This is a genomic window from Pseudomonas syringae group sp. 26L6 (assembly GCF_032587815.1).
Classification (GTDB): domain Bacteria; phylum Pseudomonadota; class Gammaproteobacteria; order Pseudomonadales; family Pseudomonadaceae; genus Aquipseudomonas; species Aquipseudomonas amygdali.
In genome coordinates this window covers 1-112,551 of sequence record NZ_JAWHPJ010000025.1, presented here as the reverse complement: position 1 = coordinate 112,551, position 112,551 = coordinate 1, and the positions used below count along the sequence as shown (strand labels likewise).

Below are 112,551 nucleotides of genomic sequence, written 5' to 3'. Positions count from 1 at the left end.
CCAGTTCCATCTTGCCGAACAGGACGTCGGAGGTCGCACCCAGGCCGATGCGCAAGCGCGCAATCAGGTCTGCACTGTGGCCGTTGAACGCCGAACGCTCCATTTCAATGAACGAAGCACTTTGCACTGCCACTGGCCACAGTTCGACCGGGTAGCACGTACGAAACTTGCACACTATTCCGTCTATCGGTGTGGCATGCAGCTCGGTGTGCCGGGCTACGCGATAGGATTCGGTGACCTTTTCCTGCTTGCCCATGTTGAACTCGACGATGGACATCGAAGGGGTAGGGCGCAGGTAGTGCGGGTACAGCACCTCCAGAAACGACTCGACGATTTCAGGAAACTCATCGTCGAGTTTCTTGTGTACGCGCGCCGACAGGAACGAGAACGCCTCGATAAGGCGCTCGGTGTGCGGGTCTTCGCAGTTGTCGCCCTCAATCAGTAATCGCGAAGCGATCTTCGGATATTGAGCGGCAAATTCCTGGCCCAGAAAGCGCAGGTGCGAGAGTTCCTTCTCGTAATAGGGCAGCAGATCGTCGAGCATCAGTTGAGGTTCTGCACTTTGTATTCCTGAGTGTTGACCTGCAGCACGGCGTCAAAAGAAACCTGACGCGAAATGTCCTGCAGACGCAGTACTGCGTCCACACGAAAAGTCAGCATGCGCTGGCCGGTCTGTTGTGCAAGCAACTGGACTTTCACGCTGCGGAAACGTCGGTCACCGACAGAAATTGCCTTCTCCAGCTGGCGCTGAATCAAAAGACGGTCCTGTGGGTCGAGCACGCTTCTACTGGTGAAGTCGGGCATACCGTAATCGAGGATGGTGCCGCTCAGATTGGCGAAACCCTCCAGCTCGTTAGCGACCAGAGACTGGCGAGTGTTCACCAGAATCTCCAGGTCACGAACGATGCTGGCCTTGTAATCGGCCAGCGAACTCAACCGTTGCGATGACGATTCCACGGACTGATGCGGACGATCGTCGAGCAACCGATCCAGCAATGAAGGCAACAGCTTGTGTTGACTACTCATGTTGCCTCCCTGGCTAAGTGATGGATCAGCCGCGAGTCGATTGCGGCAATTCGGCGACCAGACGCAACGATGCGGTCAGTTCATCCAGTTGGTAATGCGGACGCAGGTAGGTCACGGCCTTGTAGACGCCAGGCTTGCCAGGCACTTCAAACACTTCGGCACGCGCTTCGCGCAACGGGAACTTGGCCTTGGCTTCCTGACTGGCGGTGTCATCCAGCAACACGTAGCTGGACAGCCACTTGTTGAGGAACAACTCGACATCCTTGCGCGATGCGAAACTGCCGATCTTGTCGCGCATGATCGCTTTCATGTAGTGAGCGATACGCGAGGTCGCGAAGATGTATTGCAGTTGCGCCGAAAGACGCGCGTTGGCGTTGGCAATGTCGGTGTTGTACTGCTTCTGCTTCTGGGTCGACTGAGTGCCGAAGAATGCGGCGTAGTCGGTGCCTTTGCAGTGCACCAAAGGAATGAACCCCAGGTCCGACAGCTCTTTTTCGCGACGGTCGGTGATGGCAATTTCAGTCGGGCATTTCAGCGCGATTTCGCCGTCATCGGTCTTGAAGGTGTGGGTCGGCAGGCCTTCGACCAGACCACCGCCTTCCACACCGCGGATCGCCACACACCAGCCGTAGCGGGAGAACGCATCGGTCACACGGGTGCCCAGTGCGTAGGCAGCGTTCATCCACAAGTATTTGTTGTGGTCACGGCCGTCGACGCTTTCGACAAAGTTGAATTCTTCGACTGGCGTGGTATCCGGGCCATATGGCAGGCGACCCAGCACGTGCGGCAGGGTCAGGCCGACATAGCGGGAGTCTTCAGAGGCGCGGAACGACTTCCATTTGGCGTATTCGACGGTATCGAAGATTTTCGCCAGGTCGCGAGGGCCGGCCATGTCGGTGAACGAGTCCCAACCAAACAGCTCAGCCGATGCCGCGGAAATGAACGGCGCGTGGGCGGCGGCTGCAACGTGGGAGATCTCCTCGAGCAGGTACATGTCTTCCGGGCTGCGGTTGAACTCGTAGTCCCCCAGCAACATACCGAACGGTGCACCACCGAAGGTGCCGTACTCTTCTTCGTAGATCTTCTTGAACAGTGCGCTCTGGTCGAATTCGGACGAGGCCTTGAGGTCACGCACGAGGTCTTTTTTCGACGCATTGAGCAGGTGAATCTTCAGCGTGGTGCTGGTCTCGGTCTGGTCAACCTGATATTTCAGGCCGCGCCAGGACGCTTCCAGTTGCTGGAATTCACGGGCGTGCATGATTTCGTTCATCTGCTCGGAGAGCATCGAATCGATCTCGGCGATGCGCGCGTCGAGCACGGCAATCAGGTCCTTGCTTGGCGTCATTTCGCCTTCAAGTACCTGGGCCACCAGTTCGCCGATCAGATCGCGGGTACGGGTGCGCTCGGTTTCGGAGCGTGCAACGCGGCTTTCGGAAATGATGCTGTCGAGCAGGGAAGATTGCGGGGCGAAGTTTTCAACTTCAACCAGAGCGCTGTCCTGCTGAGTCACGGGTTGCTTATCGGTCATCGTCAGGCTCCTCCTTACTCTTTGCTGTCGGTGGCAGGAACGGCGGCTTCACGGCCGAACTCCTTGCCCAGGGTTTTCAGCTTTTCAGTGTTCTGCAACACGTCCATCAGCAGTTCTTCAAGCTTGTCGTTGCCACCCATCTTGTTACGCAGGTCAGCCAGCTTGTTGCGCACTTCCAGCAGCTTGCGCAGCGGCTCGACCTGACGCACGACGTTCTGCGGCTCGAAGTCTTCCAGGGCATTGAAGTTCAATTCGACGCCAAGCTGAGTACCGTTCTTGGCCAGGGTGTTGTCGACGCGATACGCCAGGCGCGGCTTGATGCCTTTAAGGACGCCGTTGAAGTTGTCGCGATCGATGAAGATGAACTTGCGATCCTTGAGCTTGGGCAGCGGCTCCAGGGGGTTGCCGGAGAAATCGCCGAGAACGCCTACAACGAATGGCAGCTCTTTCTTTTCCTGAGCGTCGCCGATATCAACGTCGTAAGTGATATGGACCCGAGGCGCGCGAACGCGGTCAAGTTTGTGCTGGGTACTTTCCTTCTTCGCCATCGTCATCTCCTGTGCGAGCAACTCGCTGCAAGTCGTTTGCGTACCGGGCCTGGACAGGCCGGGCGCGATTAGAGTCCTTCAATCGTCAGCAAAAGGCGCTGACGGATTTCATCGTTCATTTCCAGAATGTTTTCGTGCCCGACCAACTCTTCGAAGCTTGTATTGCCTGCGATCTGCGTGCTGTTGCGAATGACCGACTCGTCCGGCAGCTCGGAGCGCACCGGTGAACTGATCACGCAGAACGGCAGATCGCCGAAGTCTTTCAAGCGCTCGAAACTGACCGGGAAGCGCAACCCTTCGAACAGGCGGCTCATGCCCGGTGACTTGCTCAGGCAATAGAACAGGACCAGATAATGCACAACGTAGCGATACAGCTCGGCGCTACTGCGATTCGGGTCCTTGATGACCTTGCGAAACTGCGCCAGATCGAAGGAGTTGAAGCCCACCACCCAGCGCACCGGGCTGGTGATGCGTATGGTCTGCCCGCTTTGTGACAGCACCATGTCGTATTCGAGCGGGAACAGCTCGGGCGTCGTACTGATCAGGTTGAGCGGCACTTCCAGTTCATTGACCAGCTTGAACGGCTCTGCCGATGCAATGCGGTCATAGAGCTCCTTGAGCTCCTTGAAATGGTGCTGAGTTTCTCGACCGCTGCTGCGTTGCGCGCCCTGCAGGTATTCACCGAAGAATGTCTGCGGGCGTATCAGCAACGCGAGGGTCGACAGGTAGTCGGACGCCTGCACCTTGAGCGCGTCGGAAATAGCGCGCGTCTGCTTGCGCAGCTTGATCAATGCTTCTATATCGAACGTCTGAGTCATCGGTACATCGTCCTTGAACCCTTCACGACCGCTTCCCGGATCAGACCGGGGACGGGGAAGAGTTGCGAATTTCTCGACTGCACACCTGCTCATGAAGTGGTTTTGCCATGTGCGTAAAGCAAAACGCACCGCCACTATGAGGAAGGATTTGGTGCTGGCATATAGATGTCGTCTAGCCAGCAGTGTGGTCTATGGCACTATTTTCAGTAGGAAAGTTCCTACAGACGGTGGATATTTTCTCGGTTTTGTTACAGTAAGCAATGATTGCTATGAGCCACTACTGGTTAATATTGCAGCAGTAATATAGCCGTAAGCCTTGATTTATAAGGGCTTTGGAGCGTTATCTGGATCCGATTTCGAACGCAATTAAGCTTAAAAAGATGAACTTATTTGCCCGCTGTTTGCGTCTTCAAGACGATAAAATCACGATGCCGTCTTGTGAGCGGATATTTCTCGGATGAGGGATGATGGCACCACGAGTGGTTCAGGTGGCAACAGGAGAGTGAGTGAAACGCACACCGATTCTTGCCGAGCGCAAGGAGGAAGGTGCTTGCTGATAAACGTCCCCGGATTTTCTTGCAGCAAATAAAAAACCCGCCGAAGCGGGTTTTTCCAAGACCATCCCGACTTCCTGTCGGACGCCTCCCAGGCGATGGTCGATCATCCTTGATCCTGGTGAACTCCCTGTTCACCACTTGATGGATCCAATCTTATGCGCCGCGTGCAGGTTCGGAAATAGCCAAATTCCCCCGCCGCGTGTAAGCCTTTCGCTATACCTCACGTGTTCATGCTCGAACAGCGGGGTGAGGGGCAGGAATTCTGGCGTCAGGAAAGATTTTGCATCTGCAGGTTCGCCGACAGCAAAAATCGCAGGCAATAAAAAACCCGCCGAAGCGGGTTTGTACCAAGACCATTCCAACTCCCTGTCGGCTGCCTTCCCGGCGATGGTCGATCGTCCCTGATCCTGGCGAACTCCTTGTTCGCCAGTTGTTGGATCCAATCTTACGGCGCTGATAGCAGGTGAAAAATAGCCAACCTTCCCTATTGCGTGTAAGCCTTTGGCTATACATGTGTAAGGTTTTGTATGTGGATGGCCGTGAACGTACGCATCAAAAAACCGGCTTTAGCGGCGAAACAGTTGCTCCAGAGGGGTTCAATGTGTTGCTAAGGCGAGAAAGTCGCCGCCACTTCACAATAACGCTGCTCGGCATTTTTACTGTCCTCGTCGCGATTTCGGGCAGCACGTTTGGTCCACTCCCGGCATTCCTCCTTGAAGTTGACCTGCGCAGCCTTGCGACACTCGCGCCGTTCGAATGAGCGAATGGCGAAGTTTTCGCAGACGCTGTCGCCGTCGATGCTGTTGCCGTAAACCCGCCACTGCGCCCGATAGCGGTTTCTGCCGTCCCATTCACGGATGGAGGCCGTCGCAACGCTGTAGGGCCGGGCCGAGCGAGCAGGGTTGCGAGCAGCGTTGGCTTTGAAGTCAGCCATGTAGTCTGCGGACACCATGCCTTTCGCCGGTTCTGCCTGAGCGGGTCGAGGAACCTGGCCAAAGCGACAGTTCAATACGCTCTCATCGATGACATTGCCGCTTTTCATGCAGTTATCGAGCGGCTGCACGGCGGCTGGCTGTTCCCGGGTTGCGGCGACAGGTAACAGGTTAGGCGCATGGATCGACGGCGCGGGTGCGGGGCTTGCCACCATTGTCGGTTCGCTGTCGATCACGGTGGTCTCTGGTTCAGGTGCAGGTCGCTCGACAGGTGCCAGTGCCACCTTTGGGCTTCGCCCATGAGACACGACCAGCCCGGCCAGGCAACCCGCAACGATAAGGCCTGCCAGCCATAGCCAGTAGGGCAGCGACTTGCCCGGTCGAGCGCTAAGTTTACGGCTTGGATGCGCGCCCAGAACGACATCGACCTGGCCCGGCACAAGGCGCTGAATGCGGATGATCCCGTCGTCTTCGGGTTGCTGTGTGGAATCCATTCCTGCTCCAGATCAAGCGGTATGAAGGTGAGCGCCGCGCCTGCTGACGCAGTAGGCATGAAATCTCAACGTTATCGGCCACGCGCCGTGTTTCTGTAACGCTTTGGTGGTGTATGCATTTGGCCTGTCGCGCTAAGGTTGGGACCGTTTTGTTTGACTGATGGATGAACCGCGAATGCACCAGCGTCTTGAGCAGGTTTTTGGTTACACGCAGTTCCGGCCAGGCCAGGAGGCAGCGATCAGCGCCGTGCTGGCCGGACGCTCGGCTGCGGCAATTTTCCCGACGGGCTCAGGCAAGTCGCTATGTTACCAATTGCCTGCGCTACTGCTGCCCAATCTGACGCTGGTGGTTTCGCCGTTGCTGGCGCTGATCCAGGATCAGCTTGCCTTTTTGCACCGCCACGGCATTGCCGCAGCAAGCATTGATTCGGCGCAAAGCCGCGATGATGTCGCCGACGTCATGGCTCGCGCGCGTTCCGGAGAGCTGAAGATCCTGATGATCTCGGTCGAGCGCCTGAAGAACGAACGTTTCCGCAACTTCATCGCCCAGGTGCCGATTTCATTGCTGGTGGTCGACGAGGCGCACTGTATTTCGGAGTGGGGGCATAACTTCCGGCCTGATTATCTGAAGCTGCCGGACTACCAGCGCGAATTCAACATCCCTCAGGCACTGCTGCTGACCGCGACCGCGACACCGCAGGTCATTACGGACATGCAGGACAAATTCGCCATTGCCCCCGAGGATGTCATCACCACCGGCTTCTACCGCGCCAACCTGCACCTGTGGGTCAAGCCGGTCAGCGGGCGTGACAAAAGGCGGCTGCTGGTCGAGTGGCTCAATGAGCGGCGCGGGCAACCGACAATCGTATACGTGACGCTGCAAAAGACCGCCGAGCATGTCGCGGTGCACCTTGAACAGAATGGTCTGCCTGCCAGTGCTTACCATGCCGGGCTGCCTAATGATCAGCGCGAGTCGATTCAGAAGCGTTTCATGGGCGGCAGCCTGAACTGCATCGTGGCGACCATTGCGTTCGGAATGGGTATCGACAAAAGCGACATCCGTAATGTGGTGCATTTCGACCTGCCCAAATCCATCGAGAACTACAGCCAGGAAATCGGCCGGGCAGGGCGCGATGGTGGTGCCTCGGATTGTCTGGTGCTGGCCAACCGCGACAGCCTCAATGTGCTGGAAAATTTTGTGTATGGCGACACGCCGGAGCGCGAGGGGATTGCCCGTGTGCTGGAGGATTTGCTCGATGCACGCCATGACGGGCAGTGGGAGTTTCTGCTCGGGCCGCTGGCTGATCTCAGCAATATCCGTCAGCTACCGTTGAAGACCCTGCTGGTGCAGCTGGAACTGCGCGGAATCATCGCACCGCGTTACGCTTACTTCGCCGAGTACCGCTTCAAGTTTCTGCTTCAACCGCACGACCTGATGGCGCGTTTCGAGGGTGAGCGGCGCGAATTCGTTCAGGCGTTGATCGATACGTCCAGCCGGGCGCGTACCTGGGCCACGGTCAACTTCGACGCGATGTACCAGCAATACGGTGCCGAGCGTGGGCGGGTGGTCAAGGCGCTGGATTACCTTCAGGAAAAGGGCTGGATCGAGCTGGAAAGTAAGCAGATGACCGAGGTCTACAGCGTGTTGCGCAGTAACTTTGACCCGCAGGCGCTGAGCGTCGAGCTGCACGATTATTTCGCCCACCACGAGGCCACTGAAGTTGCGCGCATTCATGCAATGCTTGAGGTGTTCTCCAGTGATCAGTGCCTGACTCATCGGTTGGCACGCTACTTCGGCGATTACAACGCGCCCGAGCAATGCGGCCATTGCTCGGTCTGCCACGGCCAGATCGCCCATCTTCCACAGCCACCTGCGCTGGAACCTCTGGATAACCGGGACTTTCAGCAGGTGTGCGGTGATTTTATCCACAAGCACCAGGACTTCACTGGTCAGCCGCCCAGCGCCGAATGCCTGACGCGCTTTCTGTGCGGCATCAGCGTGCCTTTGTTCACCAAACTCAAGGCTCGCGCCACCAGCGGTTTTGCCTTGCTGGAGGATTATCCGTATGCGCAGGTGAGGGCATGGGTGCAGGCGATGCTTTAAAACAAAACCGGCCGCTCAAGAGCGGCCGGTTTTGATTCATCAGTAAATAACGGCTGTATCAGTCGCGATGACGACGATGGCCGTGGTGCTTCGGACGACGGTCATGATCGCGATAGTAGCGGCGATCATCACGGCCACCGCGATAACGACGATCATCGCTGCGGCTTTCGTTGCCCATGTAGTTGCCGAGTGCGGCACCACCGCCGCCGCCTACCGCCGAGCCGATCAGGCTGCCGGTGCTGCCGCCAACGCTGCGGCCTACAACGTTACCGCCTGCTGCGCCCAGACCGCCGCCAATGGCTGCTTCTGTACGGTTGCGACGGTCTGCACCGACCGCACCGCCGGCTGCGCCACCCAGGCCAGCGCCAATCGCTGAACCGGTGCTGCCGCCGAGCTGTTGACCGACGACCGAGCCGAGTACCCCACCCAATGCTCCGCCTGCGCCTGATTCGAGGTTGCCTGCAGAGGCTGCACCGCTGATCAAGGCAAGAGACAACAACAGTATCGAGGAATACTTCATGTATGGAATCTCATAGGGATGACGGCGCGATCTTGGTGTCAAGTGAAGAATGTAGCAATGCAATTCCGACGAGTAACACGATTGCCACACAAACTGCTAAGTTATTGTTTTGGCTAAGGAACTTAAGTCGGAAAAGAGAGTCTGAGGTTACTTGTGAAAGGCCCGTTTCCAGCGAAACGGGCCTTTTTTGTGGGCGTCTTTTATGAACGTCAGATGATGCGGGCCGACTCTGCCGATCGCTCGAGACGAATGGCCACGAACTTCGACGTCGGCGTGCTGCTGCCATCGCCAACGCTTTCCAGCGGTACCAGCGGGTTGACCTCTGGGTAGTAGGCCGCAGCCTGACCGGCCGGAATGTCGAACGCCAGCAGGGTGAAGCCTTTGACGCGGCGCTCGCGGTTGTCGCTCCAGATTGAGATCACGTCAGCTTTCTGACCCGGCTGAAAGCCCAGACGAATGATGTCGGCTTCGTTGACGAACAGCACATCACGCTGGCCTTTGACACCGCGATAACGGTCGTCCAGGCCATAGATAGTGGTGTTGTACTGATCGTGCGAGCGCATCGATTGCATGATCAGGTCGGGAATCTGCCCGGTCGAGCTGATGTCTTCATGGATCAGGCTCAGCGGCAACGCGTTGGATTTGAAGTTGGCGCGCGTCGAGGCTGTGTTCCAGCGGCGGGCACCGGCGGCGTTGCCCAGGTAGAAACCACCGGGGTGTTTAACGCGCTCGTTGAAGTCCTTGAAACCGGGGATGGTGTCGGCGATCAGGTCGCGAATGCGGTCGTAGTCTTCGACCAGCCACAACCAGTCCACAGGTGCCTTGCCCAGTGTTGCGTTGGCGATACCGGCGATGATCGCAGGCTCGGAACGCATCTGCTTCGACGACGGCTTCAACTGTCCGTTGGACGCGTGGACCATGCTGAACGAATCTTCCACGGTCACGGCTTGTGGGCCGTTGGCCTGGATGTCGATGTCGGTACGGCCGAAGCACGGCAGGATCAGCGCGTCCTTGCCGTGGAACAGGTGGCTGCGGTTCAGTTTAGTGCTGATCTGTACGGTCAGGTCGCAGTTGCTGAGGGCTTCTGCAGTGCGATGGCTGTCCGGTGTTGCCTGGGCGAAGTTGCCGCCCAGCGCGATGAACACCTTGGCGCGACCTTCGGCCATGGCGTGAATGGCTTCGACCACGTTGTGGCCATTTTCGCGGGGCACTTTGAACTGGAAGCGTTTTTCCAGAGCATCGAGCAGGAACACCGGTGGGCGCTCGTTGATGCCCATGGTGCGGTCACCCTGCACGTTACTGTGACCGCGCACCGGGCACAGGCCTGCGCCTGGACGGCCAATGTTGCCGCGCAACAGCATCAGGTTGGCGATTTCCTGAATGGTCGCAACCGAATGGCGGTGCTGGGTGATACCCATTGCCCAGCACATGATGACGTTCTTGCCCTTGGCGTACATGCGTGCTGACTGTTCGATGTCAGTAAGCGGCAGGCCGGACTGCTCGACAATCTCGTCCCAGGACGTGTCATCGATGGCGGCCAGGTATTCAAGCACGCCTTCGGTGTGTTCGTTGAGGAACGCGTGATCAAAGACCGACGGCTCATTCGCCAGCTGTGCATCACGCTCCCATTGCAGCAGGAACTTGGCCATGCCGCGCAACAGCGCCATGTCGCCGCCCAGGGCAGGGCGGAAGTAGGCGGTGTTGGTCGGACGGTCCCCGTTGGTGAGCATTTCGACCGGGTGCTGAGGGTGCTGGAAACGCTCCAGACCACGCTCTTTCAACGGGTTGACGCACACCACCTGCGCGCCGCGTTGTACCGCTTCACGCAGGGGTTCCAGCATGCGCGGGTGGTTGGTGCCGGGGTTCTGGCCGAGGACGAAGATGGCGTCGGCGTGTTCGAAGTCTTCGAACGTCACGGTGCCCTTGCCCACGCCGACGCTTTGCGACAGCGCTACACCACTGGCTTCGTGGCACATGTTCGAGCAGTCCGGGAAGTTGTTGGTGCCATAGGCGCGCACGAACAACTGATACAGGTACGCCGCTTCGTTGCTGGCGCGACCCGAGGTGTAGAACTCGGCCATGTTCGGGCTGGGCAGGTTCTTCAGGTGCTTGGCGATCAGCGCGAATGCGTTGTCCCAGCTGATTGGCTTGTAACGGTCGGTTTCGGCATCGTAGGCCAGAGGCTCGGTCAGGCGGCCCTGATACTCAAGCCAGTAGTCGCTCTGCTCCAGCAATGCACTGACGCTGTAGCGGGCGAAGAAGGCCGGATCGACACGGCGTTTGGTGGCTTCCCAGTTGACCGCCTTGGCGCCGTTCTCGCAGAACTTGACCATGCCGCTTTCCGGCGAATCGCCCCACGCGCAGCCAGGGCAGTCGAACCCGCCATTCTGGTTGGTCTTGAGCATCATGCGCAGGTTCTTCAGCGCGTTGTCACTGCCCAGCCAGTGTTGCGTCACGCTGATCAGTGCGCCCCAGCCGCCTGCCGCACCTTTGTATGGCTTGTAGCGGGGGATAGGTGTCTTGTCGGCTTGATGATGAGTGCTCACGCTTGAATCTCCATCGCAGGGCTATAGACCCGCGGCGCACTGTGCTGCGGCAGGTGAATTAAATTGAGGTTGTGGCGGCGGGCCCATTGCAGGGCCAGACCGGTGGGCGACGACAGGCTGACCAGGGTCTGGATGCCTGCGCGCAATACTTTCTGAATCAGTTCCAGGCTGCAGCGGCTGGTCACGATGGCGACGCCGCCTGCCAAGGGGATGTCCTGACGGATCAATGCGCCGATCAGCTTGTCCAGCGCGTTGTGGCGGCCAATGTCTTCACGTCCCAGCAACAGCTGGCCGTTACCGTCCATGAACACCGCAGCATGCACAGCGCCACAATGGCGGCCAAGCGGCTGGAACTCACCGATGCGCTGACGCAGGCCTTCCAGCCACTCAATCGGCGGCAAGGGTGCGCCGTGCAACACGTTCAGTTCTGGCAGAGCCTGCTCTACCGCTTCAACGCCACAGAGCCCGCAACCGCTGGTGCCTGCCAGTTGCCGACGCTGTTGCTTGAGTTCCCAGAAGGCACGGCTGGCGATTTCGACTTCGGCCTGCATCGCCGAGCCGCAACCGCTGATTTTGAAGTCGTAGATTTCGTCGTGCGAGGCAATGATGCCGCTGCCCAGGCTGAAGCCGACGATAAAGTCTTCCAGATCGGTGGGGCTGACCAGCATGACTGCCTGGCTGATGCCGTTGTAGGCAATCGCCAGTGCCACTTCTTCGGCAAGTTCGTTACGTGCAGAGTCCGTGCCCTCGAGGTTCGAGTAGCTGTAAGACTGGCTTGCTTCGGGGGCTGGCGTAGCAAAGGACGCCGAGCTGACCTTGCGCGTAACAGGCATGGGCTGAAATACCGGCAGAATGACATCTGCAAGACTAGGCCCGTTCTGGTAAATCGTCTAATCGCTAGTGCTGATGTGCCGATAGATGACGTCGATCAACGCTCTAGCGCGGCATTTCTGCTACCAGTGCAAAGCAGGCTTCAGCCAGTGCCGAGCGCGGTGCACTGCGGCGCATGATCAACCCCAGCCGGGCCAGCGTACGGGCGTCGGCGATCGGGTGCAGGCGCAAATGCTCGGTGAGCGTTTCCAGGCCGCCATCCAGCGGCATGATCGCGCAGCAAAAACCGCCATGGACGGCCTGCAGCAACTGATGAACGGCATCGGTCTGGATCAACGGATTGGGCTGAAGGCCACGGCTGTGGAAGTTGTGATCGATCGATTGGCGAAAATGCATGCCGCTGGTCAGAGTGCCCAGCGGCAATTCGACCAGATCGGCCCAGCTCAACGGTTCGTCACCAAAGGTAAAGTGCCGACGGTCATACAGCAGCCCCATGCGCGTGTCGTCCAGGGTCAGCGAGTCGAAGCGTTCGGTGTCCAGCCGTTCCAGGTACGAAACGCCAAGATCGATACGATTGCTCGCCAGTTGTTCCAGCACCTGCTCGGAACTCAGTGACGACAGCTCGAAGCGCAGGTTGGGGTGCATCTGGTGCAGCCGGTGCAGCAATGGCAGCGGATCGAAGCTCGACAGCGGCACTACACCCAAGCGCAGTGTGCCGACCAAATGCCCCCGGCAGGCAGCCGCTTCAGCCTGCAGGCCGTCGTAGGCTGCCAGTACCGTGCGTGCCCAGGCCAACACGCGTTCGCCTGGCGCAGTGAAGCCTTCAAAACGCTGGCCCCGATTGACCAGGGGCAAACCGAGCTCTTCTTCCAGATTGCGCAGACGCATCGACAAGGTGGGCTGGGTGATATTGCAACGCGCAGCCGCATGGCCGAAGTGCCTCGTTTCATCGAGGGCGATCAGAAACTTAAGTTGCTTGATGTCCATATTCACTCCGCTGGGCCGTCCAGACAGCCGATTCTACGCGTTCAGGCTGAAGGATGGAGCACGCCCTTGATCAGCTCCCGATAATCGTCCACCGCAGCGAACTCTTCGGTGTCTTTCGGGCCTTTCTGGCTGTTGGGCTGGCTGACGGCCAGCAAATGGGCTACACCAAAGTGGCGGGCGCTGCGCAGGATCGGCAAGGTGTCGTCGATAAACAGGCTGCGTGCCGGGTCAAACGCGGTGTCGGCCTTCAAGGCGTCCCAGAAATGCTGGCTCTCTTTGGGGAAGCCGTAATCGTGAGAGCTGATCAGGCGCTCGAAATAAGGCGCCAGCTCGATTCGCTCCATCTTCAGCGACAACGAATCGCGGTGCGCGTTGGTGATCATGATCACCCGTTTGCCCGCTTGCTTGATGGCGGCGAGAAAGGTCTCGGCGTCCGGGCGCAGTGCAATCATGTGCGCAATTTCGCGTTTCAGGTCGCGAACCGACAGTTTAAGCTCGGCGCTCCAGAAATCCAGGCAGTACCAATTGAGCGTGCCCGCATTGTTTTCGAACAGCGGCTTTAACTCCAGCCAGGCCATGGCGAAACTGACGCCATGTAGCTCGGCATAACGCTGCGGCAGGTGTTGCATCCAGAAGTGTTCGTCGTAATGCAGGTCGAGCAACGTGCCGTCCATATCCAGCAGGACGGTATCGATTTCGCTCCAGGGCATGGAAAGCATTCAGGCCTCGTCAGGGGTTGAGAGCGGGTAAGCATATCCGACACAGACATCGGGAAAAGCTCGGTATAGTACCTCGTTCATGTAAAGGAGCCTGTCATGCGTCAGAAACCTACCGTACTTGCCCGTGCAATTGTCGCCAGTAGTCGTCTGTTCCGCGTTGAAGAGCTGCAACTGCGCTTTGCCAATGGCGTCGAGCGGACCTACGAGCGTCTGGCCAGCCGGGGGACGGGGCCCGGCGCGGTGATGATCGTGGCCATGCTCGATGCCGACCACGCGGTATTGATCGAAGAATATTGCGGTGGTACCGATGCCTACGAGCTGTCCCTGCCCAAGGGGCTGATCGAGCCCGGCGAAGACGTGCTGGCGGCCGCCAACCGTGAACTCAAGGAGGAGGCCGGTTTCGGTGCGCGTGAGCTGGAACTGTTGACCGAGCTGTCGCTGTCCCCCGGCTACATGAGTCAGAAAATTCAGGTGGTGCTGGCCACCGACCTGTACGAAGAGCGGCTGGAGGGCGACGAGCCCGAGCCAATCCGGGTCGACCGGATCAACCTGCGCGAGCTGTCGAGTCTTGCGCAGAATGCTCAGTTCAGTGAAGGCAGGGCGCTTGCGGCGCTGTACCTGACCCGTGACCTGCTAACCCAGCGTGGATTGTTCCAGCCATGACCGATTCGTTACAAAACCTGCCACATCCGCTGCTCGCCCCGGTGATTGAACTGGTCCGCCTGGCGGGCGAGGTGATCCTGCCGTTCTGGCGAGCCAATGTCACCGTCACCACCAAGACCGACGACTCGCCAGTGACCGCCGCCGACCTGGCAGCCCATCAGGTTTTGGTCGAGGGTTTGCAGGCGCTTGATCCAGGCATTCATGTGCTCTCTGAAGAAGACGCCGACATCCCGTTCAGCGAGCGGGCGAAATGGGAGCGCTGGTGGCTGGTCGATCCGCTGGATGGTACCAAGGAGTTTATCTCCGGCAGTGAGGAGTTCACCGTCAACGTCGCGCTGATTGAGCACGGTCGTGTGGTGTTCGGTGTGGTGTCGATGCCCACCAACAACCGTTGTTACTTCGGCGGTGCAGGGCTGGGTGCCTGGCGCAGCGATGACATCGACCACCTCCAGCCGATTGCCGTGCGCACTCAGCCGGGCGAAGGGCAGACCTTTACCGTAGTCGCCAGCCGCCGTCATTCCAGTCCGGAGCAGGAGCATTTGCTGGCTGGCCTGTCGAGCGGGCTTGGGCCTTTGCAGCTGACCAATATCGGCAGCTCATTGAAATTCTGCCTGCTGGCCGAAGGTGCTGCCGATTGCTACCCGCGACTGGCCCCGACTTCGCAATGGGACACCGCTGCGGCGCAAGGCGTGCTTGAAGGCGCTGGCGGCGAAGTGCTGCAACTGGACGGCAAACCGTTCAGCTACCCGGCACGCGAATCGCTGCTCAACCCGTTCTTCCTGGCATTGCCTGCCAACGCCGAATGGCGCGACAAACTGCTGGTGCTTGCGCAGTCCTGAGGCCGGCTTCAAGGCCTCTGCCCGGCGAGCGTAGAAGCGAACCGGGCGACGCTCCGCTTGCTCGCGAAGGCGATTGTTCAAGCGATGAATTTTCATAGATTGCACCGGCCTCTTCGCGAGCAAGCTCGCTCCCACAGGTCTGCGTACAGTGCATCCAATGCGTGCAGCCTCACTGGCGCAACACGAACTGCCCGACAAAGCGCACGGCCTGTTCTTCGCTTGATACAAGTATGCAGGGTCAAGCGCGTTTTTGTGGGAGCGAGCTTGCTCGCGAAGGCGATTGTTCAAGCGATGAGTTTTTGCGGATTGCACCGGCCTCTTCGCGAACAAGTTCGCTCCCACAGGTCTGCGTCAGTGCATCCACTGCGCGCAGCTTCACCGGTGCAATACAAACTGCCCGACAAAACGAACAGCCTGTTCTTCGCTGTCCTGCGCGGTAATGCTGGTGTGCAGGGTCATGCGGGCGCGGCCTCGGCGTTGGTAGGTGGTGATGAACTTGTCCCACAGCGCCAGCTCTGGCGCCTCACAGCGGGCGATGGCGTCGGTGCGTACCGGCAGTGGATAACTGATCTGCCCGTCCTGAATCACAATATGCCCATCGCTGATCCCGGCCTCGCGTAGCCGCAGGTGCAGCCAGCCCCAGCCCGCCAGCACTGCGCCGCAATACAGGCTGCCGCCGAACAGCGTGTTCTTGTGATTGACGTTGGGTGCCAGTGGCAGGTGCAGGCGCAGTGTCTGGTTGTGCCAGTCAATCACGCGCATGCCCATTTCGCGGGTCAGCGGAATGTCGTGGTGCAGCACCTGCTCAAGTTCGCGGGCTGCGTCATGTTCAGGCTCAATCGTTGTCATCGGAAGCTCCGCTGCTGTCGCCAAACGTCAGGCCGTGTTTACGCAGTTTGTCGTGCAGGGTTTTGCGCGGCACACCCAGCGCTTCCGCCAGGCTGCGAACCGAGCTGTGCGGGCGAGCCAGCTCGGCGGCGATCAAGGCCCGTTCGAAGCTTTCCACCTGATCACTCAACCCGCCGCCCGGCGGTGGCGCCTGCTCTGCATCGCCGCCCTCCAGCTCCAGCTCGAGACCCAGCGCAAAGCGTTCGGCGGCGTTTTGCAGTTCCCGGACGTTGCCCGGCCAGTTATGACGCAGCAACAGCGCGCGCTGGCCGGGCTTGAGTTCGTGCTTGGGAATGCCGTGGCGCATGCTCGCAGCATCAGCGTAATGCTCGAACAGCATCAGCGCGTCTTCGCCACGTTCGCGCAACGGCGGGATACGCAGCGAGGCCACGTTCAACCGGTAATACAAGTCCGCCCGGAAGCGGCCCTGATCAGCCGCCTGCCGCAGGTCCTCCTTGGTCGCCGCGATGATGCGGATATCCAGCGGGATCTGCTGATTGCTGCCCATTCGCTCGACCACGCGTTCCTGCAACAGGCGCAGCAGTTTGACCTGGACATCCAGGCTCATGCTTTCAATTTCATCAAGGAACAGCGTGCCGCCGTTGGCAAACTCGAACTTGCCGATACGTCGCTTCTGCGCGCCGGTAAAGGCACCGGGTTCATGGCCGAACAACTCGCTTTCCACCACCGATTCAGCCAGCGCGCCGGCGTTGATCGCCACGAACGGGCCGCTGCGACGGTTGGACAGATCGTGCAGAGCGCGCGCCACCACTTCTTTGCCCGCACCAGTTTCGCCGAGGATCAACACATCAGCGCGAGTCCCGGCCAAGGCTCCGATCTGTTCACGCAGACGCAGGATCGACGGTGACTGACCGATCAGCCGTGTGCTCAATTGCTGGCGATCGCTCAGGGCCAGGCGCAGGCTGCGGTTATCCAGTACCAGACGGCGCAGCGCCAGAGCCCGGCGCACGCTGTCGAGCATGGCATCGCTGGCGAAGGGCTTTTCCAGAAAATCATAGGCTCCGGCGCGCATGGCTTTGACCGCCAGCGGCACATCGCCGTGACCGGTGATCAGCAGCACTGGAAGGTCGGGGTCCTGCGCGTGAAGCTGGTCGAGCAGTTCCAGGCCATCCATACCCTGCATGCGGATATCGCTGACCACCACGCCAGGCCAGTCGCGGCCGATGCGTTCGGCCAGCCCGGTTGCCTCGGACAGCGACAGAACGTTCAGTCCAGCCAGGTCCAGCGTCTGGCGAAGTGCCTGACGCAGGTGCGAGTCGTCGTCGATCAGCACCACCTGAATCTGGCTGTCGATGGCTGTGTCCGAACTCATGCGGAAAGGTCCTCTGGCGGTTGAAGATTGGCTCCGGAAGCGCCGGCACGCAGGCGCAGGGTAAGCACTGCGCCGCCGCTCGGATGGTTGGCGAACAGCAATTCGCCACCCAGCGCGCGCATCAGCGTATCGCAGATGGCCAGACCCAGGCCAAGGCCCTGGGTACGGGTCTTGGTCGTGAAGAATGGCTCGCGGGCCCGCGCCAGTGCTTCCTGAGAAAATCCGGGGCCGTTGTCACGAATGTACAGATTGACGCCCTCGGCAGTTTGCTCGGCACTTATCCACAGCCTGCGCGGCGGGCCTTTTTCGGTGAGTGCGTCCAGCGCGTTGGCGATCAGATTGCCGAGCACCTGACGCAGACGGGTTTCACCGGCCTGTACCCACAGCGTTGCGTCCGGCAGGTCTCGGATCAGCTCGACTTCCATGGCGCGCCGCCGCTTGGCCAGCAACGCCAGCGCATCGTCCAGCGCCGGTTGTAGCGCCACGCTTTCAGGGGCGTGCCGGTCTCGGCGGGCGAACGCGCGCAAGTGAGCAATGATCGAGGCCATGCGCCCGGTCAGCTCGCTGATCAGCTTGAGGTTGCCGCGTGCGTCTTCGGTGCGCTGATGATCAAGCAGCACTTCGGCGTTTTCGGCGTAACTGCGGATGGCGGCCAAGGGCTGATTCAATTCGTGGCTGATGCTCGCTGACATGGTGCCCAGCGCGGTCAGCTTGCTGGTCTGCACCAGTTCGTCCTGAGCCTGCACCAGTTCCTGCTGCGCCTGTTCGCGCTCCAGCACTTCCTGGCGCAGACGACTGTTGAGCCCTTCCAGATCGCTGGTGCGCTCGATAACCCGCATTTCCAGCTCGCGACGTGCCTTGGCTTCGAAGGCGATTCGGTCCAGATAATGACGGCGACGCTGCATCATCAGCCCCAGCAACAACATCAGCACCAGAAGCGCTGCGCCGCCAATCGCCACCACCGTGCGTACCTGGCGGTCGACAAGGGCGCGAGGCGCGAGAATGTTCACGTTCCAGCCGGTTTCTTCGATGGCCTGGGTCTGGGTCAGCCAGGCGTGCTCATCAATCCTCAGAGGCCGCGGATCGCGGGTCGGGTAGGACTGGATCGCGACAATGGCCTTTTTCTCGTCATCGGTCAGGTCGCGGGTCGCCCGAAAGCGCCACTCCGGGTTGGAGGTCAGGATTACCACGCCGTTCTGATCGGTCAGCAGCAGTTGCTCGGGCGTCTTGCCCCACAGTGTTTCGGTGTGGTCCAGGTCGACCTTGATCACCAGCACGCCGATCACCCGATCACCGTCGCGCACCGGGCCTGCGAAGAAGTAGCCACGCTTGGCCGACGTGGTGCCAAGGCCGAAGAAGCGCCCGGTTCTGCCTGCCAGCGCATCGATGAAATAGGGTCTGAAGGAAAAGTTTCGGCCGATGAAGCTGTCCTTCTGCTCCGAGTTCGAAGCGGCCAGGGTCAGGCCGTTGGCGTCCATCAGGTACATGACGTCGGCACCGGTCTGGCGCGTTATCTCGCTGAGCAGACGATTGGCGTTTTTCAGGGTGGTGACGTCGCTCGGTGCGGCCAGTGCGCCGCGCAAGGCGGGCAGGTCGCCGAGAATCTGCGGCAGGGTTTCATAACGGTGCAGGGTGCCGAGCAGGTTGGCGACGTACAGGTCCAGGGTCTGGCGGTTCTGGTTGGCCAGCACGCTGCGGTAATAACGTTCGGCCAGATGCTCCAGCGGCCACAGCAGCGGTGCCAGGCACAGTGCCAGAAGGGCAAGGCTGCGCCAGCGAGGGCGGGGCGGCAGAGCAGCAGAAGTCATGGTCATCGATTGGCCGTCGCCGAAGGGTTGGCGATGCCTGCCGGCGACAAGGCCGGTACAGGCAACAGAAACACCCGGTCGATCCTGACGTGGGCATCAGGCGCGTATTATGCCCGCCGCCGACTCGTCAGGCACCCGGACATTGCGCCGGGTGGCCTGTGATCATGTGTTCAGGGAAACAGATCGGCTTCTTTCAGGCGTTTGCCTTGCTGGTCTTTGGCCGACAGATTGGGCTGGCCGTCGAATTGCCAGTCGATGGCCAGGTCCGGGTCGTTCCAGGCGATGCAACGCTCAGCTGACGGCGTGTAGTAGTCGGTGGTCTTGTAGAGAAACTCGGCATGCTCGCTGAGTACTACGAAGCCATGCGCAAAACCTTCCGGCACCCACAGCTGCCTGGCGTTTTCAGCGGACAGCTCGACGCCGACCCACTGACCGAAGTTCGGCGAACTGCGGCGAATGTCCACGGCCACATCCAGTACCTTGCCAACGGTGACGCGCACCAGTTTGCCCTGGGCGTTTTCGATCTGGTAATGCAGGCCGCGCAGCACGCCTTGCTGCGAACGCGAGTGGTTGTCCTGCACGAACTCACGGGTCAGGCCAGTAGCAGCCTGAAAAGCCCTGGCGTTGAAGCTTTCATAGAAGAAGCCTCGTTCATCACCGAATACCTTGGGTTCCAGAATCAGGACTTCCGGTAATTTTGTCGCTACTACGTTCACGTGGCTTCCCCTGCAATCTTCAATAAATGGTGGCAGCTCGACAGTCTGCACTCACGCGCGTCTGCCGAAAAGTAGGGTGATCAGGCAATCAGGTCCTTTGGGTCGGTGAAACCCAGTCGTTCGCCCTGATAACTGCCGTCCTGAACCCTGCGGCACCAGTCCAGGTTGTCCAGATACCACTGCACCGTCTTGCGCAGCCCGGACTCGAAGGTCTCTTCGGGCGTCCAGCCCAGGTCGTTGTCGATTTTGCTGGCATCAATGGCATAGCGCTGGTCGTGGCCCGGACGGTCAACCACGTAGGTGACCAGGTCGCTGTATTGCGCGATGCCCGCCGGGTGCTGCGGGGCCAGCTCATCGAGCAGCGCACAGATACCGCGGACGACGTCGATGTTTTTCTGCTCGTTATGACCGCCGATGTTGTACGTCTCGCCGACTTTGCCTTCGGTCACGACCTTGAGCAGTGCTCGTGCGTGATCCTCGACATACAGCCAGTCGCGCACTTGCAGGCCATTGCCGTACACCGGCAGCGGCTTGCCCGCCAGGGCGTTGAGAATCACCAGCGGGATGAGCTTTTCGGGAAAGTGGAACGGCCCGTAGTTGTTGGAACAGTTGGTTACCACGACAGGCAGGCCGTAGGTGCGATGCCAGGCGCGCACCAGATGATCCGACGCCGCCTTGCTCGCCGAGTAGGGCGAGCTGGGCGCATAGGGCGTGGTTTCGGTAAACAGATCATCGACGCCGTGCAGGTCGCCATACACCTCATCAGTGGAGATATGGTGAAAACGGAACGCCTGACGTTCAGCTTCCGGCAGTTTCAGCCAGTAAGCGCGCGTGGCTTCCAGCAGGCTGTAGGTGCCGACGATGTTGGTCTGGATAAACTCGGCCGGGCCATCAATGGAACGGTCGACGTGGGACTCGGCCGCCAGGTGCATGATCGCCTGTGGTGCAAACCGCTCCAGCACCGCGCTGACGCTGGCCTGATCGCAGATATCGGCCTGAACGAACTCATAGCGCGTGTCGGTCGCAATTGACTGCAGCGATTCAAGATTGCCCGCGTAGGTCAGTTTGTCGAAGTTCAGCACTTCGTGTTCGGTGTTGTTTATCAGGTGGCGGATCAGTGCAGAACCAATGAAACCTGCGCCCCCGGTAACGAGTATTCGCATTAACTGACCTTCTTGTGTGTTTTGACGTAATAGCAGCATAGCGCTTGAGCGCATATGGCGAGATAAGGCCATTAAACCCGAGCAGGCGGTTGAATAAAACTCTGGCGGGCTTCCAACACTGAAGTACTCGTGCTGAGGGGGAGTGCAGAGCAATCCCCCGTCAATGCCCTTATAGTTGCGCGACTGCCCATGACGCCTTGCTCGTCGAGCCCGGGCCTTCCAACAAGATCGAGGTTCTCCATGCCGCTTGCCACGCTCATCCGCCGGTCCAGTTTGCCTTGTCCCGAGGTGAGCGTGGATCAGGCGCTGCAATTGCTCGCGCAGCATTACGGCTTGAGCGGCACGCTGAAAGCGCTGGGCAGCCAGCAGGATCGCAACTTTCTGCTTGAAACCGACACGCGGCGTTATGTGCTGAAAATCTGCCACGGGGCCTATTCGAGCACTGAACTGAACGCCCAGCACGCGGCGCTGCAACACCTGAGCAGCCACAGCGCCGTTGGCGTGCCTGGCGTGGTTGGTGCCAATCACGGCGGGCAATTGTTATCCATCAGGATCGACGGGCAGGCGGTGCACGTGCGCTTGCTTGAATTCATTGATGGGCAGTCACTGGGGCACGCCGGGCATCTGGGCCATGAGGTGGTGGTCGGGTTGGGCGAACTGTGTGCCCGTGTAGACCTGGCACTGGCAGGCTTCGAGCATCCCGGCCTGGAGCGCATTCTGCAATGGGATCCGCGCCACGCTCATGCGCTGATCAAGCACCTGCTGCCGGTGATCAAGGACGCCGACGCTCGCGCCTGTGTCATCGAGGCTGGTGAACAGGCTCATCGTCGTTTGTTGCCATTGATAGCAGCGCTGCCGATACAGGCGGTGCATCTGGACATCACCGAGCACAACGTGGTCTGGCTGCGTGATGCACAGCGCCAATGGCAATTGCAGGGGTTGATCGACTTCGGCGATCTGGTCAGCACCTGGCGAGTGGCCGACCTGTCGGTGACCTGCGCGGCGCTGCTGCACCATGCCGACGGCGACCCGCTGTACATCCTGCCAGCCATTCGCGCCTACCACGCCCTCAATCCGCTGAAGATCGAAGAATTGCAGGCGCTCTGGCCGCTGATCGTCGCTCGATCCGCAGTGCTGGTGCTCAGCAGCGAACAGCAGGCCAGCATCGAGCCGGACAACGCGTACATCCAGGCCAACCTTGCCGGGGAATGGAACATCTTCGACGTTGCCACTTCGGTGCCGATAGCGCTGATGGAAGCGGCGATTCTGCAGGCCGTGGGTGTGGAATTTTCGCCTGCCGGACAGCCCGCTTACCAGCCGATGCTGCCCGCTCTACAAGGGCTCAAGCCGACAGTGGTGGATCTGGGTGTGCTCAGTGAGCACTTTGTGGCAGGCAACTGGGAGCAAAGTGGCATTGATGAATACCTGCTCTCCCAGGCTGCGGGTGACGATGGCCTGGCAGCCAGCCGCTTTGGGGAATACCGTCTGTCGCGCACCTTGCCTGACAGCGCGAAGGAGCCCGAAACTTTCGCCCTGCACGTTGAATTGCATGTGCCCGCCGAAACGGCGCTGCATGCACCGTTCAACGGCACTCTGCGGTTGACCGCGGATGCTTCATTGCTGCTGGTCGGCGAGGGCATAAGTTTGAAGCTGTGGGGCGTGCTGCCGGATGCTTCACTGGCTGATCAAGTGTCAGCAGGCGCGCTGATCGGGCAGGGCGGTGGTTCGCTGTTGCTGCAACTGTGCACCACGGCAGACCTCAGCCCGCCGCTGTTCACCACACCTGCCTGGGCGGCAGCCTGGCGCACCGTGTGCCCGTCGCCGTCTACCTTGCTCGGTTTTGATTGTGACGCTCCAGCGCTCGCAGACGCCGCGCAATTGCTGGCGCGGCGTGATGCCAGCTTCGCCCGCTCGCAAAAACACTACTATCAGGCTCCGCCGCAGATCGAGCGTGGCTGGCGCAATCACCTGATCGACATGCAGGGCCGTTCCTATCTGGACATGCTCAATAACGTCGCGGTCCTCGGCCACGGCCACCCGCGCATGGCCCATGAAGCGGCTCGTCAGTGGTCGCTGCTCAACACCAACTCGCGCTTTCACTACGCGGCAATTGCCGAGTTCTCTGAGCGTTTGCTCAAGCTGGCACCCAAGGGCATGGACCGCGTGTTTCTGGTCAACAGCGGCACCGAGGCCAACGACCTGGCAATCAGGCTGGCCTGGGCCTACAGCGGCGGACGCGACATGCTGAGTGTGCTGGAGGCGTATCACGGCTGGTCGGTGGCGACCGACGCCATTTCCACCTCGATTGCCGACAACCCGCAGGCACTCAGCACCCGCCCGGAATGGGTGCATCCGGTCACCGCTCCCAATACCTATCGCGGGCCGTTTCGTGGCGCTGACAGTGCGCCGGAGTACGTGCGCAGTATCGATCAGGTACTCGTCACGCTGGCAGAGCAGCAACGGCAGGTGGCGGGCTTCATCTGCGAGTCGGTGTATGGCAATGCGGGCGGCATTTCCTTGCCTGCCGGCTACCTGCAACAGGTGTATCAGAAGATTCGCGCTGCGGGTGGTGTATGCATTGCCGATGAGGTGCAGGTGGGTTATGGCCGTCTGGGTCATTACTTTTGGGGCTTCGAAGAGCAGGGCGTGGTGCCGGATATCATCAGCATGGCCAAGGGCATGGGCAACGGCCATCCGTTGGGCGCGGTCATCACCCGCCGTGAGATCGCCGAGGCGCTGGAGGCCGAGGGCTATTTCTTCTCCTCATCCGGTGGCAGCCCGGTCAGTTGCCGGATCGGCATGGCAGTGCTGGACGTCATGGAGGAAGAAAGGCTCTGGGACAATGCCCGGCTCGTGGGCGATCACTTCAAGGCGCGCCTGCAGGCTCTGGCCGATAAACATCCGCTGGTGGGCGCGGTGCATGGCATGGGGTTTTATCTGGGCATGGAACTGGTCCGCGACCGCCAGACCCTGGAACCTGCCACAGAAGAAACCGCGCAGCTTTGCGAGCGCCTGCGTGAACTGGGCATCTTTATGCAGCCGACCGGCGACTACCTGAACATCCTCAAAATCAAACCCCCGATGTGCACCACCCGGCAAAGCGTGGATTTTTTCGTCGATAACGTATCGAAGGTGCTCCACGAACTGGAATAGAGGACGCAGAGCGTCCAGAACGGCATACCCACGCGGAGCATGGGTACGATAGGTGGCGCCTGGGCACCCATCGTTCCGCACGCTCCAGCGGGGGAATGGGCACGATAGGTGGCGCCTGGGGGCCCATCGTTCCGCACGCACCAGCGGGGGAATGGCCACGATAGGTGGTGCCCGGGCACCCATCGTTCCGCACGCTCCAGCGTGGGAATGCCGTTCGTGACGCTCCGCGTCACACCCAGCTTGGGGAATGGGCACTGTGATGAATTTTAAGTCGATTAATATCGGCTAAAATAACAAAATATAGTGAAAGAACCAAAATTTTAGCTTTTAATACCGATTTATATCCGCTATAAATGCATTCATAATCGTCATCGCCTGTCTGCTATGGTGATAAGTCCTTGCATCCGCCCCTGGAGATATTTTCATGAGCCGTATCGTTTCTGTCGCTGCTACCCAGATGGCCTGTTCCTGGGATCTGGAAGCCAACATCGAGACCGCTGAAAAGCTGGTGCGTGAAGCTGCCGCCAAGGGCGCACAGATCATCCTGATTCAGGAACTGTTTGAAACCCCGTACTTCTGCCAGAAGCCGAACCCGGACTATCTGCAGTTGGCGACTACTATCGAATCCAACGTCGCAATCAAGCATTTCCAGAAGCTCGCCAAAGAGCTGCAAGTTGTACTGCCGATCAGCTTCTTCGAGCTGGCCGGCCGTGCACGTTTCAATACCATTGCGATCATCGACGCAGACGGCACCAACTTGGGCATCTACCGCAAGAGCCACATCCCGGACGGCCCCGGCTACCACGAAAAGTACTACTTCAACCCGGGCGACACCGGCTTCAAGGTCTGGCAGACCCGCTACGCGAAAATCGGCGTTGGCATCTGCTGGGACCAGTGGTTCCCGGAGTGCGCACGCAGCATGGCGTTGCAGGGCGCAGAAATTCTGTTCTACCCGACCGCCATCGGCAGCGAGCCACACGACAAAACCATCAGCTCGCGCGATCACTGGCAGCGCGTGCAGCAAGGCCATGCCGGCGCGAACCTGATGCCGCTGATCGCCAGCAACCGTATCGGCAACGAAGAGCAGGATGGCTACGACATCACCTTCTACGGCTCGTCGTTCATCGCCAACCAGTTCGGTGAAAAAGTCGCCGAGCTCAACGAAACCGAAGAAGGCGTGCTGGTCCATAGCTTCGACCTGGATGAGCTGGAGCACATCCGTAGCGCGTGGGGTACGTTCCGTGATCGCCGCCCTAACCTGTACGGCGCGGTGAAGACCCTCGACGGTTCGCTGGAGTCCTGATCGCCATGACCACGCTCAATAGCACGCCACGCGCCGACGGTTTCCACATGCCGGCCGAATGGGCACCGCAAACCCAGGTCTGGATGGTCTGGCCCGAGCGCCCGGACAACTGGCGCCTGGGCGGCAAGCCCGCCCAGGCCGCCCACGTTGCGGTCGCCAAGGCCATCGCCCGCTTTGAGCCGGTTACCGTGGCCGTGTCTGCCGCGCAGTACGACAACGCTCGTGCGCGGTTGGACATGCCGAACATCCGGGTTGTGGAAATGAGCAGCAACGACGCCTGGGTGCGCGATAGCGGCCCGACGTTCGTCATCAACGACCGTGGCGAAGTGCGCGGTGTGAACTGGGAATTCAATGCCTGGGGTGGCTTCGACGGCGGGTTGTATGCGCCGTGGAACCTGGACTCTCAGCTGGGCAGCAAGGTACTGGAAATCGAGCGCTGCCCGCGTTACGTCACCGAAGGCTTCGTGCTGGAAGGCGGCTCGATTCACGTCGACGGCGAAGGCACGCTGATTACCACCGAAGAGTGCCTGCTCAATCGCAACCGCAACCCGCACCTGACCCGCGAACAGATCGAAGCAATCCTCGGTGATTATCTGGCTGTGGATAAAGTTGTCTGGCTGCCAGATGGTCTGTTCAACGATGAAACCAATGGGCATGTGGATAACTTCTGTTGCTACATTCGTCCGGGTGAGGTGTTACTGGCCTGGACCGATGATCCCGAAGACCCCAACTATTCACGTTGTCATGCGGCGCTGGGTATTTTGGAAAACACACTGGATGCAAAGGGGCGCGCGTTTATCGTTCATAAAATGCCGATTCCCGGACCATTGTTCGCCACAGAAGAAGAATGTGCAGGCGTCGATCAGGTGCACGGCAGTCAGGAACGCAACCCTTCAGTGCGTTTGGCCGGGTCCTATGTGAACTTCCTGATCGTCAATGGCGGCATCATTGCGCCGAGTTTCGACGATCCGATGGACGAAAAGGCCCGTGAGCTCCTGCAAACACTGTTTCCAGAGCACGAAGTGGTGATGGCACCTGGCCGCGAATTACTGCTCGGTGGCGGCAATATTCACTGCCTGACGCAGCAGCAACCGGCCCCTCACAAGGCCTAGTTAGAAATAACTAGTAACATCCGATAAGGGGCAACTGGTCCCGTTCTTGCTGTATCAAGCCCATCACCCGATGGGCTTTTTGTTTTTACCTGTCGAGTAACATCCTGTAACAGATGCGCAGAGCGCTACCTCTGAAGCAGGTTGGTAAACGTTCGTTTTCTTAGCTTGACTGTCATATGGCGTGATTAGATTTAGCCCCTCATGAAATCAAGAGGTTTTCGTTATGAACGCAGGTATGAACCAGCAGCGTGCTCGTGGTTTTTCTGCTTCTCTCAGTAACGAGGCCCGCCAGCTAGTGGCGGATTGGTTAAGGACGACCAGGCCCGCGAAATCCAGACCGGATGTTCGCGCAATGTTGTTACAGCGTTACCCGGCAGGCCTGTTCAACGAGGCCGAGCTCGAAGCGTTGCTCCGCGTGTTGACCGAGCGTGTTGATTGCTCCAGCAAACTTGGCTGAGCCGCTCTAGGCCGGCCATCTGCGTGTTTGACACCCCCATGCGTCGGGACTAGGATTCGCGTCCCACCGTCTGCGGCTCAATCCTGTACGTGCATCAGCAGTCCACTGCGATGAATTCGTGTCGCCTTCTATACTGCTTGTTCAGAGGCTGGAGGCCCCGATAGCCATTGGCTGTCGCTGCAGCGCGTGTCAATTCGCAGAAAAGGAAGACAAGATGCTTAACAAACGTATGGGCATGCTCGCTTTGGGCATCATCAGCGCCAGTCAGGCCATGGCCGAAGGGCAGGCAGACTCAAAGGGTTTCGTCGAAGACAGCAGGCTGATCGTCAATCTGCGTAACGCCTACATCAATCGCGACTACAAGAACGACCGTGAAGACAAGTCCGAATGGGGCCAGGCTTTCATGGGCAACTTCGCGTCCGGTTTCACTCAGGGCACTGTGGGCGTCGGCGTTGATGCCTTTGCCCTGTACGGCATCCGTCTGGATGGCGGCAAGGGTCGCAGCGGCAATGGCGGCATCGACTTTTTCAAGCAAGGTGACAGCGGCGCTGCTGCCGATGACCTGTCCCGTGCAGGTGCGGCGGTAAAGGCCCGTATCTCCAATACTGTTATCAAGTACGGCGACCAGATGCCTCAGTTGCCGGTGCTCAGTTATGACAATTCCCGTCTGCTGCCGGAAAGCTACACCGGCACCATGATCACCTCCAAAGAGATCGACGGGCTTGAAGTGGTTGCCGGGCGTTTCACCCAGGAGGCGCGTAAAAGTGCTGAGGGTCGCGACAGCGGTGATCTGAAAAGCATCAACGTCTACGGTGCCAGCTACAAGTTCACCGATGCATTCAGTGCAGCTTTCTACGCCTCCGACAACGAAGACGTGCTCAAGAAGCAGTACGTCAACCTGAACTACGTCTTTGCTCTGCCGCAAGATCAGTCGCTGACCTTCGACTTCAACGGCTACAAGACCAAGCTGGACAAGGACTTCACCACCAGCGATGCGCGTGACAACAAAATCTGGAGCCTGGCCGCGACCTGGGCTGTGGGCATCCACTCCTTCACCCTCGCACACCAGCGCAGCACCGGCGACATGGGCTACGCCTACGGTGGCTATCGCAACGATGGCGGCTTTGGTGATGGCGGCAACACCATCTACCTCGCCAACTCCTACTGGTCCGACTTCAACGGCAAGGACGAGCGCTCCTGGCAGGCTGCCTACGGCGTCGACCTGTCCGGCCTGGTCCTGCCCGGTCTGAGCTACAAAGCGGCTTATGTACGCGGCGACAATATCGACGACGGCACGCCTGGAAGCGGCGATGGCACCGAACGCGAGATCTTCAGTCAGCTGACCTACGTGGTTCAGAGCGGCCCGGCCAAGGACCTCTCGATCCGCCTGCGCAACTCATTCCTGCGTGTCTCGGATGATGCGTTGGCGTACAACAGCGAAGGCAACGAGACGCGTATCTTCGTCGACTACCCGATCAACGTTTTTTGATGTGAGGGAGGCGGCCTGGCAAAAAAGGCCGCCTCAATCCGCAATCAACTGCACAAACACCGCGAAGCCGCCGAGGAATATCCAGAAAAAGCTGAACAGCCAAGGACTGCGCTTGGAGAACAGCAAGGACTTTTTCGGCCCTGTTTCGCTGGATTCCCAGTCGCTGAACAGCGGTGAGTCGTCATAGGTCAGCCCGATGACGGGCTCGCTGAGCAGCAACTGAGACTGTTTGTGATGCCAGTGCTGGATGATGTCGCAAGCCGCCCGAATCCCCGGCCAGGCGAACAGCGTGCTGAGCAGCCCCAGCAAGGCCAGCATCGGCGGCACCACCAGCGTGAACATCGCGCCCCATTCAGTGTTCATGTTCGCCATGGACGACGCGTAAGCAATCACCAGAAACGACTGTGCTGATAAATAGGCGTTGGTGCGGTTGGACAGATTGGTGGTTTCGTAATGAATTTCGCGTCGATAGAAATCCAGTCGTTCCTTGGGCGAGCCAAACAATTTGACCTGCTGCTCATCCACCACGCTTTGGGGTGTCTGATCCGTAATGATTCTGGGCACTGGCGTTACCGATTTGTAAAAGATGCTGGATAGACTCCCTTGTGCATCAAGCAGTTCGACTTAATCCCCGGCATACGGGACCGTTCATCCTGTGAGCACTGTTCGACGGAGAGGGACATAGTCATGACTAACACCCCCACGCTGTACACAGACCGCCTACTGCTGACGCCCCTCAAGCTAGAGGATGCGCCAGCTGTCCAGCAGCGTTTCCCGCTATGGGAAATCGTGCAGTACCTGAACAACCGCGTCCCCTGGCCTTACCCTGAGGACGGTGCGCTGCACTACATTCAGGACGTTGCGCTGCCAGCCATCGCAAGCGGCACCGAGTGGCACTGGATGATCCGCCTGCACAGCGCGCCCCAGGAGATCATCGGCAGCATTACCCTCATGACCCACCGCGGCAACAACCGCGGCTTCTGGCTACACCCGGACTGGCAAGGCAATGGCTACATGAAAGACGCCTGCCGTGTGGTCAATCGACAGTGGTTCGAAGTAATGGGCATGCCCGTGATGCAGGTACCCAAAGCCGCCCCGAATGAGGCCTCGCGGCGTATTTCGATCAACGAAGGCATGCGCATAGTGAGCACGCACGAGGGTGAGTTCGTCAGCGGGCGGTTCGAAGTGGAAGTCTGGGAGATGACGCGGGAGGAGTGGTCGGTGCGGGGGCTGTAAACAGCCACTTCGAACATCTGACGTAGAGGCCGACCGGGCACTAATCTGTTGCCCAAAACCACGAGCCCAGTGATATTCCCGATAAACAGAGGGCGACCCGAATGCCGTTGACCCGCAAGACCGAGCCCGACATTACCCTGGTAATGGTCCAACCCGAAGACTTCGAAACCTTGGTGGCCATACGTATCGAAGCCATGCGCGAAAGCCTCGAGCGCGTTGGTCGGTTCGACCCGGTGCGCGCCCGAGAGCGTTTTCGTGAAGGGTTTTCTGCGCCATGCACACACTACATCCAGGTAGACGGCAGTAAGGTCGGCTTTATGGTCGTCAAACCGACCAGCGATGGCCTGTTGCTGGATCACCTATACATCAAGCCCGCCTTTCAAGGGCAGGGCATTGGTGCTGCCGTGCTTCGGCAGGTGTTCGCACAAGCAGACGCAACCGCCTCGACAGTACGGGTAGGCGCCTTGAAAGACAGCGACTCAAACCGCTTCTACATTCGCCACGGTTTTCAGCTCGTTGAGAGCGGCGAGTTCGACAACTACTACCTCCGCCCGCAACGTCTGCCGATGTGCTGACGGGTTGGAATATTAATCCGCAGTTGTCACGTTTTTGGCTGTACGCGCAGCTCGAGCTGATCAGCGAGAGCGTAGGGATCTAAATGATCTTTACAGCTGCTTGCAAAAATGGCCACTTTGCCTCACTGTAAATACAAATGTCATTACACTGGAGGATGCCCACATGGCGTCTATCAACGTTCGTATCGACGACGATCTCAAAGCGCGTGCTTACCTCGAGCTGGAAAAGCTTGGCGTCACCCCCTCGGAGTTGCTGCGCCAAACCCTGCAGTACGTAGCTGAGCGTGGTCAGCTACCCTTCAAGACGGTTCTGATGACAGAGGAAGACGAAGCGCTGTTGGCAACTGTGCGTGAGCGCCTTGCAACTCCGCAGCGGGTCAAGATTTCACTGGATGACCTATAACCTCGAACTCGATGCGCGGGCTCTAAAGGAATGGCACAAATTAGGAGATACCGTGCGTCAGCAGCTCAAGAAAAAGCTGGCTACGATTCTGGTTGCTCCGCGTGTTGAAGCCAATCGTCTGCATGCATTGCCTGACTGCTACAAAATCAAACTGCGCAGTAGCGGCTATCGGCTGGTTTATCAGGTTATTGACCAAGAGGTTGTGGTCTTCGTGGTTGCGGTAGACAAGCGTGAATGTCCGCCCGCAACGGCTGACGAGTCGCTGACTGGTGTTGATCAACCCTCAGTGGCGGCCTTTTTGGCCGCACGTGCAGCGAGCATCGCCGCTTCCGTTTCCTGGGTGTGCAGCTCACCTTTGTACGCCAGTTGATTGAAGAACATGCCGTCGATCTGATCTTTCGATGGCGTCGACGTCTTGGGAATAAACAACGCGCCCAGATCCAGCGAGCTGGCGAAGTTCTCCTTGGTCAGGTTGTACCGTCCCAGATAACTGCCGCTCCACGGTGAATCGGCATCGACCATATCGATAGCCGTCTCCCGGTAGGTGGCGGCTGCAGCTTTCAGCCCACTGGACGCATTCAGCAGCGTGTTTAATTGCTGAGTGTCCGCATCGCTCAACTCACCGGAACTGTTGGTCGCCTTCAGATTGCCGTTTGCCTCAATCGTGAAGCCAAACTTCTTGCTTGCCAGATCCGGATAGACAGACGCCAGCGTCGACTTGAACGCTTCATACGAAGTCTTCAACGCCTCTGTAGAGTTACTGTGCTGCGCCGCCTTCTGCGGGAAGTCAGGCGACTGCGAACGGCCTATCCAGGTATCGACTGCTTCCATCGGCTCAGTGGTTGCAGGCACTTCGGTACTCGGGTGGTAAACAACGGCAGGCGTGTTGGCGGCAGCGTTCTTCAGCGCTTCTTTCTGCGCATCGGTGAGCGGCTGCGGCGTGAGCGTGATGCCGGAATTGGGCAGGGTGATGGTGGGAGAGGTGTTGTTGCCGGGGGTTAGTGAGATAACCATTTCATCGATCCATGATTGCGGGGTGTAAGGAGGGTATCGACGGTGTGGGGGGGGAGCTTTAGGGTAATGGCTGGGGTAATGTGTTCAGGTTGTTACAGTGATCATGCGCTTGTGGGCGCTGACGAAAACGAGCAGAAAAGCCCTGAGCAAACCCGGTAGCTGTCATATCAAGTCTGAGCGTCTAAACGTTATGTGCTTTGAGACTGGCAGGCACTGCCAGCAGGGAGCGTACACTTCTGAATAAACCCAAATCTCTCCACGACACCAGAGCCCCGGTTAATGAAGCAGGTCAGACTGATTCGTCACGGACAAAGCGCTGCCAACGCAGGCGAAGCCAGTGTGGATCACGCGACTATTCCCCTCACACTGAAGGGTGTAGAACAAGCGCAACTAGTGGCCCTATCATTCACACATGCGCCGGATTTGATTGTCGCTTCGCCGTTTTCTCGAGCGCAAGCAACCGCGATGGCGACCGTAGCGACCTATCCTGACACCCCGTTTGAAACCTGGCCTATCCAGGAATTCACCTACCTCGAACCCGCGCGGTGTGCCAACACGACCGTTGCCCAGAGAAAGGATTGGGTCGACGCCTATTGGGTCAGGTCAGACCCGGCGTTTACGGATGGCGCAGGCGCTGAGTCTTTTTCAGAATTTATAACCAGAGCTAAGACTTTCCTGGCTCGACTCACAGACCATCCCGCCCAGAACATTGCAGTGTTTTCGCATGGGCAATTCATCAATGCCGTAGCCTGGTTGATCGAGTGCAGGCCGCAGGACATTTGTGGCCGGGCTATGGCTGAGTGGCGTGACTATGAAATCGCGAACCATGTGCTTAATGGTTGTGGATATTTGCTCTCCAGGCGCGCAGGCGGTGCTGGATGGGGGTTAGGCTAATATCGCTGACATAGTCGTCGAGGCTTTCCGGAAGCAAAGTGCTCTGACGTCAATGTTCGCCTTGGGTGAAGCGCTTCATGGGTAATCCTTGCGATGAACTCCTCATAAATCACAAATGTTCGCTGTTGTGCTTTTACAAACCCGATGCCGTTTGCAGCCATAGGGATAGACAGCAATCGGCTCTCATCCCCCATAAATGCCTTCATCGGCATACTCCGCGCGTTTCGATTCAACCTTGGGGGTCTACGATCCTGAGCCAGGGCCAGCGAGTTTGATAACTTTTCGCCTTCTGATAGAACAGATCTGGCTTGGGATTCTTTGGATTGATACGAAGTAGCCCTTGCTCGGTGTCGGCCAAGTCATTGGGAGCATAGACTTCGCTAGTTTCAACATCCAAACCTATGCAGGTACCGGCAATCAGGTAGCGATCAATCCCGTCTTTAGCCGACTGAAGCTGGGGGTAATTCCCGCCAAACCGCTTGCTGTACCACAAATGAACGCCAGCCTGATTTTTGATCTCAATGTTAACTTCGAGGTCTTGGAAGAGACGCTGAACAGAGTCGATGACCTCATTCTCTGCCTCCCAAGACAGATCATTGTCGAAGTAAAAAACGTCGTTATCCTTCACCCCCCAGGCTGACGGCAGGTGGGACTGATGATTCCAGACGGCTTGGAACAGGCAGCCAGCAGTGAGCATGCATTGATTCAAGCCGAGTGAAGGTAAGCGTAAGATGAGTTCAGCGTTTAATGGATTGGCCATTGCTATCCTGGCCAACCTCTCGACAGTCAACGTCATTTTCATCCTCTTGGAATCGATCCAGTCCTAGTGTCCGACAATACACCATAGCCTTGTAAAGCTTCGCCAAGGCCAGCGTTTTTAAACACTTCGAACCCACAGCGGACACTTGATATCTTGGGCGCTTAGCCGCCCATCGATCGCTTATGAATGGGTAGCTCCGACTTCAAGCTTCACTTGTTACCAAATGCGGCACTGGTACTTTTAAGGATCGGAGATGTTTTTTCACAGGTAAGGAAAATTTTCTGACCCTTGAGCTGGGAGAAATCCTTCCTGGTTACGATGCCCATACCAAGTACGAGATTTACTTCAACGTCAGAAAAGACGATCACAAGAATACGGTCAAGTTATTCATCGAAAGCGTCTACGTGCGTGATGAGCACGCCGAAAATGAGCCGGTGAATTTCAAGAAAGAAGACAAGATAACGGCTTGGAAGCTGTTTTTGAAACGAGCGAGGGGGCAGCCCGTCAGAGGGCATAAGGGGAACAACTTGAAGCTTGGCAAGCGCTGAAAAAACAAACCCCCCAGTGAAGGGGGGCACGGATGCCCTTAGGGTAAACCCCTCAACCGGCACGGCCGGAACCATTGGCGGCATCTGAACACCCGTAAATCACGACGAATCGAGAAAGCTTTCGAATCACCTGAGATACGGACTCCGTATATATCCAGACACCGGTGGGCTACTCAAATCTGAGCAATCGGTCAATGTGTGCATGGAGATGCCCGATCTGCCTCATCCCGCGTTTCCCCAGCTATAGCTCTGCGAGGCAAAAAGTAACTGATGTGCGGGTATTCAGGGAGGGGCGAGCAATTTAGTTATATATGCAGCACAAAAAAGGGCCTGCATCGCTGCAAGCCCTTCTTTTATATGGTGCCGGCACCAGGAGTCGAACCCGGGACCTACTGATTACAACGAAGATGCTTTTAGCAGTAATATCAATCGGTTAGAGATTTTCTTATTACGTGGCAACGTGGTAGAAACGCTGTACTGCATAGGGTTTCTAGTCCTTATTACGTGATGGAAAGCCGCGTTCGGCAGGTTCCGATAGCTGCAATATCACTCAGATGTTGATAGCACGTACTAGGCGTACACCCCAGTCTTCATCAGGGTTAGCAGTCCCATCGCCAAGCCTTTCTTGCATTACGGCAACACCCAGATCTCGGCGCTTGGGCAACCTCTCTCGCTCTGCCGACTCGAGGGCTGTTGCGATTTCGCCATAGGTTAAATCAGTGCAGTAAACTGGAGCTCCAGGTTGCTGGCGCCAGCTTTGTGCTAGCGAGCCTGCGTCGAACGCGTCTAAACCGGTGTCGTTAACCAGAATCTTCACAAACTCTTTGTCGTGATCACGGTCGGCTGCAATTGGAATGGCTATGCGATCGGGTGCACCGGCAGGCTTACCCTTCTTGGCGAGGGATGCAGAACCAATGGCATTCCAAGCTTTGGCAATTGGGCGATCAAGTTGCTCGGCAACCCACAGACTCTCCACCTGTCCATTTTCAATCGCTTCGATTTTATTGTCTCGAAACGGGTAATAGTTCGAGGTGTCTACGATCACTGTACTTTCTGGAAGGCGGCCGATTTGCGTTGCGACATCGGGGATACGATTGAGGGGGATCGATAATATGACGCACTCTACATCGGTCAAAGCTTCGTCTGTTGTCACTGCCCGCGCTCCCCAAGACAGTAAGTCAGCTTCGATCGTGTCCGGGCCGCGCGAGTTGGCCACCTTCACAATGTGTCCAGCCTGGCTTAGTTTTTTGACGAGAGATTTACCAATGTTGCCTGTGCCGAGAATTCCGATCTTCATAAGTTCGCCTATCTGATATCTATTGCTCGGTAGCCAGAATGTTGATATATAAACTAGTCGTCAAGTACCTACTGAAAAGTGGGTAGGTAACCAAAAAGTAAGTATTGATTGAGCAGGGCACCCTATGGCAGAGCGCGATTGGCAATGCGACAACCCTAGACAGCAGCTTATTTGGGCAGCAGCGACTGGGGAAGCGCTACGGATTTTGGAAGGTAAGTGGAAAATCGCAATAATCGTCCAACTTTTCGCTGCCAAAGAGCCACTGCGCTTTTCTGAGCTAGGTAGACGTGTCGAAGGGGTGAATCAGAAGATGCTTATTCAGCAACTGAAAGAGCTTGAAAAAGATGGCATCCTCACGCGCACCATTTACCCGCAAGTGCCGCCACGCGTCGAGTATGCGCTTAGCGACTTGGGATTGGCGCTCGGCCCAACGATTGAATCCCTAATTGATTGGACATTACTGCGCCGGGAATCGATAAGCCCGGCAGTCGCGGAGTCGCAACCCGACACACTCCAGCCGTGACGCCAAGGGCGGATACGCGTCATCCCCATGGCGTTCGTTGGATGAACCACAGCGCATGACGCAGAGTTGTTTACCTACACATTAAGCTCGCGCCGTTAAGTTCTCATAACAGGTCTTATGTTCAATCGATCTCACAAGAAAGCCCGCTCTGGCGGGCTTTTTTTTGGCGTCTGCTGGACGCCAGAGGTACCACTGGGCAAAGTGACGGGATAGGGCACAACGAGTCTACAGCTCCTATTAGCGTGTGTGCTGTCGGGCATCATCCCTTTTTTGAAATACTGATTAGGGATCAATCGAAAGCAACTAGTAGTATCTGATGCTGTTCAATTTTCGACTGAAAACGGTTCCACTGACCAGCATAGCTTTGCCCGTAGATCAGGACGAAAATCTACTAACTCAACGCTACGAAACTCTAAACTCGTTTACGCAATATACATCGTAATTCAAGTTGTTATAGTGATCGATCAAAGCTTTAAGCATCTGTGGGGCTTCACTACGAGATGATTGAAACTCACCAAGATTGGGGTCGAACAACTTGAACCTACTTCCTTCACAAGAACAAGCTATTGCATGGCCTTGAACGCTCGCAAAGCGTAAGCTTAGCAAATGCTTTCTACCTGCCTGAGCCAAATCGTTTGCTAATGTTTGGGCTAATTGCGCACTACCACCTGATGCTCGAGCAGTTTTAGGTTCTCTGCGCAATGAGAAACCTGCATCCTCGATGACAGCGGTGCTGGCCGTGAAAAACGGGGCTTCGTCATCATTTGAAAGTGCCGAGGCTAATGCATTGTCATAAACCTGATGCCTCTGTGCTCCGTTACTTTGCCCTTCTCCATTATGGTCAAGGTGGTCCATGCGCGATTGAGCGTCGCCGCTGTTGCTCATTACAAGCCATTCGGTAGAAAGACCTGCGCAGATATTGTTTCGATTAACATCTCTGGATGCTACTGCAAAATCTTCTAAGTTAACCTGTGTCGTAGAATCATCTTCTAGATTTACATTTGAAGAAGATACGCAGCCTTTGTCACCCAGCATCAGGGCTAGAAACGGATGTATCCCGCGTGTCTTAGGCCTTAAAGCTAAGTCCAAAGGCATCTGTTGACTTGTTTGCGCATGCTCAGGTTGAGGCGCGTTTGATGCCTTTGGAGCATGGTTTTCCTGATGATGCAAAATAGCTATCGATGATGTTGCTATATTTATCTTCATATGTACCTCAGATTGCTTTCGACGGGGCTCTTCGACCAAGAAACTGGCCAAGTACCCTAAAATCGATATGTGGGTGTCCGGATGAGCCATTCGGTTCCATAACATGCAGGCAGGCGCTATTCCTCCCGACATTCCGTCTTACTCAGTCTTCAAAATAGACGGCAGCAACTGATCAATCTCGCTCGTTCGGCGCGTCGGCAAGCGCATGAGAACATCCTTCAGGTACGCATACAGTAGGTCTACGTCCGTGAGGCGTTAACAAGTGGAATGCTGAGATCGTAGACATCCATCATCGCTCCGTCCCTGTGACCGCTCGCCTCTTGCTTATCTGCCCTAGTACCTGCCGTGTCGGTGATGCCCCTACGCTTGAGGTCATGCAGGCCAAATCGCTGCTCGGCCGTAATGGTGCCATCCTCGATGGCCGAGGTGATGAATCGTTGCCATGCTATGTCCAGGCTGGATTTGCGCATCGGGCCTCCATGGCTGGCCACAATGATGTAGCGTCGATCGGGGCGGATCGGAACGACCGTTGATTTGCTGGCCCACACTTTGGCCCGGTAGGCCTTCGCTCCCTCCCAGGCGTCGCGTAGTCGCGGCGTCCAGCGGACAATGTTGTCCCGGCTGCCCTTGCGCCGGTTGGTCATGATCCCTTCGGCCAGCTCGTGGGCGTCGGTCAGGGTGATGGTCTCAATGCCCCGCAAGCGGCACAGGTAACCGATCTCCATCACGTAGCTCAGGTACTCCGGACAGCCACCTTTCTCGTTCCTGGCCAAGCGGCCAAATGCCAGGGCGCGGTCGACCAACGTTTCCATGACCTGGTGCTCCGGTAAACGTCGGCGTTTGCGCTCAACAGGCGCTTCAATGCCTTGCGCCGGATTGCTGTCAAGATAGCCCCGGTTGCGCCCCCACTGCAGTACCCGGCGCAGGTAGCGCAGGACATGCGCGGCTTTGGACGGCGTGCCTTTGTCGGCCAGGCGACCGACAATCCGCTGGATCAATGCTGCCGTGAATTTCTTCACCAGCAGATCCCCCAACGGTTTGCCCAGCCGTGCGCGCCGAGCGCCGTGCCGAACACCTGGCCAAGCTGGAAGTGGAAAAATGGATCATGCCGATCGCCGGGCAAATGCCGCTCTGGAGCCAATTGTCGCTGCAGCGCTGCCCGATCACCAAGCTGGCCAGCCAGTCCATGGCCGGACAACTGGCGGTACTCGAAGGCTATGCCGCCGACAGCTCGCCCATGGCGGACCTTGCAGATCTGCAGGCGCGAAAGAAGGCGCAGGTACAAGAGCGCGAGCAGCAGCTGGCCGATCTGAAAGCCCAGTTCACCAACAGTGCCGACGATGTATCGATACAGTCCAGGATGCTGGGACCGGGTGACCTGGGCCAGCTGCGCCGCGAGCTGCTCGAAGGCGAAGCACCGGGCCATGAATGGCCGCTGTGTGCCGGCGCGCTGCTGGCGGGATCTGCAGAGAGCCTGAGCTTTGTTCAGGAACTGGTGGGCCTATGACGCTGCTACTCAATGGCGAGCAGATTGTCGGCCATCGCATGAAGCTGACGGCCAACCTCAAGATCGATGCCGATGAGCTGGGCGGCCAGACATCGGCAACCGACAAATCGCACAAGGGGTTCAAACCCAAGACGCTGACCGTCGCGCTGACAATCCCCTACAAGGCCCTCGAGGACCTGCGCACGATCATGCGCCTGGCCGAGGCGACTGCAGGCGGTGGCCAGCTGCAGACCTACCGGATCGTGAACGACACGGCCAAGGCCTTTGGCATCCGGCAGGTGACGTTCTCTGACGGGGTCAGCGCCCGCGAGGACGACACACTGGCCCAATGGATCGTCCAGTTCACCCTGAGCGAGAAGCTATCCAATCCGGAGAAGGTCGAGAACCGGCGCGCCGGCAACGGGGTCACGTCGCAGTCAGCACCAGGTGATGGTGTTGCGGGCAGCGGATCGGGCACGCCCGAAGAGCTGACCGGCTTTGAGGCAGTGCTCAAGAAGGTGGACATCTACCTGGGTGGCGCGTCATGAGCATGAAGCTGCACAAGGTGCTGACGATCGGCGGCACGGTCATGCCGTTGGTCAACGACGATGTCCGTCTTGACCTCAAGAGTCCGGGCCGCGCCACGTTCACGATCAAGGCGGGCGTTACCGTCAAAGGTTTGGTCACGTTCGATATCGGCTACAACGAAGCCGTTCTGCAGCGTCATTTCATTGGCTACGTCGAACGCTGCACCGCCACCAATGGCATCGAGCAGATGGTGCTTTGCAGCGAGTTAGCCGCGGTGCTGGCCAACCCGTTGCCCATGAACCTGCGCCACGTGGATCTGCGCGCTGTGCTGGCCGATATCGGCGGCAAGACCGGGCTGCGCTTTCAGGTACCGGATCAGGCTTATACACGCACCAAGACGCCGTTTTTCTACAACCTGGCCGCTGGTTACCAGGCACTGGACAGCATGGCGCGGGTGTTTGGCATCAAGGACTTTATCTGGCAGCAACAGGGCGACGGCGAGATCTACGTTTGTGCCTGGGCTGACAGTTTCTACGGCGCTCGGTCGGGTGCCGGTTAACCTTTTCGACGGTTACCAGGGCAGCCAGAGCGCAATGATCGCGGCCCTACCGGGCTTGCGACCAGGCGTATCAATCAATCAGGGCGAGCGGATCACCAACGTGACGCTAGCCGGCACACAGATGGCTATCAAATGGACGACGCAATCAAGCGCAGCGTAGAGCGGCAATTCCCTGAACTCACTGGTGGCTATCACTTGCCGCGCTTCGCCAAGGTCGTAGCCGTGGCGGATGCGCCGGCCAGCGCCGGTCTGTGTGACGACTTCCGACCGCGCTTCTCGGTGGATCTGCAGGTAATGGGGCCAGATGGTGAGATCGACACAGCGCTGCCGGTGCTGGCCGGTGTGCCGCTGCCCATGCCAGTGGGTGGGGATGAAATGGGGTTCTTCGCCTTTCCAGAGGAAGGCACCCAGGTTGTGGTGTGTTTCGCCTATGGTCTGCCGAACAAACCCTACATCCAGACCATCCTGCCGCACGGTCTGACGCTGCCAAAGCTGCCCAAGGGCGACCAGGTGTGGCAGCACAGCGATGCGGTGCAACAACGCGTCGACGCGGATGGCAACTGGTTGCGCAAGACCGACGGCAAGATCCAAGATCAGGCGACCGAACGCGAGGTCGAGGCGATGACCAACGCCGAGCGCTTCCAGAGCCACACCAGGACGGTGGATGACCATTCGTCCGAGTCAGTGGGTGGCGTGAAGAAGATTGAGGCGCTGGGCGCGCTCAAGCTGCTGTCCGGTGGATCGGCCAGCCTGGCTGCAGTGGATGATCTGCATCAAGCCACTGGCCGGGATCTGAACCTTGTGGTCGGACAGAAGCACAACGCCACGGTGGGCGGCGACATGCATGAGCAGATCAAAGGGCTGCGCAAGAGCGTCGCCGGCATTAACCAGCACCTGGTCGCGCCAAAGAACCACGTCGGGTCAGAGTCCGTGAACATCTTCAAGGTGCTGTGCGACACGCTGGACCTAATCGAGCAGATGGCCACCCAAATTGCCGGCCACGTTCACGGTTCCAGCCCCGTGCCAGCCAACGCTGCGGCTTTTTCAGCGGATGCCCTCAAGGCCGCAGCGCTCGCTCGCTCTCTGAAGGCAGTTACAAGCTAGCATTCTGTTTCCTATTGAGGCTGTACTCCGTCGGTATTTCGATTCTCGGCCTGCAGGGCCTGCTTAACGCTGTATGTAATCATTTTTTCGATACTTTCAACTTCGAATCCAAGTCTTTCCATGAAAATTAATTTGCACAGTGCCTCCATTGTGTAAGTGAGATTCATTAGGTCTACGCCTTTTTGAGCGTCACCTTCCAAGTCTGGATTGTAGTGTGTGTAGTAGTTTCGTGATGTCACGATTTTATGGGCTATTCTTTTTTTTGTTTTCGAATTTCCCAATAAGGATTTGAATGGGTCGATTAGGTGGAGCAAACGCTGCTTGAACGTGATTTCATTTCCGAACTTAAGCTTTGCGCTAAGCCACTCATGAGCGCTTTCAGGAGCACTTTTCAATAAGCTTTGACTGAACTCTTCGTAATCTGCAGGAGGCATTAGTGTCGTTTCAGTTGTTCTTCTATGGAAGGTTTCCAAGCTTTGAGCAAGGGCAAGAAATTTGCTTTCTGAAAATTTGGTCGGCTCGTTGAGGGTCGAAAAAAACAAATTTAATGCGGGCTCGCAAATGTCATATAGATTTAGCCAGTTATTTATATATTTTTCTGCGTTGTCACAAATTTGCCTATAGGTAAATAGCATTTCCCTCCAGTGTTGCTCAGAGGGTTTCTCTCGGTAGTTACTTGCGCGGTAAATCAGCTTGAGATCTATCGGTAGTATTAAGCCGTTACCATAATCAGTCATAAGTTCATCATGGTAAAGTTTGAAGTTGCGCATCGTCGCCGATTGATTCATGGAGAGCGATAACAGATTGTTCAGCTTAAATGCGCAGTCCCTGAAGTCTTTTAGCGGCCTAGGTACAGCGGATGACAGGCGAAAGAAAGTATTTTGATTTATGGATGCTTGGTTTGTAGTTGGGCTTGGGATTTTATATCCAAAGTCAATTTGTAGCGTCATGCCGTTCGCGAGGTTATGCTCAATTGTTTTCGGGAGTGAAAACTCGATCCTATATGAGTGTGGGGTTTCAAGCCGCGTGTGGGTCAGGCCTGTGATGCCGACCCACCTATCAAGATTGTCAATTTCGAAAGTTGCCTTGTTGAATTCAAGTTTTTCGTCGCTACTATAAGCAAATCCGATGATTGCTTCATTGGAAATAATTCGTGATTTTTGTATGCTGTCCGGGAATAAAGGTTTAGAAGTGTAGAAACATTGATCTAGGGTTACGAGACCAAGATTTTCAACGTCGCCATTTATTCGGCTTTCGTCAATATCTTCGCTTGTGGGTTTGAAGTTTCCAATCAGTTCTAGGTAAATACTCCCATCATCTTCAATTGTGAGCGTGCCAGGGAGTTTTTGTTCTGTGTCATGCGGTAACCAGAAATAGCCACTCCAGCTGTTATTGTCTTCACGCATTATTTTCTCCTTGATCATTAACGTATTGGTCCTTCGAAAATCCAGCAGCGCACTGATTTATCCTCAATCCAGCTCTGTTTCACCTTGTATTCTATAAAACGAGGATGCTGACTCAGCTTGAGTGCATGGCGCAGTTCCTGAGTGATATGGATAGCTATGCGGTGCTGCTTGAACAGCTTTTCCAGTTGGGGATAGTTGAGCGCAATCGTACCCGACATGGTGCCTGAGTGGTTATAGCGCGCGCCTAAGCTATCCAGTTGTTCTAAGGCCGACCAGAAGACTTTGGCGATCTCTGGCGTATCTGGCGTTCCCTTCCCGATCGTCTCCAGTGCCGGCACAGATAGCCCCAGTTGTTGCGACACCATCGCCAGCTGCTCATGAAGCGCAGCGCGCAGGGTGTTGTCGCGGCTCTTGTGTAGTTCCTTCAGTAAGGTCACGCGGTGACGAGACATCGCGATCTTCTGGTGGACATTGTTCGCACCAACGCGCGAGGCGATGCCCTTGGTCCAGTAGGCCCACAAAGCGTCATCACATTCCTCTTGGTAACGGATGATTTTGTCACGCAGCTCGGGTTTCACCTTGTTCGGGCTGATGGAGTAGAGCCACGCTGGGAGCTTAGGGAGCGGGAGGCAGGTCATGGGACGAGGTTTGCCGTCCTCGGCAACCGTTATGATTTCCATAACAGTTGCTTCGAATCGATCCGTCAGTTTTCTGTGCTGGACTTGCCACGCAAGGCCCATTGACTCAACTACCGATTTCATCGCAACGAACGGTTCGTTGCCCTGGGCCACAATGACCAGCGTATCCCCATGGAAAGAAACAGGCATTATCTGTGGATTCACATCAACTCCTTGTGTTCAGCAACCATCACCATAATGGTGATGGTCGAATTCCAAACCGAGCCAGCCACTGTCAACCTGACAATCGTTGCGGTCATCGAGCAGTGAGTCGCTGCCCCGCAGCATCCGCCACGCCGCTCAGGCTCTCGGCTGTCAGTTCCAGCCATGCCGCCATCATTTGCGGCGTCATTGTATTGGAGTGTTGTACCTCATCCAGCAGGATCGTCACCAGACGCATCGAATCCCTCACCAGCTGCAGCTTGTAGCACTCATCCTCAGTAAGCGCATACCGGCAGTTCACTGGACACCGCCTTGCGCTTATAGGGTGCGAACGATGTCCATGTGATGGTTGTAGCGGACGAGTCTGGAAGCAAGAGAGGAACCAGCGTGCAGAGCGGCCAGAGCCGAACGGCGGGCGGATTTTTAAAGGAATGAGGGCGGTCATGGTGACGCTCCTTGACATGCAGGAACTGCCACCAGTTGTCGCCAAACAATAAGGTCGCAGCTGTGCGCAGGTTGGCGAACCGGTCAACAAAAAGCGCGGCACCGAAAAAATGTCCTCAAAAAGTCACTTATCCCCCTCCCGCCGACGGGCTTTGCGTCCGTTTTTTGTGCAAACCCAGATGCGATGAAAGCAATACTCCAGCCTAGGCCAGCCGTGGGGTTGCGCAGGGGAGCGGCAATTGCACAGTGTGCAAACTTATGCAGAAAAATGTCAGCGCCTTGCACTGCGAGCGACAGGGCTGGGCAGATGGGGGCAAACCTCGAAGGCCCGGCCTGCTTGGGCGAAAAATTGGAAAACCGAGGAATGGGGTGGTTTTCCAAATCGACACCGGTCTCGAAGCTACGCACCAGGGCATCGGCGGCCAGATCAGATCCAACCTCTACAACTCAAGCAGACCGGGCGCTGTAGCCGCATTCAGGGGCCTTTGGACATTGCACACGATTGCACGCTCTGATGACGATCTACAGGTCTTCATCCCTTGCAATCGGGGCTTTGAAAAACGGTGTTTTAAATGAGATCGAAGCTCAGGTATGGGAGGGTGTTTTCAAAAAGAGCGATATTAGCTATATGACCCACGAACCTAGGCTGGAGGCCACGGTTTTACTGGGCTGCGCGTATTACATCGAAAGGTAATATGAAGCAATATGAAAGGTAATATTTTCCTGAAACCCCCGGATTCATTGGGTTTTAGGAAATGAAAATATAGCTTTAGTAAAAGGTAATATTATCGCCTTTGTATCGCTTCAATATTACCTTTGCCCGAAAACGCTGAAAGCCACGGCCTGCAAGGGCTGCAGCCAATTTTCCCGAGACGTATTACTAATATTACCTTTTTTCTGACCCCCCTCAGATTTTGAGCGGGGCCCCCTGTACCGAGCGGTTGGCCAGGGTCTCGCGCTACTGCTCATGAGCGTCTGTAGCTGCGGTTGGAGCTCGACGTGGAGCGCGTAAGACAGGCCCGATCTGTGGCCTTGTTACGTGGCTTATTACGTCTGGGGAAAAAAACAAGGGCCTGCATCGCTGCAAGCCCTTGATTTATATGGTGCCGGCACCAGGAGTCGAACCCGGGACCTACTGATTACAAGTCAGTTGCTCTACCAACTGAGCTATACCGGCGTAATGGGCTGCGAGTATATAGCTTCTGATGCGCTTGTAAAGCCTAGCTGTCTGATTCAGTTGAAAAAAATCGACCATTGGCGCTTTGGGTGGGATGCGGACGGGTGGTGGTGCAGGACGTTTCCGTTGGTTTTGATGGATTGGTCTGTTTGATGTGTGTGAGCAATACGATTTTGAACGCTGATTTCGCCTTTGACGCATACAGCTTGTGCCTGACAAAGCGATGGATTTTTGACCTGGTCGCGCAAACCAATGCGCCCAGCGTTGATGGCGATTTGGCGTATGAACAGGCACCCATCCGACCCCACCATTTTTGGGCTGTTGCAGGGCGGGAGGGCTTTGCATAGGCTTGTTCTCAACGGCCCGGGCTACTGAGTCAGCAGCATGGGACGTTAGCTTTTCAGCCAGCAGATAAAGGACTATCTGATGAGTAATGCGATGGATCGTAACCGGGTTTGGGGTTTTGTTTGCCGCAGGCTGGTCATTCGCTGAGGAGTTGTTGAAGGATATTTGTAGTTGCGTCTGGCCTGTTGGGTCTTGCGCAAGGTGGGGCTGAGGATTGCTGTCTGAATCGCATGAATGTGCGTCTGGACGCTCACGAAGGCTTCATCGATGTTTCAAGAAATGCCCGGATCCTCTGGATTCGGGCATTTTCTTGTGGGCTGGTTCTTGTTGCGTTGCATTTGCACTGGAGATATGGGCTTTTTGGCCGATACATCTGTATCAAAAATGGCAGTCAGCCATGGACAGCAAGTGCAATGCAGAGAACGCCCACGCATTACGAGCTGCTGAGTGTTGCTCGCGATGCCTCTCCTGAGCAGATCAAGAAGGCTTATCGCAAGCTGGCGCAGAAGCTGCACCCGGACAGGAATTCCGACCCTTATGCCTCGGACATGATGGGCGTGGTCAACGCGTCTCATGATGTGCTGGCGGACCCTTCGCGGCGTGCGGCTTATGATGCGCAGCTTGCTGCCGATGAGCACAAGGCTCGTATGGACGCGTTGCGGCGCAAGCAGGCGCGTGCGGCGGGTGGGCAGGCGGTGCATGTGTACGCCGCAAACTCTGCTACTGCCACTGCAACGCCCTCTCGGGCGGCTCGGACGGGCCCGGCGCCCAAGGCTTCTCCTTCCTCTTCATCGCCTTCCAGTGACAAGCGGCGCCGCAGTGCGTGGCGTTGGGCGCTGGTGTTTGTGGTGTTTTGCGCAGCCGGGGCGTGGATGGGTTATGACCGGGATGCTGGCAAGGCGTTTGTGCCAGCCGAGCCGGTGCCGGTGGCGCAGACGTGGGTCAAGCCAGCGCCCGCCGCCCCGGTTGAAGAGCCTGTGGCCAGCCCGGCCAAGCCGGTTGATGCGGTAACGTCCGAGTGTGAGGTGCCCGCGCTGGATCCGATGGGCGCACCCTGGCCGGAAAAGGCGGGTTACGTGAAAGATATGCCGTTGCTCAAGGACAACGGCTGGTCGCAGATCACGGTGGATAACTCGGCCGGCGAGTCGGCGGTGTATGCCAAGGTCACGGATGCGGTGGGGCGCAGGGCGTTTCGGCATGCGTTTGTGCCGGCCGGTGCGGTGTTTACGTTCGCCAAGATGGACCCGGGGCTGTATCTGCTCAAGTACAAGATGATGAGCACGGGCTGTGCCTTTGCGTCGGGCCGGATCTTGCTGGAGGAGACGCCGATGGGCAGTCAGATCAAGTCCAGTGCGTACAAGCTGACGTTGCGCAAGTTGCAGAACCGTAGCGTGCCGTTTGCGCGGTTGAAGGATGATCAGTTTTAGCGGTTGGGCTGTGACGTGAGTGCGGCGTCGTCTGTTAAGTCTTCGCGGACAAGTCCGCTCCTACGGGCTTCGGCAATTGTGTGCAGAGATCATCTTTTGCAACGCTTTCAGGCCGGTTTTTGCAGGCTTGGTCTCTTTCTTTTGAAGGACATTTCCGAGAGAATCCCCGACCGCTTGCGCCTCTCGATGTGTGCTTCTAATCTCCGCCCGTCGCTGCATATCAGCGATCGGGTTTAGTCGCCCGGATTTGAGTTAAGGCGTATCGCGTCGCTGTTTTGGTCAGGTCTTCTTCCTGCACTTTATGGCGGCTGTGCGCGAGGGCACCTTCGGGTGCGCCGGTCTTAGCTCCCGGTCGACTAACCTTCGCACAGCTGCCACCTCACTCGTTTAGTCGCGACCCCAGTGGCAGTTCCATTGAGGAGAGAGCTAAGCATGGTCAAAATAACCCCCGACCCACCCAAACAGTCCAGCACCGCGCCAATCTTCGACAAGGCGGTCGTCAAGCGCGCCATGGCGTGTTACCTGCCAATCCCCCGCACTGACAAAGAACCCCACGACAGCAAGTTCGACTTCATCAGCCTGGAAGCAACCTTGGTGCATGCGCTGGATTTCCTGCGTTGTGCATCGGCCACCGCCCACGAACTGGGCGATGAATTGGCCGGTGCGCAACGCGACCTGGCGTTTGCCTCCATGCACATGCTGGAAATGGCCAAAGTCATGGTCGAGCGCTCGCTGGAGTGTGTCGAAGAGGTCTGAAACCTCGCACTAAACAAGTCTTGCACAGGCACTTGCGTGTGCACGATTGAGCCAGATAAAAGGCTTGTTCCAGAGCCTTTACCAAATCTTTATGCACAATTGCTTGATAAAAAAATACGCGCGTTACCAGATGTGCGCACATTGGCCTGATGCGCCGCAAGGCATTGTTTTTGCGGGGTACGGAAAGGATTGCGGGAAAAAATAAGGGGCTTTAGTAACTGGCGCGCCAAGCTTTAACGCACTCATCCACATTTTCATCAACAGACTTATCCACAGGTTGCTCAATCGATTTAGGTCACGATTTTCGAGCCAGAATCAGCAGGTTGCGTGGTGTAATCCGGCTGTCACAGAAAGTGCCAACGCTGACGCTGTAGCCCTGCTCGTGGACATACATTGCCCTGTCGAGCACCAGCCACATCTCCAGCGGACGCCGAAACAGATCGCGGACCAGTTCCAGGTTGCGCACTTCGGCCAGTCTCCTCCAGCCAGCGGCTTCCAGAGAAGCCCAGTCCTGCTGGCCCGGTGCTGGCAGATTCTTCAGTCGCGCCAGATGATTGCAGTAGTCCGCGTAGGACGCATCCAGCCAGGATGTCGGCAGCGAAGGCGTGGGCAAGTAATCGTCAATGCCGCGCAAGCTGCGCTGCAGAAGGTCGAAGCCCAGGCGGCGGGCCATCGAGGTGTCGCGTTGACGACGCACGCGAGCGCCAGCCGTCACGGTTTCGCTGAGTGGCAGGCCGAGTTCGTCTCGCGACAGCTTTAAACCCGATGCCTTGCCGTCGCTGGACAGCGGCCTATAAAGGTCGTGCCGGGTGCGGTTGTAGCAGCATGGCGCGATTGCCATGTGCCGGCAGCCGGTCTGGCTGGCCAGCTCCATCAACTGAATGTGCAGGTCGCCGCAGGCATGCAGCGCTACAGGCGTGTGCTCGGGTTGCAGGCAGCGCCAGGCGTCGTCGGCCATGACATCCTGCTGCACATGCCTGGCGTCGATGCCTTGCCGCGTACTCAGTGCCAGGCCTGCTTCGATCAGCGCCGAGTCGTGCTCCAGGCAGGTCAGACGCTGACCGCGCCCGGTCAGGCGCCGCCCCAGGTGGCCTTTGCCTGCGCACCAGTCCAGCCAGTGAGTGGTGGTATCACGCATGTCCAGATGGCTGGCGAAGGCTTCGATCTGTTGCCATTTGCGCCCCGGCACGTCGACACTCATGCGCGCATCGACTGGCTCCAGAGGATGTGAAGGCAGTTCAGCGACGTGGCTCAGGGCGACGGCTTCGGCGGCCAGTTGCGGGAACGGAAACGGCGCGTCGAGTTGTTCCGGGTGGTTATGCGCGGCCTCGGCCTGTTCCAGCGTGCGTTGCCGCAGCCAGTTTGCGAGGTCCGGGTATTTGTCTTCCCACGGCAGACGCAGGTGTGTGAACGGTTTTGGCCGCCACAAGGCCTGATGCGCGAACAGAAAGCTGTCCAGCGCACGAAAGTGGCTGCCGAGGTGTTCATCCTGCAAGCAAGGTTCAGTGGGCATAGTGGCGGCCTCGCGGGGCAAGGTGCTGACTGGGTCGACGCCAGCACCCTTCATATCAGCGCCCCTGACTGGCGTCTACACGCAATAGCTTTTCCAGCAGGCGGAAGCCTTGTACCAGCACGAACGTCATCACGAGGTAGAACATACCGGCGGCGAAGAAAATTTCTACCGGCAAGTAAGTGCGGGCGATGATCGTGCGGGCCATGCCGGTCAACTCCAGCAGGGTTACGGTGCTTGCCAGTGCGCTGGCCTTGAGCATCAGGATGACTTCGTTGCTGTAGGCAGGCAGGCCGATACGTGCCGCGCGGGGCAGGACGATGTAGAACAATGCTTTCCATTTCGACATGCCCAGCGCTCGCGCAGCCTCGACTTCACCGACCGGCACGGCCTGAATGGCGCCACGCAGGATTTCTGCGATGTAGGCGGCGGTGTGCAGGGTCATGGTGACAACCGCACACCAGAAAGGGTCACGCAGGTATGGCCACAGCGGCCCCTGACGCACCACGTCGAACTGCGCCAGGCCGTAATAGACCAGAAACAGTTGCACCAGCAGCGGTGTGCCGCGGAAGAAAAAGATGTAGGCGTAGGGCAGGGCGCGCACCGGCCAGTGACGCGATGCACGGGCGATGCCCATCGGGATGGCGAGGATCAGCCCGGCGATGACGGCAATCGCCACCAGCTCAAGGGTCAGGGTCGCGCCCTGTGCCAGGCGTGGCAGCCACTTGATGATGACTTCCCAGTTCATGACGCGCTCCTCAGAAAGCCGCGACTGGCACGCTTCTCAAGGAAGTACATGCCGGCCATGGCCAGCACGGTCAGGCCCAGGTACATGAAGGCCGCGACCATGTAGAAGGTGAACGCTTGCTTGGTGAAGCCCACGGCGATCTGCGCGTGGCGCATGATTTCTTCCAGGCCGATCACCGAGACCAGCGCGGTGTCTTTCATCAGAATCATGAACAGATTGCCCAGGCCGGGCAGGGCGATGCGCCACATCTGCGGCAGGACCAGTTTGAAGAGGATGCGCGGGCGTGACATGCCCAGCGCCAGCCCGGCTTCACGATGACCTTTGGGGATGGCCAGAATCGCGCCGCGAAACACTTCGGTCGCGTAGGCACCAAAGCAAATGCCCAGGGCGATGACCCCGGCAGCGAAGGCGCTCAGGGCCAGGTCAGGAATGTCGAACAGTTTGCCCAGAGCGCGCATGCCGTTGACGGTGCCGAAGTAAATCAGCAACACCCAAAGCAGTTCGGGAATGCCGCGTACCAGGGTCGAGTAGGTACTGCCCAGCCATTGCAGCGGCTTGTAGGGCGAGGTCTTGGCCAAGGCGCCGAGCAGTCCGAGTATCAGCCCCAGGCACAGGGCCGAGAGTGCAAGCTGGACCGTCATCAGCGCGCCAGCCGCAAGGGCCGGGCCGAATCCGTGGAGATCAATGTTCATGGGCAGGCTTTGTCAGGGCCGGTCGCCGCGCTTCTACAGGAAGCGGCGGCGACGCGGTCAGGTGAATCAGAGGATGCTGAAAGGGAAATACTTGTCGTTGATCTTCTTGTAGGTGCCATCAGCGATGATTTCTTTCAGGGCCGCGTTCAAGCGCTCGCGCAGGGCATCATCACCCTTGCGCACGGCGATGCCGATCTTGTCGTCTTCAACGACAGGTTCGCCCTTGAACTCGAAGTTCTGACCCGCTTCGCTTTTCAGCCACTCGAAGCTGACGTATTTGTCGGCCAGCATGGCGTCGACGCGACCGGAGGACAGGTCGAGGAAGGCGTTTTCCTGAGTGTCATAGAGCTTGGCGTCCATGATCCCGAGCTTGTCTTCCAGCCAGGTGGCGGCCAGTGTCGATCGCTGTGCACCCACTGACTTGCCGGCAAGGCTTTCTTTGGCTTTTTCAGTGCTCGATACGTCGATCGAGGAAGTTTTCGGCGCGATGAATTGCAGCTTGTTCGAGTAATACGGGTTGGTGAAATCGACCACCTGCTTGCGTTCTTCGGTGATCGACAGCGACGAGATCAGGAAGTCGAACTTGTTGGCCATTAACGCCGGGATGATGCCGTCCCAGTCTGACGTCACCGCTTCGCACTCGACCTTCATCCTGGCGCACAGGGCCTGGCCGATTTCATAGTCAAAGCCCACCACCTGGCCACTCGCGTCCTTGTTGTTGAACGGCGGGTAGGCACCTTCGATGCCCATTTTCATTGTTTCAGCAAAGGTACTGCCGCTGAAGGCAAGGGTGGCCGCTGCGATCAGCAAGATCTTTTTGTACGACTGCATGGGTGTTGCTCCGTTAGCGGTGACTCGACATGAATTGTTTGCACCTTGCCGACAGCGGGTTTTCGAATACTTGCTGCGGTGTGCCCTGTTCTTCGACCATTCCCTGATGCAAAAACACCACTTCAGTTGATACCTGACGTGCAAAATTCATTTCGTGGGTCACCAGCAGCATGGTCCGGCCTTCTTCAGCCAGTGCGCGGATGACGCCGAGTACTTCCTGAACCATCTCCGGGTCGAGGGCCGAGGTCGGCTCGTCGAACAGGATAACCTTTGGTTGCATGGCCAGCGTACGCGCAATGGCGGCGCGTTGCTGCTGTCCGCCGGAAAGTTGCGCGGGGTAGGCATGTCGCTTGTCGGCGATACCGACCTTGGCCAGCAACTCTTCAGCCACCGCAATGGCCTCGGCCTTGCTCTGACCGAGCACGCGACGCGGGGCTTCGATGATGTTATCGAGCACGCTCATGTGCGGCCACAGGTTGAAATTCTGGAACACGAAGCCGATCTGGCTGCGCAAGCGGTTGATCTGCCGGTTATCGGCGGCAATCAGGTCGCCGTTGCGCGCAGCCTTGAGCTTCAACTCTTCACCGGCCACCAGAATCTGCCCCTGATGCGGGTTTTCCAGCAGGTTGATGCAGCGCAGCAGCGTGGACTTGCCGGAACCGGATGAGCCGAGGATCGATATGACATCGCCGTCGCGAGCGGTCAGCGAGATGCCTTTGAGCACCTCAAGCTGATCGTAGCGCTTGTGCAGGTTGCGGATTTCCAGGGCGGGCGTGGCCTCGGCCATGTGGGGTCCTCGTTGAAGTGTGCGCGCTGGCTGCCAGCGAACGCCAAGCTAGCACAGCGTTTAAAGGACAACCATCGACGTATTGTGTCGAGCGTGGAGGCGCTCGACGGGTTGTCTCATCCGGGCAGCGGACGGTCGCATGAAGGCAAGCGCCATGCCCTGCAAAACAGGGGCGTGCGCGAAAAAGGCGCGATGTTGCCAGCTTTGGCCTGGTGTTGGAAGTAGCATTTGCTGAGTGGTGGTCTGATTTCTGCACCATGTTTGCGCTTTGAGGAAGGTTTGGGGCATTTTTGGTGCGTGCATGTAGGCGAATCTGAGGCGTTTGGTAACAAGTCCTACGGACTGCGTATAAAAGCCATCACCCTGCATGCTTCACGGGCTAAGCCACAGGCCTCGTATTCTCTAAGCGACGTCGTTTTCGAAATATTTTGGCGCAATTCTTGCGTCAATAATAAAGAACGGCACCGTAGCTTTCTTTTTACGTAACGCTTCGGTGTGCCTCGCTCGTCTTGCACAGGTGGTTTTATGAGCAGTACCGCTAACTCTTCCGAGCTCGAACAAGGGCTGAAACCGCGACACATTACGATGCTGTCGATTGCCGGCGTGATTGGTGCCGGTCTATTCGTCGGCTCCGGCCACGCGATTGCCGAGGCAGGCCCTGCCGTGCTGCTGGCCTATGCCGCTGCGGGTACGCTGGTGGTGCTGGTGATGCGTATGCTGGCCGAAATGGCCGTTGCCTCGCCAGACACCGGTTCGTTCTCAACCTATGCCGACCGCGCTATCGGGCACTGGGCCGGCTTCACCATCGGCTGGTTGTACTGGTGGTTCTGGGTGCTGGTGATCCCGCTGGAGGCCAATGCCGCCGCGACCATTCTGCATGCCTGGTTCCCGAAGATCGCGATCTGGATGTTCACGCTGGTCATCACATTGCTGCTGACCGCCACCAACCTGTTCAGTGTGAAGAATTACGGCGAATTCGAGTTCTGGTTTGCGCTGATCAAGGTTGTGGCGATCATCGCGTTCGTGGTGCTGGGTGTTGCGGCGATTTTTGGTCTGCTGCCCACCAGTAATGTCAGTGGCGTGAGCCATCTGTTTGATACCGGTGGCTTCCTGCCAAACGGCATGGGCGCGGTGCTGGCGGCGATGTTGACCACCATGTTCTCGTTCATGGGCACCGAAATTGTGACCATCGCTGCGGCGGAGTCCAAGAACCCTGGCAAGCAGATCACCAAGGCCACCAACTCGGTGATCTGGCGGATCTTCCTGTTCTATCTGGTTTCGATCTTCATCGTTGTGTCGCTGGTGCCGTGGAACGATCCGCGCCTGGCCGAGGTAGGTTCGTATCAGACCGTGCTTGATGCGATGGGTATTCCGAACGCCAAGCTGATTGTCGATCTGGTGGTGCTGGTTGCTGTGACCAGTTGCCTGAACTCGGCGCTCTATACCGCTTCGCGCATGCTGTTCTCGCTCGGTAAGCGCGGCGATGCACCAGCATTGTCCAAACGCACCAGCAAGGGCGGCACGCCTTACTGGGCAGTGATCATGTCGACTGCCGCGGCGTTCCTGACCGTGTTCGCCAACTACATTGCACCGGCTGCCGTGTTTGATTTCCTGCTGGCCAGCTCCGGTGCCATTGCCCTTCTGGTGTATCTGGTGATTGCCGTGTCGCAACTGCGGATGCGCCAGAAGCGCATTGCTGCGGGAGAGGCTATCGACTTCAAGATGTGGTTGTTCCCATGGCTGACCTGGGCGGTGATCGCATTCATCGTTGCAGTGCTGACGATCATGTTGATCCAGGAAGAGCACCGCGTCGAAATCATCGCCACCGGCCTGCTAAGCCTGCTGGTGATCAGTGCTGGCCTGCTGGTTTCGCGCCGCCGCAAAGCCGGGCGTGTAGGCGCTGCTGCGCTGGGTTGATTGGCCGCTGACTATCGTGCTGACGCTCTGCGTCGGCACGATTTCGATCAGCGTGCGGCCTTGGTGTCTCGTTTCATCAGCAGATCGGATGCCAGGGTGTAATCCTTCTGGAAGGCAGGGCTTTCGATCCATTCGATCGCCGTGTCTTCGTCTTCATCGTGGTACATGGCGCGGTACACGATAAGCAGGCCCATCATGAAGTCCGTGGCAGGGTCTTCGTCCTCTTCGGAAACGACCAGTGCCAGCACCGGGTACTGCAGGAAGACGACGCACAGCGCCAGTTGGCTGATGGCTTCGGCGGCTTTCATGGCCACGAAGAGATCATCATAGTCGGCCGGGTCGAAGCCGTTCTCTACGATGTCTTTGAAGTCGAACGTGTTTAGATCAAGTTCGACGTCATCAAACGGCAGATTGACCAGCGCAGAGGCAAACACCGGATGGACAAGGCTGGTTGTGCCCTTGCCCGAACGGTTCTGCTTGGCCTTGATTTTTGCGCGCTTGGCACGTTTTTGCTGCTTGTCTGGCGAGGCCATGAGCGGTCCTTTGGCTGGCGTGAAATGCGATGGCCGCTATTGAAGCGCAGACGGGCTGGATAACCAAGGCTTGGCCGTAATCTCTGGACAATAAAAAACCCGCAGAGCGCGGGTTTTGATGTGCGGGGCGTTACACGATCGTCATCGCTTGCCCGGTTTTGCAAACGCTTCGGCTTCATCCATGCGCGTGGCGAACATGTTCACGGCTTCGACCGCATCGCTTGCGCCGTCGCGGATCTGCACGATGACCTGTCCGGCCTGATCGGCCAGTGTCACACCTCGAATGGCGCCTTCCTGCGTGGCATCCATGCTCGCCACGGCTTCACGTGTTTCGGCGAGAATCTTGCCGATCATTTCGGCAATCTCGGTGGTCGAGCCGCTGGTACGCCCGGCCAGTTGCCGCACTTCGTCGGCGACCACCGCAAACCCACGACCCTGATCACCCGCCCGTGCCGCTTCGATGGCAGCGTTGAGCGCCAGCAGGTTGGTCTGATCGGCGATGCCGCGGATGGTGTTGACGATGGCGGTGATCTGCTCGGAGCGATCGCCCAGTTGGCTCACCAGCTTCGCCGATGCGCCGATGTTTTCGGCAATCTGGCGCATTTCCCGAGCGGTTTCCTGAATGACCAGGGTTCCCTGTTCGGCCACTTTCTCGGTTTCTGCCGAGATATGGTAGGCACGCGACGCACCATGCGCATCGGCTTCCTGCTTTTCGACACGCTGGGTAATGTCACTGGCAAACTTGACGATCTTGTAGAGCTTGCCGTCGACATCAAAAACCGGGTTATACGTTGCTTCCAGCCAGACAACCCGGCCATGTTTGCCGAGGCGTTTGAACTGATCGCCAATGAACTCGCCCTGATTCAACTTGCGCCAGAATTCGGCATATTCCGGGCTGTTGGTCAGTGCCGGTTCGCAGAACGATCTGTGGTGTTTACCTTTGATCTCGTTCAGTGCGTAACCCATGACGTTCAGGAAGTTATTGTTGGCGGTTATCACATTGCCATTGGGCTCGAATTCGCAAACAGCCATGGCCCGGTCTACTGCTGCCAGCTTGCTGTTGGTCTCGTTTTCGAGCATTACGCGTTTGGTGACGTCCAGAGCATATTTGACCACCTTGAAGACTTTGCCCTGCGTATCGGTCACCGGGTTGTAGCTTGCCTCCAGCCAGACGCTACGGCCACTCTTATCGATGCGCTTGAAGGTGCCGGAGATGAACTTGCCAGCCTTCAGAGACGCCCACAGGTCCGCGTATTCACGGCTGCGGAGCATCTCCGGCTCGCAAAAGTCGCGGTGCGTCTTGCTGGCCAGCTCATCGGCCCGGTAGCCCATCGCTGCAAGGAAGTTATCGTTGGCACGAAGGATCTTGCCGTCGAGACCCAGCTCGACCACCGCCATTGATTTTTCCAGTGCGCTTGTCAGTCCTTTGAGTCCATCTACCTCGGCCTTCATGGCTGTCAGTTCAGCTTTGTTCTTGTTTCCGAACATAACCTGCCCCTTGGTGTGTTTGTGGACTTGCTGTGATTAGAGTATCGGCTCGAAAAGCGGCGACATGAACGGTTCATCGCAACAATCGACTGGATAAATGAAGAGATTTATTGGCGTCAAAAAAGTGCAGTTTTTGGTCAAAGAAAAATACATTGACTATAAGTGCACAGATATCTGGAAAAGCGGTCTGCCCGTCAAATTCCGGACAAAGAAAAGCCCGCGATGGGGGAGCGGGCTTAAGGATTCACACTTGGGAGCAGCTCTACAATGACGCGGCCGCTGTGAAAACTTTGTGAAGAGTATTCACTGTTTTCACTTTTTTTCCGGCTGGATGGTGTTGGTCACTTCGGACGTCGGCACGAAGGTCTTCGATTCTTCGGCAGCCGCTTCCTTGGACGCAGCTTTATCCTTGGCCGCTTCGGTGTTCTCTTTGGCAGCCTCGTTCACTTTGTCCTGGGCAGACTCCATCTTCTCCTGGGATTTCTCCTGATGAGCCTGAGCGTCCTGTGCTTTCTGTTCGGATTTGCTGTCGCAGGCAGCCAGACCCAGAGTGGCGGCGATGATGAGGGCGGAGGCAGTAAACTTGAGCACGTAATTTTCCTTGTGGAAGCAAATGTATGGCTTCGATGGTGGGGAGGGAAAATTAGTTCAACGGGATGGGGTGGCAGGGCTCTGGATGGCTGGTATGAGTAGCAGAAGGCCGTTGTGATCTTCTCAAGTGTTGCCTTGAACGGCACCTTTACATGCCGCCAGACTAATCACCCTCTGAGTCAAGCGACTTTCAGCTCGGACTCTTTCCACTGTGTTCCGTCCAATTCGAACGCGGCTCCTTCGTGGGGTTGTGCATTTCGTTCGAAGATGATCGGACCAAAATTGGCGTGGATATAGGCAGCGTAAAAAGCCCTCATGGCAACGTCAGCTGGTCCCGGTATTTCTTGAGATTCGCGCTTTTCCCAGTTGGCAATGGTCTGCACATCGACCCGGAAAATGGCTGCAGCCTCCTCCTGAATGAGATCCTGCTCCTTTCTCAAAAAGCGAAACTGACGCCCGGTCATTGGCGTTTTCTGGCCAATGATATCCACAGCTATCGCTCGATGAAGTCCGTCGATATCTTCGATCTTCACACCCTCGCCGTATGGCGTTTCGAGGATCGTATAGCCATTTTTCAAGAAGATGCCGTCCAGTCCACTGCCTTTATATTTGTACATTTTCATACCTCCCACACCGTAATTGCGAAAAGCTCGTCAGGCTCAGGACTTGGATTGACGGCTACTACCATGCAGACAACATCTCTCGGCGCGAGCTCGCTCATCCGGAACTCGAAGTTGCCATGCCTCTCGCTGTACGTAGGCCCTCGGATGATTGCTCCTCGACGCAGGCATCTCAGGGCCTCCGTGGCGGTTATGCCGCGCTCATAGAGGCGCTCCAGGCAATGCTCGCGAAAGACGACTTTGGAGGAATCTCTTGCCAGGACATGAACAAGATCCTCAAGTTGCTGCTTGCTCCACAAGGGCTGCCTGTTTTTCATGCTGCCTATAATCCTTATAGGTGACACCATATTAGGGTGTCGTCCTTGCGTCGTAAATAATGATTATTTTCCGCTTGAGGCGTCGCGCTTGGAGCCTTTGAAATTAGCGGGTTTTGGTTTGCCGAGGCTTGGCTACCTTGTCACGCGCTGCGAAATGCGGGCAAGCGAATAAGCCGGATGGCGGCAGACGTGCGGTGCAGGAAGAGGCGACACGTGCAGTAGTCTGATTCTACTGGTCTCTTCTGCGCGCGCAGGGTGCAGACACGTCTGTCATTCAAAAAAACCAGACAACAAAAAGCCCGCACGAGGCGGGCTTTTTGTGTGCTTTCAGGTGTGCTTGGCATCACCTGAAAACGAAAGGTGGTGCCCAGAGACGGAATCGAACCGCCGACACGGGGATTTTCAATCCCCTGCTCTACCGACTGAGCTATCTGGGCAACGGGGCGCATTAGACGTGTTTTTCAGGAGGTCGTCAAGCGTGTTTTTTAAAAAATTTGAATTATTACCGACGCTTACGACCTTCACTGCGTGAAACGCTTTATTTTTCGGGGGGTACGTAGCCTTCGGCCTGGGCGTATTCTTCGCCGGAGAGAAACTTGTCCATCTCGGTCTGGAGGAATTTCCGGTCTTCAGCGTTCATCATATTCAGGCGGCGCTCGTTGATCAGCAGGGTTTGGTGTTTCTGCCAGTCGGCCCAGGCTTTTTGCGAGACGTGATTGAAAATGTCTTCGCCCTTGGCGCCAGGGTATGGGGCGCGTTCCAGGCCGGGCAGTTCTTCTTTGTACTTGCGGCACATTACGGTGCGGGTCATGACGACTCTCCTGCGTTCAATACGTCGGCTGCGCGTTTGAGCAGCTTTTTCACCGGGGCAGCTAGGCCCAGGCGTGGCGGGGTGGCGAGGTTATACCAGAGCCAGTCGGCCTCGGCCACGTGATCGGCGGACTCCTGGACCTTGACCAGCCAGGGTTCGATGCTCAACTGGAAGTGGCTGAAAGTGTGGATCAGCCCCGGCAGTTCATGATGCTCGCCCAGTTGCAGCGCGTGTTGGGTGGCCAGGTGCTGAAGGTCATCGAAGTCATCCAGTTCCGGCAGGCTCCACAGGCCGCCCCACAAGCCGCTGGAAGGGCGACGATAAAGCAGGATCGCGCCGTCTTCGTTGGCGAGCATCGGCATGAGCGTGCGTTTCTGCGGCACGGTCTTGCGTGGTTTGGGGATGGGGTAGCGGGTTTCCAGGCCCAGCATGTGCGCCTCGCAACTGCGTTCCAGCGGGCAGAGCAGGCAGCTGGGTTTGCTGCGGGTACAGAGCGTGGCACCGAGGTCCATCATGGCCTGGGTATAGTTGTTGACCCGGCTATGCGGTGTGAAGCGTTCAGCTGTGGCCCACAGCTGTTTGGCCACCTTGGGTTCGCCGGGATAGCCCTCCTGCGCGGTAAAGCGCGCCAGCACGCGTTTGACGTTGCCGTCGAGGATCGGCGCGCGAAGACCCATGCTCAGGCTGGCGATTGCGCCTGCGGTGGATAGACCGATACCGGGCAGCAGGATGAGTTTTTCGACGTCGCGGGGAAACTCGCCATCGTGATCGGCAACCACGATTTTTGCGGTCTTCTGCAAGTTGCGGGCGCGGGTGTAGTAGCCCAGCCCGGTCCATAGGTGCAGCACTTCGTCTTCCGGTGCCTCAGCCAGCGCCTGCACGGTCGGCAGGGCCTCCATGAAGCGGTCGAAGTAATTCAGAACGGTGCTGACCTGGGTCTGCTGCAGCATGATTTCCGATACCCAGACCCGATACGGCGTGATGTCTTGTTGCCAGGGCAGGTCATGTCGGCCATGACGGTCGTACCAGTCCAGCACGGCGCTGGAGAATTGTTCGGGTTGCATGGCCTGAAGGGCTCTCGTCGTCGGGATATGAGTCGGTATAGGAAAGGTTGCGCCAATGGAGCGCCGCGAGGGCGCTCCTGAGCTGTTCACAGTGCTCTAGCGTTTGAACAATCCCTTGAGGGCGTCCTTGAGTTCGGGGCTGACCTTGTCACCGAGTTTTTCATTCAGCTTGTCCTCAAGCTTCTCGCTGATCCGGTCGCCTGCCAGCCTGGCAGCGATCTGGCCCACGCCTTCCTTGTCCAGGCGGCAGGCTTTGGCGCCCAGTTCCAGCGGGCCGCGGCACTGCACCGGCCACTCGATGCCGACAAAGCGCGGATTGATCTCGCACGCTGGGTCCGGCATGTCGCTCTTGTCGCCTTCGACGATGATGCCGACGCGGTAATTCATGCCCAGTACGCGCAGATCGACGTCGCCGTTACCGTTGACGGCCATGCCCGGCGTACGAACCTTGAGGTCCGGGTTACTGGCCACGCCGTTGCGTATCACCAGATTGCCGTTGAGCTGCTGGAAAGGAGTGTCCTTGGCGCGCGGTTCGCCGCTAAGCGTCTTGCGGTTGAGGATCGAAATACCCTTGCACAGCTGCTGCTCCAGGTTGGCATTGACCAGTACGCCGTTATTGAGCGCAAAGCTGGCGGTGCCGTTCAGGCTGTCGATCAGGGCTTTTTCGCTGTTGCCTGTGCCGGTCAGGCTGCTGTCTAGGTTCAGCAGGCCACGCACTGGCGGCGTCTGGCCCTGGCTTTCCAGAATGCGTTCGACCGGTACTTTGGCAATGCGCGTCTGTACCGTGGCCACAGGCGTGTCCGGACGCGCGTCCAGATTGCCCTTGACCTCGAAGTTGCCGTTGTACAGGTCGCCACTCAGCGTATCGACCTTGATAAGACCACCGTTGGCCTGGGTCTTGAACGCTGCGTTGTCGATGGGCAGTTTGTTCAGGGTCAGTTTGCCGAAGCTCAGGTCAGCTTCGACATCCAGCGTACGCAAGCGCTCCAGCGGCAGCAGCCTGGCAGTGCTCCAGGCGGCCTTGGTCGGTTGTTCGGGCAGCGGTGAATCGCCCGCAGCAGCGGCGGCTTCACCGGATTGAACCTCGGATTTGCGCGCGGCCTTGGCACCTTTGCTTTCTTCGCTCTCAGCCGGACGATAGCGGTCGGCGTCGAAGGTATCGCCCTTGAGCTGGACACGCAGCGCCTGCTTGGCGAAGTCGTCCACGGCGATCCGACCCGTGAAGGTGCTGTCGTCGACTTTCAGGTTGAGGTTTTCCAGCGCAAGGCTGGTGGGCGTGCCGGCGAGGCGTGTGACCATTTCAACCTTGCTCAGCGCGCCCTCGGACATGGCGGGCAATGGCTGGCCGATGTTTTCGAAGAAGGTGCGCAGGTCGAGCTGGGCGATGGACAGGCCGCCGCTGATCTGTGGCGTTTTATCCAGATCACGGGCACGCAGTTCGCCCAGTGCACGCAACTGGTTGGCTGACACTTTGAGGCTGTTCCATTCGGCGATATTGGCGGCAAGGTCTACCAGCAGCTGGCCCTGCGCCGAGAAAGTGACGGTCTTGCCCTGCAGCGGCTCGCCTGCGACTTCGCCGGACAAGCGCATGTCTTCGAATTGATAGCGCTTGAGTACGCGGTCCATGCGCAGTTCGCCGACCAGTTCGGTCTTGGCGCGCACGACGGGCTGGTTGGTGCTTAGAAAGGCCGTCAGTTTGATCGGGATATCGGACGCCTCACGAATCGGCCCGGTACTCAGCTGAATGCTCTCGGCCATGAAGGTCCTACCTTTTCGGGCATCGCTGTAATCCACGCGGGCGTTGTTGACGGTCAGGCTGTCGATATCCAGGCGGATCGGCTGGGAAGGGCGATCCGCTTTGGGCGCGTCCGGAGCCGGGGCCGGCGTTGTCTCGCCAGATGTTTCAGTGCTTGCCACGGCAGGCTTGCCGATGTCTTCCCAGTTGCCATGACCGTTTTCATCGCGGTGCAGGGTCAGGTTCAGGCCTTCGACGCGAATGTCGCTCATCTGTACCTGCCGACGAAGCAATGGCAGGACACGTACGGACAGGCCGAGCATCTGCACATCGGCGAACGGCTGATCGGGAGCGGTCAGGGTGGCGACATGGGCGTCGTGCAATTCCAGGCCGAGCCAGGGGAACAGGCTCCAGCCGATATCGCCGTTGAGCGTCAGCTCGACGTTGGCCTTGTCGCGTGCCAGCTGGCGAATCTCGTCTTTGTAGTCGTTGGGATCAAACAGGTGGGTCAGGGCGAAGCCGAGAGCCACGATGATCAGCAACAGCCCGAGAATAAACAGCCCCAGGATTTTGCCGAACGCTTTCATGGGCGAGTCCTTGTGTCGATATTCAAAAATAGCCCGTGAGTATACCGCTCTGACGCGCGTACCGGGCTGCGGATGCCTTTATTGCTGTCCGGTCTCCGGTTTGAGGTAGCAGTGCTCCTCTCGACCCTACAGCTACATAGCTTTTTTGCCTCAACTAAGGTTCTGACAGGCTTTTCCTTATCATTTAATTGATTGCATCTATGGCGTCATAGAGCGCGCGGATTAACCGATAAAATAGATAATAAAAAGCATGTAACGAGATGCTTATTTGCCATCAGACAGTGATAGTCTCCGTTTTTGCTGGCTCAGGTGCGTCTTTTTGTCACGTATCTGAACAACCTGCCGATAAAACAGACATGGCCGCTCGGCATAGAGTCTGTGGCGGACCAGCGGACCATCTGCGAGCTTCACACATTGGGGTAATTATAATGAGCACAAGCACAGCCTTGGGCGGCGACGCCGTTCAGCCTGCGTTCTTGTCCAAAGAGCGCATTATCGCCAAGCCCGGTTTCAACCGTTGGCTTGTTCCACCAGCAGCATTGGCCATCCATCTTTGTATCGGTATGGCTTACGGCTTCTCGGTGTTCTGGTTGCCGTTGTCCAAGGCCGTGGGTATTACTGCCCCCGTCGCCTGTACTCCGGACATGGGTTTCTTCGCGCAGATGTTCGCGTCGACCTGTGACTGGCAGATATCGATGCTGGGTTGGATCTACACCCTGTTCTTCATCTTTCTGGGTTGCTCGGCTGCCATCTGGGGTGGCTGGCTGGAGCACGCAGGTCCACGCAAGGCCGGTGTTGTTTCTGCCCTGTGCTGGTGTGGCGGTCTGCTGATTTCCGCGTTGGGTATTTATACCCACCAGATCTGGCTGATGTGGCTGGGCTCGGGGGTTATCGGCGGCATTGGTCTGGGGCTGGGCTATATCTCTCCCGTTTCGACCCTGATCAAGTGGTTCCCGGACAAGCGCGGCATGGCGACCGGTATGGCGATTATGGGCTTTGGTGGCGGCGCAATGGTCGGTGCACCACTGGCCACTGCGCTGATGGGCCACTTTGCCTCGGCTGAAAGCGTTGGCGTCTGGCAGAGCTTCGTGGTGATGGCGGTGATCTACTTCATCTTCATGATCGGTGGCGCGCTGGGCTATCGCGTTCCGCCAACCGGCTGGAAACCTGAAGGCTGGACCGCTCCGGCTGCCAAGGCCAAGAACTCGATGATCACCAACCGTCACGTGCATGTCAGCGTGGCCTGGAAGACACCGCAGTTCCGTCTGGTCTGGCTGGTGCTGTGCCTGAACGTATCGGCCGGTATCGGCATCCTGGGCATGGCTTCGCCGCTGTTGCAGGAAGTGTTCGCCGGCAAACTGCTGGGCGTCGATCTGACCTTCAGCCAGCTCAATGCCGACCAGCTGAAAGCCATTGCTGCGATTGCAGCCGGCTTCACGGGTCTGTTGAGTCTGTTCAACATCGGCGGTCGTTTCTTCTGGGCTTCGTGCTCGGACTTCATCGGTCGCAAGGCAACCTACTTCGTATTCTTCGCACTGGGCTTCCTGCTTTATGCGTCGGTTCCGACCCTGAGCCACATGGGTAGCATTGCCCTGTTCGTGGCCGCGTTCTGCATCGTGCTGTCGATGTACGGTGGCGGTTTCGCGACGGTTCCGGCTTATCTGGCTGACCTGTTCGGTACGCAGATGGTCGGCGCGATCCACGGTCGTCTGCTGACTGCCTGGGCTGCGGCCGGTGTGCTCGGTCCGGTATTGGTCAACTACCTGCGTGAGTACCAACTCGCCCACGGTGTTGCACGTGCCGATGCCTACGACATCACCTTGTACATCCTCTCGGGTCTGCTGGTGCTGGGCTTTATCTGCAACCTGCTGATTCGTCCGGTTGCCGACAAGTACTTCATGACCGACGCCGAGCTGGCGGCTGAACAAGCCATCGGTCACGACAAGGGTGCCAATGCCACGACTTCGCTGGAGTGGAAAGCATCCGCAGGCAGTAAGCCGCTGGTCATCGCCGCCTGGCTGGCCGTAGGCATCCCGCTGGCGTGGGGCGTCTGGATTACCCTGCAAAAAACCGCAGTGCTGTTCCACTAAAAGCCTGTAGGTAACAGATAAGCGCTTGCACTTAGGTGCAGGCGCTTTTTTTTGTGCACAGAATTCTTGTTCCACGCACTCTGAATCGGACGCAGAGCATCCCACTATAGTTGAGGCTATCGTTCCACACGCTCCAGCGTGGGAATGCCGTTCGTGACGCTCTGCGTCACCTATCTGCGGCTCAATGTGTTTGATGCACTGCCCGTTCCCCCGCAGACGCTGCTACATTAGCAACCCCTGTTTTTATTGCCTGTAGGAGTTGTTTGCATGCTAGCCCACGTGGAGTCATACGCTGGTGATCCGATCCTTTCCCTGATGGAAACCTTTGGCAAGGATTCCCGTGCGGACAAGGTCAATCTGAGCATCGGCTTGTATTACGACGCGCAGGGCCGTATCCCTCAGCTGGCATGCGTAGCAACGGCACAACAGCAACTGGCCGAGGGCGAGCAGGCGGCTTCTGTCTATCTGCCGATGGAAGGCCTGGCGGCTTATCGGCAGGCAGTGCAGACCCTGTTGTTCGGGGCGGATCACCCGCTTGTGCAGGCAGGACGCGTGGCGACCATCCAGACCGTGGGCGGCTCCGGCGCGCTGAAAGTAGGTGCCGACTTCCTCAAGTATGCCTTCCCGGACTCGCAGGTCTGGGTCAGCGATCCGACCTGGGAAAACCACAACGCGCTGTTCGGTGGTGCGGGCTTCAAGGTCAACAGCTACCCGTATTTCGACGCGCAGACTGGCGGGGTCAGGTTCGAGGCCATGCTCGACACGGTGCAGGGCCTGCCTGCGCAGAGCATCCTCCTGCTGCACCCGTGCTGCCATAACCCGACCGGTGCCGATCTGACAGTCGAGCAATGGGACCGGTTGATCGAGGTTATCAAGGATCGTCAGCTCATCGCGTTTCTGGATATTGCCTATCAGGGCTTCGGCAAGGGCATTGATGAGGATGCCTATGCCATCCGCGCAATGGCCAACGCAGGTGTTACAACGCTGGTCAGTAACTCGTTCTCGAAAATCTTCTCGCTGTACGGCGAGCGGGTCGGCGGGCTGTCGGTCGTCTGCGAAGACACCGCGTCGGCTGCCAACGTATTCGGCCAGCTGAAGGCCACTGTACGTCGCAACTACTCCAGCCCGCCTGCGCATGGCGCCTTTCTGGTTTCAAAAGTGCTCAACACACCGCACCTGCGCGAGCAGTGGCTGAGCGAAGTCGAGGCCATGCGCGTGCGCATCATCGACATGCGCACGCGGCTGGTTGAGGTGCTGGCGCAGAAGGTTTCCGGACGTGATTTCAGCTTTATCCTCAGGCAGAGCGGGATGTTCAGCTATACCGGTCTGACGCCACAGCAGGTCGATGAACTGAAAGACGTTCACGGCATTTACATGCTGCGCAGTGGCCGGGTGTGCATGGCGGGCCTGAATGAAGGCAATATCGACAAGGTATGTAACGCAATCGCGAGCCTCTTCACCCACTAAATGCCCTGCTGGTCGTCTGTTTGCTTCATGGCGGGCGCATCTGGGCCTATAATGCTCGCCTTTTTTCGCCCAATGATTTTGCGGAGCTGGTGATGGCCGAACGTAAGGCGTACGTCGAGCGTAATACTCTGGAAACCCAGATCAAAGCCTCGATCAACCTGGATGGCACCGGAAAGGCCCGATTCGATATCGGTGTGCCTTTTCTTGAGCACATGCTCGACCAGATCGCCCGGCACGGGCTGATCGACCTGGACATCGAGTGCAAGGGTGACCTGGCAATCGATGATCACCATACGGTGGAAGACGTCGGTATCACCGTGGGACAGGCGTTCAGCCAGGCCATCGGCGACAAGAAAGGCATTCGTCGTTACGGCCACGCCTATGTGCCGCTCGACGAAGCGCTGTCGCGCGTGGTCATCGACTTTTCGGGCCGTCCGGGCCTGCAGATGCATGTGCCGTATACCCGTGCCACGGTGGGTGGCTTTGATGTGGACCTGTTTCAGGAGTTCTTCCAGGGCTTCGTCAACCACGCGAACGTGACGCTGCACATCGACAACCTGCGTGGCACCAACACTCACCACCAGATCGAGACCGTGTTCAAGGCTTTCGGTCGCGCGCTGCGCATGGCGGTCGAGCTGGATGAGCGCATGGCCGGGCAAATGCCATCCACCAAGGGTGTGCTCTGATGCAGACGGTTGCGGTCATCGATTACGGTATGGGCAACCTGCACTCTGTCGCCAAGGCGCTTGAGCACGTAGGCGCAGGCCGTGTGCTGATTACCAGTGACGCCAAGGTGATTCGCGAAGCCGACCGTGTGGTGTTTCCGGGTGTGGGCGCGATTCGCGACTGCATGGCCGAGATCCGCCGTCTGGGCTTTGATTCGCTGGTCAGGGAAGTCAGCCAGGACCGTCCGTTTCTCGGCATCTGCGTCGGCATGCAGGCGTTGCTCGACAGAAGTGAAGAGAGCGGCGGCGTGGACTGCATCGGTCTTTTTCCTGGCCAGGTGAAGTTTTTCGGCAAGGACCTGTATGAAGAAGGCGAGCACCTGAAAGTGCCGCACATGGGCTGGAATCAGGTCGCTCAGGCGGTGGATCACCCGCTGTGGCATGACATTCCGGACCTGGCGCGTTTCTACTTCGTGCACAGTTTCTACATCGATGCCGCCAACCAGCGTCAGGTGGTCGGGCGCGGTCACTACGGCCTCGACTTTGCCGCCGCGCTGGCCGACGGTTCGCGTTTTGCCGTGCAATTTCACCCGGAAAAGAGCCACATCCACGGTCTGCAATTACTGCAGAACTTCGCTGCCTGGGATGGTCGCTGGTAATCGTATGAGCAAAACCAAGAGCAAGCCGCCGATTCTGACCCTTTCGCCCGAGCATGAGCAGCAGGCGATCGACAAGCTCAAGCGCCTGTTCGCAGAGCGCTTCGAGCTGGAGCTGGGTACGTTTGAAGTGGCTGAGGTACTGGAATTGTTCACCCGCGAGATTGCCCCGCATTACTACAATCGCGCTATTTTCGATGTTCAGCAGCAGCTCAAGGAGCGGTTCGAGAGCATCGAAAGCGACCTCTGGGCGCTCGAAAAGAATTGAATAGAAGCAGCTTTGAGCTTCAGGCTTCAAGCCGCAAGAATCAGTGAGTACGCATACTTGCAGCTAATCGCTTGCAGCTTGCCGCTCTTTTTGACCAAGGAATAAGCATGCTGATTATCCCCGCTATCGACCTCAAAGACGGTGCCTGTGTACGTCTGCGTCAGGGCCGGATGGAAGATTCCACGGTGTTCTCCGATGACCCGGTGGCCATGGCTGCCAAGTGGGTCGACGGTGGTTGCCGCCGTCTGCATCTGGTCGATCTGAACGGTGCGTTCGAAGGACAGCCGGTCAACGGTGATGTGGTCACGGCCATTGCCAGACGCTACCCGAACCTGCCGATCCAGATTGGTGGCGGCATCCGTTCGCTGGAAACCATCGAGCACTACGTCAAGGCAGGCGTGAGCTACGTCATCATTGGCACCAAGGCAGTCAAAGAGCCCGAGTTCGTGGCTGAAGCCTGCCGCGCGTTCCCAGGCAAGGTGATCGTCGGTCTGGATGCCAAGGACGGTTTCGTCGCCACCGATGGCTGGGCTGAAGTCAGCTCGGTTCAGGTCATTGATCTGGCCAAGCGTTTTGAAGCCGATGGCGTGTCTGCCATTGTCTACACCGACATCGCCAAAGACGGCATGATGCAGGGCTGCAACATCCCGTTCACCGCCGCGCTGGCGGCGGCTACGCGGATCCCGGTGATTGCTTCGGGTGGCATTCATAACCTGGGCGACATTCAGGCGCTGTTGAATGCGAAGGCTCCGGGCATCATCGGCGCAATCACCGGTCGTGCGATCTACGAAGGTACGCTGGATGTGGCCGAAGCCCAGGCGCTCTGCGACCGCGAACAACGCTGAATAGCTGGAGACTGACCCTGTGGCCCTAGCCAAACGCATCATCCCTTGCCTGGACGTCGACAACGGTCGAGTGGTCAAGGGTGTCAAGTTCGAGAACATCCGGGATGCAGGCGATCCGGTGGAAATTGCTCGTCGTTACGATGAGCAGGGTGCCGACGAAATTACTTTTCTCGACATCACTGCCAGCGTCGATGGCCGTGACACCACGCTGCACACCGTCGAGCGCATGGCCAGTCAGGTGTTCATTCCGCTGACTGTCGGTGGCGGCGTGCGTACCGTGCAGGACATCCGCAACCTGCTCAATGCGGGCGCGGACAAGGTGTCGATCAACACGGCAGCGGTGTTCAACCCTGAGTTTGTCGGTGAAGCCGCCGCTCGTTTCGGGTCGCAGTGCATTGTGGTCGCTATTGATGCCAAGAAGGTCTCCGGCCCGGGTGAAACCCCGCGCTGGGAAATCTTCACCCACGGTGGACGCAAACCCACTGGGCTGGACGCGGTGCTCTGGGCGAAAAAGATGGAAGACCTGGGGGCTGGCGAGATCCTGTTGACCAGCATGGACCAGGACGGCATGAAGAACGGCTTCGACCTGGGCGTCACCCGCGTCATCAGTGATGCGCTGGGCATCCCGGTGATTGCTTCCGGTGGTGTCGGCAACCTTGAGCACCTGGCCGCCGGCGTCATCGAAGGCCACGCCAGTGCCGTGCTGGCGGCGAGTATTTTCCACTTTGGCGAATACACCGTTCCCGAAGCAAAGGCTTATATGGCCAGTCGCGGGATTGTGGTGCGCTGAGTACTGCGCATCAAAGCGGGCGTCGCTTGTTTCAGACCATGGGTTTGAAGCAGTCGGCGCTCGCTCTGTTTCAGCCCTGTGGCATTCGAGTATTACCTGTAAGCGACATCGCCGGACAGCGCGCTAGACAGTGCGCCGGGTTCGCGGCACTCTGCATGCGTCAGTCACGATCGAGTGCCGGAACATGTTCAAACGTCTATTTCTCGCACTGATCGGTGTCGGCTTGTTGCTGAATGAAACTGCGCGAGCCAGCGACTCAACGCCTTATTCCATGGTGTTGCTCACCGAGAATTTCCCGCCGTTCAACATGGCGGTCGATGGCAAGAATTTCGCGCAGGAAAACAACATCGACGGTATTGCCGCTGAAGTGGTGCGCGAGATGTTCAAGCGCGCAAACATTGGTTACAGCATGACCCTGCGTTTTCCGTGGGATCGGGTTTACAAGCTTGCCCTCGACAAGCCCGGCTATGGTGTGTTCTCCACCACTCGCCTGCCTGAGCGCGAAAAACTGTTCAAATGGGTGGGTCCGGTAGGCTCCTATGACTGGATCATGCTCGCCCGCGGCGACAGCCCCATCACGTTAACGTCGCTTGAGCAGGCAAAGAACTACAGGATTGGTGCCTATAAAGGCGACGCCATCGGCGAGCGTCTGAACGCGATGGGCCTTAACCCGATTTTGATGCTGCGTGACCGGGACAACGTGAAAAAGCTCGACAATGGTCAGATCGATCTGTGGGCCGTGGGCGATCCGGTTGGCCGCTATCTGGCGAAACTGGAAGGGGTCTCGGGGTTCAAGACAGCGCTGCGTTTCAACAGCGCCGAACTTTACCTGGCAGTCAACAAGAGCACGCCTGACGATGTTGTGGCTCGCCTGCAGAAAGCCCTCGACCAGATGCGCGCCGAGGGTTGGGTCGATGCCGTCAAGGCGCGCTATCAGTAATCGCTCAACCTGCTGCGGGAAGGGTGTCTTCACGTACGTTGGAGGGCTGCCCATTGATGTCATGGGCGTAAGTGCAGATCTTCAACGGCAGCAGTATCTGGCGGGCCCATCTTGACCGTTTAATGGTCGATCGGGCGATGTTCGTACGACCAACTGACCGATAATGCGCCTAACCGGTTTTTCCCCATAACCACCTGTGGCTCGGGCGTCGGTCCCGCCGGTTGCAGCTCTATGGCAAGCGCAAGCGGCTGGATGCCGTCCTTGATAACGGTGTCTTGCTCTCCGTTGTGGAGACCTCATCCTTTAAGCCGGAATTGATCGGGTTATCAAGGCTGAAACGGCGCGTGACATGGAAAACAGACCTTGCCTACTTTGCGTGCGGAACGTGCTGACTCGGTTTTGGCGGGATCGACGGTAAAATCCGTCAGCGTCATGTCTGGAAAGGCGAGCGCAGATTGGCGAAAGCCAATTATATGCAATTAAGAGCTATTTATATGCATCATAAGTGTTGCCCGCGCTACATAAGTGTTGCATATTGATGTTGCCGAAACGGTAGGATTCAAGCAATGAAGTGCAACGAGTTTCGGCGATGGTTGCAGGCTCAAGGCGCTGAGTTCAGGGCTGCCAAGGGTAGTCATTTCAAGGTTTACCTGAATGGTAAGGCAACCATCTTTGCAGACCATGGAAGCAAAGAAATGCACGAAGGGTTACGCAAGTCGATCATCAAGCAGCTCGGCCTTAAGGATTGACGTCGAGCTGCTCCACTACAGGTGAGACCTTATGTATCAATATCCATTGGATCTACATCGGGAGCCGACAGGCGTTTGGCTGTCGTGTCCAGACATTCCCGAAATGAGCGCCTCTGGCGACACCCTGCCTGAAGCATTTAGCGAAGCTCTTGACGGCATGGAATCGGCTCTATCGCTCTACGTCGATCAGCGTCGCAAGATTCCCCAAGCCTCAGTCGTACCCGGCCATGAACTGTTGATGCGTTTGCCTGCGCTGACGGTTGCCAAAATCATGCTATGGAACAGCTTGTTGGAAGAGGGCGTTAGCCGTGCTGAGCTGGCGCGTCGCCTCGGTTGCACGCGGCAAGTGGTGGATCGGCTTGTGGACTTTCTGCATGCCTCGAAAATCGAGCAGGTGGAGCGAGCGCTGGCTGAGCTTGGTCGGCGTATTACGTTGAGCATTGAGCGGGCCGCTTGATGTGTAACACCTCATTTGAAAGACCAGCTGACGGACGTTTCGTCGTTCGCAGGCTCAGCGATACACCCCATTCTTGCCATGCGCCGCACTCGCCTGATTGCCGCGTTCGCTGATCATGCTGCGCAGGTCGATCCATTCGACGCCCTGATCCTTGAGTTTGGGCAACTCGCGTTCCAGTACGTCCAGCGTGACAGGGTAGGGGTGACCGATGACCACTGCCGAGCCATGCTTGCGGGCGATTTTGATGGCTGACTGCAATTGTCGGTTGATGGCTTCGGCCGTGCGCTCGTCGTCCAGAAACACGTCGCGTGAGACGCTTGCGAGGCCGATGCGCTGAGCCTCTGCGGCTGCCACGGTTTTCGCGCTGGTGCGGCTGTCCACGAAAAACAGATGACGTCTTTGCAGTTCGGCCATCAACCAGGCCATCGCGACCGGTTCGGCGGTCATCCGGCTGCCCATGTGGTTATTGATGCCGGCTGCATAAGGCACTTTCAGCAGCGCCGCATTGAGACGGCTTTCCAGTTCAGGCAAGGGCAGCTCGGGGTGCCAGGCGTAAGGCCCGGTCGCCGGGTCCATCGGCATGTGCAGCATGACCGTCTTGCCTGCGCGGTGGGCCTCGCGGGCAAATTCGGTGGCGTGCGGAGTGTCAGGCATGATCGCCAGCGTTACCGGGCCGGGGAGCGCCAGCGTACGGCTATCCCGCGCCGGGTTCTGACCCAGGTCGTCGATGATCAGGCTGAGATAGGCCTTCGGCGGCTTGCCGGTGCTCTCGACTGGCGCTGCATGGGCAGCACCAGTGATCGAGAGTGTCAGCAGTAACAGAGCGAGAGCGCGCATCCGTCAATTGCCGCGGGTGATACTCAGCCCTTTCAGCAGGCTGAGGGCCTGGCTGAGCTGGAAGTCATCATCCTGCGGACGCGCCTTGGCTGCTGCGCCACCCTTGACGGTCGGCTTGTCGGCACCGCCGTTGCCATTGCCCAGGTGGCCCATCAGGTCGGCTTCCTTGTAGTTCTCGCCGTCTGCTTCGCTGGTGACCTTGGCCCGACGTACCACGATGTCCGGGTTGATGCCCTGCGCCTGGATCGAGCGACCGTTCGGCGTGTAATACAACGCTGTGGTGATCTTCAGAGCGCGATCGTTGTTTAACGGCAGAACGGTTTGCACCGAGCCTTTGCCGAAGGTGTCGGTGCCCATCAGAATCCCGCGTTTCTGGTCTTGCAGGGCACCGGCGACGATTTCCGACGCAGAAGCGCTGCCGCCGTTGATCAACACCACCAGCGGTACGCCTTCGCTGGCGTCTGCCGGGTCTGCCGAGAAACGCAGTTCGGAGTTGGCGATGCGACCTTTGGTGTAGACAATCAGGCCTTTGGTAAGGAAGTGGTCCGCCACCTGCACCGCCGATTGCAGCACGCCGCCGGGGTTGTTGCGCAGGTCGAGAATCAGGCCGCTCATCTTCTTGCCATTGTCCTTGCGGAATTTGGCCAGCGCCTTGCCGACTTCGTCCCCGGTCTTGACCTGGAACTGGGTAATGCGGATGTAGCCGTATCCGTTTTCCAGCATCTGCGCCTTGACGCTCTTGACCTGGATGGTCGCCCGCGCCAGCGTCACATCAAACGGCGTACCGCCATCGCGCACCAGTGTCAGGGTGATCTTCTCGCCGATTTTGCCGCGCATCTTGTCGACCGCTTCCTGCATGTTCTGGCCCTGGGTCGGCGTGCCATTGATCTTCACGATCAGGTCGCCTGCCTCAATGCCAGCCTTGGAAGCAGGTGTGTCGTCGATGGGTGAAACCACCTTGACGAACCCGTCTTCGACGCCCACTTCGATGCCCAGTCCACCGAACTCGCCGCTGGTGCTTTCCTGCAGCTCCTGGAAATCTTCCGGGCCCAGGTAGGCGGAGTGTGGATCAAGGTTGCTGAGCATGCCCTTGATGGCGTTTTCCAGCAGAGTCTTGTCGTCCACTGGCTCGACATAGGCCGCCTTGACCCGATCCATGACCTCGGCAAAGGTGCGCAGCTCGTCAAGCGGCAGCGGCGGCTTGGCGTTGGCATTGGGCTTGGCGGGCGAGACTGCTGCAGGCGTGGCTGGCGCGGTCTTTTCGGCAGCTTGCGCCAAAGGCGCGCCAATAACGATGGCAATTGCCAGGGCCAGCGAGGTGAGGCGGGACAAATGCAGCATGTCTAACGAACTCCTACAGATATTGACGCCGGCTTATCCTTGAGTGCGGCACCATTGGGCTGGATCGCTGGGGCGACCCTGCTGACGAATAGCAAAGTACAACGCTGCCGTGTCCTGACCGCCACTATTGCCGACCGTGGAAATCGCTTCACCGGCTTTTACAATGTCACCTGCCGACTTGAGCAGGCTCTGGTTATGCCCATACAGGGTGAGATAACCGTTGCCATGGTCGAGAATGACCAGAAGCCCGGCACCACGCAACCAGTCGGCGAACACCACTCGTCCGCCATGCACTGCATGTACCTGGCTTCCGGCTGCGGCGCTGATCATGACGCCGTCCCATTTGGTTCGCTCGTCATCACCGCGGGCTTCACCGAAACGCGCAAGCAGTCGACCATCAATAGGCCATGGAAGTTTTCCCCGGGCCTCTGCAAAAGGTCCGCCGTAGGAAACTCCGGCACTGGAAACGACTGCGCCGGGGGCTTTGACCGGGCGACGCGGTGTGGGTTCATCAGCGCTTTTACTGCTGCTGGTGCTGTTGTTGCGGGCGACGGCCTCAGCTTCGCGCTGACGTTTCTCTTCGGCCTCGCGAGCGGCGACCAGCGCCTTCTGGCGAGCCTCTTCAGCTTCGCGTGCCTGCCGGGCCAGGGTTTCTTCGATGGTCTTGAGAACCTTGGCCAGGTCGGCCTGATCCTGCTGACGGGCCTGCAGTTTCTGATCGCGGGCCTTGTAGTCCTGATTCAGCTTGGCCAGTGCCTGCTGACGCTCCTGGCGCACCTTTGCCAGTTCTTCGCTCTGGCTGTCCAGGTTGCTCTTCTGCACCAGCAACTGTGCCTGTTGCAGATCGATGTCTTTTTCGACATTGGCCAGCTGGCGCAGGGTTTCATTGAAGTTGCGTAGCTGCTCCAGGCGCGCCTGGCTCAGGTAGTCGTAATACGTGAGGGTTCGGGCGAACTTCTCTGGGTGCTGCTGATTGAGCAACAGCTTGAGGTATTCCTGGCGGCCACTCTGATAGGCGGCGCGGGCCTGGATAGCAATCAGGCGTTGCTGTTCAACGCGGGCACTGTTCAGTTTCTTCTTTTCACTGTCGAGCTTTTGCAGCTCGGTTTCCGTCTTTTTTAGTTCCTTTTGCAGGACCTCGACCTGCTTTTCCAACTTGCCCATTTCGGTTTCGGTGGTGCGCAGGTCCTTCTGGACGCCTGCACGTTCTTCCTGAAGCTTGCCCAGGACTTTTTGCAGCTCCGTCACATCCTGACGCGCAGCATCTATCTGTTTTTGGGTTTGCACACGCTCGTCTTCGGCAAACGCCGGATTGAGCAGGCAGATCAGAGCAAGGGCAATCAAGGCGCGAAGCATGTGGGTGGGCGATACCGAGGAATTGTGAGAAAAAATGTCAGGCTTAGTATGCCCGCCATGCGCTGCAAAAAAAACGCCCCGCAGCCACTGCTTTAGGGCTTGAAACATAAAAAACCGGCTTTGCCTGATGGCTATAGGCCGGTTTTCAGCGTTTTACTTCGCCACAAGGATCGAGTGGCCCGTCATCTCTTGCGGTTTCTCCATGCCCAACAGATGCAGCATGGTCGGTGCCACGTCAGCCAGAACACCACCTTCGCGGACTTTCAGCGGGCGCTTGCCGACGTACACGAAAGGCACCGGCTCGGAAGTGTGCGCGGTATGCGCCTGGCCTGTAGAGTCATCGGTCATCTGCTCGACGTTGCCGTGGTCAGCGGTAATAAGTGCTTCACCGCCGACTTTTTCCAATGCCGCGGTAATGCGACCGACGCATACGTCCAGGCATTCCACGGCCTTGATTGCCGCTTCCATGATGCCGCTGTGGCCGACCATGTCGCCGTTGGCGTAGTTGACGATAATCACGTCATAACGCTGATGCTCGATGGCATCGACAATTTTGTCGGTCACTTCCGGCGCGCTCATTTCCGGCTGCAGGTCGTAGGTGGCGACTTTTGGCGATGGAATCAGAATGCGCTCTTCGCCCGGAAACGGCTCTTCACGACCGCCAGAGAAGAAGAACGTGACGTGCGCGTATTTTTCGGTTTCGGCGATACGCAGTTGAGTCTTGCCGTTGTTTGCCAGGTATTCACCCAGCACGTTTTTCAGGCTGCCAGCTGCAAATGCCGAGGGCGCGGGGATGCTTGCCGCGTACTGGGTCAGCATCACGTAATTGACCTTGGGCTGACGGGCGCGCTCGAAATCCTTGAAGTCGTCTTCGACGAACACACGGGTCAGCTCACGGGCGCGGTCGGCGCGGAAGTTCATGAACACCACAGCATCGCCGTCCTCGACGCGAGCGGGTTCACCGATGCGTGTGGCTTTGACGAATTCGTCGTTCTCGTCACGTGCGTAGGCAGCTTCAAGCCCGGCAACACCGCTGTCTGCGTGAAATTCGGCGGTGCTGTCGACGATCAGGTTGTAGGCGGTGGAGACCCGGTCCCAGCGGTTGTCACGGTCCATGGCGAAGTAGCGGCCGATGATCGTGGCGGTGCGGCCCTTGCCCAGGCGGGCGAAGGTTGCGTCCATCAGCTCAAGGGATTTCTTCGCGCTGCGCGGTGGCGTGTCGCGACCGTCGAGGAAGGCGTGCAGATAGATTTTTTCTGCACCGAGCTTGACCGCCAGTTCGGCCATGGCGACCAGATGGTCTTGGTGACTGTGCACGCCGCCATCGGACAGCAGGCCCATGATGTGGACCGCCTTGCCCGCACCGACAGCTTTATCCACAGCGGCACAGATGGTCGGGTTCTCGAAGAACTCGCCGTCGCGAATCGCTTTGGTCACTCGAGTGAAGTCCTGATACACCACGCGACCGGCACCCAGGTTCATGTGTCCGACTTCGGAGTTGCCCATCTGACCGTCCGGCAGACCGACGTCCATGCCCGACCCTGAAATCAGGCCGTTGGGCATGGTTTCGTAAAGACGATCCATGACCGGCATCTTCGCGGCCAGGATGGCATTGCCTTCATGGCTTTCGCTGTGTCCGAAGCCATCCAGGATGATAAGAACCAGAGGTTTTGGCGTGGCAGTCATAGAACCCACTCGATGCTGGTTGAATAAAGAGAGTAACAAAGTACAAGGGAGCGGCATTTTAGGGACAAGTTCAAACGGCGTCACTGCCGTACGGACTTTGGCCCACCTTGGCTGCTGTGTATACTGGCCGACATTTTAACGCCCTGGAACCTACTGATGGTTGCTCACCTGCTTGAATTCGCCACTAACCACTATTTGATCACCGGTGCCTTCGTCATTCTGCTGGGACTGCTGATCGCTTACGAACTGAGCAAGGGCGGTGCCAGCCTGAGCACTCGCGAGCTGACCGCGCTGGTCAACAGCGACCAGGGCGTGGTCATCGACGTGCGCTCGAAAAAGGATTTCACTGCCGGCCACATCGTGGGCTCCCTGAACTTCCCGCAGGACAAGGTGCTGACGCGTACCGCTGAACTGCAGAAATACAAGGACAAGACGTTGATCATAGTCGATGCAATGGGGCAGCATGCTGGCACCACCGCCCGCGAGTTGCTCAAATCCGGCTTCAAGGCGGCCAAGCTGTCCGGCGGTATTTCCAGCTGGCGCGGCGACAACCTTCCCCTGGTGAAGTGAACATGGCTCAAGTCATCGTCTATTCCAGCGATTATTGCCCGTATTGCATACGCGCCAAACAGCTGTTGCAGAGCAAGAGCGTGGCCTTCGAGGAAATCCGTGTCGACGGCAAGCCGCAACTGCGTGCCGAAATGACCAAGAAGGCCGGTCGCACTTCCGTACCGCAGATCTGGATCGGCTCGACCCACGTGGGCGGCTGCGATGACCTGTTTGCTCTGGAGCGTGCCGGCAAGCTTGATGCGCTGCTGGCCTGATTCCCCTTAAACTTTCAGCCCTATCTGACAAGGATCCGAGATGACCGACCAACCGAACAACGGTGCTGTTGCCAACGAAGAAAACGGCCCACAATTTTCCCTGCAGCGTATCTACGTTCGCGACCTGTCGTTCGAAGCGCCAAAAAGCCCGGCAATCTTCCGCCAGGAGTGGACACCGACCGTCAGCCTGGACCTCAACACCCGTCAGAAGCAGCTGGAAGGCGATTTCTATGAAGTCGTGCTGACCCTGTCCGTGACCGTCAACAATGGCGACGAAGTTGCTTTCATCGTTGAAGTGCAACAGGCCGGTATCTTCCTGATCAAGGGTCTGGACGACGGCGCGATGAGCCACACTCTGGGCGCGTTCTGCCCGAACATCCTGTTCCCGTATGCACGCGAAGCCATCGACAACCTGGTTGTACGCGGCTCGTTCCCTGCGCTGATGCTGGCCCCGGTGAACTTCGACGCCCTGTACGCCCAAGAGCTGCAACGCATGCAGGAAGCTGGCGAAACGCCGACTGTGCAATAAGCGTTACCGCTGCAAGCAAAAAGCGCCTTTCGGGGCGCTTTTTTGTGTCTGGCGGCGCGCTATCAGGCAAACCCGTGCTGGCGCCATGCTTCATAGACGGCCACCGCCACGGTGTTGGACAGGTTCAGGCTGCGGCAGCCTTCGCGCATGGGCAGTCGCAGGCGGTGCTCGCTGCTCAGCGAGTCGAGGATGTCGGCGGGCAGGCCGCGGCTCTCCGGGCCGAACAGAAATGCATCACCAGGTTCAAAGCTGGCATCGTGAAAGGGGCGCGAGCCCTTGGTGGTGAAAGCGAATAACCGTGGGTTGCCGATCTTCTCCATACAGCTTGCCAGGTCAGGATGCGTCTGCAGCGTGGCATACTCGTGATAGTCGAGCCCGGCACGGCGCAAGCGCTTGTCGTCCAGCTCGAAACCCAAGGGTTCGATCAAATGCAGGGTGCAGCCGCTGTTGGCGCATAGCCTGATGACATTGCCGGTATTCGGCGGAATTTCTGGTTGAAAAAGGATGACGTGAAACATGCACGGCTCCGAACGAAAGGACGGGATGCATTCTACCCCTGAAGAGGACCCGAGACCGAAGCTATGGCCGCGAGTTCTGGGTTCGATGGCGATTGTCGGCTTTACCGTGGGCACCATTATCGGTCGTCTGCAGCAACCTGACCCCGTTGAACTGGAGCAGATCGAGGAGCTGCCTGCCGGGCTGGCGCTCTGGTTCAATGAGGAGCCGAAGTACCAAGGGTCGACGGTGGATGGCGCTGTGGTGCTCAACGTCGATGCTTCAGGGCGGCCGTGGACGGGCCAACTGAGGTTCGACAACAGGGTTGCACGCTGGAAGGTGGAGCGAGGTGAGAAGGGGTTGGTGCTGACACTCCTGGCAGCCCGTCCACTTCATGGCGACTGGCGCACTGAGAAGGTGGACGGGCGCTGGAGACTGGAGGTCAGTCTCCGGGAGGAATAAAAGAGGGGAATCCCCGGCCTGCCTGTACCAAGGTCCCCAAAACTGGTGATGTAATACCTATTGCAGAGTGCGTGCCAGTTTTGAGAATTAATCCGAAAGAACAGGCTGACTTAGCTATATCCGGTTAAGCACTTCTTGAGTTCGAAGCCGTTTAATATCATCAAGATACTGAATTTATTAAGTATTTTTCATATTCGAAAACCTTGGATTGGTTGATGAGTCAGCCGCTGTGAATGCTCGGCGCTGGCATCTGGTCGCCCTAAATGTCGCGCCAGGCCCCGCAATGCGGTATCAGCGCATGCACTCAATTTGCGCACCGCAACGACGCACACACCCATACTGATGCATTAATGCTGCTGACCATGCCAGGGCACCAGCCTGCGTTGCAGCGCGCGCAGTCCCAGCTCCATGGCAAAAGCGATCACGGCGATCACCAGAATCCCCAGCACCACAACGTCTGTCACCAGAAACTGCGCCGCCGACTGCACCATGAATCCCAGCCCGCTGGTGGCAGCAATAAGCTCTGCGGCCACCAGCGTCGACCAGCCCACGCCCAGGCCGATGCGAATACCGGTAAGAATGTCCGGGAGTGCGCTGGGCAGGACCACGTGCCGAATCAACTGCCAGCGCGTCGCGCCCAGCGACTGTGCCGCCCGCACTTTGGTCGGGTCCACGGTGCGAACGCCGGTAGCCGTGGCAATGGCAATCGGCGCGAAGATCGCCAGATAAATCAGCAGTACCTTGGAGAATTCGCCGATACCGAACCAGATAACGATCAGCGGCAGGTAGGCCAGCGGTGGTATCGGTCGGTAAAACTCGATCAGCGGGTCGAATATGCCCTGAGCGATGCGGTTATGGCCGATGGCGATTCCTATCGGGATGGCCGTCAAAATTGCCGCGGCCAGCGCCAGACCGATGCGTTGCAGGCTGGCGTCCAGATGCTGCCAGAGTGTGGCGTCCATGTAGCCCTTGGTTGCCAGCAGCCAGCCTTTGCTCAGCACATCCGCTGGCGGTGGCAGAAACAGCGGCTCGATCCAGCCCCCGGCAGTTATCGCCCACCAAAGAGTCAGCAGTGCCACGAGGGTCAGGATGCTGATCGCTCGGGTGCTCAGATAAACCTTCGGCGTGGGGGCAGCCGGTTGTTTGGCGAACGGTTTGCTGATGCCGGTCAGTTCGCGGCTATCTATAAGCTCATGGCTGCCAACAGGCTCAAGTCTGCTCATACACGCTGCTCCCGGGTGCGCTGGGAAAACACGCTGGCCAGCACATGCTCGCGGGTTTCGATAAAGCGCGGATCGGACTTTATCGCGCGGGCCGATTCGCCAGCGGCGTAGCGACGGCCGAAGTCCAGGTGCAGATGCTCGGCGATACGACCAGGGTTAGGGGCGAGCAGAACCAGGTCGGTGGCGAGGAAAACTGCTTCTTCTATGTCGTGGGTTATCAGAAACACCGGCTTGGCGGTACGTTGCCAGACTTGCAGCAATAGCTCCTGCATCTGCTCACGGGTGAAGGCATCCAGTGCACCGAATGGCTCGTCCATCAACAGGATGCGCGGATCGGCTGCCAGCGCTCTGGCCAGGCCGACGCGTTGCCGTTGTCCACCGGACAGCTGCCATATTCGCCGCTGGTCAAAACCGGCCAGATCCACCAGTGCCAACATCTCCCGCGCTCTGGTTTCACGTTCCAAGCGGCCGACACCCGCCAGTTCCAGGCCAAACGCAACATTGGCCAACACGTTCTGCCAGGGCAGCAAGGCATCGTCCTGAAACACCACGCCACGCTCTGCGCTCGGCCCCTCTACGGGAATGCCGTCGAGAGTAATGCGGCCGCTGCCGGGTTTGATGAAGCCGGCGATGAGGTTCAGTAACGAGGTTTTACCGCTGCCGGAAGGGCCAAGCGCAACCAGCAGTTGGTGTGGGCCCAGGCTCAGGTTGATGTCTGCCAGCACGGGTGCCGCTGCACCGGGGTACTGAGCGCCAATACGCTCCAACTGCAACAGCGCCATACGTGTCTCCTTGTGCTGAGAGCGCTTAGCGTGGGATGAACCGGGCGCTGACGTAAGGTGAGTAGTCAGGCAGTACTGCGTCGACCTTGCCCTGCTCTTTAAGGAATGCTGCGGTTTTGGTCACCGCCTCGATGGTCGGTGTACCCAGCAGCGCGGTCTGCTCGGCAGCCAGCGGGTAGACATTGCCTTGCAACAGGCCAGGTACGTCAGATGCCTTGGCGCCAGACAGTCGGGTCAGCTTGTCTACGTTGGCCGGGTTGGCGATCCATGCAGCCGGATCCTGGCGATACCGGGCGTAGGCATCGAGCGTTACCTTGGCGAATGCGCTGACAACTTCCGGGTGTTTGTTGGCGAAGTCCTTGCGCACGATCCAGGCATCGAAGGTCGGCGCTCCGACCTTCGCCAGTTCGCCGGAGGTGATCAGCACCTTGCCGGTTTCCTTGGCGACGCCCAGTGCCGGGTCCCAGACGTAAGTGGCATCAATGTCGCCGCGCTTCCAGGCCGCAGCAATGGCGGGCGGCGCGAGGTTCAGGATAGTGACCCTGGCCGGATCGATGTTCCAGTGTTTGAGCGCTGCAAGCAGGCTGTAATGGCCGGTGGAGACAAAGGGCACGGCCACTTTCTTGCCGATCAGGTCCTGCGGTGAGTTGATCCCCGAGCCATTACGGGCAACCAACGCCTCGGCCGCGCCGATCTGCGTAGCTATCAGAAAGGTCTCCACGGGGAGTTTGCGTGTAGCGGCGGCTGTGAACGGGCTTGAGCCGAGATAACCGATCTGTACGTCGCCGGATGCGATTGCGGTGATGACATCCGCACCATTATCGAACTTGCGCCAGGAGATTTTTGAGTCGGTGGCTTTTTCGTAGGCGTTATCGGCCTGGGCAACCTTGGCCGGGTCGACGGTGGTCTGGTAGGCGACGGTAAAGTCTGCTGCCTGTGCGATGAATGTTGCCCCAGTCAACGACAGCGCAGTCAACAAGCGCAGGGAAAAATGCAGTTTCATGATGAAGCTCCGAATCAGACGGGCCGAAGACTGGCTGGATAAGGAGACTAAGTGATCTAAGAATCTTAAAATAAATAACTTTTGGGAATTAGCTTATGAAGGGGCTTTAGAGCCATCTGCAGAACCCATTTGCACATCGAAGGGCTGTTGCGCATCTGCCAATCGGCTCAGGGTTCACGCGCCAGACACCAAAATTGCTTTTTTGTTCACCTGGACTACAGTTGAGCGCGTGTTTCAGACGGTAAAAAACGCTGGAAAAAGGGTGTTTGGAGCGGTTTTTAGAAAATATTTCATGACCGTGGAGCGTCGGGAGTCAAGGTGATGACAATTGTCACAATTCATCACTAATCTCTCTGAAGTGCCCGTTTTACAAGGCTTTTACTGGCAAGCAAATTGCGCTTCGCCATTGGGGACTATGACCGGTTGGTCGCGATTTGGCCGGTCACTGATACAAAACCAAAAGATCTGACGAATGGTACCGAAATAAATTTTGGGAATTACCCGATTAGGTCGATACACTCCGTGACGTCCTGGCTGACACGAGTTGTGACATATGCCTGATTGTTCTTAGAACCTGCAAAACGGTTTCTTTTGAGCATGATGAATTTTCACTAACGTACGGCCACCGACATGCGCGGTCTAGTCAAAAGTCGGGGTGTACAGAATCCATTGATCTCCAGATCGGGACTGTCACCTTTCGCAATATCTCTGGGTCAGGGCAATGCCCGGCACCGGAGACATAAAAAATTAGATTCACGAGGAGCGTAGTTAATGAAGAAGTCCACCCTGGCCTTGGCCGTAACCGTCGCGGCATTGGCTCAGCAGGCCGGTGCAGCTGGTTTCCTTGAAGACAGCAAAGCGTCCGTCAGTTCTCGTACCCTGTATTTCAACAACGACCTGCGTGAAGGCGTTCGTGCATCTGACCAGCGTGAAACCGCTACCGGTCTGAAATTCGACTACCTCTCTGGCTTTACCCAAGGCACCGTTGGTTTTGGTCTTGATGCACAAGCTGTAATGGGTCTGCACCTGGGTGGCGGCATTCAGCACCACACTGTCAACACGGCCAACACTGTTGTTCCGACTGATACTGATGGTTCTTCGGTCAGCGACTGGTCCCGTGTCGGCGCCAACGCCAAGATGCGCTTCTCCAAAACTGAATTGAAGGTCGGTAACGCTCTGGCACCGAACCTGCCAATTCTGGTTAGCAACGATGGTCGCCTGTTGCCTCAAGCTTTTGAGGGCGGCATCCTGACTTCGAAGGATCTGGACAGCGTTACCTTCACCGCTGGTCAATTGAACAAGTCCATCGGCCGTGCTTCGAGCAACTGGACTGACCTGTCCGTTGCCGGTGCTACTCAGGGCTCCGACCAGTTCCGTTTCGCTGGTGCTGACTGGAAAGTCACCAAAGACCTGACCCTGCAGTACTACTACGCCAACCTGGAAGACTTCTACAAGCAGCACTTCCTGGGTCTGGTTCATGTTTACCCGATCAGCGACAACCAGTCCTTCAAGACTGACCTGCGTTATTTCAACAGCAGCGCTGACGGCAAAAACAGCCAGGCCGCAGCAGGCTATCGTTTCAACAACAACGGTGGTTACGCCTCTCACACCGGTGAAGTCGACAACCAGACCTGGTCTGCAATGTTCACTTACTCCCTGGGTGGTCACGCGCTCATGGTCGGTCACCAGCAAGTGGGTGACAGCGGCGGCATGGTCTACCTTGGTCAAGGTAACGTAGTGGATGGTCGCGGTCGTCCTGAAGGTAACGGCGGTTCAAGCTTCTACCTGTTCACCGATTCGATGATCAACGGCTTCAACCGTGCTGGTGAAAACACCACATTCGGTCAGTACTCGTATGACTTTGCCAAGGTCGGTGTTCCTGGTCTGAAGGCTGCGATTGCTTACTTGAGCGGTGATGACATCCGTGACGTAAACCGCAATCTGGGTACTCACTCCGAGTGGGAACGTGATATGCGCGTTGACTACGTGATTCAAAGCGGCGTGTTGAAAGGCTTCGGTACTACTGTACGTCACGGCACCTTCCGCGGTGACGTCGCTACTACTGCTGACACCGATCAAACCCGTATCCTCTTCAACTACACCTACAACTTCTTGTAAGTGTACTGAAGCCTGAAGAAACCCCGCCCGGTGCGGGGTTTCTTTTGCCTGTTTTTTGATATTCCTGGCAGGTCTATCAATCACATTATTTATTCTTTTTAACTTTTCTCAGCAGGGCGCACAGTAACGTCATACCAAGGCCTACCCGATACAGACAAGGAGCAACACCATGACACTGCGACTTGGCGACATCGCCCCTGACTTCGAGCAGGAATCCAGCGAAGGTCGTATCCGTTTCCATGAATGGCTCGGCGACAGCTGGGGTGTATTGTTTTCTCATCCGGCAGACTTCACACCTGTCTGCACCACTGAGCTGGGCTTCACCGCCAAATTGAAAGACGAGTTTGCCAAGCGCGGTGTAAAAGCCATTGCGCTGTCGGTAGACCCGGTTGACTCGCACATCAAGTGGATCGACGACATCAACACCACGCAAAACACCCAGGTTAACTTCCCGATTCTGGCCGATGCCGACCGCAAGGTTTCCGACCTGTATGACCTTATTCATCCCAATGCCAGCGACACACTGACTGTGCGTTCGCTGTTTGTGATCGACCCTAAAAAGAAAGTGCGCCTGACGATTACGTATCCGGCGAGTACCGGGCGTAATTTCCACGAGATTCTGCGCGTTATCGACTCGCTGCAATTGACCGACAACTACAAGGTTGCCACGCCCGCCAACTGGGTGGACGGCGATGATGTAGTGATTGTGCCGTCGATCAAAGACGAAGCCGAGATCAAAGAACGCTTTCCCAAGGGCTACAAGGCCGTCACGCCTTATCTGCGCCTGACACCTCAGCCAAACCGCTAATTTTCGATCTACCAAGCGTGGGGTTATTTGGGCCGATTCATCGGCCCTTTTTTATTCCTCCCTCATAGCCGCCGACTGCGTCGCTTGATCAAGCGCGGACGCAGAGCGTCCAGAACGGCATGCGACGCGGAGCGTCGCACGATAGTCGAGATCATCGTTCCTCACGCTCCAGCGTGGGAATGCCTGTGGTGACGCTCCGCGTCACAGATCTTCGCCCCGCCGCCTGTTCAAGATCGGACGCGGAGCGTCGCACGATAGTCGAGATCATCGTTCCTCACGCTCCAGCGTACGAATGCCGCGAGTAACGCTCCGCGTCACAGATCTTCGCCCCGCCGCCTGTTCAAGATCGGACGCAGAGCGTCGCACGATAGTCGAGATCATCGTTCCTCACGCTCCAGCGTACGAATGCCGCGAGTAACGCTCCGCGTCACAGATCTTCGCCCCGCCGCCTGTTCAAGATCGGACGCAGAGCGTCGCACGATAGTTGAGATCATCGTTCCTCACGCTCCAGCGTGGGAATGCCTGTGGTGACGCTCCGCGTCATGGATATGCGCCACGCCGCATACTCAAGATCAGACGCAGAGGGTCCAGAACGGCATGCCGCCGTAGTACGCCGCACGATAGTTGAAAAATAGTGCTGTCCTTTATATTCATTTATGGAATAACTAAATGAATAAATAAGATTTATAGATATAAAAAAGTGCTGTTAATGTCGTCCCTATTCCCGCCTTGTTCGTCTGTGACTGGCTGAGCAGGCACTACCCAACACCCGCTAAAGGAGCGCATATGCGCACTGTCATTTTGCGTCGAGGCCTTGTCGCTCTGTTTGCTGCTGCGGTCGCGCTTGGCGCGGTCACCCAGGCCCAGGCGGAAGATCTGCGCATCGGTTATCAGAAATACGGCACGCTGGTGCTGCTCAAGGCCAAGGGTTCGCTGGAGAAGCGCCTGGCCGAGCAGGGCGTAAAGGTTCAGTGGACAGAATTTCCGGGCGGTCCGCAGTTGCTTGAAGGTCTGAACGTGGGCTCGATTGATTTCGGCGTGACCGGTGAAACACCACCGGTTTTCGCTCAGGCAGCAGGCGCGGATCTGCTGTACGTCGCGTACGAGCCGCCAGCGCCGACCAGTGAAGCCATCCTGGTACCCAAAGACTCGCCTATTACTTCGGTCAAAGACCTGAAGGGCAAGAAAGTCGTCCTTAATAAAGGCTCGAACGTCCATTACCTGCTGGTCAAGGCACTGGAAGATGCCGGCCTGAAATACACCGATATCCAGACCGTCTTCCTGCCTCCGGCCGATGCGCGTGCCGCTTTCGAGCGCGGCAGCGTAGACGCCTGGGTCATCTGGGACCCGTACCAGGCCGCAGCTGAAAAGCAATTGCAGGCGCGGACCTTGAAAGACGGCACCGGCATCGTCGACAACCACCAGTTCTATCTGGCGACCAAGCCTTACGCACAAAAGAATCCGAAGGTGATTCAAGCCTTGATCGAAGAAGTTCGTGCAGTGGGCGAATGGTCCAAGGCTCACCCTGACGAAGTGACCAAACAGGTTGCGCCGTTGCTGGGGCTGCCCGCCGACATCACCCTGACCTCGGTAAAACGCCAGGGCTACGGTGCGCTGTTTATTACTCCGCCGGTTGTAGCGGCGCAGCAGAAAATTGCTGACACCTTCTACCAGCTCAAACTGATTCCGAAGCCGCTCAGCATTGCTGATGTGGTCTGGACACCTCCTGCTGCTGTTGCTCAAGCACAGTGATCGTCAGGCCCTTCGAGGAGACAACTCCATGAGCCTCAGTGCTTCGCAACGCATCATTCACCGACTGGCGCCCTGGGCACTTCCAGTCCTGTTGTTGGCCGTCTGGCAGCTGTCTGTCAGCGCCGGATGGTTATCCACACGCATTCTGCCCGCACCCAGCGCAGTCATTGAGGCGGGTATCAATCTGGTCGCGAGTGGCGAAATCTGGACCCACCTGGCTATCAGCGGCTGGCGTGCCGGGATCGGTTTCGCCATCGGCGGCGGCATCGGTCTGGCTCTGGGCTTTATCACCGGCCTGAGCAAATGGGGCGAGCGCCTGCTGGACAGCTCGGTGCAGATGATCCGTAACGTGCCGCACCTGGCGCTTATTCCGCTGGTCATCCTGTGGTTCGGCATCGACGAGACAGCGAAGATATTTCTGGTCGCGCTGGGCACGCTGTTCCCTATTTATCTGAATACCTACCACGGCATCCGCAACATCGATCCGGCGCTGGTAGAAATGTCCCGCAGCTATGGCCTGTCAGGTTTCAGCCTGTTCCGGCATGTGATCCTGCCAGGTGCCATGCCTTCGATTCTGGTCGGTGTGCGCTTTGCGCTGGGCTTCATGTGGCTGACGCTGATCGTGGCGGAAACCATTTCTGCCAGCTCCGGCATCGGTTACCTGGCGATGAATGCGCGGGAATTCCTGCAAACCGACATCGTGGTACTGGCCATTGTGTTGTACGCAGTCCTCGGCAAACTGGCTGATCTTGCGGCGCGAGGCCTTGAACGTGTGTGCCTGCGCTGGCACCCGGCCTATCAAGTGAGCAAAGGCGGTGCCGCATGACCAGTCTGAAACAGCAACCTCCACATTTGCTGCGCGGTATTCCGCTGGCAGTACGCAACCTGAAAAAAGCGTTCGGCACTCGCGAAGTGCTCAAGGACATCGACCTGCATATTCCGGCCGGTCAGTTCGTCGCCATCGTCGGCCGTAGTGGCTGCGGTAAAAGTACCTTGCTGCGCCTGCTTGCCGGTCTCGACAAGCCAACCGAGGGTCAATTGCTTGCAGGCTCTGCACCACTGGACGACGCTCGCGAAGACACGCGTTTGATGTTCCAGGAGGCGCGTTTGCTGCCTTGGAAGAAGATCATCGACAACGTCGGCCTTGGCCTGAGCGGCGACTGGCGTGCGCAAGCACTCGAAGCGCTCGAGGCCGTCGGCCTTGCCGAACGCGCCAACGAGTGGCCAGCGGCATTGTCCGGTGGCCAGAAGCAGCGTGTTGCTCTGGCACGTGCGCTGATTCACAAGCCGCGCCTGCTGTTACTCGACGAGCCGTTGGGCGCGCTGGACGCTTTGACCCGCATCGAAATGCAGCAACTGATTGAAAAACTGTGGGGCCAATACGGCTTCACGGTACTGCTGGTTACTCACGATGTCAGCGAGGCAGTCGCCATCGCCGACCGCGTGATCCTGATCGAAGAAGGCCAGATCGGCCTAGACCTGTTGGTCGACCTGCCACGTCCGCGTGTTCGTGGTTCGCATCGCCTTGCAGCATTGGAGGCCGAAGTGCTCAACCGTGTGCTGGCCCTGCCGGGTTCGCCACCTGACCCGGAACCGTTTTCGCCACTGCCCACGCAATTGCGCTGGGCAAATTAACCCTGATCCCCAAAGGAAGACATGCCATGACTATTAAAGCCATCAACGTTCGCAACCAGTTCAAAGGCACCATCAAGGAAATCGTCCACGGCGATGTACTGTCGGAAATCGACGTACAGACCGCTTCCGGCGTTGTGACCTCGGTTATCACCACCCGCTCGGTAAAAGAGCTGGAACTGGTCGTCGGCAGCGAAGTAATTGCCTTCGTGAAGTCGACAGAAGTCTCCATCGCCAAGCTATAAACAATGAATAAAAAACGCCCCGGACGGTCCTGACCCTCCGGGGTTTTTTGCTGTTTACCTAGCAATTATGTGAGGTAGGCGAAGTATCGGTTTTGCTGGATGCTGATAGCTGGTTCTATTTGAAGCATCAGCCATGACCTCTTCAGCCCAAGCAGTTTTATGCCGCTATCGCTACGACCCGCTGGACCGTCTGGCTTCCAGTTCGCCGGTGAGGCAGGAAGATATCCAGCGCTTCTATCGGAAGAACGTTCTGGCGACCGAGATTCAGGGGGCGTTGCGGAGCACGGTCTTTCAGCATGAAGACCGGCTATTGGCTCAACAGCGGCACGTTGATGATCTAGTGGACACGACGCTGCTGGCGACCGATCAGCAACGTTCAGTTTTGCAACTTGTGGATAACACCGGGGTTGAGTCTATGGCGTATAGCGTCTACGGACATCATCCGGCTGAAAGCGGACTAACCAGTTTGCTGGGCTTCAATGGCGAGCGACGAGATCCGGCGACCGGGCATTATCTGCTGGGGAATGGGTATCGGGCTTATAACCCGGTGTTGATGCGGTTTAACAGCCCGGACAGTCTGAGCCCGTTTGGCGAGGGAGGGTTGAATGCTTATGGTTATGTGGGTGGGGATCCGGTTGGGTTTGGGGATCCGTCGGGGCATATAAGTGCTGGGTTGCTTGATAAGTTATTACGCGCCGGAATAATTATACTGGCGCCTAAAAAAATACCGTTATCACAGTTGCCTGGCATGGTTGATGAATTGCCATATTCCTCTGCTACTGTTTCGTCAACTCCCTCGCTTCCCATTGCTTCATCAACAGGTGTGGGCTTGGCAAGTAAGAGTTCAATTTCCAGCTCGTCTGTTGATCCGAGTGCAGGCGGGACTTTAAAATCCATGATCAGAAATTATAAAGAAAAACGTGAAAATTTTAATCGTTTTTATAAATCTGGTGCAGCTGGCCAGCGCAAAGCAGACGTACTCAAGTTGGCAGAAACCACCTTCCGAGAAGAGTTGGATGTTACAGTGAAAGCGCTCGAAGTGATGGAGGCGTCGAAAGGAACCAGTGCTTTTGATCCTGAGAGGTACAATATTCTGAACGCCAGGTTTATCGAGCGAAAAAGAAAATATAGCAAACGTTTTACGCCTTATCATGAAGGTGTGAAGAAGATCCGTGAATAGTGAGCTTTAAATAACTCGCTTCACCAAAAACATCGGCAAATACAACCCCAAATAAGCATCAAACACCCGCATCCCTTCCTCAGCCATGCGCGGTGTGATCTCGTCATGCAATTGCACTGATCGCGCATACACCCGATCCCCCAGTTCCATCGCCAGCGCAAATACGTCCACGTCATCCGGCAGCGCAGGCAGCTGGAAGTGGCGGTCAAAGACCTCAAGCATCAAATGCCCCAGCTCTATATCGTGCTGGCGGTCTGCCTGGTTGATTTCGGTCAGGCCGTGCTGGGCAAGGATCAATTGGCGGGCGGCGGCGTCGGCGTTGTAGATGGCCAGCATGCGCAGTTCGACGATACGCGATAGGTCGCGCCAAGTGGTGAGCTGGTCGTGATCGATAGGCGCTTGCAGTGAGGCGCGGAAAGCCGCGTGAATATCGGCGGTCAGCGCTTCAAGCAGCGCCGGAACGCTGGCGAAGAAGTGATACACCGATGAGGGTGGAATACCTGCGCGTTCAGCCACGCTGTAGATCGACAGGCTGGCCACCCCTTGCTCGGCGAGCAGCGTGCGCGCGGCGTCGAGAATCGAATCGATCCTGGCCTGGCTGCGTGCTTGAGGTTTGCGGGGCGTGGCGGCGCGTGTCATGGGCGTGGCTCGTGGTTGGGCTGACGGCATTGTAAGGGATTCTGACTGGATGAATCTCTGTCGTCGCCAAACGATTATCGCTCCCACGCTCCGCGTGGTAGCGCAGTTCTGGACGCTCCGCGTTCTCTCCTGATTATGCGGCGCGAGAGGTGCTCCGGGCGCAAACAAAAACGCCGCAAAGCTCAAGGCTTTGCGGCGTTTTATGTTGCTCAGCCTCAATCAGACGGTGTGCAGGTACCAGTTGTACTCGAGGTCGGAGATGGAGTGTTCGAACTCTTCCAGCTCGCTCTCTTTACAGGCGACAAAAATGTCGATGTATTTTGGGTCGATGTACTTGGCCATCACCGGGTTGTCGTCCAGCTCGCGCAGTGCGTCGCGCAGGTTGTTTGGCAGGCTTTGTTCGTGTTGCTCGTACGAGTTGCCTTCTACCGGCGCGCCAGGTTCGACCTTATTGACCAGGCCGTGGTGCACGCCGGCCAGTACCGAAGCCATGACCAGATACGGGTTGGCATCGGCACCGGCAACGCGGTGTTCGATACGCACGGCATCGGCGGTGCCGGTCGGTACACGAACGGCGACCGTACGGTTGTCCAGACCCCAGGTCGGCGAGTTGGGCACATAGAACTGCGCACCGAACCGGCGATACGAGTTGACGTTCGGGCACAGGAAAGCCATTTGTGCCGGCAGGGTCTCGAGCACACCGCCGATAGCGTGACGCAATGCGGCGTTCTGCTCGGGATCCTCGCTGGTGAAGATATTCTTGCCATCGCGATCCAGAATCGAGATGTGGACGTGCAGACCATTACCTGCCTGACCCGGATAGGGCTTGGCCATGAAGGTCGTGTCCATCTCGTGATCGTAGGCGATGTTCTTGATCAGGCGCTTGAGCAGTACGGCGTAATCGCACGCCTTGATCGCGTCGGCAACGTGGTGCAGGTTGACTTCGAACTGTGCCGGGGCGCTTTCCTTGACGATTGCGTCGGCAGGAATGCCTTGCTCCTTCGCACCTTCAAGGATGTCCTGAAGGCAGTCGACGTACTCGTCGAGGTCATCGATCAGGTAGACCTGTGTCGAATGCGGGCGTTTGCCGGAGATCGGCGAGCGGGGCGGTTGCGGGCGACCGTTCACGTTCTCCTGATCGATCAGGTAGAACTCCAGCTCGAATGCGGCGCAGATGGTCAGGCCCATTTCGTCGAACTTGGCGACGACCTGGCGCAATACTTCACGCGGGTCGGCGAAAAACGGGTCGCCTTCGAGTTCGTGCATGGTCATCAGCAATTGCGCAGTAGGGCGCTTTTGCCATGGCTCGTTGCACAGGGTGTCGGGGATGGGATAACAGATTCGGTCAGCATCACCGATATCCAGGCCCAGGCCGGTGCTTTCTACCGTGGAGCCATTGATATCCAGAGCAAATAAAGAGGCCGGCAGGTTGATGCCTTTCTCGTAAACCTTATGGAGGCTGGTGCGTTCGATGCGTTTGCCACGCACCACACCATTCATATCTGCAATCAGAAGGTCAACGTACAGAACCTCAGGATGTTCCTTAAGGAACGCGTTCGCTTCGTTAAGCTGAACGGCACGCGGGGGTACCGACATGATGCAACACCTTTGTTGTTAAAAATATCAATCATCAATGATTGCGGATCTCAGTCAATCCGAAAGCCATGATGAAGTCAATAGAGCCTTTTTTGCCCTAAAACTGCGCCATATGGCCTTTTTTGCCGCTATTTAGGGCGTTTTATTCCGTTTCTGACCGTCGTTAAATACAAGCTAGAGCGGCCTGTCTTCTATTTTTAACGGGTTGTTGTATAAAAAAATGAACGAGGCTAAGCTCGATCGCAACCCAGTAGAGCAACAATAGCGGGGGTCCAATGCTTCACCTTTCCCTGGTCGACACGCGACTATCAAGTCCGTACAGCGCTCATCATGCCTGTGATATCGGTGCTCGTGGTGGGTTGCCACACCTTGCGACATCCCTGAACGGCTATCGAAGCCAGTCTGCTCTACTCTCAATGCTGGACATTACCACTATAACGGCTTCGTCAGTGTGACCGCGGTCGTCTGGAAATCCGGCCCCGCAGCTGTCACCTTACCCCTAATCGGCGTCTGCCGAAACGAGTTGTACAACATGACGCCGATGCGTCTGGAACGCCTGATCACGATCAGGACAATAAAACCCTGAGGTATTTATGAGTACCAACCTCGACCAGCTCACCGATTGGTTGAAAGAACACAAGATTACCGAAGTCGAATGCATGATGTCCGACCTTACCGGCATCACCCGCGGCAAGATCTCGCCGACCAACAAGTTCATCGCTGAAAAAGGCATGCGTCTGCCTGAAAGCGTGCTGTTGCAGACGGTGACCGGCGACTACGTAGAAGACGATATTTACTACGAGCTGCTGGACCCGGCAGACATCGACATGATCTGCCGTCCCGACCAGAACGCGGTGTACCTGGTGCCCTGGGCAGTCGAGCCCACTGCGCAGGTGATTCACGACACCTACGACAAGCAGGGCAACCCCATCGAGCTGTCGCCGCGCAACGTGTTGAAGAAGGTCCTCAAGCTTTACGCCGATCAGGGCTGGCAGCCAATCGTGGCGCCGGAGATGGAGTTCTACCTGACCAAGCGTAGCGACGACCCGGACTATCCGCTACAGCCACCGATCGGGCGCTCCGGGCGACCGGAAACCGGCCGTCAGTCGTTCTCGATCGAAGCGGCCAACGAATTCGATCCGCTGTTCGAAGACGTCTATGACTGGTGCGAGCTGCAGAATCTGGATCTGGATACGCTGATTCACGAAGACGGCACAGCGCAGATGGAAATCAACTTCCGTCACGGTGATGCCCTGTCGCTGGCTGATCAGATTCTGGTGTTCAAGCGCACCATGCGCGAAGCCGCGCTCAAGCACGACGTCGCGGCGACCTTCATGGCCAAGCCGATGACCGGCGAGCCAGGCAGTGCCATGCACTTGCACCAGAGCATCATCGACATCGAGACCGGCAAGAACATCTTCTCCAATGAAGACGGGACCATGAGCGAGCTGTTTCTGAACCACGTTGGTGGTCTGCAGAAGTTCATCCCCGAGCTATTGCCGCTGTTCGCCCCCAACGTCAACTCGTTCCGCCGCTTTCTGCCCGACACCTCGGCACCAGTGAACGTCGAGTGGGGCGAAGAGAACCGTACCGTCGGCCTGCGTGTGCCGGACGCTGTGCCGCAGAACCGTCGCGTGGAAAACCGTCTGCCAGGTGCCGATGCCAACCCCTATCTGGCCATCGCCGCCAGTCTGCTGTGCGGCTTCATCGGCATGGTCGAAGGTATCAACCCGAGCGCGCCGGTGGTCGGGCGTGGCTACGAGCGTCGCAACCTGCGTCTGCCGTTGACCATCGAAGACGCGCTGGAGCGTATGGAAAACAGCAAGACCATCGAAAAATACCTGGGCAAGAAATTCATCATCGGTTACGTCGCGGTCAAGCGCGCCGAGCATGAAAACTTCAAGCGCGTGATCAGTTCGTGGGAGCGGGAATTCCTGCTTTTCGCCGTCTGATCACGCAGAGCGCCGCAGCAGCAGGTATGCGGCGCTCTGATAACTGACCTGAATTAAAGGAAGTGCTGCATGAGTGCCCACAATAATCCGCAAACCCTCGAATGGCAGGCCTTGAGCAGCGAGCATCACCTGGCACCGTTCAGCGACTACAAACAATTGAAAGAGAAAGGCCCGCGTATTATTACCCGTGCCGAGGGCGTTTATTTGTGGGACAGCGAGGGCAACAAGATCCTCGATGGCATGTCCGGCCTGTGGTGCGTAGCCATTGGTTACGGCAGGGAAGAACTGGCCGACGCTGCCAGCAAACAAATGCGTGAGCTGCCTTATTACAACCTGTTTTTCCAGACCGCCCACCCGCCGGTGCTGGAACTGGCTAAAGCCATTTCCGAAATCGCTCCGCAGGGCATGAATCATGTGTTCTTCACCGGTTCAGGTTCTGAAGGCAATGACACGATGTTACGCATGGTTCGTCATTACTGGGCTCTAAAAGGCCAGCCAGACAAGAAAACCATCATCAGCCGCGTCAATGGCTACCACGGCTCCACCGTCGCCGGTGCCAGCCTGGGAGGCATGACCTACATGCACGAGCAGGGCGACCTGCCGATTCCGGGTGTTGTCCACATTCCGCAGCCCTACTGGTTCGGCGAAGGCGGTGACATGACGCCGGACGAGTTCGGTGTGTGGGCTGCCGAGCAACTGGAAAAGAAAATTATCGAGCTGGGCGTCGAGAATGTCGGCGCATTCATTGCCGAACCGATTCAGGGCGCAGGCGGTGTGATCGTGCCGCCTGATTCCTACTGGCCGAAGATCAAGGAGATCCTTTCCCGCTACGACATCCTTTTCGCCGCCGATGAGGTGATTTGTGGCTTCGGCCGCACCAGTGAGTGGTTCGGTAGCGATTTTTATGGCCTCAAACCCGACATGATGACCATCGCCAAAGGGCTCACCTCCGGGTACGTGCCGATGGGCGGCCTGATCGTGCGTGATGAAATCGTTGCGGTGCTCAACGAGGGCGGTGATTTCAATCATGGCTTTACCTACTCCGGGCATCCGGTGGCGGCAGCCGTTGCGCTGGAGAACATACGTATCCTGCGCGAAGAAAAGATCGTCGAACGGGTCAAGTCGGAAACGGCACCGTATTTGCAAAAGCGTTTGCGCGAGTTGAGCGATCATCCGCTGGTGGGCGAGGTCCGTGGCGTCGGGCTGCTGGGGGCCATCGAACTGGTGAAGGACAAGGTCACTCGCGAGCGCTACACCGACAAGGGCGCCGGGATGATCTGTCGAACCTTCTGCTTCGATAATGGCCTGATCATGCGGGCCGTGGGCGACACGATGATCATTGCGCCGCCACTGGTGATCAGTTTTGCGGAAATCGACGAACTGGTGGAAAAGGCTCGCAAATGCCTGGATCTGACGCTGGCGGTATTGCAGGGCTGAATCCGCAAAAAAAGGGTCGATTCAAGCGCAATGTGCGTTGTTTAACGGGTGTCGGCTTGAAAGCCTGCCCTGGAAGTTGCCAGACTAATGGCTACAAGCCGCTAACTGACGGTCAGTGATAAAAATACATTGGAGCTACGCATGAAAAAATTTGGCAAGACCCTTCTCGCGCTGTCCCTGATGGGCGTTGTGGCCGCCGCTGCGCAGGCCGATGATAAAGTGCTGCACGTCTATAACTGGTCCGATTACATCGCGCCGGACACCGTTGCCAAGTTCGAGAAAGAATCGGGCATCAAGGTGGTCTACGACGTTTTCGACAGCAACGAGACGCTGGAAGCCAAATTGCTCGCCGGCAAGTCCGGCTATGACATCGTTGTGCCGTCCAACAACTTCCTGGCCAAGCAGATCAAGGCGGGCGTCTACCAGGAACTGGACAAATCCAAACTGCCGAACTGGAAAAACCTCAACGAATCGTTGCTCAAAGCCGTTTCGGTCAGCGACCCGGACAACAAGCACGCATTCCCGTACATGTGGGGTTCGATCGGTATCGGCATCAACCCGGACAAGGTCAAGGCTGCGCTGGGCGCCGATGCGCCGGTCAATTCCTGGGACCTGCTGTTCAAGCCGGAGAACGCTGCCAAGTTGAAGTCGTGCGGCATCAGCTTCCTCGATTCGCCGACCGAAATGCTGCCGATTGCCCTGCATTACCTGGGCTACCCGACAGACTCTCAGGACAAGAAGCAGCTCGCCGAGGCTGAAGCGCTGTTCATGAAGATTCGTCCGTCGATTGGCTATTTCCACTCGTCCAAGTACATCTCGGACCTGGCCAACGGCAATATCTGCGTCGCAGTCGGCTACTCGGGTGACATCTATCAGGCCAAGTCCCGTGCTGCGGAAGCCGGTGGCAAGGTAAAAGTTGCTTACAACATTCCCAAAGAAGGTGCCGGTAGCTTCTACGACATGGTCGCCATTCCCAAGGATGCCGAAAACGTTGAAGGTGCCTACAAGTTCATGACCTTCCTGATGAAGCCGGAAATCATGGCCGAGATCACCAACGCAGTGCGCTTCCCGAATGGTAACGCGGCAGCGACGGCACTGGTCGACAAGGAAATCACCAGTGATCCTGGCGTTTATCCGCCTGCCGACGTACAGGCCAAACTGTATGCAATCGCGGACTTGCCTGCTGCCACGCAGCGGATCATGACCCGCAGCTGGACCAAGATAAAGTCAGGTAAATAAGCCTGTCATCAAACCTGTGGATGCTGCGTAGCCTTGGCTGCGCAGCCTCCAACAGACAGGAATATTGCCTAAACCTTTGCTGGTTGGACGCATAGACGGTAAGTTGCGCGCCGGTTTGGTTTTCCGGACGCCCTCCGGCGCTCAGGCCCCTCTGTTAAAAGGACTCATTCTTTGTCTATTTCTATTTTTTCCAAAGCCTTGCTGGCGGCTGCCGGGCTGACACTGTCGATCAGTGCTCAGGCTGAATCCACCGTGCATATTTATAACTGGTCCGATTACATCGGCAAGACCACCCTGGCGGACTTCGAAGCCGCGACCGGCATCAAGCCGATGTACGACGTGTTCGACTCCAACGAAACCCTTGAGGCCAAGCTGTTGGCCGGACGCACCGGCTATGACGTGGTGGTGCCGTCCAATCACTTCCTCGGCAAGCAGATCAAGGCTGGCGCGTTCCAAAAACTCGACAAGTCGCTGCTGCCCAACTACAAGAACCTCGACCCGGCGCTGCTCAAGCGCCTGGAGAAGAACGATCCGGGTAACCAGTACGCAGTGCCATACCTGTGGGGCACCAACGGCATCGGTTACAACGTCGAGAAGGTCAAGGCAGTGCTGGGTGTCGACAAGATCGACTCCTGGGCGGTGCTGTTCGAGCCGGAAAACATCAAGAAGCTGTCCAGCTGTGGCGTAGCGTTTCTTGATTCCGCTGATGAAATGTTGCCGGCGGTGCTCAACTACATGGGGCTGGACCCCAACAGCACCAAGGAAGCGGACTACAAGAAGGCCGAAGCCAAACTCATGGCGATTCGTCCTTACGTAACCTATTTCCACTCGTCCAAATACATCACTGATCTGGCCAATGGCGACATCTGTGTTGCAGCCGGTTTTTCGGGCGATGTGTTCCAGGCCAAGGCGCGCGCAGAAGAGGCAGGCAAAGGCGTGAAGCTCGCTTACAGCATCCCGAAGGAGGGCGGCAACCTGTGGTTCGATATGCTGGCTATTCCGGCAGACTCGAAAAACATCAAGGCCGCCAGCGCCTTCATCAATTACATGCTTGACCCCAAGGTGATCGCCCAGGTCAGCGATGAAGTCGGCTACGCCAACCCCAATCCCGCCTCCGGCGAGTTCATGGACCAGAAAATCCGCACCGATGCAGCGGTTTACCCGCCTCAGGAAGTGCTGGACCGCCTGTTCGTGAACAGCGAGTTGCCCCCCAAGGTGCAACGTCTGATGACCCGCAGCTGGACCAAGGTCAAGTCGGGCAAATAAAAATCCAGCACCCGGCCGTATTGGCCGGGTTGCCTACCTGTTGGGAGTTTCACCCATGGCAGTTGCCTCCGGCGCCTACAAGAAAGCCCTCGAAGGCGGTCAGCAACCCAAAGAGGTGCTGGTCAAGATTGATCGGGTCACGAAGAAGTTCGACGAGACGATTGCGGTGGACGACGTGTCGCTGCAAATCAACAAGGGTGAGATCTTCGCCCTGCTTGGCGGCTCCGGTTCCGGAAAGTCCACACTGCTGCGCATGCTGGCCGGTTTCGAGCGCCCGACCGAGGGCCGCATCTACCTAGATGGTGTCGACATTACCGACATGCCGCCGTATGAACGTCCGATCAACATGATGTTCCAGTCCTACGCGCTGTTCCCGCACATGACCGTGGCGGACAACATCGCCTTTGGCCTGAAACAGGACAAGCTGGCCAAGCCGGAAATCGAAGCCCGCGTGGCGGAGATGCTCAAGCTGGTGCAGATGACCCAGTACGCCAAGCGCAAGCCGCACCAGCTCTCGGGAGGCCAGCGTCAACGTGTGGCCCTGGCCCGCTCGCTGGCCAAAAAGCCCAAGCTGCTGTTGCTTGATGAGCCAATGGGTGCGCTGGACAAGAAACTGCGTTCGCAGATGCAGCTGGAACTGGTGGAGATCATCGAGCGCGTCGGCGTGACCTGCGTAATGGTGACTCACGATCAGGAAGAGGCCATGACCATGGCCGAGCGCATCGCAATCATGCACCTGGGCTGGATCGCGCAGATCGGCAGCCCGATCGACATCTACGAAACCCCGACCAGCCGTCTGGTCTGCGAATTCATCGGCAGCGTCAACCTGTTCGAAGGTGACGTGATCGAAGACATGGAAGCCCACGCGCTGATCCGCAGTCCCGAGCTGGAGCGCAATATCTATGTCGGCCACGGCGTCAGTACGTCGGTAGAAGACAAGCACATCACCTACGCCCTGCGCCCTGAGAAGCTGCTGATCACCACCGAGCAGCCAGGCTTCGAATACAACTGGTCACGCGGCAAGGTTCACGACATCGCCTATCTGGGCGGTCATTCGGTGTTCTACGTCGAGCTGCCGGGCGGCAAGCTGGTGCAATCGTTCGTCGCCAACGCCGAGCGTCAGGGCGCACGGCCTACCTGGGGCGATGAAGTCTACGTGTGGTGGGAAGACGACAGCGGCGTGGTACTGCGCTCATGAAAATCCGCAAGATCAAGCGCGCGTTCGAGCGCATAAAGCCCAACGGGCGGCAGATGGTCATCGGCGTGCCGTTCCTCTGGCTGTTTCTGTTCTTTGCCTTGCCGTTTTTGATCGTGCTCAAGATCAGCTTCGCCGAAGCCGACGTCGCGATCCCGCCATACACCGAGATCTTCAGCTACGCCGACGAAAAGCTGCAGATGGTCCTCAACTTCGCCAACTACACCTTGCTCAGTGGCGATGACCTGTATGTTTCGGCCTATCTGGGCTCGCTGAAGATGGCCTTCATCAGCACCTTGCTGTGCCTGCTGATCGGCTATCCGATGGCCTATGCCATCGCCAGCGCGCGCAAGGACCTGCAAACCGTGCTGTTGCTGCTGATCATGATGCCGACCTGGACGGCGATCCTGATCCGCGTCTACGCCTGGATGGGTATCCTCAGCAACAACGGGCTGCTCAATGCATTCCTGATGTGGCTCGGGCTGATCGACGCGCCGTTGCAGATCCTCAACACCAACCTGGCGGTGTACATCGGCGTGGTCTATTCCTACCTGCCGTTCATGATCCTGCCGCTGTACGCCAACCTTGTGAAGCACGACACCAGCCTGCTGGAAGCCGCGTCCGACCTGGGTTCGAGCACCTTCAACAGTTTCTGGAAAATCACCGTACCGCTGTCCAAGAACGGTGTGATCGCCGGCTGCATGCTGGTATTCATCCCGGTGGTCGGCGAGTTCGTGATTCCCGAACTGCTGGGTGGCCCGGAAACCCTGATGATCGGCCGCGTGCTGTGGCAGGAATTCTTCAACAACCGTGATTGGCCGGTGGCTTCGGCGCTGGCAGTCATCATGCTGCTGGTGCTGATCGTGCCTATCATCCTGTTCAACCGTAGTCAGGCCAAAGAACTGGAGGGCAAGGCATGAACCGCTTTCGATTCTCGAACCTGATGCTGGTTCTGGGTTTGCTGTTCATCTATGCGCCGATGGTGATTCTGGTCATCTACTCGTTCAACGCCTCGCAACTGGTGACGGTCTGGGGCGGCTGGTCGGTGAAATGGTACGTCGGCCTGCTGGACAACTCGCAACTGATGGGCTCGGTGATGCGCTCGCTGGAGATCGCCTGCTACACCGCCGTTGCTGCGGTGGCGCTGGGGACGATGGCTGCGTTTGTGCTGACCCGCATCAGTCGCTTCAAGGGTCGGACGTTCTTTGGCGGGCTGGTAACTGCGCCGCTGGTAATGCCCGAAGTGATCACCGGCCTCTCGCTGTTGCTGCTGTTCGTGGCCATGGCGCAATTGATCGGTTGGCCGCAGGAGCGCGGCATCATGACCATCTGGATCGCGCACACGACGTTCTGCGCGGCCTACGTGGCAGTTGTGGTATCGGCGCGGCTGCGAGAGCTGGACCTGTCGATTGAAGAAGCGGCGATGGATCTGGGCGCGCGTCCGTGGAAGGTGTTCTTGCTGATCACCATCCCGATGATCGCGCCGTCGCTGGCAGCCGGCGGCATGATGTCCTTCGCGCTGTCGCTGGATGACCTGGTGCTCGCCAGCTTCGTTTCCGGGCCGGGTTCGACGACTCTGCCGATGGAAGTGTTCTCCGCCGTGAGACTGGGCGTTAAACCTGAAATCAACGCAGTGGCTAGCCTGATTCTGCTGGCCGTGTCACTAGCAACCTTTCTGGTCTGGTTCTTCACCCGCCGCGCCGAAAACAACCGCAAGCGTGCGATCCAGCAGGCTATCGAGGAAAGCGCGGCAGACGCCTGGAAGCAGCCTGATCCGAGACGTGCTCCGGCGGCCTGAAAACCTGATCGTGCCCGGAGGGCGTGGGAGCGAGCTTGCTCGCGAACTGCCGGTTACCGGCAGCAACTAGCTATCTCGGTTTATCGCTCCCACGCTCCAGCGTGGGAGCGCAGCTCTGGACGCTCTGCGTCCGATCTTGATAGCGCGGTGCTACGCAGACTTGTGACGCGGAGCGTCACGAAAGGCATGCCAACGCGGAGCATTGGCACGATAGTCAAACCCGGTTGTGCCTGATGTACCGTGCGTGAAGGTTTCACTGTCGGTTCCCGACAGTTCGCGAGCAAGCTCGCTCCCACGAGAAGCCTCATTTCCGGGCTCGGCTATTCCCCCGGCACTAACCGTAAAACCCCTTCCGTATGCTCTGTCACGTCTTTCTCGCTGAAGCGCTGTGGCACGTACTCGCCACTCACAAACGCCTTGGCCTGATCCGAATAATGCTTGTCGAACGGCACGCCGCTCTGGCCTACCGGGTTGATACCCAGGCTATGCGCCGGGTCGGCGAAGTCGATAAGGCGGCGGGTCGAAGGGCCGTAGCCGACGGGCCACGGGGCAGGGCGGATGCTGGATGACAGGTTGTTCGGCACTTCATGGGTACCCGGCGCTGCATACGGGCCAACGTTGAAGATCATGTCCAGCGGCTTTTGCGACCCCATCGGGTGAGCCTGAGTAAGGGTGTGCGCCTTGCCCCACACCCATTCATCCGGGTTGGTGCCGTACAGCGACCGCAAGTGCGACACGCTGGCTCGCCAGGCTACCTTGACGGTATTGGCGCGGCTTTCTTCATGGGGTGAATTGCGATTGTTCCACCACGGCGAATCGGCATCGGCGGCCAGACGCGGCAGGGCGGCGTCCAATACGCGGGTCGACAGCAGCGTTTCGAACATCGTATCGCCCAGTTCGTCGTGGAATGTTTCTTCCGTCAGGTCGAACAGGAACTGGTTGAACAGTGTGGCACCCACCGAATCAACGGGGTAATCGCCTTTCCAGCTGGCCAGCCGCTCCACGAGGGCGATTTCGTCCGGGTCGCTGACAACGCTGCGCAGTACCGGAATCAGCGGTTTGAGAATGCTCGGTGCGTAATCGGTCTGCGTGCCCAGTTGCAGCGCCTTGCTGGCGGCCAGGTCCCACTTGATGGTGGAGTCGCTCAGTTGCCGGTTCAGCTCCTGACCGCGCTCGGCCGGGTTGTAGTAACCCGGAATCTGCATGCCGGTCGGCGACAGCGGCTGGAAGTTGGCGGACACGATGTAGCCGCGCGCCGGGTTTTCTTCGTGCGGGTTGGCGCTGAATGGGTAAAAGCCCGATTTGTCCGCCTGCGCGGTGCTGCCATCGAGGATGAAGCTCGGGTTGACGCCTTGCGGACGAATCGGCAGTTGCGCCGCAGCCCACCAACCGATATCACCTTTGGCATTGGCCCAGACAATGTTGAGGCCCGGCGACTGGATCTTCTCGGCGGCGCTGCGCATTTTATCCAACGTGTCGGCGCGGTTGGCTTCGTAGAAACCATCCAGCACCGGGTTGGCGGACACCAGAAATGACCACCACATCGCGATTGGCGTCTGGCCGGCGTTCTTGCCCATCACATTGTTGACGATCGGTCCGTGCGGCGATTCGAGCAGCGTCAGTGTGACCGGGGCCTGGCCCTTGACGGTGATTTGCTGCTCGGTGCGTTTCATGTCCACCCATTGCCCGTGGTACCAGACCTGATTCGGGTTGTCCGGGTTGGTCTTCTCGGCGATCAGGTCCACGTCATCGTTCTGGAACATGGTCAGGCTCCAGCCGAAATCCATGTTGTGGCCCAGAAACGCGAACGGATTGAGCCCCGGAAAGTGTCCGTACAGCTCAAAACCCGGCGCAGAAAGCTGTGCTTCGTACCACACCGAAGGCACGGAAAAGCGGATGTGCGGGTCGCCCGCGAGGATCGGTTTGCCGCTTTGCGTACGGCTGCCGGAAATCACCCAGGCGTTGCTGCCCTCGAACTGCGGCAGACCTGCGCCTTCCAGCGCTTTGTGGCTCAGCTGGGCCAACTGCGCCAGGCCTTTCCAGTCGGCGCTGGCCAATGCCGGTTTAGAACCGAGCATGCCGTCCGGATGCCAGTCCAGATCAAACACTTTCAAATACTGCGGGCCCAGTTGATCGCGCACATACGTCAGCAATGGTTCGGTTCTGAATGCTGCCGCAAAGCTGTACGCCAGATAGCCACCGATGCTCACGGTGTCTTCGGTAGTGAAGCGCCGCTTGGGAATACCCAGCGCGTCGAACTCCATCGGTCGTGCGTGGGTGTCCTGATACTGATTGACGCCGTCGATGTAGGCTTCCAGCGCTTTCCAGGTCGGGGTGTTCTTGTCCTGGCGTGCGACATACGCGTCGGCATGCTCGCGAATACGCAATGTGCGAAACAGTTTGTCGGTCTCGACCAGGTTCGGCCCGAGTATCTCCGCCAGTTCGCCACGCGCCAGACGCCGCAGCATTTCCATCTGGAACAGCCGGTCCTGAGCATGGGCATAACCCAGCGCTCGGTACAGATCTGCTTCGTTCTCTGCCCGGATGTGCGGCACGCCACGCTCGTCGTAACGCAGCGTGACAGGTGCCTGAAGATGGCTCATGGCAATCTCGCCATCACGGACCGGTTGTTTGCTATTGACGTACCAGCCCGCGCCGCCTGCAAGGATGGCGATGATGATGGCTAGAATGACGAGGCTGCGTTTCATCCGGGTTTCTCTGTGAATGGCGTGATGCATGGGCGAAGGCTATGGTTGTGCAATATGGCAGCAGCCTGACAGGCCGCCCTGCATAACACAGCGCGAAAGCCTACCGCGATCGAGTACGCAGTAAACATTAAGATAGCGTTCGCTACCGTGCAGTCTGATGGCGATGTGCCTAAGCATGTGAAGCGTGTGATTGCAGCCGAGCAGCTTGCCATGCCGGAGCATACAGAAGAATATCGTTACACAATTTTACTTACCGTTTCCCGGAATCTGGAAGCCACATGTCCGCCACGTTTGACCCCGATAAACTGCGCGCCAGCCTGCTGCCGCTGAATATCATCGACCCGCTTTCCATGGACGGACTGGCCTATCAACGCTTCTACGGCCTGGCCGGGCTGGGCGGCGAAAAAATCATACGCAGCTGGCTGGGGCGTCTCGATGTCGCGGGCTACGAGGTTGTCGGGCAGGTGTGGATGCCTGACAGTCCGGTCGCCACGCTGTTTCTGTTTCACGGTTTTTACGACCACATGGGGCTATACCGGCATGTGATCGAATGGGCGCTGGAGCAGGGGTTCGCCGTGATCGCCTGCGACTTGCCGGGCCATGGCCTGTCCAGCGGCAGTCGGGCCTGTATCAATGACTTCGCCGAGTATCAACTGGTGTTGCAACGTCTGCTGTCTGAAGCCGAAGGCCTTGGGCTGCCACATCCCTGGCACCTGTGCGGACAAAGCATGGGTGGTGCCATCGTGACGGATCACCTGCTTCATCAGGGGGCAGACTCGCCGGCGCAGGGGGAGGTGATCCTGCTGGCGCCGCTGGTCCGGCCGCGCGCTTGGGGCTGGTCGCGTCTGAGTTATCACCTGCTCAAACCGTTCGTAAACGGCATTGCCCGGCGTTTCACCGAAAACTCCAATGCGCCTGCGTTCCTGCCTTTTCTCCTGGCGGACCCTTTGCAGCCGCGTCGCCTGCCCACTGCCTGGGTCGGCGCGTTGTCGCAATGGATTGTGCGTATTGAGCGCGCGCCGCGCAGCCTGCGCAGCCCGTTGATCATTCAAGGTGACGCAGATATGACGGTCGACTGGTCTCACAACCTCACGGTTCTGAAAGGCAAGTTCAGCCAGCCGCAGATCCTGATGCTGGGGCACGCCCGGCATCATCTGGCCAATGAATCGCCGGAGTTACGGGCAAGGTACTTTGATTTTCTGGAAGGGCGTTTGCGCTAAGCCCTCGGTACCGATCAGGGGTTCAGGCTCGACGCACTTTGCCCAACCGCCAGTCCGGCGCGAATCGCAGCCAGTGCTGCCTGATAATAGGCTTTGCCTTCCGGTGACTCGGCGAAGGTCGAGAACTCTTCAAGTTCAGGGTCGGACAGGTCGCGGTACACATACAGCAGCGTGTTGTTCAGATCAGCACTCATCTGCGCCATCAGGCGCTCGCGCTGGCCTTCGAGCATGCCCTGCGCCTGGCCTCCACCGAGCAGGCCGGGAATCATCTGGCTCAGGCTGTCTGCGGCAACGCCTGCGATGGCAAGGCTGACTTCCGCGCCGGCCTCTCTGGCCGGCAGTGCCTGGGCCAGATGGCCGATCAACAACTGACGCGTTGCATCCGCTTCGATATGCGGCAGCCCTTGGGCATGTTTGGCCAGCTGATCGGCGCGGGTGGCGGTCAGCTCGGCGTTGACGATCTTTCGGCCCAGCGGCGACTGGAAAAACTGCAGCGACGGGGCAGGGTCCTTGAGGCTTTCACGCAGGCGCTTCGACGCGCGCTGGTCCATGGCCTGGGGGGAAAAACGCTGATTGCTGTTATTGACCAGCGCTTGATAAACCGCAGGCGGCAGGTTGTTGCTGTAGCGCTGTTGAGCAGCCTTGAGAGCATCGTTGAAATGCGCGCGCTGTTCCGGCCAGCCTGCGGCCTTGTACAACTGATCGTAGCTGTCTGCCCAGGCAGGGGAGGTGCAGAACATCAACAGCAAAACAAACAAACGACGCATTGGGGACTCCTGTCGGCAGGCCGCTATTCTCCGGGTGTTAGCGTGGATTTGTCGAGTTATGAGTGCCGTCGGCGAGTGAAATCTCACGCGTGTGATACCACATGTATACGCCTCTGTCGGATTTCATGGCTTATCGATACTATGCACGCCATGCGCATACCCTCTGACCACCCACTGCTGTTGCGAATCGTCGACGACCTGGCCGCCAACGGCTGGTCGCAGCAGAATATTTTCCTGCCCGAAGCTCTGACTCTTGAACTTGAGCAAGAGTGCCGAAAACGTGCTGCCGAAGGCGAGCTCGAGCCTGCCGCTATTGGCAAGGGCGCAGCGCAGGAAATACGCGAAGGTATTCGTGGTGACCGCATTCAGTGGCTTGAAGCGGGGCAGGTGCAGTGTTGCGACAGCTATCTGGAATTGATGGAAAGCCTGCGTCAGGCGCTCAATCGCGGCCTTTTCCTGGGGCTGGAGGACTACGAAAGCCATTTTGCGCTGTATCCACCGGGTGCCCGCTACCTCAGGCATGTGGATCGCTTTCGCGATGATGACAAGCGCATGGTGTCGGCGGTGCTTTACCTCAACAATGCCTGGCTGCCCGAGCATGGCGGCCAGTTGCGCATGTACCTCAAGGACGATGTGGCTTACGACGTCCAGCCTACAGGCGGTTGCCTGGTGGTTTTTCTGTCCGGTGATATTCCCCATGAAGTCATGCCTGCCAGCCGTGATCGACTGTCACTGACGGGCTGGTTCAGGCGCCGCGGTAACGAGCTGTTTCAGTAACCTGTGGCCTGTTCATGAAAACTGTTTCATCAATGCAGTGAGCCATTGAGCCCGGCTGCGGTCTATCTTGAGCACTCCTGAACCGACGGATTTGTTGTGTGAGGGTCGACTTACGTCAACTGCAACCGGAGCAATCATGAAATCCTTATTTTCTGGAACGATGGTCGCGGGCCTGTTGCTCAGCGCATCCATGCTGGTCAGCGCCGCCGATATGCCACGCACTGCATCCCCTGAAGGCGCCGAGGCGTACATCATCTCGCCCAAGGATGGTGAAACCGTGACTTCACCGTTCAAGGTGCAATTCGGTCTCAAAGGCATGGGCGTCGCGCCTGCGGGTGTGGATGTTCCCGATACCGGTCACCATCACCTGCTGATCGATGTGAACGACCAGCCAGCGATGAATGCGCCGCTGCCGGTCAGTGACAACATCCGCCACTTCGGCAAGGGCCAGACTGAAACCGAAATCAACCTGCCGCCTGGTCAGCACACATTGCAATTGCTGATGGGCGACAAAGGCCACATGCCGCTGAACCCGTCGGTCGAGTCGAAGAAGATCACGATCAATGTGAAGTAGGGCTGTCAGTGCTTGTATGACGCAGAGCGTCACGAACGGCATTCCCACGCTGGAGCGTGAGGAACGATTATCGCAACTATCGTGCGACGCTCTGCGTCGCATGCCTTTCTGGACGCTCTGCGTCCTCTTGCGACGCGGAGCGTCGTGAACTGCATTCCCACGCTGGAGCGTGAGGAACGATCGGTGCCCGCAAGACCATCGCTCGTGCCCACACGGGGTGGGCACGGCGCTCGGATCAGAACAGAACGCGGCTGCGGATGGTGCCTTTGATCTGTTGCAGCTTGGCTTGTGCCAAATCCGAGTACTCGGCGTCGACGTCGATGACCACGTAACCGACTTTCTCGTTGGTCTGCAGGAACTGACCGGAGATGTTGATGCCGTTCTCGGCGAAGACCTTGTTGATCTCGCTGAGCACGCCCGGGATGTTCTCGTGGATGTGCAGCAGGCGATGCTTGCCAGGGTGAGCAGGCAAGGCCACTTCCGGGAAGTTGACCGACGACACCGAGGTACCGTTGTCGCTGTACTTGACCAGCTTTTCTGCGACTTCCAGACCGATGTTGGCCTGCGCTTCGGCAGTGGAACCACCGATGTGCGGGGTCAGGATCACGTTGTCCAGGCCACGCAGCGGGCTTTCGAAGATGTCGTCGTTCGAGCGTGGCTCGACCGGGAACACGTCGATTGCAGCGCCGATCAGGTGCTTGTCCTTGATCGCGTCGGCCAGGGCGTCCAGCTCAACGACTGTGCCGCGAGCCGCGTTGATCAGGATGCTGCCCTTTTTCATCGCGCGAATTTCTTTTTCGCCGATCATCCACTGGGTTTCCGAGGTTTCCGGCACGTGCAGGGTAACGATATCGGACATGCCCAGCAGCTCGTTCAGGCTGGACACCTGAGTCGCGTTGCCCAGTGGCAGCTTGGTCAGGGTGTCGTAGAAGTACACCTGCATGCCCAGGCCTTCGGCCAGAACCGACAACTGCGTACCAATCGAGCCATAGCCAATGATGCCGAGCTTCTTGCCACGGATTTCGAAAGAGTTGGCCGCGCTTTTGATCCAGCCGCCACGGTGGCATGAAGCGTTTTTCTCAGGGATACCGCGCAGCAGCAGGATCGCCTCGGCCAGCACCAGTTCTGCTACCGAGCGGGTGTTGGAGTAGGGCGCATTGAACACTGCAATACCGCGCTCACGCGCTGCATTGAGGTCAACCTGGTTGGTGCCGATGCAGAAGCAGCCGACGGCAACCAGTTTCTTGGCGCAATCGAACAGCTCTTCGGTCAACTGAGTGCGGGAGCGGATACCGATGAAGTGTGCGTCGGCGATCTTTTCTTTCAGTTCGGCTTCCGGCAGAGACTTGGTGTGGTACTCGATGCTGGTGTAGCCGGCTGCCTTGAGGACGTCGACAGCGGACTGATGGACGCCTTCGAGAAGAAGGAACTTGATCTTGCTCTTGTCGAGGGAAGTCTTGCTCATCTGCGTAAACCTGTGTCCCGAAGAAAATTGGCAGGGGGTGCCCGGTTCGGCTCTGGGCACGACTCACGGGGGGCGTATGCTAGCATATGAGCCCCGCGAAACCTCATCCCGAACGTGAACCGTTCTCAGGATGCCCATGAATCGTTCGAGAGTTGATTCAATGACCGATCGCGTTTTGATTGATGAGCTGCAGACCCTGGTTGACCCCGGCAAGGTACTCACCGATGCCGGTTCTCTGGAAACTTACGGCAAGGACTGGACCAAGCAGTTCACTCCTGCGCCACTGGCCATCGTATTTCCCAAGACCACCGAACAGGTGCAGGCCATCGTACGCTGGGCCAATGAGCGGCTCGTGGCGCTGGTGCCTTCGGGTGGACGCACCGGGCTTTCGGCGGCCGCGGTGGCTGCCAACGGTGAAGTGGTCGTCTCGTTCGATTACATGAACCAGGTGCTGGAGCTGAATCTCACCGACCGGACGGCGGTCTGTCAGCCTGGCGTGATCACCCGGCAATTACAGGCGCTGGCTGAAGAGAGCGGCCTTTATTATCCGGTCGACTTCGCTTCTTCGGGCTCCAGCCAGATCGGCGGCAATATCGGCACCAATGCGGGCGGTATCAAGGTCATTCGCTACGGCATGACGCGCAATTGGGTCGCGGGCCTCAAGGTGGTCACCGGCAAGGGCGACCTGCTGGAGCTGAACAAGGACCTGATCAAGAACGCCACCGGCTACGATTTGCGCCAGTTGTTCATCGGTGCCGAAGGTACGCTGGGCTTTGTCGTCGAAGCGACCATGCGCCTCGACCGTGCGCCGAAGAACCTCACAGCGATGGTGCTGGGCACCTCGGACTTCAACTCGATCATGCCGGTGCTGCATGCCTTTCACGGCAAGCTCGACCTGACCGCCTTCGAATTCTTCTCGGACAAATCCTTCGCCCGGGTCATGGCGCGCGGTGATGTGCCGTCGCCTTTCGACACGCCATGCCCGTTCTATGTGTTGCTGGAGTTCGAAGCGACCACCGACGACCTGGCCGATCAGGCACTGGCGACCTTCGAGCACTGCGTCGAGCAGGGTTGGGTGCTGGACGGCGTGATGAGCCAGAGCGAACAGCAATTACGCAACCTGTGGAAGCTGCGCGAGTACATCTCCGAAACCATCTCGCACTTCACACCGTACAAAAACGATATCTCGGTCACTGTCTCGAAAGTGCCGGAGTTTCTGGCTGAAATCGACACGATCGTTGCCGAACACTACCCAGACTTCGAAGTGCTCTGGTACGGCCACATTGGCGACGGCAACCTGCACCTGAACATCCTCAAGCCCGAGGGCCTCGACAAGGACGAGTTCTTCGTCAAATGTGCCCGGGTCAACAAGTGGGTATTCGAGACTGTCGAAAAGTACAACGGCTCGATTTCGGCCGAGCATGGTGTCGGGATGACCAAACGTGACTATTTAACGTACAGTCGCTCGCCGGTCGAAATCGAATACATGAAGGCGTTGAAAGCGGTGTTCGATCCCAACGGGATCATGAATCCCGGCAAAATCTTCGCCGTTTGATCCGTCGCAACCATTTGATCCGTCGCAACAATAAGCAGGCTACCTCTTACAGCCTCAGGAGACGTCATGAGCTACCAGCACAAATATGTCGATGGCACCAACATTCACTTCCCCCTGGGTAAAGTGGTCTGCATCGGGCGTAACTACGCCGAACACGCCAAGGAACTGGGCAACGCGGTGCCTACCGAGCCGCTGCTGTTCATGAAACCCGGCAGCGCGGTGGTTGCGCTGGAGGGTGGCTTCACTATCCCGGCAGACCGCGGCTCGGTGCATTACGAAGCAGAGATCGTTGTCCTGATCGGCAAGCCTCTGAGCAAGAACCCTTCGCGCGAAGAAGTACTCGACGCGATCAGCGGCTTTGCGCCCGGCCTGGACCTGACCCTGCGTGACGTGCAGTCGCGTCTGCGTGAGAAAGGCCTTCCATGGGAGCTGGCCAAGTGTTTCGACGGCGCTGCGGTGATTCCGCCGTTCGTGCCCGCCGAGACCTTCCCTGACCTGGAGGACATCGGTATCCGCCTGACCCTCAATGGCAAGGTGGTTCAAGACGGCAACAGCAACATGATGCTCAACCCGATCGTGCCGATGATCCAGCACATGGCAGCCAACTTCTCGCTGCAGGCCGGTGACCTGATCATGACCGGCACGCCTGCCGGTGTCGGGCCGTTCAAAGCCGGCGACCAGATCGCACTGGAACTGGTCGGGCAGACGCCGTTCGAGAGCGTCGTCAGGTAACCCGACAGCATCTTCAGGCTGCACCCAAAGCCACGCGGGATCACTCCCGGGTGGCTTTTGTTTGTGGAGTGACTGATAGTTCAGCCGATTTTGCGTTTTTTTCACACCTGTTCTGGATAATCCGGCCGTCCCCGCAAGGGCACCACGTCGTCATGAAGTCTCATTTGCTCAGGAACACATGAATGGCCAGTACTGCCGCAGCGCCGCCTCGTAACAAAAAACGCTTCGCTTACTTGCGAAACATGCGCTGGTATTCGTGGTTGTTAGTGGTTGCCTTGCTGGGCTATGGGCTGGCCTTCATCATGCATTGGGATGATCGCGCGCTGCTCTGGTTTCAGGAGCGGTTCGAGAGCAAGGCAGGTCGTCACGCCAGTATCTGGCTGCCGGACTACCATGTGGATATCGACGCAAAGGTGCTGCCGGGCATGGAAAAGGACGAGGCGTCCGACCTGTCCTATAACCCGGTCACCAAAACGCTGTTTGCGGTCATGGGCAAAAATGCGTTTCTGGTGGAGCTGACGCTCACGGGCGATGTACTGCGCAAGATCCCGCTGGTGGGCTGGAGCAATCCGGAAGGTGTTGCCGTCATGAACGATGGCCTGATTGCGATCACTGACGAGCGCCAGCACAAGCTGACCATCGTTAAAGTAAACGCCGACACCACCACCCTGAACATCGCGGATTTCCCCCAGTACGAACTGGGCAAGTCTGCCAACCAGAACAAGGGCTTCGAAGGTATCGCCTGGGACCCGCAGCGTCAGCAGCTGATACTGGGCGAGGAGCGACCTCCCGCGCTGTACACCTGGAAAAGTGATGGCAGTGACGTGCTGAAAGGCGACAAGCAACCGCTGTCGAGTCGCTCGCTGGACATGCGCAATCTGTCGTCATTGAGCATCGACCCGCGCACCGGCCACATGCTCGCGCTGTCTGCCGATTCGCACTTGTTGCTGGAAGTCGACGAGCAAGGCGAGCAGGTAAGCTTCATGACCCTGCTGGGCGGCATGAACGGTTTGAAGGACACAATTCCGCGCGCAGAAGGCGTGGCCCTTGATGAGGCCGGTACGCTGTACATGGTCAGCGAACCGAACCTGTTCTATTCGTTTCACCGGGCGCTTCACAAGCACTGAGCCAGGACGGCAACTACACAGGTCGCCGATACACATTCGGCAAAAATATAGCACCATGCCATTAAGCTTGCTTTCAGGATGGCATGGTATCAATCCCGTCCGCTCAATCTGTCCGAGTCACCCTTCATGCGTCGCTCTACTCGCTCTTTAGTTCTGCTTCTGGCCCTTGTACCCCTGATCGTTGTGTTCGTGATCGCCAATCAGCGATACCGCTATGTTGAAAGTGCCCTGTTCGACTGGCAGGTGTTCTGGCAGTCCGACTCACTTCAGTCCATTGGTCTGGATCAGTACCGAGTCGTCACCGAAGCACAGGTGATCGACGGGCTGCAGGATGATGTCTCGGGCCTGAGCTACGACCCGGACCGCAAGAGCCTGTTTACGGTGACCAACCAGAACCCCGAACTGGTCGAGCTGAGCCTGGACGGTCGTGTGCTGCGGCGCATTCCGCTGGTCGGGTTCGGTGATGCCGAGGCTGTCGAATACATCAGCCCGGGCACTTATGTGATCAGCGATGAGCGCCGGCTCCGGCTGATTCAGATTCACGTCGATGACAACACCAAAAGTCTGGACGCCACCCAGGCAGAACAATTGACGCTGGGCATCACCGCCAGTGGCAACAAGGGCTATGAAGGGCTGGCCTATGATTCGGTTGGCAAGCGCCTGTTTGTCGCCCGCGAGCGTGATCCGGTGCAGATCATCGAAGTGCGCGGCTTTCCCAGGACCAACTCCGAGGCTCCTGGCAATCTGCAGGTCATCTCCAACAGCAAGCGCGATGGCCGACTGTCGGTTCGTGACCTCTCCAGCCTGCAATTCGATGAAACCAGCGGCCATTTGCTGGCGTTGTCCGATGAGTCGAAGCGCATTCTTGAACTCGACACCAGCGGTCATCCGATTGGCAGCGGCTCGCTGGCAAAAGGGGCGATGGGGCTGAGCAAGGACGTGCCGCAGGCTGAAGGGATGGCTATGGACGCAGAAGGGACGCTGTATCTGGTGAGCGAGCCGAACCTGTTTTACGTGTTCCGCAAGCCTTGAGCCTGTGAGGGTCATGCCCACCTTGCGTGGGCACGACCGGTTTTATCAGCGCGTCAGGGTTTTCACGCCTTCGGTGGTGCCCAGCAGCAACAGGTCGGCCGGACGGGCGGCGAACAGGCCATTGGTGACCACGCCGACGATGGCGTTGATCTGTGCTTCCAGCTCCACCGGATTGGTGATGCTCATATTGTGCACATCAATGATGATATTGCCGTTGTCGGTCAGAACGCCCTCGCGATAAACCGGGTCGCCGCCCAGTTTCACCAGTTGTCGCGCAACGTGGCTGCGGGCCATCGGAATGACTTCGACCGGCAGCGGGAACGCGCCCAGCACCGGCACCAGCTTGCTGCCGTCGGCGATGCAGATGAAGGTCTTGGCCACGGCCGCGACGATTTTCTCGCGAGTCAGTGCCGCGCCGCCGCCCTTGATCAGGTTCAGGTGCTCGTCGCTTTCGTCGGCTCCGTCGACATAGAACTCCAGATCGCTGACCGTGTTCAGCTCATACACCGGAATGCCATGGCCCTTGAGGCGCGCGGCGGTAGCTTCCGAGCTGGCGACTGTGCCATCGAATGCCGCCTTGTGTTTAGCCAGCGCATCAATAAAGCAATTGGCCGTGGAGCCGGTGCCGACGCCCACAATGCTTTTGTCATCGAGCTTCGGAAGGATGAAGTCGACAGCTGCCTGGGCGACTGCCTGTTTGAGTTGATCCTGGGTCATGCGGGCTCCACGGTGCCTGATGTAGGTAAAAAGAGGGGGTATGTAAAAAAGGCCCGCATTATAGCGGCGACTGCGCTGCAAAGCCCTGTCATTCGTATGGTCGTCTTTCGGTGCGCAGAGTAGACTTCCCGACCTTGCCCGCTTCGTCAGTGATGCCGCCCCGATGCTTGAACACTACGTCAAGAAAATCCTCACCTCCCGCGTGTACGACGTGGCTATCGAAACCCCGCTGCACGGCGCTCGCCAGCTGTCCGAGCGGCTGG

106 protein-coding genes, 2 tRNA genes and 5 pseudogenes (1 of these 113 only partly in view) are annotated in these 112,551 nt (G+C 57.9%); 57 read left to right on the top strand and 56 right to left on the bottom strand.

Going from position 1 to position 112,551, the window contains the following annotated elements; translation table 11 throughout:
- The 7 genes from tssF to RYA97_RS14060 form a co-directional block, all read right to left on the bottom strand.
- Positions 1-544, bottom strand: partial view of a type VI secretion system baseplate subunit TssF gene (gene tssF / locus RYA97_RS14090; protein WP_005781675.1) — the beginning only. The gene continues 1,289 nt to the left of window position 1, outside the view; 544 of the gene's 1,833 nt are visible here — the first part of the coding sequence; the start codon lies at positions 542-544; the stop codon falls past the left edge of the window.
- On the bottom strand, positions 544-1,026 hold the full coding sequence (gene tssE, locus RYA97_RS14085) for a type VI secretion system baseplate subunit TssE (RefSeq protein ID WP_003420335.1): 483 nt from the start codon (positions 1,024-1,026) through the stop codon (positions 544-546). The genes tssF and tssE overlap by 1 nt, the downstream gene beginning before the upstream one ends.
- Before the next feature lie 25 nt (positions 1,027-1,051).
- Complete coding sequence (gene tssC / locus RYA97_RS14080) at positions 1,052-2,554, bottom strand: type VI secretion system contractile sheath large subunit (RefSeq protein ID WP_003343625.1); 1,503 nt, start codon at positions 2,552-2,554, stop codon at positions 1,052-1,054.
- Between the two features lie 14 nt (positions 2,555-2,568).
- Positions 2,569-3,102 carry a type VI secretion system contractile sheath small subunit gene (gene tssB / locus RYA97_RS14075; protein ID WP_002551425.1) on the bottom strand — a complete coding sequence of 178 codons (534 nt, stop codon included), beginning with the start codon at positions 3,100-3,102 and terminating at the stop codon, positions 2,569-2,571.
- Positions 3,103-3,170: 68 nt separating this feature from the next.
- Positions 3,171-3,920, bottom strand: coding sequence for a hypothetical protein (locus RYA97_RS14070; RefSeq protein ID WP_002551426.1), 750 nt, complete (start codon positions 3,918-3,920; stop codon positions 3,171-3,173).
- Between the two features lie 484 nt (positions 3,921-4,404).
- The gene (locus RYA97_RS14065; RefSeq protein ID WP_125856974.1) at positions 4,405-4,584 is read right to left on the bottom strand and encodes a hypothetical protein; all 180 of its coding nucleotides are present in this window, start codon (positions 4,582-4,584) and stop codon (positions 4,405-4,407) included.
- A gap of 500 nt (positions 4,585-5,084) precedes the next feature.
- Positions 5,085-5,903: a hypothetical protein gene (locus tag RYA97_RS14060; RefSeq protein ID WP_005781673.1), complete on the bottom strand. Its 819-nt coding sequence runs from the start codon at positions 5,901-5,903 to the stop codon at positions 5,085-5,087.
- A gap of 175 nt (positions 5,904-6,078) precedes the next feature.
- On the opposite strand from RYA97_RS14060, the gene RYA97_RS14055 reads away from it, so the two are divergent.
- The gene (locus RYA97_RS14055) at positions 6,079-8,007 is read left to right on the top strand and encodes an ATP-dependent DNA helicase RecQ (RefSeq protein ID WP_117140087.1); all 1,929 of its coding nucleotides are present in this window, start codon (positions 6,079-6,081) and stop codon (positions 8,005-8,007) included.
- A 58-nt stretch (positions 8,008-8,065) separates the two neighbouring features.
- Here RYA97_RS14055 and RYA97_RS14050 read toward each other — a convergent pair whose 3' ends face one another.
- The 5 genes from RYA97_RS14050 to yrfG all read right to left on the bottom strand — a co-directional run bounded on the left by RYA97_RS14050 (position 8,066) and on the right by yrfG (position 13,610).
- Positions 8,066-8,527 (bottom strand): glycine zipper domain-containing protein, encoded by a 462-nt coding sequence (locus tag RYA97_RS14050; protein WP_002551428.1) that lies wholly within the window; start codon positions 8,525-8,527, stop codon positions 8,066-8,068.
- Between the two features lie 209 nt (positions 8,528-8,736).
- Positions 8,737-11,073 (bottom strand): FdhF/YdeP family oxidoreductase, encoded by a 2,337-nt coding sequence (locus RYA97_RS14045; protein ID WP_005734100.1) that lies wholly within the window; start codon positions 11,071-11,073, stop codon positions 8,737-8,739.
- Positions 11,070-11,906, bottom strand: coding sequence for a formate dehydrogenase accessory sulfurtransferase FdhD (gene fdhD, locus RYA97_RS14040; protein WP_054078385.1), 837 nt, complete (start codon positions 11,904-11,906; stop codon positions 11,070-11,072). Before fdhD ends, RYA97_RS14045 begins: the two co-directional genes overlap by 4 nt.
- 103 nt (positions 11,907-12,009) lie before the next feature.
- A complete protein-coding gene (locus RYA97_RS14035) occupies positions 12,010-12,891 on the bottom strand; it encodes a LysR family transcriptional regulator (protein WP_002551430.1) in 882 nt (293 codons plus the stop codon).
- A 41-nt stretch (positions 12,892-12,932) separates the two neighbouring features.
- Complete coding sequence (yrfG, locus tag RYA97_RS14030; RefSeq protein WP_002551431.1) at positions 12,933-13,610, bottom strand: GMP/IMP nucleotidase; 678 nt, start codon at positions 13,608-13,610, stop codon at positions 12,933-12,935.
- Positions 13,611-13,706: 96 nt separating this feature from the next.
- Between yrfG and nudE the strand changes: the two genes are divergently transcribed.
- On the top strand, positions 13,707-14,273 hold the full coding sequence (gene nudE / locus RYA97_RS14025) for an ADP compounds hydrolase NudE (RefSeq protein WP_010195626.1): 567 nt from the start codon (positions 13,707-13,709) through the stop codon (positions 14,271-14,273).
- On the top strand, positions 14,270-15,112 hold the full coding sequence (gene cysQ / locus RYA97_RS14020) for a 3'(2'),5'-bisphosphate nucleotidase CysQ (RefSeq protein WP_117140088.1): 843 nt from the start codon (positions 14,270-14,272) through the stop codon (positions 15,110-15,112). Before nudE ends, cysQ begins: the two co-directional genes overlap by 4 nt.
- Before the next feature lie 375 nt (positions 15,113-15,487).
- Here the strand turns inward: cysQ and RYA97_RS14015 are convergent, their stop codons facing one another.
- The 5 genes from RYA97_RS14015 to rfbB form a co-directional block, all read right to left on the bottom strand.
- Entirely contained in the window at positions 15,488-15,961 is a 474-nt protein-coding gene (locus RYA97_RS14015; protein ID WP_004654091.1) for a YiiD C-terminal domain-containing protein, read from the bottom strand.
- A complete protein-coding gene (locus RYA97_RS14010; protein WP_005734105.1) occupies positions 15,948-17,333 on the bottom strand; it encodes a sigma-54-dependent transcriptional regulator in 1,386 nt (461 codons plus the stop codon). Before RYA97_RS14010 ends, RYA97_RS14015 begins: the two co-directional genes overlap by 14 nt.
- Positions 17,330-19,147 (bottom strand): ATP-binding protein, encoded by a 1,818-nt coding sequence (locus RYA97_RS14005; protein ID WP_054996741.1) that lies wholly within the window; start codon positions 19,145-19,147, stop codon positions 17,330-17,332. Before RYA97_RS14005 ends, RYA97_RS14010 begins: the two co-directional genes overlap by 4 nt.
- 164 nt (positions 19,148-19,311) lie before the next feature.
- Positions 19,312-19,857, bottom strand: a complete 546-nt coding sequence (gene rfbC, locus RYA97_RS14000) for a dTDP-4-dehydrorhamnose 3,5-epimerase (RefSeq protein ID WP_004654097.1) — start codon at positions 19,855-19,857, stop codon at positions 19,312-19,314.
- An 80-nt stretch (positions 19,858-19,937) separates the two neighbouring features.
- Positions 19,938-21,020: a dTDP-glucose 4,6-dehydratase gene (gene rfbB / locus RYA97_RS13995; RefSeq protein WP_117140089.1), complete on the bottom strand. Its 1,083-nt coding sequence runs from the start codon at positions 21,018-21,020 to the stop codon at positions 19,938-19,940.
- 240 nt (positions 21,021-21,260) lie between these two features.
- Here rfbB and RYA97_RS13990 point away from each other — a divergent pair, with 240 nt between their 5' ends.
- From RYA97_RS13990 to RYA97_RS13970, 4 genes are all read left to right on the top strand, one after another.
- Positions 21,261-24,173: an aminotransferase gene (locus RYA97_RS13990; protein ID WP_117140090.1), complete on the top strand. Its 2,913-nt coding sequence runs from the start codon at positions 21,261-21,263 to the stop codon at positions 24,171-24,173.
- A gap of 424 nt (positions 24,174-24,597) precedes the next feature.
- Positions 24,598-25,476, top strand: a complete 879-nt coding sequence (gene aguB, locus RYA97_RS13985; RefSeq protein WP_004654103.1) for an N-carbamoylputrescine amidase — start codon at positions 24,598-24,600, stop codon at positions 25,474-25,476.
- Positions 25,477-25,481: 5 nt separating this feature from the next.
- The gene (aguA, locus tag RYA97_RS13980; protein WP_117182422.1) at positions 25,482-26,588 is read left to right on the top strand and encodes an agmatine deiminase; all 1,107 of its coding nucleotides are present in this window, start codon (positions 25,482-25,484) and stop codon (positions 26,586-26,588) included.
- 671 nt (positions 26,589-27,259) lie between these two features.
- On the top strand, positions 27,260-28,534 hold the full coding sequence (locus RYA97_RS13970; RefSeq protein ID WP_004667253.1) for an OprD family porin: 1,275 nt from the start codon (positions 27,260-27,262) through the stop codon (positions 28,532-28,534).
- Positions 28,535-28,567: 33 nt separating this feature from the next.
- Here the strand turns inward: RYA97_RS13970 and RYA97_RS13965 are convergent, their stop codons facing one another.
- Positions 28,568-29,062, bottom strand: coding sequence for a hypothetical protein (locus RYA97_RS13965; protein ID WP_004667254.1), 495 nt, complete (start codon positions 29,060-29,062; stop codon positions 28,568-28,570).
- A gap of 159 nt (positions 29,063-29,221) precedes the next feature.
- Here RYA97_RS13965 and RYA97_RS13960 point away from each other — a divergent pair, with 159 nt between their 5' ends.
- The 4 genes and pseudogenes from RYA97_RS13960 to RYA97_RS13945 all read left to right on the top strand — a co-directional run.
- Entirely contained in the window at positions 29,222-29,770 is a 549-nt protein-coding gene (locus tag RYA97_RS13960) for a GNAT family N-acetyltransferase (RefSeq protein ID WP_117140092.1), read from the top strand.
- A gap of 101 nt (positions 29,771-29,871) precedes the next feature.
- Positions 29,872-30,345: a GNAT family N-acetyltransferase gene (locus tag RYA97_RS13955; RefSeq protein WP_005746659.1), complete on the top strand. Its 474-nt coding sequence runs from the start codon at positions 29,872-29,874 to the stop codon at positions 30,343-30,345.
- 163 nt (positions 30,346-30,508) lie between these two features.
- Entirely contained in the window at positions 30,509-30,748 is a 240-nt protein-coding gene (locus tag RYA97_RS13950) for a type II toxin-antitoxin system RelB/DinJ family antitoxin (protein WP_005746660.1), read from the top strand.
- A pseudogene (locus RYA97_RS13945) lies at positions 30,738-30,983 on the top strand (type II toxin-antitoxin system RelE family toxin); the annotation flags it as partial. The gene RYA97_RS13950 and the pseudogene RYA97_RS13945, both read left to right, overlap by 11 nt.
- 41 nt (positions 30,984-31,024) lie before the next feature.
- Here the strand turns inward: RYA97_RS13945 and RYA97_RS13940 are convergent.
- Positions 31,025-31,762 (bottom strand): hypothetical protein, encoded by a 738-nt coding sequence (locus tag RYA97_RS13940; RefSeq protein ID WP_005746662.1) that lies wholly within the window; start codon positions 31,760-31,762, stop codon positions 31,025-31,027.
- Positions 31,763-32,041: 279 nt separating this feature from the next.
- On the opposite strand from RYA97_RS13940, the gene RYA97_RS13935 reads away from it, so the two are divergent.
- Positions 32,042-32,656, top strand: a complete 615-nt coding sequence (locus tag RYA97_RS13935; RefSeq protein ID WP_117140093.1) for a histidine phosphatase family protein — start codon at positions 32,042-32,044, stop codon at positions 32,654-32,656.
- A gap of 229 nt (positions 32,657-32,885) precedes the next feature.
- On the opposite strand, the gene RYA97_RS13930 is transcribed toward RYA97_RS13935, so the two are convergent.
- Together RYA97_RS13930 and RYA97_RS13925 are read right to left on the bottom strand one after the other, a co-directional pair.
- Positions 32,886-33,416, bottom strand: a complete 531-nt coding sequence (locus tag RYA97_RS13930) for a nucleotidyltransferase family protein (protein WP_232829572.1) — start codon at positions 33,414-33,416, stop codon at positions 32,886-32,888.
- A 1,098-nt stretch (positions 33,417-34,514) separates the two neighbouring features.
- The gene (locus tag RYA97_RS13925; protein WP_005741056.1) at positions 34,515-35,261 is read right to left on the bottom strand and encodes an NADPH-dependent F420 reductase; all 747 of its coding nucleotides are present in this window, start codon (positions 35,259-35,261) and stop codon (positions 34,515-34,517) included.
- Between the two features lie 124 nt (positions 35,262-35,385).
- On the opposite strand from RYA97_RS13925, the gene RYA97_RS13920 reads away from it, so the two are divergent.
- A complete protein-coding gene (locus RYA97_RS13920; RefSeq protein ID WP_016981239.1) occupies positions 35,386-35,784 on the top strand; it encodes a winged helix-turn-helix transcriptional regulator in 399 nt (132 codons plus the stop codon).
- A gap of 402 nt (positions 35,785-36,186) precedes the next feature.
- Here RYA97_RS13920 and RYA97_RS13915 read toward each other — a convergent pair whose 3' ends face one another.
- A complete protein-coding gene (locus tag RYA97_RS13915) occupies positions 36,187-36,990 on the bottom strand; it encodes a YopT-type cysteine protease domain-containing protein (protein WP_157973415.1) in 804 nt (267 codons plus the stop codon).
- 239 nt (positions 36,991-37,229) lie between these two features.
- Positions 37,230-38,039 (bottom strand): annotated as a pseudogene (gene xerC, locus RYA97_RS13910) (tyrosine recombinase XerC); the annotation flags it as partial.
- Between xerC and RYA97_RS13905 the strand changes: the two are divergent.
- The 4 genes and pseudogenes from RYA97_RS13905 to RYA97_RS13890 all read left to right on the top strand — a co-directional run.
- A pseudogene (locus RYA97_RS13905) lies at positions 38,039-38,497 on the top strand (hypothetical protein); the annotation flags it as partial. The pseudogenes xerC and RYA97_RS13905 sit on opposite strands and share 1 nt — an antisense overlap.
- A complete protein-coding gene (locus tag RYA97_RS13900; protein WP_117140096.1) occupies positions 38,494-39,024 on the top strand; it encodes a DNA-binding protein in 531 nt (176 codons plus the stop codon). The pseudogene RYA97_RS13905 and the gene RYA97_RS13900, both read left to right, overlap by 4 nt.
- A pseudogene (locus RYA97_RS13895) lies at positions 39,021-39,723 on the top strand (hypothetical protein). The gene RYA97_RS13900 and the pseudogene RYA97_RS13895 overlap by 4 nt, the downstream one beginning before the upstream one ends.
- On the top strand, positions 39,696-40,667 hold the full coding sequence (locus RYA97_RS13890; RefSeq protein ID WP_117140097.1) for a phage baseplate assembly protein V: 972 nt from the start codon (positions 39,696-39,698) through the stop codon (positions 40,665-40,667). The pseudogene RYA97_RS13895 and the gene RYA97_RS13890 overlap by 28 nt, the downstream one beginning before the upstream one ends.
- 11 nt (positions 40,668-40,678) lie before the next feature.
- Here the strand turns inward: RYA97_RS13890 and RYA97_RS13885 are convergent, their stop codons facing one another.
- The 4 genes from RYA97_RS13885 to RYA97_RS13870 form a co-directional block, all read right to left on the bottom strand.
- Entirely contained in the window at positions 40,679-42,073 is a 1,395-nt protein-coding gene (locus tag RYA97_RS13885) for a HEPN domain-containing protein (protein ID WP_157973417.1), read from the bottom strand.
- Between the two features lie 17 nt (positions 42,074-42,090).
- A complete protein-coding gene (locus RYA97_RS13880; protein ID WP_232829573.1) occupies positions 42,091-42,915 on the bottom strand; it encodes a phage antirepressor N-terminal domain-containing protein in 825 nt (274 codons plus the stop codon).
- 91 nt (positions 42,916-43,006) lie between these two features.
- On the bottom strand, positions 43,007-43,357 hold the full coding sequence (locus RYA97_RS13875) for a hypothetical protein (RefSeq protein ID WP_162882967.1): 351 nt from the start codon (positions 43,355-43,357) through the stop codon (positions 43,007-43,009).
- Between the two features lie 1,100 nt (positions 43,358-44,457).
- Positions 44,458-44,533, bottom strand: a tRNA-Thr gene (locus RYA97_RS13870).
- Positions 44,534-44,685: 152 nt separating this feature from the next.
- Here RYA97_RS13870 and RYA97_RS13865 point away from each other — a divergent pair.
- From RYA97_RS13865 to RYA97_RS13855, 3 genes are all read left to right on the top strand, one after another.
- On the top strand, positions 44,686-44,880 hold the full coding sequence (locus RYA97_RS13865; protein WP_117140102.1) for a hypothetical protein: 195 nt from the start codon (positions 44,686-44,688) through the stop codon (positions 44,878-44,880).
- A gap of 411 nt (positions 44,881-45,291) precedes the next feature.
- The gene (locus RYA97_RS13860) at positions 45,292-46,305 is read left to right on the top strand and encodes a J domain-containing protein (RefSeq protein WP_060404420.1); all 1,014 of its coding nucleotides are present in this window, start codon (positions 45,292-45,294) and stop codon (positions 46,303-46,305) included.
- A 432-nt stretch (positions 46,306-46,737) separates the two neighbouring features.
- Positions 46,738-47,061: a DUF6124 family protein gene (locus RYA97_RS13855; RefSeq protein WP_005745034.1), complete on the top strand. Its 324-nt coding sequence runs from the start codon at positions 46,738-46,740 to the stop codon at positions 47,059-47,061.
- Positions 47,062-47,356: 295 nt separating this feature from the next.
- On the opposite strand, the gene RYA97_RS13850 is transcribed toward RYA97_RS13855, so the two are convergent.
- The 5 genes from RYA97_RS13850 to RYA97_RS13830 all read right to left on the bottom strand — a co-directional run bounded on the left by RYA97_RS13850 (position 47,357) and on the right by RYA97_RS13830 (position 51,629).
- Positions 47,357-48,628 carry a methyltransferase gene (locus RYA97_RS13850; RefSeq protein WP_117140103.1) on the bottom strand — a complete coding sequence of 424 codons (1,272 nt, stop codon included), beginning with the start codon at positions 48,626-48,628 and terminating at the stop codon, positions 47,357-47,359.
- A gap of 1 nt (position 48,629) precedes the next feature.
- A complete protein-coding gene (locus RYA97_RS13845) occupies positions 48,630-49,319 on the bottom strand; it encodes an ABC transporter permease (RefSeq protein ID WP_002555785.1) in 690 nt (229 codons plus the stop codon).
- A complete protein-coding gene (locus RYA97_RS13840; RefSeq protein ID WP_117140104.1) occupies positions 49,316-50,011 on the bottom strand; it encodes an ABC transporter permease in 696 nt (231 codons plus the stop codon). The genes RYA97_RS13845 and RYA97_RS13840 overlap by 4 nt, the downstream gene beginning before the upstream one ends.
- Positions 50,012-50,077: 66 nt before the next feature.
- Entirely contained in the window at positions 50,078-50,842 is a 765-nt protein-coding gene (locus RYA97_RS13835) for an ABC transporter substrate-binding protein (RefSeq protein WP_057404900.1), read from the bottom strand.
- A gap of 13 nt (positions 50,843-50,855) precedes the next feature.
- Positions 50,856-51,629 carry an ABC transporter ATP-binding protein gene (locus tag RYA97_RS13830; protein ID WP_016981246.1) on the bottom strand — a complete coding sequence of 258 codons (774 nt, stop codon included), beginning with the start codon at positions 51,627-51,629 and terminating at the stop codon, positions 50,856-50,858.
- Between the two features lie 525 nt (positions 51,630-52,154).
- Here RYA97_RS13830 and gabP point away from each other — a divergent pair.
- Complete coding sequence (gene gabP / locus RYA97_RS13825) at positions 52,155-53,546, top strand: GABA permease (RefSeq protein ID WP_057404901.1); 1,392 nt, start codon at positions 52,155-52,157, stop codon at positions 53,544-53,546.
- 47 nt (positions 53,547-53,593) lie between these two features.
- Here gabP and RYA97_RS13820 read toward each other — a convergent pair whose 3' ends face one another.
- The 9 genes from RYA97_RS13820 to RYA97_RS13780 form a co-directional block, all read right to left on the bottom strand.
- Positions 53,594-54,079, bottom strand: coding sequence for a hypothetical protein (locus RYA97_RS13820; protein ID WP_005745037.1), 486 nt, complete (start codon positions 54,077-54,079; stop codon positions 53,594-53,596).
- Positions 54,080-54,220: 141 nt separating this feature from the next.
- On the bottom strand, positions 54,221-55,567 hold the full coding sequence (locus RYA97_RS13815) for a PAS domain-containing methyl-accepting chemotaxis protein (RefSeq protein ID WP_316892503.1): 1,347 nt from the start codon (positions 55,565-55,567) through the stop codon (positions 54,221-54,223).
- Between the two features lie 312 nt (positions 55,568-55,879).
- A complete protein-coding gene (locus RYA97_RS13810; protein WP_004655093.1) occupies positions 55,880-56,158 on the bottom strand; it encodes a hypothetical protein in 279 nt (92 codons plus the stop codon).
- 179 nt (positions 56,159-56,337) lie between these two features.
- The gene (locus RYA97_RS13805) at positions 56,338-56,781 is read right to left on the bottom strand and encodes a helix-turn-helix domain-containing protein (protein WP_003372222.1); all 444 of its coding nucleotides are present in this window, start codon (positions 56,779-56,781) and stop codon (positions 56,338-56,340) included.
- On the bottom strand, positions 56,778-57,095 hold the full coding sequence (locus tag RYA97_RS13800; RefSeq protein ID WP_005781631.1) for a DUF4258 domain-containing protein: 318 nt from the start codon (positions 57,093-57,095) through the stop codon (positions 56,778-56,780). Before RYA97_RS13800 ends, RYA97_RS13805 begins: the two co-directional genes overlap by 4 nt.
- Before the next feature lie 361 nt (positions 57,096-57,456).
- Positions 57,457-57,532 (bottom strand) — tRNA-Phe (locus RYA97_RS13795).
- Between the two features lie 101 nt (positions 57,533-57,633).
- On the bottom strand, positions 57,634-57,906 hold the full coding sequence (locus RYA97_RS13790; RefSeq protein ID WP_002555777.1) for an oxidative damage protection protein: 273 nt from the start codon (positions 57,904-57,906) through the stop codon (positions 57,634-57,636).
- Positions 57,903-58,970: an A/G-specific adenine glycosylase gene (gene mutY / locus RYA97_RS13785; RefSeq protein ID WP_002555776.1), complete on the bottom strand. Its 1,068-nt coding sequence runs from the start codon at positions 58,968-58,970 to the stop codon at positions 57,903-57,905. The genes RYA97_RS13790 and mutY overlap by 4 nt, the downstream gene beginning before the upstream one ends.
- Before the next feature lie 96 nt (positions 58,971-59,066).
- The gene (locus RYA97_RS13780) at positions 59,067-61,292 is read right to left on the bottom strand and encodes an AsmA family protein (RefSeq protein ID WP_046832908.1); all 2,226 of its coding nucleotides are present in this window, start codon (positions 61,290-61,292) and stop codon (positions 59,067-59,069) included.
- A gap of 428 nt (positions 61,293-61,720) precedes the next feature.
- Between RYA97_RS13780 and RYA97_RS13775 the strand changes: the two genes are divergently transcribed.
- The 8 genes from RYA97_RS13775 (at position 61,721) to RYA97_RS13740 (ending at position 69,013) form a co-directional block, all read left to right on the top strand.
- Positions 61,721-63,382, top strand: coding sequence for an OFA family MFS transporter (locus tag RYA97_RS13775; RefSeq protein ID WP_002555774.1), 1,662 nt, complete (start codon positions 61,721-61,723; stop codon positions 63,380-63,382).
- Positions 63,383-63,649: 267 nt separating this feature from the next.
- Positions 63,650-64,849, top strand: a complete 1,200-nt coding sequence (locus RYA97_RS13770; protein WP_005758648.1) for an aromatic amino acid transaminase — start codon at positions 63,650-63,652, stop codon at positions 64,847-64,849.
- Positions 64,850-64,941: 92 nt separating this feature from the next.
- Entirely contained in the window at positions 64,942-65,535 is a 594-nt protein-coding gene (hisB, locus tag RYA97_RS13765; protein ID WP_002551454.1) for an imidazoleglycerol-phosphate dehydratase HisB, read from the top strand.
- Entirely contained in the window at positions 65,535-66,173 is a 639-nt protein-coding gene (gene hisH, locus RYA97_RS13760; protein ID WP_117140106.1) for an imidazole glycerol phosphate synthase subunit HisH, read from the top strand. Before hisB ends, hisH begins: the two co-directional genes overlap by 1 nt.
- Before the next feature lie 4 nt (positions 66,174-66,177).
- Positions 66,178-66,438 (top strand): DUF2164 domain-containing protein, encoded by a 261-nt coding sequence (locus RYA97_RS13755; protein WP_002551456.1) that lies wholly within the window; start codon positions 66,178-66,180, stop codon positions 66,436-66,438.
- 107 nt (positions 66,439-66,545) lie between these two features.
- Positions 66,546-67,283, top strand: coding sequence for a 1-(5-phosphoribosyl)-5-[(5-phosphoribosylamino)methylideneamino]imidazole-4-carboxamide isomerase (hisA, locus tag RYA97_RS13750; RefSeq protein WP_002551457.1), 738 nt, complete (start codon positions 66,546-66,548; stop codon positions 67,281-67,283).
- Between the two features lie 19 nt (positions 67,284-67,302).
- On the top strand, positions 67,303-68,073 hold the full coding sequence (hisF, locus tag RYA97_RS13745; RefSeq protein ID WP_316892500.1) for an imidazole glycerol phosphate synthase subunit HisF: 771 nt from the start codon (positions 67,303-67,305) through the stop codon (positions 68,071-68,073).
- 184 nt (positions 68,074-68,257) lie between these two features.
- Positions 68,258-69,013: a substrate-binding periplasmic protein gene (locus RYA97_RS13740; RefSeq protein ID WP_004663214.1), complete on the top strand. Its 756-nt coding sequence runs from the start codon at positions 68,258-68,260 to the stop codon at positions 69,011-69,013.
- A gap of 4 nt (positions 69,014-69,017) precedes the next feature.
- Here RYA97_RS13740 and RYA97_RS13735 read toward each other — a convergent pair.
- Positions 69,018-69,258, bottom strand: a pseudogene (locus RYA97_RS13735) (serine protease); the annotation flags it as partial.
- 321 nt (positions 69,259-69,579) lie between these two features.
- On the opposite strand from RYA97_RS13735, the gene RYA97_RS13730 reads away from it, so the two are divergent.
- Together RYA97_RS13730 and RYA97_RS13725 are read left to right on the top strand one after the other, a co-directional pair.
- The gene (locus RYA97_RS13730) at positions 69,580-69,762 is read left to right on the top strand and encodes a type II toxin-antitoxin system HicA family toxin (RefSeq protein ID WP_005781617.1); all 183 of its coding nucleotides are present in this window, start codon (positions 69,580-69,582) and stop codon (positions 69,760-69,762) included.
- 31 nt (positions 69,763-69,793) lie between these two features.
- Positions 69,794-70,219, top strand: a complete 426-nt coding sequence (locus RYA97_RS13725; RefSeq protein WP_016981256.1) for a type II toxin-antitoxin system HicB family antitoxin — start codon at positions 69,794-69,796, stop codon at positions 70,217-70,219.
- A gap of 54 nt (positions 70,220-70,273) precedes the next feature.
- Here the strand turns inward: RYA97_RS13725 and RYA97_RS13720 are convergent, their stop codons facing one another.
- From RYA97_RS13720 to gpmI, 4 genes are all read right to left on the bottom strand, one after another.
- The gene (locus RYA97_RS13720; protein WP_005745049.1) at positions 70,274-71,056 is read right to left on the bottom strand and encodes a divergent polysaccharide deacetylase family protein; all 783 of its coding nucleotides are present in this window, start codon (positions 71,054-71,056) and stop codon (positions 70,274-70,276) included.
- A 3-nt stretch (positions 71,057-71,059) separates the two neighbouring features.
- On the bottom strand, positions 71,060-72,397 hold the full coding sequence (locus tag RYA97_RS13715) for a S41 family peptidase (protein WP_002551463.1): 1,338 nt from the start codon (positions 72,395-72,397) through the stop codon (positions 71,060-71,062).
- 33 nt (positions 72,398-72,430) lie between these two features.
- Positions 72,431-73,753 carry a murein hydrolase activator EnvC family protein gene (locus RYA97_RS13710; RefSeq protein WP_029240926.1) on the bottom strand — a complete coding sequence of 441 codons (1,323 nt, stop codon included), beginning with the start codon at positions 73,751-73,753 and terminating at the stop codon, positions 72,431-72,433.
- 153 nt (positions 73,754-73,906) lie between these two features.
- Positions 73,907-75,439, bottom strand: a complete 1,533-nt coding sequence (gpmI, locus tag RYA97_RS13705; RefSeq protein WP_117140107.1) for a 2,3-bisphosphoglycerate-independent phosphoglycerate mutase — start codon at positions 75,437-75,439, stop codon at positions 73,907-73,909.
- A gap of 156 nt (positions 75,440-75,595) precedes the next feature.
- Between gpmI and RYA97_RS13700 the strand changes: the two genes are divergently transcribed.
- From RYA97_RS13700 to secB, 3 genes are read left to right on the top strand one after another with little or no spacing between them, the layout of a single operon-like run.
- On the top strand, positions 75,596-76,009 hold the full coding sequence (locus RYA97_RS13700) for a rhodanese-like domain-containing protein (protein WP_002551466.1): 414 nt from the start codon (positions 75,596-75,598) through the stop codon (positions 76,007-76,009).
- Between the two features lie 2 nt (positions 76,010-76,011).
- The gene (gene grxC, locus RYA97_RS13695; protein WP_002551467.1) at positions 76,012-76,263 is read left to right on the top strand and encodes a glutaredoxin 3; all 252 of its coding nucleotides are present in this window, start codon (positions 76,012-76,014) and stop codon (positions 76,261-76,263) included.
- Between the two features lie 40 nt (positions 76,264-76,303).
- On the top strand, positions 76,304-76,792 hold the full coding sequence (gene secB, locus RYA97_RS13690; protein ID WP_002551468.1) for a protein-export chaperone SecB: 489 nt from the start codon (positions 76,304-76,306) through the stop codon (positions 76,790-76,792).
- A 62-nt stretch (positions 76,793-76,854) separates the two neighbouring features.
- Here secB and RYA97_RS13685 read toward each other — a convergent pair whose 3' ends face one another.
- Positions 76,855-77,310 carry a tRNA (cytidine(34)-2'-O)-methyltransferase gene (locus tag RYA97_RS13685; protein ID WP_005781609.1) on the bottom strand — a complete coding sequence of 152 codons (456 nt, stop codon included), beginning with the start codon at positions 77,308-77,310 and terminating at the stop codon, positions 76,855-76,857.
- On the opposite strand from RYA97_RS13685, the gene RYA97_RS13680 reads away from it, so the two are divergent.
- Positions 77,309-77,749: a hypothetical protein gene (locus tag RYA97_RS13680; RefSeq protein ID WP_004655063.1), complete on the top strand. Its 441-nt coding sequence runs from the start codon at positions 77,309-77,311 to the stop codon at positions 77,747-77,749. The two genes, RYA97_RS13685 and RYA97_RS13680, sit on opposite strands and share 2 nt — an antisense overlap.
- A gap of 347 nt (positions 77,750-78,096) precedes the next feature.
- Here RYA97_RS13680 and tauC read toward each other — a convergent pair whose 3' ends face one another.
- From tauC to tauA, 3 genes are read right to left on the bottom strand one after another with little or no spacing between them, the layout of a single operon-like run.
- A complete protein-coding gene (gene tauC / locus RYA97_RS13675; RefSeq protein WP_005745053.1) occupies positions 78,097-78,972 on the bottom strand; it encodes a taurine ABC transporter permease TauC in 876 nt (291 codons plus the stop codon).
- Positions 78,969-79,754, bottom strand: a complete 786-nt coding sequence (tauB, locus tag RYA97_RS13670) for a taurine ABC transporter ATP-binding subunit (protein ID WP_117182418.1) — start codon at positions 79,752-79,754, stop codon at positions 78,969-78,971. The genes tauC and tauB overlap by 4 nt, the downstream gene beginning before the upstream one ends.
- A 25-nt stretch (positions 79,755-79,779) precedes the next feature.
- The gene (tauA, locus tag RYA97_RS13665; RefSeq protein ID WP_004655058.1) at positions 79,780-80,757 is read right to left on the bottom strand and encodes a taurine ABC transporter substrate-binding protein; all 978 of its coding nucleotides are present in this window, start codon (positions 80,755-80,757) and stop codon (positions 79,780-79,782) included.
- A gap of 771 nt (positions 80,758-81,528) precedes the next feature.
- Between tauA and RYA97_RS13660 the strand changes: the two genes are divergently transcribed.
- From RYA97_RS13660 to RYA97_RS13630, 7 genes are all read left to right on the top strand, one after another.
- Positions 81,529-82,875: an OprD family outer membrane porin gene (locus RYA97_RS13660; protein ID WP_005781600.1), complete on the top strand. Its 1,347-nt coding sequence runs from the start codon at positions 81,529-81,531 to the stop codon at positions 82,873-82,875.
- 169 nt (positions 82,876-83,044) lie between these two features.
- Complete coding sequence (locus RYA97_RS13655; RefSeq protein ID WP_004655053.1) at positions 83,045-83,683, top strand: peroxiredoxin; 639 nt, start codon at positions 83,045-83,047, stop codon at positions 83,681-83,683.
- Between the two features lie 786 nt (positions 83,684-84,469).
- Positions 84,470-85,435, top strand: coding sequence for a sulfonate ABC transporter substrate-binding protein (locus tag RYA97_RS13650; protein ID WP_002555773.1), 966 nt, complete (start codon positions 84,470-84,472; stop codon positions 85,433-85,435).
- A 28-nt stretch (positions 85,436-85,463) separates the two neighbouring features.
- Positions 85,464-86,261 carry an aliphatic sulfonate ABC transporter permease SsuC gene (gene ssuC / locus RYA97_RS13645; RefSeq protein WP_004655051.1) on the top strand — a complete coding sequence of 266 codons (798 nt, stop codon included), beginning with the start codon at positions 85,464-85,466 and terminating at the stop codon, positions 86,259-86,261.
- Positions 86,258-87,070 (top strand): aliphatic sulfonates ABC transporter ATP-binding protein, encoded by an 813-nt coding sequence (gene ssuB, locus RYA97_RS13640; protein WP_010195713.1) that lies wholly within the window; start codon positions 86,258-86,260, stop codon positions 87,068-87,070. The genes ssuC and ssuB overlap by 4 nt, the downstream gene beginning before the upstream one ends.
- Before the next feature lie 26 nt (positions 87,071-87,096).
- Entirely contained in the window at positions 87,097-87,312 is a 216-nt protein-coding gene (locus tag RYA97_RS13635) for a molybdopterin-binding protein (protein WP_002555770.1), read from the top strand.
- Positions 87,313-87,445: 133 nt separating this feature from the next.
- On the top strand, positions 87,446-88,492 hold the full coding sequence (locus RYA97_RS13630; protein WP_044295144.1) for an RHS repeat-associated core domain-containing protein: 1,047 nt from the start codon (positions 87,446-87,448) through the stop codon (positions 88,490-88,492).
- Between the two features lie 6 nt (positions 88,493-88,498).
- On the opposite strand, the gene RYA97_RS13625 is transcribed toward RYA97_RS13630, so the two are convergent.
- Both RYA97_RS13625 and RYA97_RS13620 read right to left on the bottom strand, forming a co-directional pair.
- Positions 88,499-89,131, bottom strand: coding sequence for a TetR/AcrR family transcriptional regulator (locus RYA97_RS13625; protein ID WP_004655040.1), 633 nt, complete (start codon positions 89,129-89,131; stop codon positions 88,499-88,501).
- Positions 89,132-89,350: 219 nt separating this feature from the next.
- On the bottom strand, positions 89,351-90,727 hold the full coding sequence (locus RYA97_RS13620; RefSeq protein ID WP_003413528.1) for a glutamine synthetase family protein: 1,377 nt from the start codon (positions 90,725-90,727) through the stop codon (positions 89,351-89,353).
- Between the two features lie 593 nt (positions 90,728-91,320).
- Here RYA97_RS13620 and RYA97_RS13615 point away from each other — a divergent pair.
- The 7 genes from RYA97_RS13615 (at position 91,321) to RYA97_RS13585 (ending at position 99,614) form a co-directional block, all read left to right on the top strand.
- Positions 91,321-92,679, top strand: a complete 1,359-nt coding sequence (locus RYA97_RS13615; protein WP_002555767.1) for a glutamine synthetase family protein — start codon at positions 91,321-91,323, stop codon at positions 92,677-92,679.
- A 69-nt stretch (positions 92,680-92,748) separates the two neighbouring features.
- Positions 92,749-94,116, top strand: a complete 1,368-nt coding sequence (locus RYA97_RS13610) for an aspartate aminotransferase family protein (RefSeq protein ID WP_005758606.1) — start codon at positions 92,749-92,751, stop codon at positions 94,114-94,116.
- A gap of 141 nt (positions 94,117-94,257) precedes the next feature.
- Entirely contained in the window at positions 94,258-95,355 is a 1,098-nt protein-coding gene (locus tag RYA97_RS13605) for a polyamine ABC transporter substrate-binding protein (RefSeq protein ID WP_004663257.1), read from the top strand.
- A 171-nt stretch (positions 95,356-95,526) separates the two neighbouring features.
- Positions 95,527-96,621 carry a polyamine ABC transporter substrate-binding protein gene (locus RYA97_RS13600; protein WP_005745064.1) on the top strand — a complete coding sequence of 365 codons (1,095 nt, stop codon included), beginning with the start codon at positions 95,527-95,529 and terminating at the stop codon, positions 96,619-96,621.
- Between the two features lie 55 nt (positions 96,622-96,676).
- Positions 96,677-97,819 carry a polyamine ABC transporter ATP-binding protein gene (potA, locus tag RYA97_RS13595; RefSeq protein ID WP_002555763.1) on the top strand — a complete coding sequence of 381 codons (1,143 nt, stop codon included), beginning with the start codon at positions 96,677-96,679 and terminating at the stop codon, positions 97,817-97,819.
- On the top strand, positions 97,816-98,736 hold the full coding sequence (locus RYA97_RS13590; RefSeq protein WP_003372160.1) for an ABC transporter permease subunit: 921 nt from the start codon (positions 97,816-97,818) through the stop codon (positions 98,734-98,736). Before potA ends, RYA97_RS13590 begins: the two co-directional genes overlap by 4 nt.
- Positions 98,733-99,614 carry an ABC transporter permease subunit gene (locus tag RYA97_RS13585; protein WP_003318275.1) on the top strand — a complete coding sequence of 294 codons (882 nt, stop codon included), beginning with the start codon at positions 98,733-98,735 and terminating at the stop codon, positions 99,612-99,614. The genes RYA97_RS13590 and RYA97_RS13585 overlap by 4 nt, the downstream gene beginning before the upstream one ends.
- Before the next feature lie 320 nt (positions 99,615-99,934).
- Here the strand turns inward: RYA97_RS13585 and RYA97_RS13580 are convergent, their stop codons facing one another.
- Positions 99,935-102,322 carry a penicillin acylase family protein gene (locus RYA97_RS13580; protein ID WP_117140110.1) on the bottom strand — a complete coding sequence of 796 codons (2,388 nt, stop codon included), beginning with the start codon at positions 102,320-102,322 and terminating at the stop codon, positions 99,935-99,937.
- 278 nt (positions 102,323-102,600) lie between these two features.
- Between RYA97_RS13580 and RYA97_RS13575 the strand changes: the two genes are divergently transcribed.
- Positions 102,601-103,542: an alpha/beta hydrolase gene (locus tag RYA97_RS13575; RefSeq protein ID WP_016982735.1), complete on the top strand. Its 942-nt coding sequence runs from the start codon at positions 102,601-102,603 to the stop codon at positions 103,540-103,542.
- Positions 103,543-103,556: 14 nt separating this feature from the next.
- Here the strand turns inward: RYA97_RS13575 and RYA97_RS13570 are convergent, their stop codons facing one another.
- Complete coding sequence (locus RYA97_RS13570; RefSeq protein WP_117140111.1) at positions 103,557-104,309, bottom strand: DUF2059 domain-containing protein; 753 nt, start codon at positions 104,307-104,309, stop codon at positions 103,557-103,559.
- 141 nt (positions 104,310-104,450) lie between these two features.
- Between RYA97_RS13570 and RYA97_RS13565 the strand changes: the two genes are divergently transcribed.
- Both RYA97_RS13565 and RYA97_RS13560 read left to right on the top strand, forming a co-directional pair.
- Complete coding sequence (locus tag RYA97_RS13565; protein ID WP_005733639.1) at positions 104,451-105,086, top strand: 2OG-Fe(II) oxygenase; 636 nt, start codon at positions 104,451-104,453, stop codon at positions 105,084-105,086.
- Positions 105,087-105,222: 136 nt separating this feature from the next.
- The gene (locus RYA97_RS13560) at positions 105,223-105,660 is read left to right on the top strand and encodes a DUF4399 domain-containing protein (protein WP_316892491.1); all 438 of its coding nucleotides are present in this window, start codon (positions 105,223-105,225) and stop codon (positions 105,658-105,660) included.
- A 235-nt stretch (positions 105,661-105,895) separates the two neighbouring features.
- On the opposite strand, the gene serA is transcribed toward RYA97_RS13560, so the two are convergent.
- Positions 105,896-107,125: a phosphoglycerate dehydrogenase gene (serA, locus tag RYA97_RS13555; RefSeq protein ID WP_002555754.1), complete on the bottom strand. Its 1,230-nt coding sequence runs from the start codon at positions 107,123-107,125 to the stop codon at positions 105,896-105,898.
- Positions 107,126-107,285: 160 nt separating this feature from the next.
- On the opposite strand from serA, the gene RYA97_RS13550 reads away from it, so the two are divergent.
- The 4 genes from RYA97_RS13550 to RYA97_RS13535 all read left to right on the top strand — a co-directional run bounded on the left by RYA97_RS13550 (position 107,286) and on the right by RYA97_RS13535 (position 111,571).
- A complete protein-coding gene (locus tag RYA97_RS13550) occupies positions 107,286-108,680 on the top strand; it encodes an FAD-binding oxidoreductase (protein WP_016982739.1) in 1,395 nt (464 codons plus the stop codon).
- 66 nt (positions 108,681-108,746) lie between these two features.
- On the top strand, positions 108,747-109,412 hold the full coding sequence (locus RYA97_RS13545; RefSeq protein WP_005781573.1) for a fumarylacetoacetate hydrolase family protein: 666 nt from the start codon (positions 108,747-108,749) through the stop codon (positions 109,410-109,412).
- 182 nt (positions 109,413-109,594) lie between these two features.
- The gene (locus RYA97_RS13540) at positions 109,595-110,539 is read left to right on the top strand and encodes an SdiA-regulated domain-containing protein (protein WP_005745071.1); all 945 of its coding nucleotides are present in this window, start codon (positions 109,595-109,597) and stop codon (positions 110,537-110,539) included.
- Between the two features lie 126 nt (positions 110,540-110,665).
- Positions 110,666-111,571: an SdiA-regulated domain-containing protein gene (locus tag RYA97_RS13535; protein ID WP_029241096.1), complete on the top strand. Its 906-nt coding sequence runs from the start codon at positions 110,666-110,668 to the stop codon at positions 111,569-111,571.
- Between the two features lie 45 nt (positions 111,572-111,616).
- Here RYA97_RS13535 and rpiA read toward each other — a convergent pair whose 3' ends face one another.
- Positions 111,617-112,288, bottom strand: coding sequence for a ribose-5-phosphate isomerase RpiA (gene rpiA / locus RYA97_RS13530; RefSeq protein ID WP_005781568.1), 672 nt, complete (start codon positions 112,286-112,288; stop codon positions 111,617-111,619).
- Positions 112,289-112,451: 163 nt separating this feature from the next.
- Between rpiA and RYA97_RS13525 the strand changes: the two genes are divergently transcribed.
- The coding region (locus tag RYA97_RS13525) for a hypothetical protein (protein WP_316892534.1) at positions 112,452-112,551 on the top strand (100 nt) is incomplete at its 3' end.

Coding starts and splice junctions, on each gene's coding strand:
- tauB (WP_117182418.1), bottom strand. CDS start 79,754: ATGGCGCTGTTGCAGTTGGAGCGTATTGGCGCTCAGTACCCCGGTGCA.
- RYA97_RS13845 (WP_002555785.1), bottom strand. CDS start 49,319: ATGAACTGGGAAGTCATCATCAAGTGGCTGCCACGCCTGGCACAGGGC.
- RYA97_RS13710 (WP_029240926.1), bottom strand. CDS start 73,753: ATGCTTCGCGCCTTGATTGCCCTTGCTCTGATCTGCCTGCTCAATCCG.
- gpmI (WP_117140107.1), bottom strand. CDS start 75,439: ATGACTGCCACGCCAAAACCTCTGGTTCTTATCATCCTGGATGGCTTC.
- RYA97_RS13860 (WP_060404420.1), top strand. CDS start 45,292: ATGCAGAGAACGCCCACGCATTACGAGCTGCTGAGTGTTGCTCGCGAT.
- RYA97_RS13990 (WP_117140090.1), top strand. CDS start 21,261: ATGCCGCTTGCCACGCTCATCCGCCGGTCCAGTTTGCCTTGTCCCGAG.
- RYA97_RS13590 (WP_003372160.1), top strand. CDS start 97,816: ATGAAAATCCGCAAGATCAAGCGCGCGTTCGAGCGCATAAAGCCCAAC.
- RYA97_RS13625 (WP_004655040.1), bottom strand. CDS start 89,131: ATGACACGCGCCGCCACGCCCCGCAAACCTCAAGCACGCAGCCAGGCC.
- RYA97_RS13730 (WP_005781617.1), top strand. CDS start 69,580: ATGAAGTGCAACGAGTTTCGGCGATGGTTGCAGGCTCAAGGCGCTGAG.
- yrfG (WP_002551431.1), bottom strand. CDS start 13,610: ATGCTTTCCATGCCCTGGAGCGAAATCGATACCGTCCTGCTGGATATG.
- RYA97_RS13900 (WP_117140096.1), top strand. CDS start 38,494: ATGACGCTGCTACTCAATGGCGAGCAGATTGTCGGCCATCGCATGAAG.
- RYA97_RS13915 (WP_157973415.1), bottom strand. CDS start 36,990: ATGAAGATAAATATAGCAACATCATCGATAGCTATTTTGCATCATCAG.
- RYA97_RS13935 (WP_117140093.1), top strand. CDS start 32,042: ATGAAGCAGGTCAGACTGATTCGTCACGGACAAAGCGCTGCCAACGCA.
- nudE (WP_010195626.1), top strand. CDS start 13,707: ATGCGTCAGAAACCTACCGTACTTGCCCGTGCAATTGTCGCCAGTAGT.
- secB (WP_002551468.1), top strand. CDS start 76,304: ATGACCGACCAACCGAACAACGGTGCTGTTGCCAACGAAGAAAACGGC.
- RYA97_RS13535 (WP_029241096.1), top strand. CDS start 110,666: ATGCGTCGCTCTACTCGCTCTTTAGTTCTGCTTCTGGCCCTTGTACCC.
- RYA97_RS13930 (WP_232829572.1), bottom strand. CDS start 33,416: ATGGCCAATCCATTAAACGCTGAACTCATCTTACGCTTACCTTCACTC.
- RYA97_RS14060 (WP_005781673.1), bottom strand. CDS start 5,903: ATGGATTCCACACAGCAACCCGAAGACGACGGGATCATCCGCATTCAG.
- RYA97_RS13865 (WP_117140102.1), top strand. CDS start 44,686: ATGTGTGTGAGCAATACGATTTTGAACGCTGATTTCGCCTTTGACGCA.
- RYA97_RS13585 (WP_003318275.1), top strand. CDS start 98,733: ATGAACCGCTTTCGATTCTCGAACCTGATGCTGGTTCTGGGTTTGCTG.
- RYA97_RS13630 (WP_044295144.1), top strand. CDS start 87,446: ATGACCTCTTCAGCCCAAGCAGTTTTATGCCGCTATCGCTACGACCCG.
- tssB (WP_002551425.1), bottom strand. CDS start 3,102: ATGGCGAAGAAGGAAAGTACCCAGCACAAACTTGACCGCGTTCGCGCG.
- RYA97_RS13580 (WP_117140110.1), bottom strand. CDS start 102,322: ATGAAACGCAGCCTCGTCATTCTAGCCATCATCATCGCCATCCTTGCA.
- RYA97_RS13725 (WP_016981256.1), top strand. CDS start 69,794: ATGTATCAATATCCATTGGATCTACATCGGGAGCCGACAGGCGTTTGG.
- RYA97_RS13680 (WP_004655063.1), top strand. CDS start 77,309: ATGCACGGCTCCGAACGAAAGGACGGGATGCATTCTACCCCTGAAGAG.
- RYA97_RS14005 (WP_054996741.1), bottom strand. CDS start 19,147: ATGACCATGACTTCTGCTGCTCTGCCGCCCCGCCCTCGCTGGCGCAGC.
- RYA97_RS13700 (WP_002551466.1), top strand. CDS start 75,596: ATGGTTGCTCACCTGCTTGAATTCGCCACTAACCACTATTTGATCACC.
- aguB (WP_004654103.1), top strand. CDS start 24,598: ATGAGCCGTATCGTTTCTGTCGCTGCTACCCAGATGGCCTGTTCCTGG.
- RYA97_RS13615 (WP_002555767.1), top strand. CDS start 91,321: ATGAGTACCAACCTCGACCAGCTCACCGATTGGTTGAAAGAACACAAG.
- ssuC (WP_004655051.1), top strand. CDS start 85,464: ATGAGCCTCAGTGCTTCGCAACGCATCATTCACCGACTGGCGCCCTGG.
- tauA (WP_004655058.1), bottom strand. CDS start 80,757: ATGAAACTGCATTTTTCCCTGCGCTTGTTGACTGCGCTGTCGTTGACT.
- cysQ (WP_117140088.1), top strand. CDS start 14,270: ATGACCGATTCGTTACAAAACCTGCCACATCCGCTGCTCGCCCCGGTG.
- mutY (WP_002555776.1), bottom strand. CDS start 58,970: ATGCAACCCGAACAATTCTCCAGCGCCGTGCTGGACTGGTACGACCGT.
- RYA97_RS14050 (WP_002551428.1), bottom strand. CDS start 8,527: ATGAAGTATTCCTCGATACTGTTGTTGTCTCTTGCCTTGATCAGCGGT.
- RYA97_RS13840 (WP_117140104.1), bottom strand. CDS start 50,011: ATGAACATTGATCTCCACGGATTCGGCCCGGCCCTTGCGGCTGGCGCG.
- RYA97_RS13855 (WP_005745034.1), top strand. CDS start 46,738: ATGGTCAAAATAACCCCCGACCCACCCAAACAGTCCAGCACCGCGCCA.
- RYA97_RS13540 (WP_005745071.1), top strand. CDS start 109,595: ATGGCCAGTACTGCCGCAGCGCCGCCTCGTAACAAAAAACGCTTCGCT.
- RYA97_RS13560 (WP_316892491.1), top strand. CDS start 105,223: ATGAAATCCTTATTTTCTGGAACGATGGTCGCGGGCCTGTTGCTCAGC.
- serA (WP_002555754.1), bottom strand. CDS start 107,125: ATGAGCAAGACTTCCCTCGACAAGAGCAAGATCAAGTTCCTTCTTCTC.
- RYA97_RS13970 (WP_004667253.1), top strand. CDS start 27,260: ATGCTTAACAAACGTATGGGCATGCTCGCTTTGGGCATCATCAGCGCC.
- hisH (WP_117140106.1), top strand. CDS start 65,535: ATGCAGACGGTTGCGGTCATCGATTACGGTATGGGCAACCTGCACTCT.
- RYA97_RS13950 (WP_005746660.1), top strand. CDS start 30,509: ATGGCGTCTATCAACGTTCGTATCGACGACGATCTCAAAGCGCGTGCT.
- potA (WP_002555763.1), top strand. CDS start 96,677: ATGGCAGTTGCCTCCGGCGCCTACAAGAAAGCCCTCGAAGGCGGTCAG.
- RYA97_RS14015 (WP_004654091.1), bottom strand. CDS start 15,961: ATGACAACGATTGAGCCTGAACATGACGCAGCCCGCGAACTTGAGCAG.
- RYA97_RS13655 (WP_004655053.1), top strand. CDS start 83,045: ATGACACTGCGACTTGGCGACATCGCCCCTGACTTCGAGCAGGAATCC.
- RYA97_RS14055 (WP_117140087.1), top strand. CDS start 6,079: ATGCACCAGCGTCTTGAGCAGGTTTTTGGTTACACGCAGTTCCGGCCA.
- RYA97_RS13740 (WP_004663214.1), top strand. CDS start 68,258: ATGTTCAAACGTCTATTTCTCGCACTGATCGGTGTCGGCTTGTTGCTG.
- RYA97_RS13755 (WP_002551456.1), top strand. CDS start 66,178: ATGAGCAAAACCAAGAGCAAGCCGCCGATTCTGACCCTTTCGCCCGAG.
- RYA97_RS13940 (WP_005746662.1), bottom strand. CDS start 31,762: ATGGTTATCTCACTAACCCCCGGCAACAACACCTCTCCCACCATCACC.
- RYA97_RS13850 (WP_117140103.1), bottom strand. CDS start 48,628: ATGAAGGGTGCTGGCGTCGACCCAGTCAGCACCTTGCCCCGCGAGGCC.
- RYA97_RS13830 (WP_016981246.1), bottom strand. CDS start 51,629: ATGGCCGAGGCCACGCCCGCCCTGGAAATCCGCAACCTGCACAAGCGC.
- RYA97_RS13955 (WP_005746659.1), top strand. CDS start 29,872: ATGCCGTTGACCCGCAAGACCGAGCCCGACATTACCCTGGTAATGGTC.
- RYA97_RS14035 (WP_002551430.1), bottom strand. CDS start 12,891: ATGGACATCAAGCAACTTAAGTTTCTGATCGCCCTCGATGAAACGAGG.
- RYA97_RS13770 (WP_005758648.1), top strand. CDS start 63,650: ATGCTAGCCCACGTGGAGTCATACGCTGGTGATCCGATCCTTTCCCTG.
- RYA97_RS13575 (WP_016982735.1), top strand. CDS start 102,601: ATGTCCGCCACGTTTGACCCCGATAAACTGCGCGCCAGCCTGCTGCCG.
- hisA (WP_002551457.1), top strand. CDS start 66,546: ATGCTGATTATCCCCGCTATCGACCTCAAAGACGGTGCCTGTGTACGT.
- tssE (WP_003420335.1), bottom strand. CDS start 1,026: ATGAGTAGTCAACACAAGCTGTTGCCTTCATTGCTGGATCGGTTGCTC.
- RYA97_RS13610 (WP_005758606.1), top strand. CDS start 92,749: ATGAGTGCCCACAATAATCCGCAAACCCTCGAATGGCAGGCCTTGAGC.
- RYA97_RS13815 (WP_316892503.1), bottom strand. CDS start 55,567: ATGTTCGGAAACAAGAACAAAGCTGAACTGACAGCCATGAAGGCCGAG.
- RYA97_RS13720 (WP_005745049.1), bottom strand. CDS start 71,056: ATGCGCGCTCTCGCTCTGTTACTGCTGACACTCTCGATCACTGGTGCT.
- RYA97_RS14070 (WP_002551426.1), bottom strand. CDS start 3,920: ATGACTCAGACGTTCGATATAGAAGCATTGATCAAGCTGCGCAAGCAG.
- RYA97_RS13925 (WP_005741056.1), bottom strand. CDS start 35,261: ATGAAGATCGGAATTCTCGGCACAGGCAACATTGGTAAATCTCTCGTC.
- RYA97_RS13660 (WP_005781600.1), top strand. CDS start 81,529: ATGAAGAAGTCCACCCTGGCCTTGGCCGTAACCGTCGCGGCATTGGCT.
- RYA97_RS13775 (WP_002555774.1), top strand. CDS start 61,721: ATGAGCACAAGCACAGCCTTGGGCGGCGACGCCGTTCAGCCTGCGTTC.
- RYA97_RS13635 (WP_002555770.1), top strand. CDS start 87,097: ATGACTATTAAAGCCATCAACGTTCGCAACCAGTTCAAAGGCACCATC.
- hisB (WP_002551454.1), top strand. CDS start 64,942: ATGGCCGAACGTAAGGCGTACGTCGAGCGTAATACTCTGGAAACCCAG.
- RYA97_RS13885 (WP_157973417.1), bottom strand. CDS start 42,073: ATGCGTGAAGACAATAACAGCTGGAGTGGCTATTTCTGGTTACCGCAT.
- rfbB (WP_117140089.1), bottom strand. CDS start 21,020: ATGCGAATACTCGTTACCGGGGGCGCAGGTTTCATTGGTTCTGCACTG.
- RYA97_RS13685 (WP_005781609.1), bottom strand. CDS start 77,310: ATGTTTCACGTCATCCTTTTTCAACCAGAAATTCCGCCGAATACCGGC.
- RYA97_RS13715 (WP_002551463.1), bottom strand. CDS start 72,397: ATGCTGCATTTGTCCCGCCTCACCTCGCTGGCCCTGGCAATTGCCATC.
- RYA97_RS13820 (WP_005745037.1), bottom strand. CDS start 54,079: ATGGCCTCGCCAGACAAGCAGCAAAAACGTGCCAAGCGCGCAAAAATC.
- rpiA (WP_005781568.1), bottom strand. CDS start 112,288: ATGACCCAGGATCAACTCAAACAGGCAGTCGCCCAGGCAGCTGTCGAC.
- RYA97_RS13800 (WP_005781631.1), bottom strand. CDS start 57,095: ATGAAAAACAGGCAGCCCTTGTGGAGCAAGCAGCAACTTGAGGATCTT.
- fdhD (WP_054078385.1), bottom strand. CDS start 11,906: ATGCCTGTTACGCGCAAGGTCAGCTCGGCGTCCTTTGCTACGCCAGCC.
- RYA97_RS13565 (WP_005733639.1), top strand. CDS start 104,451: ATGCACGCCATGCGCATACCCTCTGACCACCCACTGCTGTTGCGAATC.
- RYA97_RS13605 (WP_004663257.1), top strand. CDS start 94,258: ATGAAAAAATTTGGCAAGACCCTTCTCGCGCTGTCCCTGATGGGCGTT.
- RYA97_RS14010 (WP_005734105.1), bottom strand. CDS start 17,333: ATGAGTTCGGACACAGCCATCGACAGCCAGATTCAGGTGGTGCTGATC.
- RYA97_RS13890 (WP_117140097.1), top strand. CDS start 39,696: ATGGACGACGCAATCAAGCGCAGCGTAGAGCGGCAATTCCCTGAACTC.
- RYA97_RS13790 (WP_002555777.1), bottom strand. CDS start 57,906: ATGACCCGCACCGTAATGTGCCGCAAGTACAAAGAAGAACTGCCCGGC.
- RYA97_RS13570 (WP_117140111.1), bottom strand. CDS start 104,309: ATGCGTCGTTTGTTTGTTTTGCTGTTGATGTTCTGCACCTCCCCTGCC.
- tauC (WP_005745053.1), bottom strand. CDS start 78,972: ATGAGCAGACTTGAGCCTGTTGGCAGCCATGAGCTTATAGATAGCCGC.
- RYA97_RS13805 (WP_003372222.1), bottom strand. CDS start 56,781: ATGAAAATGTACAAATATAAAGGCAGTGGACTGGACGGCATCTTCTTG.
- RYA97_RS13620 (WP_003413528.1), bottom strand. CDS start 90,727: ATGTCGGTACCCCCGCGTGCCGTTCAGCTTAACGAAGCGAACGCGTTC.
- gabP (WP_057404901.1), top strand. CDS start 52,155: ATGAGCAGTACCGCTAACTCTTCCGAGCTCGAACAAGGGCTGAAACCG.
- tssC (WP_003343625.1), bottom strand. CDS start 2,554: ATGACCGATAAGCAACCCGTGACTCAGCAGGACAGCGCTCTGGTTGAA.
- RYA97_RS13780 (WP_046832908.1), bottom strand. CDS start 61,292: ATGAAAGCGTTCGGCAAAATCCTGGGGCTGTTTATTCTCGGGCTGTTG.
- RYA97_RS13960 (WP_117140092.1), top strand. CDS start 29,222: ATGACTAACACCCCCACGCTGTACACAGACCGCCTACTGCTGACGCCC.
- RYA97_RS13920 (WP_016981239.1), top strand. CDS start 35,386: ATGGCAGAGCGCGATTGGCAATGCGACAACCCTAGACAGCAGCTTATT.
- ssuB (WP_010195713.1), top strand. CDS start 86,258: ATGACCAGTCTGAAACAGCAACCTCCACATTTGCTGCGCGGTATTCCG.
- RYA97_RS14065 (WP_125856974.1), bottom strand. CDS start 4,584: ATGATCGACCATCGCCTGGGAGGCGTCCGACAGGAAGTCGGGATGGTC.
- RYA97_RS13835 (WP_057404900.1), bottom strand. CDS start 50,842: ATGCAGTCGTACAAAAAGATCTTGCTGATCGCAGCGGCCACCCTTGCC.
- RYA97_RS13550 (WP_016982739.1), top strand. CDS start 107,286: ATGACCGATCGCGTTTTGATTGATGAGCTGCAGACCCTGGTTGACCCC.
- RYA97_RS13650 (WP_002555773.1), top strand. CDS start 84,470: ATGCGCACTGTCATTTTGCGTCGAGGCCTTGTCGCTCTGTTTGCTGCT.
- grxC (WP_002551467.1), top strand. CDS start 76,012: ATGGCTCAAGTCATCGTCTATTCCAGCGATTATTGCCCGTATTGCATA.
- RYA97_RS13875 (WP_162882967.1), bottom strand. CDS start 43,357: ATGACCGCCCTCATTCCTTTAAAAATCCGCCCGCCGTTCGGCTCTGGC.
- RYA97_RS13545 (WP_005781573.1), top strand. CDS start 108,747: ATGAGCTACCAGCACAAATATGTCGATGGCACCAACATTCACTTCCCC.
- aguA (WP_117182422.1), top strand. CDS start 25,482: ATGACCACGCTCAATAGCACGCCACGCGCCGACGGTTTCCACATGCCG.